Consider the following 89,146-nt stretch of genomic DNA (forward strand, 5'->3'; position numbering starts at 1 on the left):
TAGGATTGGTATCCGGCGCCTGCTTGGCCGAAGTGGGTAACGATGTGCTGTGCCTGGATGTCAATCAGGCGAAGATCAAAGTTTTGGAAGACGGTGGCATTCCTATTTTTGAACCTGGTTTGCAAGAGATGGTGCGCCGCAATGTGTTGGCTGGCCGGTTGCACTTCAGCACGGATCTGGAAAGGGCGGCGCATTTCGGCACCATCCAGTTCATTGCGGTGGGTACACCCCCTGGTGAGGATGGCTCAGCCGACATGCAATATGTAACGGCTGCCGCGCGCAATATCGGTAGGCACATGACCGACTACAAGGTCATTGTTGACAAGAGCACTGTACCGGTGGGCACGGCCGATGCAGTAAAGGCAGCTGTAGCCGACGAACTGGCCTTGCGCGGTGTAAACACACCTTACAGCGTTGTGTCAAACCCCGAGTTTCTCAAAGAAGGTGCGGCTATTGAAGACTTCATGAAGCCCGACCGCATTATCGTGGGTTGCGATGACGAGCAAGCGGCGCTGAACATGCGGGCTCTGTATGCGCCGTTCCAGCGCAACCACGACCGACTTATTTTGATGGATGTGCGCAGCGCAGAACTCACCAAATATGCCGCCAATGCCATGCTGGCAACCCGCATCAGCTTTATGAATGAATTGGCCAACTTAGCAGAAAAACTGGGTGCCGATATCGAACAGGTGCGTAAAGGTATTGGCAGCGATCCCCGTATTGGCTATGACTTTTTGTACGCGGGTGCGGGCTATGGTGGCTCTTGCTTTCCTAAGGATGTGAAAGCGCTGATCAAGACAGCAGCTACCGATGCAGGTATCGACATGAGGGTTTTGAACGCTGTAGAGCGGGCCAATGATGCGCAAAAGCATGTTTTAGGCAATAAGGTCAAGCTGCGGTTTGGGGCCGACCTTACAGGCAAACATTTTGCACTTTGGGGCTTGGCATTTAAAGCCAATACGGACGATATGCGCGAGGCCACCAGCCGCGAGGTGATCCAAGATTTGCTGGCAGCCGGTGCCTCCATCACCGCCTATGACCCGGTAGCCATGGCCGAAGCCCAGGATTGTTTTCCAAATGAGCCGCTCCTGCGCTTTGCGGATAGCCAGACGGCCGCACTGGAAGATGCAGACGCGCTGTTGATCGTGACCGAATGGAAAGAATTTCGCAGCCCTGACTTCGGCACCATCAAGTCCAAGCTCAAGCACCCCTTGATTTTTGACGGCCGCAACATGTACGACCCCAAGCTGGTGCGCGCCATGGGGTTTGAATACCAGGCAATTGGACGCTAGTACAACAATTAGTTACTCAATATGGGGGAAAACCGCCTTGCATTTCTCTATGTTGCGGTAACTTCGACAGCAGCCTTGGGGCATGATGTTCAAGCTTTGTTCACTTATATTAAATAACTCGCAAGGAATAGCAATGGCAAAGGGAATGATTCTGGCAGCAGGCCAAGGGACGCGGGTACGCCCCTTGACCAAGAACATGCCAAAACCAATGGTGCCTATTTTGGGCAAGCCGGTGATGGAGTATTTGATCGAGCACTTGGCCAACTATGGCATCAAGGAGATCATGGTCAATGTGGCGTTTAACCACTACAAAATTGAGCAGTATTTCGGCGACGGCCACCGCTGGGGCGTGCAAATTGGCTACGCCTACGAAGGCGTGCGTGAACACGGAGACGTGATTCCCAAGCCGTTTGGCTCCGCTGGGGGTATGCGGCGCATCCAGGATTTCAGCGGCTTTTTTGACGAACCTACTTTAGTGCTGTGCGGCGACGCATTGATTGACCTGGACATTGGCGCTGCGCTGCACGAGCACAAGTCCAAGGGTGCAATTGCCAGCGTGGTCACATTGGATGTACCCCGTTCCGAAGTCTCCAACTACGGCATTGTGGTGGCCAATGCCGAAGGTCAAATCCAGTCCTTCCAGGAAAAACCCAATCCCGAAGAGGCCCAATCCACACTGGCCAGTACCGGCATTTACATTTTTAACCCAGAGGTGATTGACATGATCCCCGCTGGCAAGGTGTATGACATTGGCTCGGAACTGTTTCCGCAACTGGTGGCAGAAAAACTGCCGTTTTATGCGCAAAAACGCTTCTTTAACTGGATCGACATTGGCCGGGTGAGCGACTACTGGGCGGTATTGCAGCGTGTCCTGCGCGGTGAGGTTGCACAGATGAATATTCCGGGCCGTGAGGTGAAGCCCGGCATCTGGGTGGGGCTCAATACTTCTATTGCTTGGGACCAGTGCAATATCCAAGGGCCGGTGTACATCGGCTCCAGCGTCAGAATTGAGCCCGGGTCCACCATCATCGGGCCGTGCTGGATTGGCCATGGCAGCCACATACGTTCAGGTGCCAAAGTCACCCGTAGTATTCTGTTTGAATACACCCGCATCGCGGCCGACATGCATTTCAACGAAATGATTGTGTCGCCCAACTACTGCGTAGACCGCGCAGGCGAAACCTTATACCGAGGCGATGAAACGGCCCAGCTGCGCTGGGGCGATGCCAGGGCATAGGTTTTAGGTACAACCCCCAGGCTTGCCCACTTTGTGTGGCAGCGCCAACCCCCTTGCAGGGGTCGATACCAGTGGCCTGGCGGAGCCAGATCCACGGTATCTTTGGTCGCAATGTCGTTGTTCGGGGTTCATGCTTTTTAGGCTGTAAGTGCATATGAGACCTACGCAAGCAGCTACTTAATTTGTAGCATGTGTGTGCAACGGCCAGACGTAAAAAAGCCACCTCGCGGTGGCTTTTTTGTGGGTGCTGGAACGATTAGTTCAGCGCGGTCTTCTTGCCGTCTTTGTAAACGGACAGGGTGATCGATGGGTTCTTCAGTTCGCCATTAGGTTCGAAGCTGATGGTGGTGGTCACGCCCTTGTAATTGGTCTTGATAATTTCAGGGGTGTAGACCTTGGGGTCGGTGGAGTTGGCGCGCTTCATAGCGTCCACCAGAACCATCGTCGCATCGTAGGTGTAGGGGCTGTAAATCTGGAACTGTCCAGGGAACTTGGCATCGTACTTCTTCTTCCATTCCACGCCGCCTGGCATCTTGACCAGGGAAGCGCCGCCTTCAGCACACACCACATTTTCCAGCGTTTTGGCGCCAGCAGCCAGCTTGGCCACTTCGTTGGTGCACAGGCCGTCACCACCAAAGTACTTGACGTTGGTCATGCCCAGTTGTTCCATCTGGCGCAGCATCGGGCCCGCTTGGGGGTCCATACCGCCGAAGAAGATGGCATCAGGTGCCTTGGACTTGATGGAAGTCAAGATGGCCATGAAGTCGGTGGCTTTGTCGGTGGTGAACTGCTCGTCCACAACCGTCATGCCCTTGGCCATGGCAGTCTTCTTGAACACTTCAGCAACACCTTGGCCGTAGGCGGTACGGTCGTCAATGATGGCGACCTTTTTGAGCTTCATGGCATCGGTTGCGTAGAAGGCCAGCCCTGCGCCCAGCGAGTTGTCGTTAGCGATGATGCGGTAGGTGGTTTTGTAGCCAGGCTTGGTCAGGTTGGGGTTGGTAGCCGCACCGGTGATGTGGGGGATACCGCAGTCGTTGTAAACCTTGGATGCAGGGATGGTGGTGCCCGAATTCAAGTGGCCGACCACGCCATTGACCTTGGCATCGCACAGCTTTTGTGCAACTGCCGCGCCTTGCTTTGGATCGCCAGCGTCGTCTTCGGCTACCAGCTCAAACTTGATCTTCTTGCCACCAATCACCACGTTTTGGGTGTTCAAATCTTCAACGGCCATGCGGGCACCGTTTTCGTTGTCTTTACCGTAATGGGCCTGTGCACCAGACATAGGGGCTACGTGGCCGATTTTTACGACCTGCACGTCTTGGGCAGAAGCCATGCCTGCCACAGCAGTGATGGCAGCAGCTACAGTCAATTTCAACTTCATTTGCATAAAAACTCCAATGTACAAAATAGCTTGATAGCGATAACGCTGTGAATGGAAAAATCCACCGCCGAACCATACCGCAATTTTTGGGCCTGAAACATAGGGAACACGCGGACAACGCTTTTTGTACCCATTTAGGGCATACAAAATTGGTTTTTTAGCGCTAAAAAACACTACCCGGCGCTGCGTGTCGCCAGTTCGTCGGCCACCGCATCGGACACCGATTGGCGCACTACAAACTCAATTTCCTCACGCAAGCGTGGAACCAAAGACTGGGTTTGCTGCAGCACCATAGCCGCTACCGCCTCCCGCAAACGCCGCTCCAGCGACAGGTCGATGCGCTGCATCACACGGTGGATGATCTGGTCTTCCAGAGCCTCGGTCGCGATGAAACCGGCGGGTGTCGCGGGAGCGACAGGCACCGAATTGGGCTGCACCACTTCGGTGAGTGTGGGCACAAAACGCGGGGGTTGGCGGGGGGGATCAAATGTCATGCGGGCTCTTTCAGCTCTAAATCCTTGCGTTGGACCGCATAGCCGCGGCCCGCGTAATGCTTCCAGCGCTGGCGTGCCAGGACGCGGTCATCTTCCTGCAAGGTGACCACCTCAATCAGCCGCTCGAAGCGCTCGAACCCGGCTGGCACCGCATCGCCCAATTGCAGCAACACCTGCTGGTGCGGGGCCTCCAACGCCGACTCCAGCAGCAGCACGGGCGACGCCGCCAGCACGTTGGCATCGGAGGTGGTCAGAGTGTGGGCCACAAAGTCGGTGGCGCTGAAGCTCCACAGGGCTGCGTCCAGGGCCTGCAACAGCTCGGAACTTGCGACCACCACCACCCGCCCGCCCTGGCGGCTGGCCTTGCGCAGCAAACGGCAGGCGTAGGCGATTTTGTCGGGCGCGTTGAAGTGGAACTCTACGTGGGTCATGTGCAGGCAGCTCGGCTTATTTGGCTGCTGTCTTGCGAGGCGTTTTAGGGCGCAATGCGGGCAGCGTTTTGGCCGTGGCAGCCACTTTGCGCGCGGCAACCGCAGGAACCGCTGTTTTGCGTTTTGCTACTGATTTAGTAGCTACTGGTGCAGACGGAACATGCGCTGGAGGCTTATTTAACACGTAATCTAGCAGCAGACCCACAGGCCGCCCGGTAGCGCCCTTGGCCGCCCCACTCTTCCAGGCGGTACCGGCAATGTCCAGATGCGCCCAGGGCATTTTGGCGGTGAACTTCTGCAGAAACTTGGCGGCGGTAATGGCCCCGCCCGCGCGCCCGGCCACGTTGGCCATGTCGGCAAAGTTGGACTTCAGACCTTCGCCGTACTCGTCGTCCAGCGGCAGGCGCCAGCACGGGTCCAGCGACGATTCGCCCGCGGCTTGCAGAGCGGCAGCCAGGCTGTCGTCGGCAGAAAACATGCCGCTGCGCACGCCGCCCAGGGCCACCACGCAGGCACCGGTGAGGGTGGCGATGTCGATCACGGCACGGGGCTTGAAGCGGGCGGCGTAGGTCAGCGCGTCGCACAGCACCAGGCGGCCTTCGGCATCGGTGTTGAGGTTTTCGATGGTCTGGCCGCTCATGCTGGTAACCACGTCGCCGGGCTTGACCGCGCCGCCGTCAGGCATGTTTTCGCAGGCCGGGATCAGGCCAACCACATTGACGGCGGGCTTCAGGTCGGCCAGCGCGCGGAACACGCCCAGCACGCTGGCGGCTCCGCACATGTCGAACTTCATCTCGTCCATTTCGGCCGCAGGCTTGATGGAGATGCCGCCGGTGTCAAAGGTGATGCCCTTGCCGACCAGCACCGTGGGGGCGTTGGCCTTGGCCGCGCCGTTGTAGTGCAGCACGATGAAACGCAGCGGCTCTTTGGAGCCCTGCGCCACCGACATGAACGAACCCATGCCGAGTGCGGCAACTTCTTTGGGGCCCAGCACTTCGCACTGGATTTTGGGGAAGCGCGCCAGCGCCTTGGCGGCGGTGCCCAGCAGGGTGGGCGTAGCGTGGTTGCCGGGGCGGTTGGCCCATTCTTTGGCCAGCTCGACACCGGCTACCGTGGCCGTGCCCAAGGCCAGCTCGGCTTGGGCCGCAGCGGCATCGGGGGCGCACAGCCAGACGTTGGCCAGCACGCGGCCTTCGGGCTTTGATTTGGTGGTGGTGTAGACGTAGGTGGCCTCGGCAACGCACTGCACCACCGCACGGACGCACTTTTGGGCAGCGGCACCGGCAAAACTGATGAGTATTTTGTGCACAGCCGTACCTTTGGCAGCGGCTACAGCCGTACCGACCGCCTGGCGCACGTGGCGCACAGAACCGTCGCCCACACCCACCAGCAGCACCCGCTTGGCGGTGGCCGCGGCCGGGCGGTACATTTGCAGCAACTTACCCGGTTTGGTGTCCAAATCCCCGGCACTGCGGGCCTGAGCGATCAACTGAGACAATGCGTCCTTGCCCGGTGCAAAGGCTTCGGACACCAGCACAATCAGGGCATCGCATTTCTCGGCGGCGCAAGCGGCCAAGTCCAGGGATTTCAGTTCAAAGTTCATAATTTAGTCGTGTTGTCGTGTCGGTTGGGCCAGGTGTGGCCAGTCACTCGGTAGCTTGCAATCCGTCAACGATGTTATTCCATTCTTCTATTCGCAAAGAGCTGGCGCGCGGTTTCGGCGCTACGCTGGTCGCCCTGATCACCATCGTGATGACCATGATGCTGATCCGCACCCTGGGCCAGGCCGCCAAGGGCGCAGTCAACCCGTCCGAGGTGATGATGGTGCTGGGCTATACGGTGCTGGGGTACTTGCCCACCATCCTGACGCTGAGCCTTTTTGTGGCCATCGTCAGTACCCTCTCACGCATGTACAGCGACAGCGAAATGGTGATCTGGTTCGCCAGCGGCCAGGGTTTGGTGGGGCTGCTGCGACCGCTGTTTCGCTTCGCCTGGCCGATCTTGCTGGCGGTGGCAGCCTTTGCATTGGTGGTATGGCCCTGGTCCAACCAGCAAATCCAGGACATGAAAGACCGTTATGAACAGCGTGGCGACCTGGAGCGCATCGCGCCGGGGCAGTTCCAGGAGTCGGCCAACGGCAACCGGGTGTTTTTTATCGACAAAGACTCACCCGACAAACGCAGCGGCAACAACATCTTTATCTCGTCCATCGAGCATGGCAAGGAAACCGTGACCTCGGCACGCAGCGCCTCGATCGACCTGGTCAACGAACAGTCGTTTCTGATCCTGCGCAACGGCCAGCGGCTGGAGTCCAACCTCGGCGAGCCCGACCTCAAGGTCAGTGAGTTCAAGGAGTACGGAACCCGCATCGGTGGCAATGCCATGGGCGCGCTGGATGCCCCGCCCTCCCGCGTGCGCTCCAGCTTGGAGCTGGTGCGCGAACCCACTGCCCTCAATCTGGGCGAGTTGGCCTGGCGGCTCAGCCTGGCGCTGGCGGCACTGAACTTTGTGGTGATTGCGCTGGCCTTGTCGGGCGGCAACCCGCGCTCTGGCCGGGGCGGCAACGTGCTATTTGCGCTGTTTGCCTTTGTGGCTTACTACAACCTGCTGAACCTGGGCCAAAACTGGATTGCCAACGGTGCAGTGCCTTTTGCCAGCTTCATGCTGGGCCTGCATGGTGGCGTGTTTGTGCTGGCCCTGGCGTGGCTGCTGGCGCGGCACCACCATCTGTCCTGGCGCAACCTGTTACCGCGCCGCCGCACCGGAGCCGCAGCATGAGGACCATCCGCCAGCTTTTGTACAAAGAAATCCTGGTCGCCGTGGGTTTTGTGACCCTGGGTTTTCTGGCGCTGTTTTTCTTTTTTGACTTTGTGGACGAGCTGCGCTGGGTGGGCAGAGGCGGTAGTAACGGCGTTGGCGGCTACCAGGTGACCCATGCACTGCTGGTGGTGGCGCTGATGGTGCCCAGCCATTTGTACGAGCTGCTGCCCATTACCGTACTGATCGGCACCATCTTTGTGATGGCCCGGCTGGCGCAAAGCTCCGAATACACCATTCTGCGCACCAGCGGCCTAGGCCCCTGGCGGGCCTTGCACACCCTGCTGCTGCTGGGCCTGGCGTTTGTGGTGCTGACCTTTGCCATTGGCGACTACCTGGCCCCGGTGTCGGACCGTGCCGCGCAACTCATCAAAGCCCGCTACCAAGGCGGTATCACCGTCGGCCAGACCGGTGCTTGGCTCAAGGAAAAGCAAAATGACCATTCATTTGCGGCCAATGTCAGCACTCTGGGTGCCAAGGGCCGGATGCAGGGCGTGCGGATTTTCGAATTTGACCGCAGCGGCCTGCTGGTGTCGCTGATGCACGCAGAATCTGCCGAATTTGCCAGCGGCGGTGCCTGGACGCTAACCAACGTGGAGCGCAGCAGCTTCCACACCCAGGACACGCAGGCCACCGACACCGCCAGCGTCGAGCGTACCAGCCTCCCCACCTACCGCTGGCCCACCGAGATCAGCACCGAGATGGTGTCCACCGCACTGCTCAAGCCCGACCGCATGGCCACGCTGGACCTGTTCCAGTACATCCGGCATTTGAATGACAACGGCCAGTCGGCCCAGCGCTACGAGATCGAGTTCTGGCGCAAGGTGTTCTACCCCCTGAGTTGCCTGGTGATGGTGGTGCTGGCGCTGCCGTTTGCCTACCTGCACTTCCGCGCCGGGGGCATCACCACGTATGTGTTTGGCGGCGTGATGGCAGGCATCAGCTTTTTCTTGCTGAATAACGTATTTGGCTACATCGGCAACCTGCAAAACTGGCAGCCCTGGCTGACCGCTGCTGCACCGGGTTTGATTTATTCCATCCTCTCGCTAGCCGCATTTGGCTGGCTTGTTTTAAGGCGCTGAAATGCAACGTGCAGTGATTTTGTTTGCCCACGGCTCCCGTGACCCCCTCTGGCACCTGCCCATGCAGGCAGTAGCCGCCCAGGTAGCCGCCGACGACCCGCAGGTGCAGGTGGCGTGTGCCTTTTTGGAGTTGACCACGCCTGACTTGCCGACCGTAGCCGCGCAGCTAGTCGCCCAGGGTGCGCAGCAATTGACTGTGGTGCCCATGTTTCTGGGCGTAGGCCGGCACGTGCGTGAAGACCTGCCGGTACTGATGGACGGCTTGCGCCAGCAGCATCCGGGCGTCAACATCGTTTTGCAAGCGGCGGTAGGGGAAAATCCGCAACTGGTTGCGCTGCTGGCCAAGATCGCTTTAGAGCCCCCTGTATAGATGATTGAGGCATAATGAATTTCAAAGCTAGCTGAAATTCGATATGAACCTACACCAATTCCGCTTCGTCCAGGAAGCCGCCCGGCGCGGCCTGAACCTGACCGAGGCCGCTAAAGCCCTGCACACCTCCCAACCCGGTGTCTCCAAAGCCATCATTGAGCTGGAAGAAGAGCTGGGCGTGGAGATTTTTGCCCGCCACGGCAAGCGCCTTAAACGCATTACCGAACCGGGCCAGCACGTGCTCAGCAGCATCGAAGTCATCATGCGCGAGGTGGGTAACCTGAAGCGTATCGGCGAACAGTTCAGCGCGCAAGACAGCGGCACCCTGTCGATTGCCACCACCCACACCCAGGCGCGCTACGTGCTGCCGGTGCCGGTGGCCAAGCTGCGCGAGGCCTACCCCAAGGTCAACGTGAGCCTGCACCAGGGCGCGCCCGACCAGGTGGCCCGCATGCTGATCGACGAAGTGGCCGAAATCGGCATCGCCACTGAATCGCTGGCCAACTACACCGAACTGGTCACCCTGCCCTGCTACGAATGGCAGCATGTGATCGTCTTCCCGGCGAATCATCCCTTAGCCAAAAAAGAGCGCCTCACGCTGGAGGATATTGCGCAGGAGCCCATCATTACCTACCACCCTTCGTTCACCGGCCGGACCAAGATCGACCAGGCCTTTGCCGCCCGCAAGCTAGTGCCCCGCATCGCCCTGGAAGCCATCGACTCGGACGTGATCAAGACCTATGTGCGACTCGGCCTGGGCATCGGCATCGTGGCCGAAATGGCGGTGCGAGACGACGTGAATTCCGACCTGATCTCCCGCCCCGCCGGGATCTTGTTCGGCATCAACATCGCCCGCGTGGCCTTCAAGCGCAGCGCCTATTTGCGCAACTTTGTCTTCAAGTTTGCCGAGTTGCTGAGCGACCGGCTGGACCGGAATTTGGTAGCGCAGGCGATGTCTGGACACGTTAACGATTACGAATTGTGAAACTTTGCGGGACAGATCGCATGCTGCGCAGCAGACCAGCTCTGTCCTCAACGGATTAAATATGCGTACACCCCACATAGAAACCAAACTCCCCGCGGTCGGCACCACCATCTTCACCGTGATGTCGGCGCTGGCCGCCGAGCACAACGCGGTGAACCTGGGCCAAGGCTTTCCCGATTTCAACTGCGACCCGGCGCTGGTCCAGGCAGTCACCGAGGCCATGCAGCAGGGCCTGAACCAGTACCCGCCCATGCCCGGAATCCTGGCGCTGCGCGAGGCAGTTGCTGCAAAAATAGAAGCACTCCACGCCCGCAAATACAGCGCAGCCACCGAAATCACTATCACGGCCGGAGCCACCCAGGGCATCATCACCGCCATCCTGGCCGTGGTGCGCCCGAGTGACGAAGTCATCGTGTTGGAGCCTTGCTACGACAGCTACGTGCCCAACATCGAACTGGCCGGTGGCACGGCGGTGCGGGTGCCGCTGACACCCCACACGTTCCGTCCCGACTTCGACAAAATCGCCGCGGCCATCACGCCCCGCACCCGCGCCATCCTTATCAACTCGCCGCACAACCCCAGCGCCACCATCTGGTCGCAGGCGGACATGCTGGCACTGCAAGACCTGCTGGAACCCACCGAAGTACTGCTGATCAGCGACGAGGTGTACGAGCACATGGTGTTCGATGGCCGCCAGCACGAGAGCGCTGCCCGCTACCCCGGCTTGGCCGCGCGCGCTTTTATCGTCAGCAGCTTTGGCAAAACCTTCCACGTGACCGGCTGGAAGGTCGGCACCGTGGTGGCCCCCGCGCCGCTGATGGCCGAGTTCCGCAAGGTGCACCAGTTCAACGTGTTTACAGTCAACACGCCCGTGCAGCACGGGCTGGCGAAGTACCTGGCCAACCCCACGCCCTACCTGGAGCTGCCCGCGTTCTATCAGCGCAAACGCGACCTGTTCCGCGCCGGTCTGGAGCACACCAAGTTCAAGCTGCTGCCCAGCGAAGGCAGCTACTTCCAGTGCGTGGATATATCCGAGGTGACCGACCTGGGCGAGGCCGACTTCTGCCAGTGGCTGACAAAGGAAATCGGCGTGGCCGCCATTCCTCTGTCGGCCTTTTACGGCGATGGCTTCGACCAGCGTGTGGTGCGGTTTTGCTTTGCCAAGAAGGATGAGACCCTGCAGGCGGCGCTGGCGCGGCTGGCGCGGCTGTAAAAGAAAATGCTCCTGTTTTTGACATCAAAAACAGGAGCATACAGCGCAGGTTAGATATGCGCTAGAGCCCGATTAGAGCCCAAAAAAATGGCTCCAAAATCCCCAAATCAAGCCAAATAGTCGTGTACGACTTCGCCCATGCCGAGCGTCAGGTCGGCCACGTAGTGGATGGCCGAGATCACTTCCAGCACCGGTAGCCGGGCCACGTCCACCGTCACGTGCTGGAACAGCTCCAGCGCGGCGGGGCCGGTCCAGGCGCCTTTGACCTGGATGTCTTCCAGGTAGTAGCGCACCAGCTCCAGAATACGCGGGCCGCCGTCGACGTGCGGAATGATCTTCAGCATGTAGTTGGGGGCCAGCATGGCCTTGAGCACGGCATCTTTGTCGGCCTCTTTGTGCTTGTAGCCCATGGTGCCCACGGCGCAGCGCAGGCCGCGGCAGTCCAGCGTGCCCACCAGCACCTCACCCTCGTGGCTGATCTTGGGGCTAGCCAGCTTTTTGGGGAAACCCCAGAGCTCGCGGCCCCCGGCGATGGGCGCGTCGTCGTCCAGGTACATGGAATGCACGTAGCCGCCGTGGTCGCCATTCAGGCTGACCGGAATCACCTGGCCCGACTCGGTGTAGTCGCCAAAGCCGGTGGAGTCCGGCATACGGATGAACTCGTACTTGACGATGTTGTCGGTGACCACCAGCGGCTCGGGCACCACCGCCGCCAGCGCAGCCGGGTCGGTACGGTAGGTGATGACGATGTATTCGCGGTTGTAAAACCGGTACGGAGGCCGTGGAAAAGAAGGATTCGTCAACGGCATGGCGAATGCCTTGGCGCGCACATCTTCGATTTTCATGCTGCTGGCTCCTGCTTATTGGGCCGTCCAGCCACCGTCGTTAGCCCAGGCCACGCCGCGCACGTTGTCGGCTGCGGGCGAGCAGAAGAACACGGCCAGGCCGCCCAATTGCTCGGGGGTGGTGAACTGCAGCGAGGGTTCTTTTTCTTGCAGCAGCTCTTTGGTGGCCTGGGCCACGGGGATGCCTTCCTTGGCCGAGCGGTCATCAATCTGCTTTTGCACCAGCGGTGTCAGCACCCAACCGGGGCAGATGGCATTGACGGTGATGCCGGTGGTAGCGGTTTCCAGGGCCACCACCTTGGTCATACCCACAATGCCGTGCTTGGCGGCCACGTAAGCCACTTTTTGGGCCGAGCCGACCAGACCGTGGGCGGACGCAATGCTGATCACGCGGCCCCAGTTTTTGGCGCGCATACCCGGAATCACCAGGCGCGTGGCGTGGAAGGCCGCGCTCAGGTTGATGGCGATGATGGAATCCCACTTTTCGATGGGAAACTCTTCGATGGGGGCCACGTACTGGATACCGGCGTTGTTGACCAGAATGTCCACGCCGCCAAATTCGGCGTTGGCGTAGTCGATCATGGTGGCGATCTCGGCGGGCTTACTCATGTCCGCGCCGCTGTAGCCCACTTTGACACCCAGCGCCTCGACCTCGGCCTTGGGGCCGGCATGGTCGCCAAAGCCGTTCAGGATGATGTTGGCACCCTGTTTGGCCAGTTCCAGCGCAATGCCCAGACCGATACCGCTGGTGGAGCCGGTGACGAGTGCAGTTTTTCCGTTCAGCATGAGAGTAATCCTATGGTTGAGAAAGTTGAAACTGGGGAAACTATAGCGCTATGCGCCATGCCAGGCTGCATACAAAGGACTCTTTGCATTACTTCGCGTACGCCACAAATCACAGCGCGCGGATCGGCTTTTTGCGCCACACCCACCGGTAGTACGCAGTTTGCATCGCCAGCATGGCCAGAAACGCCACCGGGTAGGCCGCCCAAATGCCGTTCAGGCCGTAGATGCCGCTCAGCACCCAGGCCACCGGAATCTCCACCCCGGCAATCGCCAGCATGGTCAGCAGCGTGGGCACCAGCACCGTGCCGCTGGCGCGCATCAGGCCCGACAGCACCATCGACATGCCCATCACCACACTGCTCCACAGCATGATGTGCAGCAGGGTCTGCGCCATGTCCACCACCTGCGCATCGGTAATGAACAGCCCCAGAATGCTGCGCGAAAACACATAGCCCAGCAGCACCAGCGCGCCAGTCAGCAGCAGGTTCAGCCAGATGCCGGTGCGGGCAATCTGCCCCAGCGTGTGGCCGCGCCCCGCGCCAATCGCCTGGGCCCCCAGAATGGACGCAGTGATGGCGATCGAGATGGCGGGGAACTGCACGTACGAGACGATCTGGTTCACCGCGCCATAGGCCGCCGTGGCCTGCGAACCAAAGCGGTTCACCAGAAACAGCACCGCGATTTCGGCGATCGAGATGGTAATCATCGACAACCCAGTGGGCAGGCCAATGCGCAGCACCTTGGCCAGAATGGCCCGGTCGATGCGCAGATGCGGCCAGAAGCTGGCGTTGGGTGCCAGCACATGCTGCGTGCGGCGCAGCGACCAGGCCGTCCAGGCCATGGCCACCACAAAGCCGATGCCCGCGGCATAGGCACCGCTGGCCACGCCCATCTGCGGCAGGCCGCCCCAGCCGCGGATCAGCGCGGGCGTGACCAGCAGGCCAATGGCGGTTGAGATCAGCAGCGTCTTCAAAGGCGTGGTGGTGTCGCCCACGCCACGCAACATGGAGGTGACCAACAGGAAGGTAAACACGGCAGGAGCCGCCACCAGCATCACCCGCGCATAAGCCACCGCCCCGGGCAAGATGTCGGCCGGGGTGCCCAGTGCGCGCAGCAGGCCGGGGGTGAAGCCGCCGCCAAACACCGCCACCACCAGCCCGGCGCAGAGGCCCACCATCAGCGTGGTACCCGCCACCGCCTTGACGCGCTCCAGGTCCTTGGCCCCCCAGGACTGGCCGATCAGCACCGCCGCCCCGGCCCCCAGGCCGATCATGAAAGCAATCAGGAAAAACAGCACCGGAAAGAAGGCCGACACCGAGGCCATGGCCCCCACACCCAGCATCTGGCCCAGGTAGATGTTGTTGACCGTGCCCGACAGCGCCTGCAGGAAATTGCTGGCAATCATCGGCACCAGAAATGCCAGGTACACCTTCCACAGCGGCTTGGGCGCGGAGGTGGCGGCGGCAGAAAGCACGCGGCTCATGCCTGCCACGCCTCGGCCAGGATGTTGTGCAGATGGGCTTGCACGTCCACCGGCCAGTCGGCGATCCGTACAATGAACCCGGCCAGGTCATGGGCAAACAGTGCCCGGCTTGCCTCTTCAAAGCCATGCAGGTGGCCCGCCATGGTGGACATGAATTTGTACGCCACCTCGGTAGTGCGCCGCAACTGGTCCTTGGCCTGCAACTGGCGCTGCGCCAGCTCCACCAGTTTGCGCAATGCCACCGATGCGCCACCCGGCTGCGTGGCCAGCCATTCCCAGTGGCGTGGCAGCAAAGTGACCTCGCGGGCCACCACGCCCAGCTTGGGGCGGCCGGGACCGCGGGGTGCCTCCGTCTCGGGTGCAGGTACGTCCACGGCATCGGGCGGGGCCAGGGCATCCAGCGCCTGCGCCTGCCGGTCCAGCCGGGCCGTAAACACCTCCAGCGGGCCGCGCCAGTCCAGCTCGATGGTCTCGCTGCTGGCATCCGCGAAGAGCAGCAGAGGCTGCGGTGCCGGGCTGTCTGCGGCCAAGTCGGCCGCCACTTTGGCACGCGGTGCCACGTCGCGCAGCGTGCCTGTGGCAATGCAGCGATCGCCTTCAAAGGCGGTACAGGGAGTGTCCAACCAAGCCATAATTTTATCCGGGTTAAAAATAATAGGCGAATTTTACCCGGATATAAAATAACGTAGTTTAAATCCGGGTAAAAATAAAATACCCGGCAAAATCCCTTGGAGAAATTTATAAAAAATAAGCCGCTTGCGCATATTTCCTCTACGCCAGTAGCTATCAAAATAGAAGCGCCCTAGCCCAGCTGCGCCCAGGCTTTGTCCAGCCGTTTCACGCTGATGGGCTGCGGGGTTTTCAGCTCTTGGGCGAAAAAGCTCACGCGCAGCTCTTCCAGCAGCCAGCGGAATTCCTGCATGCGCGCATCGGCCACGCCCTTGCGCTCGGCCACCAGCCGCCAGTAGCGTTGCTCTTGCGGGCGCAGCTCCAGCATGCGGGCGGCATCGCGGGCCGGGTCGGCGCGGTACTTGTCCAGCCGGGCGGTGATGGCCTTGAGGTAGCGGGCGGTGTGCTGCAGCGCGGGCCAGGGGGTTGCGGCCAGAAAGCGCCTCGGCGTCAGGCGGGCGAGCTGCTGAGCGGCATCGGCCGTGGCCTCGGGGGCGTTCTTGGTGTCCTTGATCTTGCGGGCAGCGGTGCCGTACTCGGTGAGCACCGTCAGCGCCAGGCGGGCCACTTCGTTGGCGATCAGGGTCAGGCGGCCCCGGCCTTCGTCGATGCGGCGCTTGAAGGCGAACTCATCGGTGGGCAGGGGGTCGAGCAGAAAGGCCCGGTCCAGCGCCACGTCGATGATTTGCGCGCGCAGCTCCTCGATGGTGCCGCCGCCCGAGCCGTCGGCGTTCTTGCCCACCTGCATGTAAACCACAGCCATTTTTTGCAAGTCGGGGATGTTTTTTTCCAGGTACTTCAGCGCGTCCTTGATTTGCAGCGAAAACAGGCGGCGCAGGCCTGCGCGGTGCTTGGCGGCTGCCACTTCGGGCTCGTCAAAGACTTCGATGGTGACGGCATCCCCCGCGTCGATCAGGCCGGGGTAGCCGATCAGCGTCTGGCCACCTTTCTGGATTTCCAGCAGCTCAGGCAGCTCGCCAAACGTCCAGGCGGTGTAGCGCTGGTGGGCGGGTGTGGCGGGTTTTGCTTCTTTTTTAATAGCTGTTTGCGCAGGTACCGCATGGGCTAGAGGCTGATTTTCTTTCAAAACGGGCGCAGCTGCATTTTGGGCCATCTTCAACCCCGCCAGCGCCTGGAAGGCCCCACGCGCCTGCGCGCCCAGCTCGGCCTTCAGCGCGCCCAGGTTGCGGCCGGTGCCGAGCTGGCGTCCATGCTCGTCCACCACGCGAAAGTGCATGAACATGTGCGGGCTCAGCATGTCGGCCTTGATGTCGGCGCGGGCGATGTCCAGCGAGGTGGCGGCGCGCACCAGCTTCAGCACCGCATCCACCAGCGGGCCGTGGCCGAATATCTCGGGCGTGTTCAACGTCTCGGCCATGGTGCGGGCGGTTTCGGGCAGCGGCACCAGGCGCGAGCGCGGGCGCTGGTGCAGGGTTTTGATGAGGGCCTGCACCTTGTCTTTGAGCATGCCGGGCACCAGCCACTCGCAGCGCTCGTCATTCACCTGGTTCAGCACAAACAGCGGCACGGTGACGGTCAGGCCGTCTTTGGCATCGCCCGGCTCGTGCAGATAGGTGGCCGCGCAGTCCACACCGCCCAGGCGGATGGTCTTGGGGAACGATTGCGTGGTGATGCCTGCGGCCTCGTGGCGCATCAGCTCCTCGCGGGTCAGCAGCAGGAGTTTGGGGTTGTGCTGCAGCGCCTCCTTGTACCAGCGCTCGAAACTGGCACCCCCGTACACATCGGCGGGCAACTGCTGGTCGTAGAAGGCGTAGATCAGCTCATCGTCTACCAGCACGTCCTGGCGGCGGGCCTTGTGCTCCAGGTCTTCCACCTGCTTGATGAGCTTGAGGTTGGCCTCCAGGAACGAAAACTTGCAGTCCCACTGGCCCTGCACCAGGGCCTCGCGGATGAAGATCTCGCGTGCGCCCACCGGGTCCACCCGGCCAAAGTTGGCGCGGCGGCCGCTGTAGATGACGATGCCATACAGCGTGGCCCGCTCCAGCGCGGTGACCTCGCTAGCCTTCTTTTCCCAGTGCGGGTCGAGCAACTGCTTTTTGAGCAAATGGCCCGCCACCTGCTCCACCCACTGCGGCTCGATGCCTGCAATGCCGCGGCCAAACAGGCGCGTGGTTTCCACCAGCTCGGCCACCACGATCCAGCGGCCCGGCTTTTTGCGCAGGTGCGCGCCGGGGTGGCGGTGGAACTTGATGCCGCGCGCGCCCAGGTACTCGGTCTGCGCGACCTCGTCGCCCTCGGTCTTCCAACCGATGTTGCCCAGCAGACCGGACAACATGGACAAGTGGATTTGCTCGTAGCTGGCCGGGGCGGCGTTCAAGCGCCACTTGTGCTCGGCCACCACGGTGTGCAGTTGGCTGTAGATGTCGCGCCACTCGCGCACGCGGCGGATGTTGACGAAGTTCTGCCGCAGCAGTTGCTCGTACTGGCGGTTGCTGAGCTTGTGTGAAGGGGGATTAATAGGGGTCAGAACCCCATTATTTAATGGGGTTCTGACCCCTATTCTTTCACCCCGCGCATCGTTGATCCACTTCCACAGGTTCAGGTAGCCGCTGAACTCGCTGCGGTCGTCGTCGAACTTGGCGTGCGCCTGGTCGGCCTGGGCCTGCATGTCCATGGGGCGGTCACGCACGTCCTGCACACTCAGGGCGCTGGCAATCACCAACACCTCGTCCAGCGCCTGCCGGTCGCGGGCTTCCAGAATCATGCGGCCCACGCGGGGGTCCAGCGGCAGCTTGGCCAGCTCTTTGCCCATGCCGGTGAGCTCATTCACATCGTCCACCGCGCCCAGCTCGTTGAGCAGCTGGTAGCCGTCGGCAATGGCTCGGCTGGAGGGGCGCTCCAGAAACGGAAAGTCGTCCACCACGCCCAGGTGCAACGACTTCATGCGCAGAATCACACCCGCCAGCGAGCTGCGCAAAATTTCGGGGTCGGTAAAGCGCGGGCGACCGTTGAAGTCCACCTCGTCATACAGCCGGATGCAGATGCCGTTGGCCACCCGCCCGCAGCGCCCGGCGCGCTGGTTGGCAGAGCTTTGGCTGACAGGCTCCACCAGCAGTTGCTCCACCTTGCTTCTAAAACTGTAGCGCTTGATGCGCGCTGTACCTGCGTCGATCACGTACCGGGTGCCGGGCACGGTGAGCGAGGTCTCGGCCACGTTGGTGGCCAGCACGATGCGGCGGTCCCCGTGGTTGTCAAAAATGCGGTCCTGCTCGGCCGGGCTCAGGCGGGCAAACAGCGGCAGCACCTCGGCGCTGCGGTACAGCGGCTGGTGGCTTACGTGCTTGCGCAAGTGGTCGGCGGCCTCGCGGATTTCACGCTCGCCGGGCAAAAAGATCAGGATGTCGCCCGCGTTATGCGGGTCACGCCAGAGCTCGTCAACGCCATCAGCAATCGCGTCGTTCAGCCCGTATTCACGGCTTTCCTCGAAGGGCCGGTACCGCTGTTCCACCGGGAACATCCGCCCCGACACCATGATGACCGGCGCGGGGCCCTGGCGCGATTCGAAGTGCTTGGAGAAGCGGTCTGCATCGATGGTGGCGGAGGTGACGATCACCTTCAAATCCGGCCTGCGCGGCAAAATCTGCCGCAGGTAGCCCAGCAAAAAGTCGATGTTCAGGCTGCGTTCGTGCGCCTCGTCGATGATCAGTGTGTCGTAGGCCTGCAGCAAAGGGTCGGTCTGCGTCTCGGCCAGCAAAATGCCGTCGGTCATCAGCTTCACCGAGGCATCGCGCCCCAGCCGGTCCTGGAAGCGCACCTTGAAACCCACCACATCGCCCAGCGGGGTTTTAAGCTCTTCCGCAATCCGCTTGGCCACCGAACTGGCGGCAATCCGCCGCGGCTGGGTGTGGCCGATGAGATGGCCGCGCGCGCCGGGATGGTTCAGCTTGCCACGTCCCATGGCCAAGGCAATTTTGGGTAACTGGGTGGTTTTGCCGGAGCCGGTTTCGCCACACACAATGACAACCTGGTGCTGGGCAATGGCCTCCGTGATCTCGTCGCGCTTGGCGGATACGGGCAGGGATTCGGGGAACTCGATTTTCAACATAGGGGGGGATTATCCGGGTGCGCTGGTGTCGCCAGGGTTGCGGTGCACATCACCAGCGCCGCACTGAATATGACACCGTCACAAAAATGACATGTTTGCCCTCTAGCATGCTGCACTCGCACCTTATATGTATACAAAATATAACGAGGTGATTTAAAAAACACCGAAAGCCTGCTGCATGCGTATCGAAACGCGACTCACCCTCTCCCTGGCGTTTTGCCTCTGCCTTGGCTTGGCGATATCGGCCTATATTTCTTTCCAGCTGGAGTCACGCCAAGCCAAAGAAGAGGTTCAGCAAAAAGCAGACATGTTGCTCGAAACCGGCCTGGCCGTGCGGGCCTATACCTCGGACGAGATCGCCCCTGTCTTGCAACTGCTACAAGGCAGCGCGGGCTTCAACGTCCAGCAGGTGCCCTCGTTTTCTGCACAGAACGCGATTGGCAGGCTGGGCAAAAAATACCCCGACTACCAATACCGCGAGCCTTCGCTCAACCCCACCAACGTCAAAGACCGCGCCAATGACTGGGAAGTAGGTCTGGTGCGGCAATTCCAGTCCAAAGACACGCTGAAAGAGCTGAGTGGAGAAATCGGCGAAGGCCCGGACAAACGCTTTTACGTGGCGCGCCCCATCCGCTTGAACAACCCCGCCTGCCTGCAATGCCACAGCACGCCAGCGGCAGCCCCCGCAGCCATGGTGGCCAAGTACGGCAGTGTCAATGGCTTCGGCTGGAAACTGGGCGATGTGGTGGCGCTACAGGTGGTGGAGGTGCCCAGCCAACCGGCAGAAAAGAAGGCCTTCCGAAGCGTGTTGACCACCGTGGGCTCTTTGGCCTGCGTGTTTGTGCTGTCTGCCGCCGTCTTCCTGCTGCTGCTACGCCGCCATGTCACCCACCCGCTGGAACGCTTGACGCAGACGGCCAACGCCATCAGCGTCAGTGGGCAGGCCCAGGAAGCCTTGGCACCGGCCGAGGCAGGACAGTTCTCTGAGCTCCACGAAGCCATTGTTCGACTCAAAACCAGCATTGACTCGGCCCTGAAACGCATCGCGGCCTTTAGCAAGCCAGACGACACTGCGGGCAAATAAGCCATGTGGACATTGATCGTGATGGCGCTGGCATCCATCTTGTGGCTGGTGGTGTTTACCGCAGCCCCGGGCGTCGACGCCATGCCGGATGCATTCAGCATCCACACCCTGCACCTGGTGGCCATGGGATTGACCGCGCTGGGCTGTGCACAGCTGCTGCAACGCCTTTTGAGCTACGCATTCTTCACCACGCCATCCGGGCGCGGGTTGGCCAGCTCGGACCTGATTCGCTCGGTAATGAACGCGACGCTCTACCTCGTCACCGGCATGCTGTTCCTGCGCTTCGGGCTGGGCCTGGACGTCACCAACGTGCTGGCCACCTCCGCACTGCTGACCGTCATCATGGGCTTGGCGTTGCAGCCCACCCTGGGGCACCTCTTCTCAGGCCTATCGATTGAGCTGGAACGGCCTTTGCGCGTGGGCGACTACGTGCGCCGGGACGAGCTGGAAGGGCGCGTCGTGTCCCTCAGTTGGCGCTCTGTTTCGTTAGAGACAGACCGGGGCACCCTGCTGATCATGCCCAACGCGGAATTCACCAGCCGCTCGGTAGAAATCATCCGCGCCAGCCAGGCTGCACGCCACCAGATCGTCTTCCACATGGTCAGCGGCTGCTCGCCCAGCCTGGTGCACAAGCTGGCCATGGAGGTGCTGCGCAGCGATATCGTCGGCATCGAACCAACGCCCGCCCCCAGCGTCATCATCCTGGGCACCGATCCCGCCACGGGCACCCTGCGCTTTGCAGCACGGTTTTTTACCCGCAACTTCTTTGACCGCGCCCGCATTGGCTCGCTGTTCATAGAGCGATTGTGGTTTGCGCTGTCCCGCGAGGGGCTCACCTACCCGCAAAGGCCGGTGCTGGACTGGACCAGCGAAGACCCCTCGAACTACCTGAGCCTGAAAAACGGCGACCGCGAAGCCACCGCGCCGACCGAATACAGCCCGCCCGGCGATGCCCGTCCCTCCCCAGGGACCTACCGCCCCTCCAGCGGTGCGGCGGTGCAGACGCTGGTGCGGCAACATATGGCAGAACTACCCGCCCCGCTTCAGGAAGCCCTGCTGGCGGCCGGCCGTATGCAACGCTATGGCCCCGCAGAGCTGTGCAAAAGCGGCCTCGCGGGCCTCCTGATTCAAGGAACGCTCTTCGACGACCGCCTACCCGACGCTAACCAGCGCCAGCGCGACCTGGCAGCCTTGCGCTCGCAAGTAGCGACAGACCCCACGCCGGCCAACGCATCGGTGCGCATGCCAGCCGAGAACTTCAACCTCTTTGTGCACCGAGGCGCACTCGCCATAGGCCCTCTTGCCCACAGCCTCTGCCTGCGCATTTCCGCCTACACCGACGACCTGAGCCTGGCGCATGAAGCTTTTGCCGACGCCATCCACAACGGCGAACGCAAAAAGGCATTCATGGAACAAATGCCCCCGCAAAGCAAGATTCGCCTGGAAGCAGGCGCCTGGTTCGGCTGGTCCCGCATGCTCGGGCTGGAAGACCTGGCGCACCGCTGCAGCGCAGCGGAAGAATGCGCCGTGTTCGTCTGGACCCAAGCCGACTTACGGCCCCTGCTGGCGCAAGCCACGGCCCAAGAGCTACAGGCATTCAGCCAGTTTTTGCAAAAACGCAGCCCGGCCTGCGAAGTGCTGACCAGCACGCATCTACAGGCCTGGGCCGCCAACACCTGAAGCTGGGTAGCAGCGGCACCAAAACATTGGGTCGTCGCGCCAGGCAGCAGTGGAGGCGGAGGCGATACTGCGATAAACAGCGCATCGCCCTATGTCCCTGATCAATCAACTCCTGCCAAGCTACCAGTTCAGTGAAAAACACCAGCTGCTGACCCGCGCCGCGCCTGCCGCTTTGCTGGATGCAGCGCTGCAGCCCGGCGTGACCGACGACCCGTGGATGCGCCGATTCATCCAGCTGCGCGAGCTGCCTGACCGTGTGTGGGGCGCCCTGGGTGGGAGCAGCGGACTGCAGCAAAAGCCTGCATTTGGCATGCACAACTTCACGCCGCTAGGCCGCAACGGGGACCTGGAGGTTGCCGTAGGCCTGGTAGGCAAGTTCTGGCAAGCCGACTACGGCCAGGCCCGGATCGCCGACGCCGACGCATTCACCCAATTTGCCGAGCCCGGCGTGGCCAAGCTGGTACTGAACTTCAGTACCGAGGCGGCAGAAGATGGATGCACCTGGCTACGCACCGAAACTCGGGTGTTCTGCAACGACGGGGCCTCTTTGCGGCGGTTTACGCCGTATTGGTGGTTGATTCGGCCGGTGAGTGGGTTGATACGGATGCGGCTGTTGAGGCGGATTCGGGATGTGGCTGAAAGTAGATAAAAGTTTCCTTTAACTAATAATTCACGCATCTACCGCTGATATAAATTTGACAGTCAAACGCGCGCAATTGAACAAATTTTTTATAAATGAATCTGCTGCTCAATACCGCCTTGACTTGCAATGTAGATTGCATTTTTGGTATATCCAGCCTTCTAGATGCTGTACGACATGAACAATATCTGCCGCAATTGCCATTTCCTTTCTAAAGAGCATCGTAGTTCTGATGGGAACATCATGACTTTTGCTCTCTCGAATGATGATCGAAAAAGAATCGAAGCCAACTCAGATGAAGCCATCCCAAATCACTACGCCTTAAATTGCCACATGGGCATTTGGGATGAAGGTGTTTCTGGCTCAAAACCGGAGAGATCAATTGTCATTAACCAAACACCAAGAAAAAACAGCTGCTTTTTCTTTCCATACCACCCTGCAATGCTTTACAGCGCCGCAAAGGAACTACAAAAACGGCAGTCTGATAATGAGCAACTCAAAAGATCCAACTTATATACGCGAATAGGACTTTGGGTCGCAGCTGGCGCGCTAGCAACAAACGCGGTAGTCGAGCTAGTCAAATCCCCAGTACTTTCAATCACTGCAAAGGTCGTGGCAAAGCTGTTCAAATAAATCACGTTAACTGCGGCGCAACAGCCCAGCACGTGTATGCAGAACTAAACCGTTAGAGCGCCACGCAGCCGTTCCCCCATCCCCTCCGGCTGCGTCCACCCCACCCGCACCTCCGGTGTCCCATGCCAATCCGCGCAGCGCTGGATCGCCTCGGCCACCGCCCGCACTGCCGCGTCGCTGAGCTTGCCCCCCTCTTCAAGAAACAGCGCCTTCACCTCAAACACCCCCTGCGCCCGGTGCGCCTTGGCGTCCAGCCGCCCGATCAGCGCGCCGCGGTGCAGGATGGGCAGCACGAAGTAGCCGTAAGTGCGTTTTTCTTCGGGCGTGTAGCACTCGATGCGGTAGTCAAAGCCCCACAGAGCGGAAGCGCGTTCGCGGTCCCACACCACCGGGTCGAAGGGCGACAGCAGGGTGGTGTGGGTGGCGCGAAGCTGGCCTGCGGCGGCTTTCTCTAAAAGCTCGGCGTGCTGTTGGTGCACGTAGCCGGGGGCCGTCCAGCCCTGCACTTGCACTCGCTGCACCAAGCCTTGCGCCACCAGAAACTCCAGGTCGGCATCCTTGAGGCGCGGCTTTTGGCGGAAGTAGTCGTGCACCCAGCGGGCCTGGGTGATGCCCAGGGCAAGGATGGCTTTCTCGATAAAGCCGGTATGTACCTCGGCGGCTGCGGGCAGCACGGCATCGCTGAGATGGGGATGCACGCGGTGCGCCAGGTCGTAGACGCGCTGGAAGCTGTCGCGCCGGGCCACCATCAGCTCGCCACTGGCAAACAGGGCCTCGAGCCAGCGTTTCTCGTCCTTGCGGTCCCACCAGCCGCCGCTGGTTTTGCCGTCGGTGCGGGCGAACGCGGAGGACTTGACCGGGCCATTGGTGACTATATGGGCCAGCAGCGCATCGAGATCGGTGCGCTGGCGGGCCTGGACGGCCTGTCCGTTCACCAAGCCCCAGTGGCGGCGGGTACCCTGGTTGTAGCTGCGGTGCAGCAGCAGGTCTTCCACCGGCGCAAAGCAGGCCTCGTGCGCCCAGGTTTCGAATAACTGGCCGTTGGACAGGGCCGCGTCCAGCCAGGCCTGTGGATACGTCCCCAACCGCGAAAACAGCACCAGGTAGGGGCTGCGCGCCACCACGCTGATGGTGTCGATCTGCAGCAGTTGCATGCGCTGGATGCACTGGCGCAGGTCCCATGGCGTGGCTTTGCGGCGCGGCGTGGTGAGCAGGCCCTGGGCGGCCAGGTGCAGGTTGCGGGCTTGGGTGAGGGTCAGCATGGTGAGCAGTCTAGTCTGCTACATATTTAATAGCTAATTGCGCAAGTAGCGTATGCGCTAGAGCCATAAAATTCTTAAAAACCTGAGACTTGAAACACCTGCTTACCGCTTCCATTGCTGCACCGCAACAAGCCCTTTTATACTGCGGAAAACCCTGCTCTATGACCTTACGCGCCTCCTTTCGCCAACTGCTGCTGTTCGCCTTCGTGCTGATCGCGCTGCTGCTGGGCGCGGTATCGCTAAGCGGTTTGCAGGCGCTGCAAGGCGTGCTGGCGCAAAGCCGCGAGGCCGGGCAGCAAAGCATCCAACTCAACCTGTCCACCCGCGGCCTGGCCGAGCGCAGTACTGACATGGAACGGGCCGCCCGCCAGTACCTGGTGCTGGGCGACGACGCTGTGCGCCAGCGCTTTGACGATGCCGCCAACCAGGCCCAGGCGCTGCTCTTGCCGCTGGGCCAGTACCCGCCCACGGCCACTTTGGCCCAGCAGTGGCTGGCCTCGGTGGTGCGGGTGCGCAGCCAGTTGGCCGACGGGCGGCTGGCCCTGGCGGCACGGGGCGACGCGGTGGCAACCGAATTCCGCACGCTGGAGGGCATCTCTCGCGGGCTGACGCTGCAGGTGCAGCAAAGCATTGCCGAGCACAACCAGGAAGTGCAAGACGCGCTGGAAGACCAACGTAGCCGCCAGGTGCAGCAGGTGCTGGTGGCCATCGTGGCGGCGGCGGCGGCGGCGCTGGCTTTTGGGCTGTGGCTGACCCAGCCGCTGCGCCACCTGGGCCGGGCCATTGTGGCGCTGGGCGAGGGGCGGCTGGACGCGCCGGTAGTCATCCGCGGCCCGTCCGACCTGGCCAGCCTGGGCCGCCAGCTGGACTGGCTGCGCCTGCGCCTGACCGAGCTAGACGAAGACAAGGCCCGCTTTTTGCGCCACACCTCACACGAGCTCAAAACCCCGCTGGCCGCCCTGCGCGAAGGCGTGGCCCTGCTGCACGAGGGCGTGGGTGGCACGCTGGGTGCAGAGCAGGCCGAAATCGTCGCCATCCTGCAGCACAACACCGGCGTGCTGCAGCAGCAGATTGAAGACCTGCTGCGCTACAACGCCGCCGCCTTCGATGCCCGGCAGTTGCAGCGCCGCCCCACGCTGCTGTACGGCCTGGTGGAAGGCGTGGTGCAGGCCCAGCGCCTGAGCTGGCAGGCCCGCGGCCTGGCCGTGGTGGTGGAAGGCGATGCTACGCTGAGCCACCCGGTAGACCCCGAGCGGCTGGGGATGGCGCTGGGCAATCTGCTGTCGAATGCCATCCGGTTCAGCCCGGCGGGCGGGCGCATCCGCTGGTGGGTGGGCCTGCTGGGCAGTGCCGAAGAGCGGTACATCGCCCTGCAAATCAACGACGACGGCCCGGGCATCGCCGCCGCCGACCGCGAACACATCTTCGACCCGTTTTACCGAGGCAGCACCCAGCCGCCCCCTGACAGCACCGGCAACGGTACCCCCCCACCGCGCGGCAGCGGCATCGGCCTGGCCATCGTGCGCGAGCAGGTCGCCGCCCACGGCGGGCGGGTGCTGCTGCTGGCCGATGCAGGCGGTGCCTCATTCCGCATACTTTTACCCCTGGATGCCTCCCATGCCTAAATGTTTACCCGGTGTTTGCGCCACCAGCCTGCGGGTCAGCCTGTTGGCTAGCCTCTTGGTACTGGCCGCCTGCGCCAGCCCGCCGCCCCCGGCGGTGCCGGATGCCCCGCGCCCGGCACCGCCGGCCCATGCCCCGCCTGCACCCCCGCCGCCGGTCGTGCTGCCACCGCCGGTGCCTCCCACGCCCGACCCGGTGGACCAGGCTGGGCGCGAGCTGCTGCGCTGGCAGGACCAGTTGCGGCAAACGGCCCCAGACGTGCTGCCCGCGGTAGCCGCCCGCGTTGCCTCCGAACCCGCCACCCCGGCCAGCGCGGTGCACCTGGCCCTGGTCTGGCTGCAGACCCGTGTTCCCGGCGATGCCGCCCGGGCGCTGGCCCAGTTGGAAGCCGTGCAAACCTCTGCCGACCCCGCCGCCCAGCCCTGGGCCGACTGGGTGCGGCTGCTTACCGCCCGCGCCACCGAGCAAAAGCGCCAGGACGAGCAGCTCAACCGCCAGGCCCAACAGCTACGCGACAGCCAGCGCCGCATCGACCAGCTCACCGAGCAGCTTGAAGCCCTGAAGGCCATCGAGCGCTCGCTGGCGCCCCGCAACGGCGCAGGCAAAACGCCATGAGCCCGGCCCGGTTACCAAGTGTCCAGAGTGCACAGAGTGCCCAGATTCTGGTGGTCGATGACGATGCAGACATGCTGCGCCTGCTGTCGCTGCGCCTGGGCGCGGCCGGCCACCAGGTCACGGCTGTGGCCAGCGCCGAAGCCGCCCTGGCCCGGCTAGAAATGCTGCGGCCCCAGCTGGTGCTGAGCGATGTGCGCCTGCCCGGCATGGACGGCCTGGCCCTGTTCGACGCGGTGCAGGCCCGGCTACCCGGCCTGCCGGTGATTCTGCTCACGGCCCACGGCAGCATCCCCGACGCGGTGGATGCCACGCTGCGCGGGGTGTTCAGCTACCTGACCAAGCCGTTTGATGGGCAGGAGCTACTGGCTGCGGTAAGCCGGGCGCTGGCGGTATCGGCCACGGCGCGGCCTCTGCCGGGCTCGGCGGGCGAGGCCTGGCGCGAAGACATCGTCAGCCGGTCTGCGGTGATGGACGAGGTGCTGGCCGAGGCCCGGCTGGTCGCGCCCAGCGATGCATCGGTGCTGATCCGCGGCGAAAGCGGCAGCGGCAAGGAGCTGCTGGCTCGCGCCATCCACCGCGCCAGCCCGCGCGCCCACGGCCCGTTTGTGGCGGTGAACTGCAGCGCCATCCCCGAGGCGCTGCTGGAGTCCGAGCTGTTTGGCCACGTCAAGGGCGCGTTCACCGGCGCGGTGGCGCACCACCGCGGCCTGTTCCAGAGCGCCCACGGCGGCAGCCTGTTTCTGGACGAGATTGGCGACATGCCGCCTGCCCTGCAGGTCAAGCTGCTGCGCGTGCTGCAAGAGCGCCAGGTGCGGCCCGTGGGGGCGCAGCAGTCCATCGACGTGGACGTGCGCATCGTCTCGGCCACCCACCGCGACCTGGAGGCCGCGCTGGCCAGCGGCGACTTCCGCGAAGACCTGTACTACCGCCTCAACGTGGTCACCCTCACCCTGCCGCCGTTGGCCGAGCGGCGCGAAGACATTGCCCTGCTGGCCCAGCACTTTTTGCAGCGCCTGGCCAGCAAGTACCACAAGCCGCTCAAAGGCTTTGCGCCCGATGCCCTGGGCCAGCTGTCCACCGCCGCCTGGCCGGGCAATGTGCGGCAATTGCACAACGTGGTGGAGCAGGTCTGCGCACTGTGCAGCACGCCGCTGGTGCCGCTGGCCCTGGTGCAGCGCGCGCTGCGTGTGCCCACCGTGGAGGTGCTGGGTTTTACCGAAGCCCGCAACCGCTTCGAGCGCGACTACCTGGTGGGCCTGCTCAAGCTCACCGACGGCCAGGTGGCCGATGCCGCCCGGCTGGCTGAGCGCAACCGCACCGAGTTCTACCGGCTGCTGCAAAAGCATGGGCTGACACCGGGGCTGTTCCGTGGCGATGCGGGCCCCGAGTCGCAAAACGGCGACCTCCCGGAGCCGCCTGTCGCCCGCTAGCGACAACGGGTTTTCCCTTGGCCATCAAGCACTTACGACCTGCGGACGGGGCTGGTTGCCGGAGCCTGTCGCCATTCAGCGACGCATCACAGGCCTCTACATCTTGCTACACATGCAAAAAATAGGCTAAGTGCTTGATCTGCATAGTTTTTTCGTGATGGCCTAGGGTTTGCACTAGGTTTGGACATGCAATGTCTGAACCGCTCCCTGGCCGCGATAGTGCTGGCCATTCCGTTGGTCGCACTTTCGTCCACGCCACCCACTGACTTCGACTCTGTGGGCGAACGCGCCCGCACCCTGGCCGCCCAGCCCTACAGCCCCGTGCCCAGCCGCACGCCGGATGTGCTGCGCAAGCTCACCTACGACCAGATGCGCGACATCCGCTTCAAGCCCGAGCAAGCGGCTTGGCGCGCCGAGCAACTGCCGTTCGAGCTGATGTTCTTCCACCTGGGCAAGTACCAGATAGAGCCGGTGCGCCTGCACGAGATCACCCCGGACGGTGAGCGCCCCTACACCTTCAACCCCAAAGACTTCAGCTACGGTGCCAACACCCTGCAGCCCGCCACCTGGGGCGATATCGGCCACGCGGGTTTCCGCGTGCACTACCCGCTGAACAACCCGGCCTACAAAGACGAGCTGGTGGTGTTCCAAGGGGCCAGCTACTTCCGTGCGCTGAGTGCCGGACTGCACTACGGGCTGTCTGCCCGTGGTCTGGCGGTGGATACAGCGGGCGGCGGGCCGGAAGAATTCCCCCGCTTCACCGACTTCTGGATCGAGCGCCCCAAAATCGGTGCCACCTCCATGACCGTGCTGGCCCTGCTGGACTCGCCCCGCGTCTCCGGTGTCTACCGCTTCGAGATCGAGCCGGGCACCACGACGCGCATGACCGTCAAGGCCCGGCTGTACCTGCGCGACACGCCCAAAAACCCCATCCGCACCCTCGGCATCGCCCCGCTGACCAGCATGTTCAGCTTTGGCGAAAACCAGCCCAGCCGCACCGACTTCCGCCCTGAGGTGCACGACTCCGACGGCCTGATGCTGGCCAGCGGCGAAGGCGAATGGCTGTGGAGGCCCCTGCAAAACCCGCGCAGCCCGCTGGTCACGTCTTTCACCACCCGCGCACCCAAAGGCTTTGGCCTGATGCAGCGCGACCGCAGCTTCGCCAGCTATGAAGACACCGAGGCAAGCTACGAGCGCCGCCCCTCGGCCTGGGTCACGCCGCTGGGCGACTGGGGCGCAGGCCGGGTCGAGCTGGTGCAACTGCCCACACCCGATGAAACCCACGACAACATCGTCGCCTACTGGGTACCCGCCACCCTGCCCGCTCCCGGCCAGCCGCTGGACATCGCCTGGCGCGTGGACTGGCAGGGCGATGCCCAGCAACGCCCACCCCAAGCCTGGGTAGCGCAAACCCGCGTCGGCCACAGCTTTGCCCCACTGGCCAAGAACGAGCAGCAGTACATCGTGGACTTCACCGGCCCGGCCCTGCCCAGCACCGGTGAACTCAAGGCCGTAGCTAGCGCCAACAGCAATGGCCGCATCACCGAATCCAACGTGTACCGCGTCGAAGCTACCGGCGCCTGGCGCATGGCCCTGCGCGTACAAACGCTGAACCCTGCGCAACCGGTGGAGTTGCGCGCCTTTCTTACAGCCCCTTCCAGCACTGGCCCCCAAACGGTCAGTGAGACATGGACCTACATCCAGGTTGCCCCATGAACCACACCTCCTACTCCGCCACCCCCTCCGGTATGCCCCCCATCCAGCGCGGCTCCATGCGGGCGCAAGCCTGGCTAGGCCTGGCCGGTCGCCTGCGCGGCCAGCAAGCCCCTGCCGATGCGCCCTGGCGCGCCAGTGCCGCCCGGCACCAGGGCCAAGCCCCCGCCTGGGAAGCCGCAGCCCAGCAGCGCCGCCATTGGCTGCTGTTCTGGATCGCCAGCGCCACCGTGTTTGCCACCGCCCTGCTGTGGCGCGCCCAGCCGGGGGCGGGCAGCGATGTGTTGCTGGCCACGCAACTGGGTTTGTTTGCACTGCTGTTTGCCTGGGTGTCTGCGGGAACGGTGACGGCCGTGATGGGCTTTTGGGTCACCCTGCGCGGCGACCCGCATGCGCTGTCGGCACGCAGCGCGGCCCACACCGTGCTGCCACCGGATGCACGCACCGCCGTCATCATGCCGATCTGCAACGAAGATGTGGCCACCGTGTTTGCCGGGCTGCGCGCCACTTGCGAGTCGCTCAGCACCTCCGGTGCCGAGCGCTTGTTTGATGTGTTTGTGCTGTCCGACAGCAACGACCCCGCCCTGCGCGCTGCCGAGCTCACCGCCTGGCAGGCCCTGCGCGAGCAGCTCGCCAGTGCGGGTAGCCCACTGCGCGTGCACTACCGCTGGCGCCAGCACCGCACCCGCCGCAAGGCCGGTAACGTGGCCGACTTCTGCCGCCGCTGGGGCCGCAGCTACCGCTACATGGTGGTGATGGATGCCGACAGCGTGATGAGCGGCGACACCCTGGTCACCCTGGCCCGGTTGATGGAAGCCCATCCCCGCGCCGGTATTTTGCAAACTGCCCCCCGCGCTTGCGGCCATGCCACCTTGCATGCCCGCGGCCAGCAGTTTGGCAGCCGCGTCACCGGGCGCCTGTTCACCGCCGGTATGCAGTTCTGGCAGCTGGGCGAGGCCCACTACTGGGGCCACAATGCCATCATCCGCGTGGCTCCGTTCATGCAGCACTGCGCGCTGGCCACCTTGCCCGGCAAGGGCGCGCTGGCAGGCGAAATCCTGTCGCACGACTTTGTAGAGGCCGCGCTGATGCGCCGCGCAGGCTATGAAGTCTGGCTGGTCAACGACCTGGAAGGCAGCTACGAGCAACAACCGCCCCACCTGCTGGCCGAGCTGCAACGCGACCGCCGCTGGTGCCAGGGCAATCTGCAAAACGCCCGCCTGCTGACCGAACCCGGCCTGCGCCCGGTGCACCGCGCCATGCTGGCCACGGGGGCCATGTCTTATGTGTCGGCCCCGCTATGGCTGCTGTACGTGGTGATGGGTGCCGCACTGTGGCTGCACGACAGCGAGATTCCGCTCTGGTCCAGCCGCAGCGTGGCCACCCTGTGGGCATCGACCGCGCTGATGCTGGCCCTGCCCCGCGTGCTGGGTCTGGCGGCCGTGCTGCTGCGCGGTGAGCAAGCGGCCTTTGGCGGCAGCCTGAAGCTGATCGGCAGCACCCTGCTGGAAGCGGTGATGTCCATGCTGCAAGCCCCGCTGCGCATGGCCGCGCACAGCCTGTTCGTGCTGGGTGGCCTGACCGGCTGGAAGCTGGAATGGACCTCGCCCCCGCGCGAAGCCAGCGACCTGCCCTGGGCCGATGCTGCCCACCGGTTTGGACCGCTGGGCGTCGCCGTGGCCTGCCTGCTGGGCGCGGTAGCCTGGTTTTCTCCCGATTCGCTGCTTTGGCTGCTGCCCATGGGCCTGCCGCTGCTGCTGGCCGTGCCCTTTACCGTGCTGAGTAGCCGCGTGGGTCTGGGCCAGCGCCTGCAAGATGCCGGTTGGCTGCTGGTGCCCGAAGAAAGCCGTTCGCCCACCGTACTGAAGCAAGCCTGGCGCTATGCGCACGCTCCCCGTGCCGCGGCAACGCCTTGGTTGACGGACCTGCCCCGCCTGGCCGCCCTGGCCCTGCAAGCCCTGGGCCCGCGACACACCGGCCAAGGCCTGCGCGGCGAACACCGCCGCCAACGCGTGCTGCAACTCAGCCGCACCGGCGGCGCGGCACCCAGCGCCGCAGAGCACATGCGCTTCCTGAGCGAACCCCACAGCCTGCGCCTGCTGCACGCGGCATTGGCGGGGGAACGGGCACGGTAAAAATATGCCTCTAGCGCATTCAGAATATACGCTTATAGCTATTTAAATAATAGCAATTACCACACGTGGCCCAGCACCACGTTGGCCGCCTGCAGATCCTGCTGGAATGCGTCGCTGCCCAGGTAGGCCCGTTCCCGCACCCGCGCCGGGGCAATCGGGTCGGCCACGGTGGGCACATCTTCCCGGTGGCCGGGGTGGCAAAACAGCAAGCTGCCTGCGGCAGGCAGGGCCGCCAGCCAGCCGCGCACCAGGCCGCCGTAGTCAGGGTCCATGAAATCGTAAGCCCCGGTCAAACCGGGGTTGTGGCGGATGCCGCGCTGCACCAGTGCCCGCTGCAGGGCCCATCCGCCGGTGCCCTCGATCAACCTGCGTTTCACGCCAAAGCCAGGTCCGGTGAGGTGGCCGGTGTTGCGCACGGCGGGCACACTGGGCAAGCCTGCAATCGCCTCCAACACCACGCCGCGCACGCCGGGCAGGTGGTGCACATGCTGGTGGCCATCCACAAACTGCGGCGAGGCCCCGCTGGCATCGGCAAACGCCTGCCACTGGGCAGCCCATTCGGCGGCCAGGGCGGCCAAAGGCAGTTGCCGCAGGTGCGCAGCCAATATCAGGCGCGGCAAGGGCAAAAACTGCGGCCAGGCCCGGCGCAGCTCGGCGCTTAGCGGTGCGCCTTCGGTCAAATTGAAATGCAGACCGCGCTGCACCGCAGCAGGCAGGTCGGCCAGCAGGGGCAGCGAGGCGCGCCAGGCAGGGGCCTGGGGCATGCACGAAACGGCGGTGATGCGCCCGGCGTGGGCCAGTTCCGCAATCGCCTGCGAGATGTCCAGCGTCAGGCCGAAGTCATCAGTGCAGACGGCCAAGGTCCTAGGCACTACGCCTCCGGGTCCGCAAAGTGGCTGCGCCCCAGCTCCGAGGCCACGATGTAGATGGGCCGCTGTTTGACCTCGTCAAAAATCCGCCCCACGTACTCGCCCAGAATGCCGATGGACAACAGTTGCACGCCGCTGAAGAACATCATGCTGGTGGCCAAGGTAGCCCAGCCGGGCACGGCATCGGCCTCGAAAAAATGCTCAAAAATAATCCACAGACCAAACAGCAGCGCGCACAGGGCAATCACCCCGCCCAGTGCGCTCCACAGCCGCAGCGGAAAGTTTGTGAACGAGGTCACGCCGGTAAACGCCAGCCGCGCCAGCCCGCGGATCGAAAAACTGCTTTTGCCCGAGGCCCGTTCATGCGGCGTGTAGGGCAAGATTTCGGTGCGAAAGCCGACCCAGGCAAACAGGCCCTTCATGAAACGGTTGCGCTCGGGCAGGGATTTAAGCGCCTCCACTACGCGGCGGTCCATCAGCCGGAAGTCGCCCGCGTCCACCGGTATGTGCACCATGCGGTTGGTGTTGACCAGCCGGTAAAACAGCCAGGTGCCCACGCGTTTAGCCAGGCTCTCATCGGCCCGGGTGGCGCGCGTGGCGCAAACCATGTCCACCCCGTCGCGCCAACGTGCCAGCATCGAGGCGATCATCTCTACCGGGTGCTGCAGATCGGCATCCATACACACCACCACTTCGCCCTGAGCGTGTTCGATACCGGCGGTAAGTGCGCATTCCTTGCCAAAGTTGCGGCTCAGGCGCACATAGCGCACGCCCGGCTCCACCAGCCAGGACAGCATGGCCACGGGGGTGGCATCGCGGCTGCCGTCATCCACCACCAGCACTTCCCACTGGTCGGTCAATTCACGCAACGTGGTAGTGAGCACGGCCAGCAATGCAGGCAGGTTGGAAGCTTCGTTGAATGCAGGCACCACCACGCTGATGCGGGGGCGCGGGCCGCGCAGCGGTACAGGGGCGGGGGCCAGAATGGAAGGGTTACTCATACGCACTATTATCCAAAATGTCTGATCGGCGGTCTAAGTGTAGAGGCAGCCGAAGGCTAGGGCATCGGCCATTTTTATATAAATAAAGTGCCTCCGGCGCATATGCTACTTACACCAGCAGCTATTAAATAAGTAGTAACCCTTTGAACACCGCCACACCCACCTCTGCCGTCCTTTTTGACACCCTGCCCACCCAAAGCGGCCCGCACTGGGGCGTGGCCACCTTGAACGCTCCGGCGGCATTGAATGCCTTGTCGCCGCCTATGGTGAAAGCACTGGCCGCGCAACTGGCGCACTGGGCCGACGACCCGCAGGTAGCCGGGGTGCTGCTGCAAGCCAGCGGCGACAAGGCCTTTTGCGCGGGCGGCGATCTGCGCCACATGTACCAGGCGCTGGTGGGCGGCAGCGGCGAGTCGGTGGCTGTAGTGCAGGGTTTTTTCAGCACCCAGTACGCGCTGGACCACGCCATCCACACTTACCCCAAGCCGGTTGTGTGCTGGGGCCACGGCATCGTGATGGGCGGCGGTCTGGGCCTGATGGCGGGCGCGTCGCACCGGGTGGTCACGCCCGCCAGCCGCCTGGCCATGCCCGAGGTCAGTATCGGCCTGTACCCCGACGTGGGCGGCAGCTGGTTTCTGCGCCGCATGCCGGGGCGGGTGGGCCTGTTTCTGGCGTTGACGGGTGCGCCGCTCAACGCCGCCGACGCGCTGTTTTGCGGGCTGGCCGACCACGCCCTGCCGCACGCCGACAAAGCGGCTGTGTTCGATGCCATCGCCCAAGCACCGTGGACGCAGAATGCGCAGCACAACCGCGCCAGCCTGTCCCGGCTGCTGGTGCAACAGGCTGCAGCCGCCTTGCCCCTCTCGCCTTCCTCGCTGGTGCGCACGCATTTCGACCAGATCCAGCAACTGATGGCGGGCGAGGATCTGGCAGATATTGACACCCGGCTGCGCAACTTGCAGACCGACGCCCCCTGGCTGGCCAGCGCAGCCGCCGCCTATGCCCAGGGCTGCCCGACCAGCGCGGCGCTGGCCTTTGCGCTGTGGCAACGCTGCCTGCACTTGTCGTTGGCGGACGTGTTCCGGCTGGAATACCAGGTGTCGCTGGGCTGCTGCGCCCACCCCAATTTTGCAGAGGGCGTACGTGCCCTGCTGGTGGACAAAGACCGCAACCCGCGCTGGACGCCGGCCCGGCTGGCGGACATCACACCCTCCTGGGTGGAGGCCCATTTTCGGCCCCGCTACCAGGGTGCACACCCGCTTGCCAGCTTGGTGTAAGCCTCGGGCCGCAACCTATTCAGGGTTACCGGGTTGGCGCACGGCCCACAAAGCGCTTGTTTCCGTGCAATTTCATCCCCATAACGGGATTTTGTGCGCTCCATATTGGTGTTACTACTCCAATTAATGGAACCATCCGCTGCTATATTGCACTGCAACAATTAATCTTCTGTTCATCCCACGTTTTAGGTCGCCATGCTCTACCAAATCTACGAAACCCAACGCTCTTTGATGGAGCCGTTTGCTGATTTTGCGCAAGCCGCCGCCAAGCTCTACAGCAACCCGCTCTCGCCGCTGGGCAAAAACGCTATGTCGCAGCGCGTGTCCGCCGGTTACGACCTGCTGTACCGCCTGGGCAAAGACTACGAAAAGCCCACCTTTGGCCTGCAAACCATCGAGGTGGACGGCACCCAGGTTGCCATCCATGAGCGGGTCGAAATCGACAAGCCGTTTTGCGAACTGCGCCGCTTCAAGCGCTTCACCGACGACATCGACACGCTGACCCAACTCAAAGGCCAGCCCGCCGTATTGATCGTGGCCCCGCTGTCTGGCCACTACGCCACGCTGCTGCGCGACACCGTCAAAACCATGCTCAAAGACCACAAGGTCTACATCACCGACTGGAAAAATGCCCGCCTGGTGCCCCTGAGTGAAGGTGAATTCCATCTGGACGACTACGTCAACTACGTGCAGGAGTTCATCCGCCACCTGCAAGGCATTTACGGCAACTGCCACGTGATGAGTGTCTGCCAGCCCACCGTGCCGGTGCTGGCCGCTGTGTCGCTGATGGCCTCGCGCGGCGACCTGACCCCGCTGACCATGACCATGATGGGCGGCCCCATTGACGCGCGCAAATCACCTACCGCCGTCAACAACCTGGCCATGAACAAGGGCTACGAGTGGTTTGAAAACAATGTGATCTACAAGGTACCGGCCAGCTTCCCCGGCGCGGGCCGCAAGGTCTATCCCGGCTTTTTGCAGCACACCGGCTTCGTGGCCATGAACCCCAACCACCACGCCAAGAGCCACTACGACTACTTCAAAGACTTGATCAAGGGCGACGATGTCAGCGCCGAAGTGCACCGCAAGTTCTACGACGAATACAACGCCGTGCTCGACATGGATGCGCACTACTACCTGGAAACCATTTCCACCGTGTTCCAGGATTTCAAGCTGGTCAACGGCACCTGGAACGTACGCGGCCTGGACGGCAAGGTCGAACTGGTCAAACCGCAAGACATCACCACCACCGCGCTGCTGACGGTCGAGGGTGAGCTGGACGACATCTCCGGCTCCGGCCAGACCAAGGCCGCGCACGACCTGTGTAGCAGCATCCCCGCCAACCAGCAGCACCACATGGAAGCCCAGGGCGCAGGCCACTACGGCATCTTCAGCGGCCGCCGCTGGCGCGATGTGGTCTACCCCGAGGTCAAGGCCTTCATCAAGGCGCACAACACCGGCACCGTGACGGTGGCGGCTACCGCGCCTGCGACACACCACGCCACACCCGTGCCTGCCGTGGCCATGGCCGAAGCGGTGGCATCCACTCCGCACGCCTCAGCCAAGCTGCCGGTTAAAAAATCGACCAAAGCAAGCCGAGGCAAGGCCTGATCCTGCTGCAGACATCCACCGCGTCCGGGCTGGCGGCACAGATCAACGCCGCCCTGCCGCAAACCCAGTGCACGCGCTGCGGCTACCCGGATTGTGCGGCCTACGCCCAGGCGATTGCCGAGGGCGCGGCACCCATCAACCAGTGCCCGCCCGGTGGGGCCGAGGGTATTGCCCGGCTGGCAGCTATCACAGGCCAGCCCGCCCAGCCGCTGAACCCTGACTTCGGCGTTGAGGCTGTGCGCACCGTGGCTGTGATCGACGAGGCGTGGTGCATAGGCTGCACCCTGTGCATCGCCGCCTGCCCGACCGACGCGATTTTTGGCAGCAACAAGCGCATGCACAGCGTGATTCCCGCGCACTGCACCGGCTGCGAACTCTGCCTACCGGCCTGCCCAGTGGACTGCATCCAGATGCCCAATGCCAGCGGCAGCCGCACCGGCTGGGACGCGTGGTCTGCCGCCGAGGCCGACCACGCCCGCCTACGCTATGCAAACCATAGCTACAGACGCATGCAGGATCTAGGCAAGAGCCCTGAAAACCTTGAAAAAGAAATGGCGACGCAAGCCCTGCCCCCCGCGCAAGCCGCTGCCCCCATCGACCCGAAAAAAGCCGCCATCGCCGCTGCTTTGGCCCGCGCCCGCGCCCAACGCGCCACCCCATCCGGGTAGCCGGGCACCCTGTTGCAGGCATTGGAATAGACAAGTTTGCGACATTGGCGCGGCATCACTTGCTATAGTTGCCGGTAACAAAATGCAAGACAACACACCATGAGCAATCCATTGGACCCGGGCGAAAAACGCACCGTGCTGGTGGTAGACGACACACCAGATAACCTGTCGCTGATGAGCAGCCTGCTACGCACCGAATACCGCGTCAAGCTGGCCCCCAGTGGCGACCGGGCCTTGAAGATCGCCCGCGCCGACGGTAAGCCTGACCTGATCCTGCTCGACATCATGATGCCCGACATGGACGGCTACGAAGTATTGCGCCACCTGCGCGCCGATCCCCATACCGCCAGCATCCCGGTGATATTTCTGACCGCCATGAACGCATCTGAGGACGAAAAAATCGGCTTCGACCTGGGTGCGGTGGACTACATCACCAAGCCCATCAGCCCGGCCACGGTGATGGCCCGGGTGCGCAACCATATTGAACTGAAACTGGCCCGCGACTTTCTGCAGAACCAGAGCCGCTACCTGGAACAAGAGGTGCAAAAACGCACCCGCGAGATCGTCGCCATCCAGGACATCACCGTGCGCGCCATGGCCTTGCTGGCCGAAACCCGCGACAACGAAACCGGCAACCACCTGCGCCGCACACAAAAGTACGTCAAGGCGCTGGCCATCCATCTGCAATTCCATCCGCGCTTTGCGGCCGAGCTGAGCAATGAGGCGATTGAATCGCTGTACAAATCGGCTCCGCTGCACGACATCGGCAAGGTGGGTATCCCCGACCACATCCTGCTCAAGCCCGGCAAGCTGGACGATCACGAATTTGAAACCATCAAAACCCACACCACGCTAGGCTATGCCGCGCTGGTGCATGCCGAGGAAGAGGAAGGCCAGGAAACACCTTTCTTGCGCTACGCCAAGGAAATCACCCTGAGCCACCAGGAGAAGTGGGACGGCTCGGGTTACCCCCAGGGCTTAGCGGGCGATGCGATACCGATTTCTGCACGGCTTATGGCCCTGGCCGACGTGTACGACGCACTGATCAGCAAGCGTGTTTACAAGCGCGCATTCACGCACGAGGAAGCTCGCGATGCCATCCTCAAGGGGCGCAATGCGCATTTCGACCCCGATATCGTGGACGCATTTACCGCCATCGAGATGCAGTTCCAAACTATCGCTATCGACTTTGCCGATGACGATGGTGAGGTTGCTGCCGAGATGGTGCATACCGTGACCGATTTGACGAACACCCATCCCATAGGTAAGGTTTAGGCACACCCCCAGGCTACAGCGCAAGCGCTTTTGGAGCCAGTTCTGCGGTGTTTCTGGAAGGCTCTTTTATTTCTCTGGGTTGAAGACTTTTAGGCTGCAACCCCTTATAGAACATGCGGTACAAGCTATCAACTTGATAGCAATTTAAAAATCAACCCGCCAGTCGGGTAAACGCCGCCACCACCTCGGGGGGGGCCTGCACCAGCTCCACCAGCACGCCCTCCCCGGCAATCGGGAATTCTGCGCTGGCTTTGGGGTGCAGGAAGCAGATGTCGAACCCTGCAGCGCCTTGGCGGATGCCGCCGGGGGCGAAGCGCACGCCATGCGCGGTGAGCCACTCTACCGCCTCGGGCAGCTTGTCGATCCACAGGCCGACATGGTTCAGCGGCGTGGTGTGGACAGCAGGCTTTTTGTCCGGGTCCAGCGGCTGCATCAGATCGACCTCGACCTTGAACGGGCCGCTGCCGATGGCACAGATGTCTTCATCCACGTTCTCACGTTCGCTGACAAAGTTGCCGGTGACTTCCAGGCCTAGCATGTCCACCCACAGCGTGCGCAGGCGCTGCTTGTCGGTGCCGCCGATGGCGATTTGCTGGATGCCCAGCACCTTGAACGGGCGGGTCACGCGTCAGCCAACATGCCCGAGGTGGGCAGGCCCAGCTTGGCCAGCAAACTGCGGTCGGCTTCCACGTCGGGGTTGCCGGTAACCAGCAGCTTGTCGCCGTAAAAGATTGAGTTGGCACCGGCCAGGAAGCACATGGCCTGCACGGCTTCGCCCATTTGCTGGCGACCAGCGGACAGGCGCACACGGGTGGTGGGCATGGTGATGCGGGCCACGGCAATCACGCGCACAAATTCGAGCGGGTCCAGCGGCGGCGTATCGGCCAGCGGCGTACCCTCCACGCGCACCAGGTTGTTGACGGGCACCGATTCGGGGTAACTGGGCTGCAAGTTAGCCAGTTGGGCGATAAGCCCGGCGCGCTGCTCCCGGGTTTCGCCCAGGCCGACGATGCCACCGCTGCAGACCTTCACGCCCGCGCCGCGCACGCGGTCCAGCGTGTCCAGACGGTCCTGATAGACGCGGGTGTCGATGATGTCGCCGTAGAAGTCGGGCGCAGTGTCGAGGTTGTGGTTGTAGTAGTCCAAGCCCGCATCTTTGAGCTGGGCGGCGTGGCCGTCTTCCAGCATGCCCAGGGTGGCGCAGGTTTCCATACCCAGAGCCTTGACGGCCTTGACCAGTTCGGCCACGTTGTCCACGTCTCGGTCTTTGGGGCTGCGCCAGGCAGCGCCCATGCAGAAACGCGTGGCACCTGCCTCTTTGGCGGCTTTGGCGGCTGCAACCACCACGTCCACACCCAGCATCTTGGTGGCCTTGACGCCCGTGTCGTAGTGCACCGACTGTGGGCAGTAGCCGCAGTCTTCCGGGCAGCCGCCGGTCTTGATGGACAGCAGGGTGGACAGTTGCACGTCGCCCGCTGGGAAGTTTTCGCGGTGCACGGTTTGCGCGCGGTGCATCAAATCGAGAAACGGCAGGTCAAACAGCGCCTCAACATCGGCCAGCGGCCAGCGCTCGTCGGTGGCAGCCACGGGTTTGGGCGCGGGCCGGTGCAGGGTGACGGGCTTTTCAAGGGTCAGGGTATTCATACGGTCTTCTTATATAAATCGAATAATAGGCTGGTCTACGGAGAGCGATTCTCCCTTGGTGGCCAACACCGCATCTACAACGCCATCGTTGATGGCGAACAACACATTTTCCATCTTCATGGCCTCGATCACCGCGACGCGCTCCCCGGCCTGCACTTTTTGCCCCGCCACCACCGCCACATCGACCAGCAAACCGGGCATGGGCGACAGCACAAAGCGGCTCATGTCGGGGGCCGCCTTGAACGGCATCAGGGTGTACAGCTCGGCGGCGCGGGGGGTTAGCACCAGGGCATCGAGCTGGCGGCCGTTGTGGTTGACCCGCAGCGCCAGCGGGTTCTTGTGGGCCCCGCCCGCACCACCTCGTTCCACCTGGGCGGTGAACGGCGTGCCGTTGCAGGTACCGTGGATGCGGACCGTGCCCAAGCGCGCATTGCTGCAAAATTGATAGCTTCTTGTGCTTGTAGATACTGCGCTGGAGCCTGTTTTTTCTTGAAAATCGACCACGGTTACTGGGGTTTGCACGGTTTTGCCGCCCGCGCCCAGAGACACCACGGTGAACGCCTCGCCCACTTCAAACTCGTGCCCTGCCACTTGGCCACTGATGCCGCTGGCCCGCTGCAGGTAGCGGCGGTGCACAAAGGCTGCCAGCGCCACCAGAAAGTCGGGGTCGTCGTGCGGCACGTCTTCGGCGTGGAAGCCTGCCGCATAGTTTTCGGCGATGAAGCCGGTGTTGAAGTCGCCCGCCACAAACTTCGGGTGCGCCAGCAGCGCCGACTGGAACGGGATGTTGCTGCTCACGCCGCGGATCACAAAACCGTTCAACGCTTCGCGCATCTTGGCAATCGCGTCCAGCCGGTCCGTGCCGTGCACGATCAGCTTGGCGATCATCGAGTCGTAGAACATGGGAATCTCGCCACCGTCCTGCACGCCAGTGTCCACGCGCACACCTTGCCAGTGGTCGGTGTCAGAAGCAAACATGGTTTCTTTCGGCGGCTGAAAGCGCACCAGGCGGCCGGTAGAGGGCAGGAAGTTGCGGAACGGGTCTTCGGCGTTGATGCGGCACTCGATGGCCCAGCCTTCGCGCTTGACCTCGGCCTGCGTCAGGGGCAGCGCCTCGCCCGCGGCCACGCGGATCATCAGCTCCACCAGGTCCAGCCCGGTGATGCATTCGGTGACCGGGTGCTCCACCTGCAGGCGGGTGTTCATTTCCAGGAAGTAAAAGCTCTGGTCCTTGCCGACCACAAACTCCACCGTGCCCGCGCTTTGGTACTGGACAGCCTTGGCCAGTTGCACCGCCTGCTCGCCCATGGCTTTGCGGGTGGCATCGGTGATGAAGGGCGACGGCGCTTCTTCAATCACTTTTTGGTGGCGGCGCTGGATGGAGCATTCGCGCTCGTTAAGGTAGATCACGTTGCCATGGCTGTCGCCCAGCAGCTGGATTTCGATGTGGCGCGGCTCTTCGACAAACTTCTCGATGAACACCCGGTCGTCGCCAAAGCTGTTGCGCGCTTCATTTCGGCAACTGGTGAAGCCTTCAAAGGCCTCTTTGTCGTTGAACGCCACCCGCAGCCCCTTGCCGCCGCCGCCCGCGCTGGCCTTGATCATCACCGGGTAGCCGATGCCCTGGGCGATTTCGACCGCGCGCTCGGCAGTTTCAATCGCGTCGTTAACACCCGGGATGCAGTTCACGCCTGCGGCACCGGCCAGTTTTTTGGATTCGATCTTGTCGCCCATGGCGGCGATGGAATAGTGCTTGGGGCCAATGAAGACGATTCCCTCTTCTTCCACCCGTTTGGCAAACCCGGCGTTTTCGCTTAGAAAGCCGTAACCCGGGTGTACCGCCTGCGCGCCGGTGGCCTTGCAGGCGGCAATGATCTTGTCGGCCTGCAGGTAACTGTCGCGGCTGGGCGCCGGGCCGATGTGCACCGCCTCGTCGGCCAGCGCCACGTGGCGGGCTTCCTTGTCGGCATCCGAGTACACGGCCACGGTTTTAATACCCATTTTGCGGGCCGTGAGGATGACGCGGCAGGCGATTTCACCGCGATTGGCGATGAGGATTTTGGTAAACATGGGGTTGTCCTATTTTTTGGTATTCAGTAAAGCTTTGCGCTGAACGGTAAAGTCCCACCAGTACGCACGCAAGGGTCGTGGCGCGGCCCATAGCGAGCGCAGCATCGCCCATCGTGAACAGCGCGGAACTGGCTACGCCAGGCCGCTGCTGTTGCCCCCTGCAAGGGGGTTGGCGGAAAGTGCATAGCACTGGAGCCTGGGGGTGATCCATTTCTACAGCGGAATATTCCCGTGCTTGCGCCAAGGGTTCTCAACTTTTTTACTCGCCAGCATCACCAAGCTCCGGCAAATCCGCTTGCGCGTCTCATGCGGCAAGATCACGTCGTCAATAAACCCTCGCGCCCCGGCCACAAACGGGTTGGCAAAGCGGGCTTTGTATTCCGCCTCTTTGGCGGCCAGCTTGGCCGGGTCGCCCTTGTCTTCGCGGAAGATGATTTCCACCGCGCCCTTGGCCCCCATCACCGCGATTTCGGCGTTCGGCCAGGCAAAATTGACATCACCGCGCAGGTGCTTGGAGGCCATCACGTCGTACGCACCGCCGTAGGCCTTGCGGGTGATGACGGTGACTTTGGGCACCGTGCACTCGGCGTAGGCATATAGCAGCTTGGCACCGTGCTTGATGATGCCGCCGTATTCTTGGGCTGTGCCGGGCATGAAGCCGGGCACATCGACAAAGGTGATGACGGGGATGTTGAAGGCATCGCAGAAGCGGATGAAGCGGGCCGCCTTGATGGAACTCTTGATGTCCAGGCAGCCGGCCAACACCAGCGGCTGGTTGGCCACGATGCCCACGGTCTGGCCTTCCATACGGGCGAAGCCGATGAGGATATTCTTGGCGTACTCGGGCTGGATTTCGAAGAAGTCGCCGTCGTCTACGGTCTTGGCGATCAGCTCCTGCATGTCGTAGGGCTTGTTGGGGTTCTCGGGCACCAGGGTGTCCAGGCTGAAATCCATGCGGTCGGCGCGGTCGCCGCTCTTTCGCACCGGGGCTTTTTCGCGGTTGTTCAACGGCAGGTAGTTGAAGAAGCGCCGCAGCATCAGCAGCGCTTGCACATCGTTGTCGAACGCCCGGTCGGCCACGCCGCTCTGGGTGGTGTGGGTGATGGCCCCGCCCAGTTGCTCGGCAGTCACTTCCTCGTGGGTCACGGTTTTGACCACCTCGGGGCCGGTGACGAACATGTAGCTGCTGTCTTTGACCATAAAGATAAAGTCGGTCATGGCCGGGCTGTACACCGCGCCCCCCGCGCACGGGCCCATCACCATACTGATCTGCGGAATCACGCCGCTGGCCATTACATTTTTTTGAAACACATCGGCATAGCCGCCCAGGCTGGCCACGCCCTCCTGGATGCGCGCGCCGCCGGAGTCGTTCAGGCCGATGACCGGTGCGCCGACCTTCATCGCCTGGTCCATGATCTTGCAGATTTTTTCGGCGTGGGCTTCACTGAGCGCGCCGCCAAACACCGTGAAATCCTGGCTGAAAACAAACACCAGGCGGCCGTTGACCATGCCGTAGCCCGTGACCACACCGTCGCCGGGAATCTTGTTGTCGGCCATGCCGAAGTCGGTACAGCGGTGCTCGACAAACATGTCCCACTCTTCGAACGTGCCCTCGTCCAGCAGCAGCTCGATACGCTCGCGGGCAGTAAGCTTGCCCTTGCCGTGCTGCGCGTCAATGCGCTTTTGGCCACCGCCCATGCGGGCTTGCTGGCGTTTGGCTTCTAGCTGTTCGAGAATGTCTTGCATGAGGTAATTACTCCGTTATTGATAGCTACTTATGCAGATGGATACTGCGCTAGAAGAAGATTTCGTGCTGCAGTAGATGCAGCGAGTCGGCCCGCCACCACTTCTTGCAGCATCTGCGGCAACAAGGCCTGCACCTGCGGGTGCTGGCGAAAGGCGAACTTCAGGCCCGCATCTACGCGCTCCCACATCCACGCCAGAGACTGCTGCTGGCGGCGGGTGCTCCACAGGCCGTTGCTGGTCTGCAGATGTTTGAATTGCAGGGCTGCGGCCCAAAAGCTATCAATGCCTTTACCGGCCAACGCACTGAGCTGCAGCGCCTGGGGCCGCCAGTGCGCATCGTCATGGGCGGTAAACAGACCCAGCAACTGCATCGCGGCGGTGATTTGCAACTGGGCGCGCTGGGCGGCCAGGGGGTCGATGTCGGCCTTGTTGATGACCACCAGGTCGGCTAGCTCCATCACGCCTTTTTTGATGGCCTGCAGGTCATCGCCCGCGTTGGGCAATTGCATCAGCACAAACATGTCCGTCATGCCCGCCACTGCGGTTTCAGACTGGCCGACGCCCACGGTTTCCACGATCACCATGTCATAGCCCGCCGCCTCGCAGACCAGCATGGCCTCGCGGGTTTTCTCGGCCACGCCACCCAGTGTGCCGCTGCTGGGGCTGGGCCGGATGTAGGCCTGGGGGTGCACCGACAGCATTTCCATGCGCGTCTTGTCGCCCAGGATGGAGCCGCCCGACACCGTGCTGGACGGGTCGATGGTCAGCACCGCCACCCGGTGGCCCAGGCCGATCAGGTACAGGCCCAGCACCTCGATAAACGTGGATTTTCCCACCCCCGGCACACCGCTGATACCGAGGCGGAACGATTGGCCTGTGTGCGGCAATAGCGCCGTCAGCAGTTCATCCGCCTGCGCCCGGTGGTCGGCGCGGGTGGACTCGAGCAGGGTGATGGACTTGGCGATGGCGCGGCGCTGTACGGCGGGCGAGCCAGAGAGAATGTGCGCAAGGCTCACACCCAGTTCTCCAGCTTTAGGCCTTCGATACGCTCGAATTCACGGGTGTTGTTGGTGACAAAAACGGCATCCAGGGCCAAGGCTTGGCAGCCCAGCAACAAATCAACTTCGCCGATTTTTCGGCCTGTCGATTTCAAGAGATGGCAATGCTGACCGTAGTGCCACATGGCCATTGCATCCCAGGACAGGATGTTAAAGCTGGCCTGGAACCGCTTCAAGGCAGCAGTGTTCTCGGCAACACGCTGGCTTTTCGCCACACCGTAGGCCATTTCTGCCATCACCAAAGAGGATATGGCCAAGGCATCCTTCCCATGCGCTTTGAATTTTTGAAGCACGCTGGTTTGCCCGTTCATCGCGTAGATGCAGATGTTGGTGTCCAACAAATACAGCGGAGATAGTTTGTCCGCCATGCCTATTTCAATTCCGCAATGTCATTGGGCAATCCATCGTGGTCGCGCTCCATGGGTTCCATTCCTTCAAAGCTTGCCAAAATCTGCTCCATCTCGTCCCACCACGCATCCTTGCTGAGTTTGGGCCGCATGATCACCGCGTCACCCACCCGTTCAATGGTGACCTCGCTGGTCGTAAAACGAAATTCTTTGGGCAGGCGCACAGCCTGGCTGCGCCCGGTGGTGAAGACTTTGGCGGTACTGAGAATTAAAGCGGTCATACTCGGCTCCTTGTGCATTGATACATATCAATAATATATACCAATGACTTTCAGGATGCCAATGCCTTCTTGATCTGCTCGAGCACATCTTTCGCGCTCGCCGGAATCGGCGTGCCCGGGCCATAAATACCCTTCACGCCCGCCTCGTACAACATCTCGTAATCCTGCCGAGGGATCACGCCGCCCACAAACACGATGATGTCGTCTGCGCCCTGTTTCTTGAGCTCGGCAATGATGGCGGGCACCAGGGTTTTGTGGCCTGCGGCCAGGGTGCTGACACCCACGGCGTGCACATCGTTTTCAATCGCCTGGCGGGCGCATTCCTCGGGGGTCTGGAACAGCGGGCCCACGTCCACGTCGAAGCCCAGGTCGGCGTAGGCGGTCGCGATCACCTTGGCACCGCGGTCGTGGCCGTCCTGGCCGAGTTTGCTGACCATCACGCGGGGGCGGCGGCCTTGCTGTTCGGCAAAGGCTGCTATCTCGCCCTTCAGGGCTTCCCAGCCTTCGGCGCTGTCGTAGGCAGCGGCGTAGACACCGGTGACCATTTGGGTGTCGGCACGGTGGCGGCCATAGACTTTTTCCAGCGCATCGCTGACCTCGCCCACGGTGGCGCGGGCGCGGATGGCGGTGATGCTCAGGGCCAGCAGGTTGCCGATATTCGATTCTGCTGCAGAAGTGATAGCTGACAGCGCAGACGCTACCTGCGCTGGGTCGCGTTTTTGCTTGATATTTTGCAGCCGGGCGATTTGGCCGTCACGCACCGCCACGTTGTCGATGTCGCGGGTTTCGATGGCGTCCTCGGTCTTGAGCTTGTACTTGTTGACACCCACGATCACGTCCTTGCCACTGTCGATGCGCGCCTGCTTGTCGGCGGCGGCGGCTTCGATTTTCAGCTTGGCCCAGCCGCTGTCCACCGCCTTGACCATGCCGCCCATGGCATCGACTTCTTCGATGATCTTCCAGGCGGCATCGGCCATGTCTTGGGTGAGCTTTTCCATCATGTAGCTGCCGGCCCAGGGGTCGATCACGCTGGTGATATGGGTTTCTTCCTGGATGATGAGCTGGGTGTTGCGGGCGATGCGGGCGCTGAACTCGGTGGGCAGGGCAATGGCTTCGTCGAAGCTGTTGGTGTGCAGGCTTTGCGTGCCGCCAAACACCGCCGCCATGGCCTCGATGGTGGTGCGCACCACATTGTTGTACGGGTCTTGCTCGGTCAGGCTCCAGCCGCTGGTCTGGCAGTGGGTGCGCAGCATCAGGCTCTTGGGGCTTTTGGCGTCAAAGCCTTTCATGATGCGGCACCACAGCAGGCGGGCGGCACGCATCTTGGCCACTTCGAGGTAGAAGTTCATGCCCACGGCCCAGAAGAAGCTCAGGCGGCCGGCAAACGCGTCCACGTCCAAGCCCTTGCCCAGCGCGGTTTTGACATATTCCTTGCCGTCGGCCAGGGTGAAGGCCAGCTCCAGCGCCTGGTTGGCACCGGCTTCTTGCATGTGGTAGCCCGAAATCGAAATCGAGTTGAACTTGGGCATGTGCTGCGCCGTGTACTCGATGATGTCGCCAATGATGCGCATGCTGGGCGCGGGCGGGTAGATGTAGGTGTTGCGCACCATGAACTCTTTGAGCACATCGTTCTGGATGGTGCCGCTGAGCTGGTCTTGCGTCACGCCCTGTTCTTCAGCAGCCACCACATAGCCCGCCAGCACCGGCAGCACCGCGCCGTTCATGGTCATGGACACGCTGACCTTGTCCAGCGGAATCTGGTCGAACAGGATCTTCATGTCCTCCACGCTGTCGATGGCCACGCCCGCCTTGCCCACGTCGCCGGTGACGCGCGGGTGGTCGCTGTCGTAGCCACGGTGGGTGGCCAGGTCAAACGCCACGCTCACACCCTGCCCGCCTGCGGCCAGGGCCTTGCGGTAAAAGGCGTTGGATTCTTCGGCGGTGGAGAAGCCCGCGTACTGGCGGATGGTCCAGGGACGCACCGCATACATGGTGGCCTGCGGGCCGCGGATGTAAGGCTCAAAACCCGGCAAAGTGTGGGTGTGCGGCAGGCCTGCGGTGTCTTCGGCGGTGTATAGCGGCTTGACCGTGATGCCGTCGGGTGTGTGCCAGTCCAGAGCCGATATGTCGCCGCCCGGGGCCGATTTGGCAGCGGCTTTAGCCCATTGCGCCAGGCTGGCGGGGCTGAATTCAGGTTCTGTGTGGCTCATATCGGGTGCTTTGATCGGGTGCTTTGGGGTGCTTTGGAACAGGCTTTGCTGCGTTGCAACAGAGTTTAGTCCATTCATAATTATAAATTCAGAATTATTTATGTCGCGTAGAATTTAGAATATGGCCGTGACTACCCTAACCCCCCGCGCTCTGTACGAAGAAGTTGCCGAGTTGCTACGCCAGCGCATTTTTGACCGCACGCTAGCGCCCGGCAGCTGGATCGACGAGCTGAAATTAGCCGAGGAATACGGCATCAGCCGCACACCCCTGCGCGAAGCCCTGAAGGTGCTGTCTACCGAAGGCCTGGTCACCATGAAGGTACGGCGCGGTGCCTACGTGACCGAAGTGTCCGAGACCGACCTGGCAGATGTTTACCACCTGCTGGGCCTGCTGGAATCCGATGCCGCCGGGGTCGTGGCCGGGCGTGCCACGCCTGAGCAACTGGCCGATTTGCAGGCCATCCACTCCGAACTGGAAGCCGCCGTGGACGACCGCGAGCTGTTTTTTGCCATCAACGAACGCTTCCACATGCGGCTGCTGGCGATTGCCAACAACCGCTGGCGCGACCAGATGGTGGCCGACCTGCGCAAGGTGATGAAGCTGAACCGCCACAACTCGCTGCTGAAGTCGGGCCGTATCCAGGAGTCGTTGCGCGAGCACCGCGCGCTGATGCAGGCGCTGGTGGCCCAGGACGCGCCGGTGGCCACCCAGCGCATGTTGGAACACTTCCAGAATGGGCTGGCGGCCGCCGCCTAGTTCTTTCAGTTCTTTAAGTTTTTTAGTGCCTGAGCAGGCTGGGCACTGCAGGCAGTACCGTCGGCATCAATGCAGGATGTTCAGACACCGCAAACTCCCGCCCCGGCTGCGACAGGTAGCGCAGACAGCACACCCGCAGGAACGAGGTGAAGTTGCCGTTGTCTTCGCGCAGGGCGGTCAGCTCCTCGTGCAGGGTGGTGATCATCTGGTTGGTGGTTTTGCCCTCGCGCCCGGCCAGCTCGGCCAGCACATCCCAAAACAGGTTTTCCAGCCGAATGGTAGTCAGCACATTGTGGATGCGCAGCGAGCGGGTGCGGGCCTCGTACTGGATCGGGTCGGCACTGACGTAAACAGAACACATACTTGTCTCCTTTTATTTTTAGCGGGGTCGGCATTTCAACCAACCCCGCAGCATGGCACTAAATCGCTTTCTGCGTCATTTGCTGGGTGATGTACCCCGCCTGCCGGATGGCCAGCGACACGATGGTCAGCGTGGGGTTCTCGGCCCCGCCGCTGGTGAACTGGCTACCGTCCGATATGAACAGGTTGGGGATGTCGTGCGTCTGGCCCCATTTGTTGCATACGCCGTCGCGGGCGTTGGCGCTCATGCGGCAGGTGCCCAGGTTGTGGGTAGACGGGTAAGGCGGCGTGCGGAAGGTGCGAATGGCCCCAGCCGCCTGGTACACCCGCTCCCCCTGGGTGAAGGCGTGGTTGCGCATGGCGATGTCGTTGGGGTGGTCGTCAAAGTGCACATTGGGCACGGGATTGCCCCACTGGTCTTTGACATCCATGTTCAGCGTCACGCGGTTGGTTTCACGCGGCATGTCTTCGCCCACGATCCACATGCCGGCCAGGTGGGTGTAACGGTCCATCCACCAGCTGAAGTCGGCACCCCAGCCGCCGGGGTTCAAGAACGCCGCCATGAAGGGCACACCCAGCGACAGGGTTTCCAGCTCGTAGCCGCCCACAAAGCCGCGCTTGGTGTCGTGCACCGCTTCGTCGCGCACGATACCCGCCATGGTGGTGCCGCGGTACATGTGCACCGGGTTCTTGAAGGCCCCGTAGACCGTGCCGGTCAGGTGGCGCATGTAGTTGCGGCCCACCTGGCCGGAGGAATTGGCCAGCCCGTTGGGAAACAGGGTGGAGGCCGACAGCAGCAGCAAACGCGGTGTCTCGATCGAATTGCCCGCCACGCAAACAATGCGGGCCTTTTGCCGCTGTTCCTTGCCGTCTTTGTCGAAATAGACGACCCCGCTGGCCTTGCCTTCGGCGTTGTGCTCAATGCGCGAGACATGCGACTGGGGCCGCAGATCCAGGTTGCCGGTGGCTTCGGCCTTGGGAATTTCCACGTACAGGGTAGACCACTTGGCGCCCGACTTGCAGCCCTGGAAGCAAAAGCCCAGCTGCATGCAGCGCCCCCGGCCGTCGCGCGGCTGGCTGTTGATGGCCATCCTGCCGGTATGCACCTCTTTGTAGCCCAGCTTGGTGGCCCCGGCGTGGAGCACCTTGAAGTTGTTGTTGCCCGGTAGGCCGGGAATGCCGTTGGTGCGGGTCACGCCCATTTTGAACTCGGCCTTGGCGTAGAAGGGCTCTAGCTCCTGCAGGGTGATGGGCCAGTCGAGCAGATTCGCGCCCACCAGCTCGCCGTAGTGGGTTTTGGTGCGGAACTCGTGGTCTTGCAGGCGCAGCGAGGCACCGGCCCAATGGGTGGTGGTGCCGCCCACGGTTTTACAAATCCAGGTGGGCAGGCCCGAGAAGTCTTTGGCGATGCGCCAATTGCCCGAGGTGGTGCGCTTGTCCAGCCAAGCGAGCTGGCTGAACGATTTCCACTCGTCGTTGATGTAGGTGGCCTGCGACTGCATCGCACCCGCCTCCAGCACCACCACTTTCACGCCCTGGATGCACAATTCATGGGCCAGCGTGCCGCCGCCCGCGCCCGATCCGATGATGACGACGACGCTGTCGTCATTGAAGTCTATTTTTGCCATTTTGTTTTCCTGAAAGTTCTGAATAAGACTTGTGCAGCGCCCCTGGGTCGCCCTCTGGGCACCCAGAAGGACGTGCCTAAGCCGTGTGGGAGATGAACGCGGTGGGAATCAACCAAACCACGGTGGCGGGCTGTCTTCCAGGCTAGGCGCTGGCAACCACTTCAAATCCTGGAACCCGCGGGTGATGTAGCCGCCCTTTTCCCACGACGAGCCGGGGTAGCCCAGCACGGCAAAAGCCATGTCGTTGTCGTACAGCGAGGTCACGCACTGGCCACGCACGGTGGCAAAAAACGGCGTGCCCTCCAGCCCTTTCACGATCTCCAACTGCTTGGCGGCGCTGGCCTTGGCAAAGTGGCCGCCCGCGGCCGTGTCCAGGCTGGCAATACCGGTGCGCAACAGTTCCAGTTTGGCCGGGTCTTTGGCGGCACCGGCATCCAGGTCTTTGGACAGCAGCGCGTACACCGCGTCGGGCAGCTTGGCATGCGGGTACAGCACGCGGCCCATCTTCATCAGGGTGGCACCTTCGGCGCTGGTCAGGGTGGTCAGCTCCACCGCCCAGGCGTGGGACGGCGCCAGCAGCGACAGCGTGCTGCCCGCCACCAGCGTGCCCAGCAGCAGGCCGCTGCCGCGCAACAGGCTGCGCCGGGTCAGGGGGATGTTTTGGCGCGGCACTTCACCGCTGTCTTCGCCGCAGTTCTCTGCCACGGGCGCAATATGGATAACTTTCATCGTTGTCTCCTTGTGGGGTGTTTTTTTGGCTAACTCACTCATTCACTAACGCACTCATTCACTAACTCTCTGTGGGGAAATCGGTTGCGCACTACTGGTAATGGCCGTGGCGTTCGAGCACCTCCACTTTGTAACCATCCGGGTCCAGGATGAAGAAATAACGGGCGATCAGGGTGCCGTCGTCGGCCTTGAACTCCTTGATGTCCAGCGGGCTGTAGCCCAGCGCCAGCAGCCGCGCCCGATCGACCACCGCATCGGCCACGCACACGCCCACATGGCCGTAGCCGTCGCCATGGGTGTAGGGCTCGGTGCGGTCGCGGTTCCAGGTCAGTTCGATCTCGGCATCGTTCTCGGAGTTGCGCAGATACACCAGGGAAAAACTGGGAAAGTCCAGCCGGTGTGCGGGCTCCAGGCCGAAGCAGTCGGCATAGAACTTCAGGGATGCGTCCAGGTGCAGTACGCGCACCATGCTGTGGATGATTTTTGCCATGCGGGCCTTGTGGGTGAAACAGGCTTTGACTCTAGGCCTATGGTTCCCCAGTCAGGTAATAAACGGCTAAATCTGCAGCTTTCTATGCACAGAAAATGCCCCTCGGAAACCCTAATGTGGTGTTGCACGCTGGGCCAGATCCGCCACCACCCTTGCACATAATTGCTATTATTTATATAGCTAATAGCGCATATTTAATATGCACTACAGGCCTATTTGACATACACATTTACCCTCGTATCCACAGGCACTGGTAGCTATAAAATAAATAGCCTAGTACCCTTGGTTATTTCTACCCTTCACTCACTCGGCCCTCTCCATGCGCACCTGGTTGAACCGCTGGCAGTTGTGGCAAAAATTTGCCCTGCTAGGCCTGCTGGGTGTGTTGCTGCTGGCCCCGCCGCTGCTGCTGTTTGTGCGCGAATCCAACACCAGCATCCACGCCTTGCAGCGCGCACGCGAAGGCCTGGCCCCGGTACGCACGGTGTTGACCGCCGTGACCTTGCTGCAAAGACACCGTACGCTGGCTGCACGCCTGCAAACTGGCGATGCCGAAATCCCGGTCTCGATGCTGCTGACCCGCTCGCAAATCGACGCGGCCCTGGTACAGGTCCAGGAAGTGCTGCCCAGCATCGAAACCCGCGCCATCGACCGGCTGTGGGACCGCTGCCAGGCCCAATGGGCCCAGTTGCAGCAAACCATGCAGGCACCACAGCCCGAGCCCACAGAGATCTTTGCAGAGCACACCGCCGCCGTGGGGCTGCTGCTGGGCATCAACAAGCAGTTGGTGGACGACTTTGGCTTCAGCCTCAACCCCCAGGCCAGCACCTCCTTGCTGGGGCGGGCCGCGCTGGTCGAATCGCTGGACCTATTGGAATCGCTGTCGCAGGTGCGCGACAAGGTACTGCTGCTACAAGCCCAAAAGCAGGTCACGCCCGAAGAAAACACCGTGCTGGCCGCCCTGCTCAGCGGCATCGGCGAAGACTTTGACCGCCTGCAAAACACCCTGGACAAGGCCACCCACGACGACACCGCACTGCGCGCCGCACTCAACCAGCCACAGTTCAACCGCATCCGCTGGCAGCAGATCCACGCCCGCTTGCGCCCGGCCATGGGCCGTGCTGCCCCTGCGGAACGGGTCAGCGCCGCCGACCTGGCCGTGCTGGACGGCATCCTGGCCTCGCAATCCGCCTTCAGCGATGCCGCCTTGCGCGCACTGCAAGACACGCTGGATGCCCAACTGGACCGGCACATCCAGACCCAGCGGACCCTGGCCGCCGGAATGCTGGCACTGGCGCTGTTTCTGGTCGGGCTGGCGTACCGGGTAGCACGCTCCATCACCCGGCCTTTGCTGCAAGCCGTGGACATTGCCCGCCAGGTGGCCGACGGCACGCTGGCCGCCAGCATGGCCAGGCCCACGGACAACCTCGGCCATCCGGGCAACGAAACCGGCCGCCTGCTGCAGTCCTTGCACGCCATGCACCACAGCCTGGAGCAAACCCGGGCCGAGCAACTGCGGGCCCAGCAGCAGGTGGCGCTGGCGCTGCGCGAGCAAGAAGTGATTTTTGAATCCGTCAGCCTAGGCATCATCTTTGCCGTGGCCCACACCATCCAGCGCTGCAACCCGGCCATGGAGCGCATGTTTGGCTACGCCCCGGGCGAGCTGGTCGGGCGCGGCACCAAGGAGCTGTTTTTGTCCGCCAACGACCTGGCCACCATTGGCCGCCGGGTCAACCCGGCGATGCAGCAAAGCGGTTTTTTCTCCAGCGACGTGGAGCTCAAACACAAAGATGGCAGCGCCCTGTGGGTGCACACCTATGGCCGCGCCATCGACGCGCACAACCTGCACCTGGGCGTGGTGTGGGTGTATGAAGACATCTCCGACCAGCGCGCCGCCGCCGAAGAACTGCGCCAGGCCAAAGAGGCCGCCGAGCAAGCCAGCCAGGCCAAGAGCAACTTTTTGGCCAATATGAGCCACGAAATCCGCACCCCGATGAACGCCATCATCGGCATGTCGCACCTGGCGCTGAAAACCGAGCTGGACCCGCGCCAGCGCGACTACGTGGGCAAAATCCGCCAGTCAGGCCAGCACTTACTAGGTATCCTGAACGACATCCTGGACGTCTCCAAGGTGGAAGCGGGCAAGCTGGAAATCGAGCACACCGCCTTCGACCTAGAACAGGTTCTGGCCAACGTGGTGAATGTGGTTGCCGACAAAACCCAGGCCAAAAACCTGGAGCTGGTGTGCGACCTGCCCGCGCAAATCCCTGTGCAACTAGTGGGCGACCCGCTGCGGCTGGGCCAGATTCTGATCAATTACGTTACCAACGCCATCAAGTTCACCGCGCAGGGCGAAATCCACATTACCGTGCGCCTGCAAGCGCAAACCGATGGCGGCGTGGTGCTGCGCTTTGCGGTGCGCGACACCGGCATTGGCCTGACGCAAGAGCAGATAGGCCGCCTGTTCCAAAGCTTCAGCCAGGCCGACAGCTCCACCACCCGCCAGTACGGCGGCACCGGCCTGGGCCTGGCCATTTGCAAAAACCTGGCGGCGCTGATGGGCGGTGCGGTGGGCGTAGACAGCACGCCCGGCGTAGGCTCGACCTTCTGGTTTACCGCCCAACTGGGCCTGGGCGAGCGCCGCGCCCGCCCGCAGCTGCCCGGTAGCACCACCCTGCGCGGCCGCCGCGTGCTGGTGGTGGACGACAACGACTCGGCCGCCACGGTGCTGGTGGACATGCTGCAGCACATGGGGTTTGCGGTAGATGCCGTGTCCAGCGGGGCTGCAGCCCTGGCCGCCGTGCAGACCCAGGCCGCCACCGCCAGCCCGTACGAGGTAGTGATGATGGACTGGCAAATGCCCGGCATGGACGGGCTGGAGGCCATCCAGCGTCTGCGCGCTCTGCCGCTGCAACCGCCGCCGCACGCCGTACTGGTCACCGCCTATGGCCGCGAAGAAGTCATCCAGAACGCCCACGCCGCCCAGGTGCCTGATATCCTGCTCAAACCCGTGGGCGCGTCGCTGCTGTTCAACACCATGGTCAACGCCCTGGGCCACGCCCGCAGCCACGACCGGCGCGACCGCAACTCCGGTGTCAGCAGCGCCATGGCCGCCCTGGCCGCAGTGCGCGGTGCGCACATCCTGCTGGTGGAAGACAACGACCTGAACCAGCAGGTGGCCTCTGAACTATTGCAAGATGCCGGCTTCACCGTGGACATTGCCGACAACGGTTTGATTGCCGTGGCCATGGTCGGCCAACGCGCCTACGACCTGGTGCTGATGGACATGCAAATGCCGGTGATGGATGGCGTGACAGCCACCCAGGAAATCCGCGCCAAAGGCAACTTCGCCCACCTACCCATCGTCGCCATGACCGCCAACGCCATGCAGGCCGACCGCGAACGTTGCCTGGCTTCAGGTATGAACAGCTTCGTCGCCAAACCTATCGAGCCCGACGACCTGTGGCGCGCGCTGACCCAGTGGATACGCCCGCGGGCCGGCTTGGGTGCCATGCCAGCCATACTTGCCGTCGCCACCGCCGCCGATCAGACCGCCCTCCCCCAAGGCATTCCCGGGCTAGACACCGCGCTGGGCCTGCGGCGGGTGATGGGCAAGCAATCGCTCTACCTGGGCATGCTGCGCAAATTTGCCAGCGGCCAGGCGCACGCCACGACCCGCATCGCCGAGGCCCTGCAGGCCAAAGACCATGCCACCGCCGAGCGCCTGGCCCACACCCTGAAGGGCGTGGCGGGCAACATCGGGGCCAGCCCGTTGCAACACGCTGCCGGGCTGCTGGAAGCCGCGCTCCACGCCCAACAGCCCTGCGATACCCTGCTGGAGTCCGTGCACAACCCACTGGCCGCGCTGGTGGCCGCATTGCACGCCGCCCTGCCCGCCCCCGCCGCCTTGCCCGCAGCCGACCAGGCCGCGTTGGCCCCGGTGCTGGAGCCGGTACTGGACAAATTGCGCCATCTGCTGGCCGAAGACGACTCCGATGCCTCCGAACTCTTTCAGCAGCACAGCGACTTACTGCAAGCTGCGCTGGGCCCGGTCCACGCAAGCATCGCCAGCGCCATGGCCGAGTACGACTTTGAAGCCGCACTCCAGGCGCTGAACGCGGCACGGCCAAACACGGCGTAAATTTATAAAAAAAGAGGCTCTAGCGCATATATAACATACGCCTCTAGCTATTTATACGATAGCAAACTTCGGCTAAACCACGCTGTGCGTTCAGGGACTGTTTGCCAACCGGCTTCAGGCGCTCTTCGCCTCGTCATACCCATAGCGTGTGTGCGCCAAGGCCATTACTTCACGCGGCGGCGTGGCCTTGAGGCGGTGGTCGCTCCACACCTGGCGCCAGCGCCTCGCACCGGGCAGGCCGTGGCGCAAACCCAGCATATGGCGGGCAATGCTGTACCAGCCCGTGCCCTGCTCGGCGGCCATGCGCTCCATGTAGGCCACCATTTGCTCCTCGGTGCTTTCGCGCGTGGCTTCGCTGGGCGCAGCGCCGAAAAAAGCCGCATCCCAACCGGCCAGAAACCAGGGGTTGTGGTAAGCCTCGCGCCCGACCATCACACCATCGAGCTGGGTGAGCTGCTCGGCGATTTGCTCTTGGGTGGTGAAGCCGCCGTTGATGGAGAAAGTAAGCGCCGGGAAGTCTTTTTTGAGGCGGTGCACCAGCTCGTAGCGCAGCGGCGGGATTTCGCGGTTCTCTTTGGGTGACAGGCCTTTAAGCCAGGCATTGCGGGCGTGCACGATGAACGTGGTGCAGCCGCCTTCGGCCACCGTGCCCACAAAGTCGCGTACAAAGTCATAGCTTTCGGTCTTGTCCACGCCGATGCGGTGTTTCACCGTGACCGGGATGTCCACCGCGTCGCGCATAGCCCTCACGCAGTCGGCCACCAGTTGCGGCTCGGCCATCAGGCAGGCCCCGAACGCACCGCGCTGCACCCGCTCGCTGGGGCAGCCGCAGTTGATATTGATCTCGTCATAACCCCACTCTTCGCCCAGCTTCGCGCAGTGGGCCAGGTCGGCCGGTTCGCTACCACCGAGTTGCAGGGCGACCGGGTGCTCTTCGGCATTGAAACGCAAATGCCGCGGCACATCGCCATGCAGCAGTGCGCCTGTGGTAACCATCTCGGTGTAGAGCAAGGTGTGGCGAGACAGCAGGCGGTGCAGGTAGCGGCAATGGGCGTCGGTCCAGTCCATCATCGGAGCGACGGAGACGCGGTGGGCGGGGAAGGTCATGGCTTGAAATGTCCGTTGAGCTGGTAGCGCGCGCCGGGGTGAACCTGGCGCGCCAGGGTGATGGGCACGTCGGCATTGGCGGTTTTGCGCAGCACCACCAGGCAGGGGGCGCTGGGCGCAATGCATAAAAGCTCGGCCTCTTGCGCGGTGGGCAGGCAGGCCTCTACCGCGTACTGCGCCTCCCACAGCGGGGCCACGGTGCGCAGGTAGTAGGTGGGCGAGAGCTGGGTGAAATCGTTCTGCAGGTAGTCAGGTGCGCAGGCGGGGTTCACGTAACGGTCTTCGCACTGCATGGGTACGCCGTCTTCAAAGTGCACCAGCAGCGTGTGAAAGACCGGCGTGCCGGGAGACAGGCGGAACTGTTGGGCGATGGTTTCGGGGCAGGCTTCTTCTTGCGCCAGATGCACCACGGCGTGGTGGCGGTGGCCGCGCGCGGCAATTTCCTGCTGCAGATCGTGGATGGTCAGGTTCGACGACACCGAGCCCAGGTGCGCGGCAAAGGTGCCCACGCCTTGCAGGCGGGTGACCAGGCCTTCGGACTGCAATTCGCGCAGGGCACGGCTGACGGTCATGCGGCTGACCCGGAACTGTGCCACCAGCTCCGGCTCGGACGGCATCAGGCTGCCGGGCGGCCAGCGGCCCTGCGACAGCTCTTTTTTCAGATGCGCCTTGACCCGCGCGAACGGTGCCTGGTTAGCGGGTTCAAGGGCTGCCAACGGCTGTTGTCGTAAAAAAACCATGTGTAAATTGTAGTTGCACGTGGTTGACTAGTCATGTCTACACAATTACAGTCAGGCACCATTTGACGAAAGCGAGTCCCCCATGTTGATTACTCCCGGCCTGCTCACCCTAGAGCAACTCCAACACATCCATGCCAGCGTCACCCCCCTCGAGCTGGACCCGACATGCCGCGACGGCATCCGCGCCAGCGCCGCCCTGGTGCAGGCCGCCGCCGATGGCGATGCGCCGGTGTACGGGGTCAACACCGGCTTTGGCAAGCTGGCCAACCAGCGCATCAGCAAGGCACAACTGGCCACGCTGCAACTGAATCTGATCCGCTCGCACAGCGTGGGCGTGGGCGAGCCGCTGGCCGCACCCGTGGTACGCCTGATGCTGGCCACCAAGGCCACCAGCCTGGCGCGCGGCCATTCCGGCGTGCGCGAGGTGGTGGTGGACACACTGATTGCCGTGCACAACGCCGGGCTGGTGCCCCACGTGCCGTCGCAGGGTTCGGTGGGCGCATCCGGCGACCTGGCCCCGCTGGCCCACATGACGCTGGCACTGCTGGGCGAAGGTGAAATGTGGGTGGGTGGCCAGCGCATGGCCGCAGCAGACGCATTGGCACAGGCTGGTATCGCGCCGCTGACGCTCGGGCCCAAAGAAGGCCTGGCGCTGATCAACGGCACCCAGACCTCGGCGGCGCTGGCCTTGCACGGCCTGTTCATCTTCGAGCCGGTATTGGAAGCCGCTTTGCTGGTCGGAGCCCTGTCGGTAGAGGCCGCGCGCGGCAGCGACGGCCCGTTCGACCCGCGCATACACGCGCTGCGCGGCCAGCCCGGCCAGATCGACGTGGCCAAGTACTACCGCGCATTGCTGGCGGGCAGCGCCATCCGCCAATCCCATGCCACTGGCGACGACCGGGTGCAAGACCCGTATTCGCTGCGCTGCCAGCCGCAGGTGGTGGGCGCCTGCCTGGACCAGCTGCGCAACGCCAGCCGCATTTTGCTGATCGAAGCCAACGCGGTGACCGACAACCCACTGGTGTTTGCGAAAGACGGCGTGATGGTTTCTGGAGGAAATTTTCACGCCGAACCAGTGGCTCTGGCCGCCGACGGTATGGCCTTGGCGATTGCCGAGGTGGGCGCGATTGCCGAGCGCCGCATCGCTATGCTGATCGACAGCAGCGTCTCGCGCCTGCCGCCCTTCCTCACCGCCGATGCCGGACTGCACAGCGGCTTCATGATCATGCACGTCACTGCTGCGTCGCTGGCTTCTGAGAACAAATCCCTGGCACACCCCGCCAGCGTGGATAGCCTGCCCACCAGCGCCAACCAGGAAGACCATGTGTCCATGGCCACCTTCGCCGCGCGCCGCCTGCAGGCTATGGTGAGCAACACAGCGCACATTCTGGCGATTGAATGGCTGGCCGCGGCCCAGGGCATCGACTTTTTACGCCCCTTGACCAGCTCGGCCCCGCTGGAGCTGCTGCACGCCGCGCTGCGTGCCGACATCCCGCGCATGGACCAAGACCGCTACTTCGCCCCCGACATCGCCCACGCCACCGAGATGGTGCGCAGCGGGGCCATCAGCAGCATCTTCCGCACCCTGCCCGGCCTGCCCGCGTTGTGGACAGCAATTTGAGCAACTGACCGCAGGAGCGCAGGTAACATGCCAGGATACAAAAATGGAGGAGCATCCGACCATGGTTCCCAGCAACAGCCTACGGCCCCTATACCGCCTCCCAGCAACCGTAAAACTATTCCGCCATGCCGCCAGTGCGGCCGCGGTCGTGGCGCTGGCAGCTTGCAGCTCGACACCTCTGCCGCCGTGGCAGCCCGCCGCTGGGGTGCCACCCCGGCACGCAGTGGCGGCCAAGCCCGCAGCGCCTCCAGCCAAAGCGCTGGCCGACACTCCTGCGGTCACGCCTGCTGTCACACAACCGGTTGCCCGCGCCAACATCACCGAAACCGATGCACCGGATGCGGCCACCCCGGGCAGCGCACCCTACAGCGCCGCGGTGGCCGCGCGCTTTCCCGACCCGGCCATCGCTTACAGCACACCGGGCCTGCAGCCGGGGCGCACCAGCTTTAGCAGTAACCCGGAAATAGCCGCCTGGCTGGCCAACCTGGCGAACAAACCCAGCCGCGGGGTCTTGGCCAGTGTGCTGCGCATCGGCCTGTCGCAGCAGGGCGTACCCCTGGAAGCCCTGCTGCTCACCCGGGCCAGCAGTCCGGATGCGCCCACCATCATCGCCACCGGGCGGCCCACGGTGCTGATCGTGGCGCAGCAGCATGGCAACGAACCCGCTGGCGGCGAAGCCGCGCTGGTGGTGGCGCGCGAGCTGGCGCAGGGCCTGCTGGAGCCGCTGCTGGACAAGATCAACGTGCTGGTCGTGCCGCGCGCCAACCCCGACGGGGCTGCCGCTAACCAGCGATCCACCGCCAACGGCATCGACATGAACCGCGACCACCTGCTGCTCAACAGCCCCGAGGCCCGCGCCCTGGCCCAGTTAGGCCGCGACTACCAGCCCATGGTGGTGCTGGATGCACACGAGTACACGGTGGTCGGCCGCTACCTGGAGAAGTTTGGAGCCATCCAGAAATACGATGCCTTGTTGCAGTACGCCATGACCGCCAACATGCCCGGGTTTTTGACCCGCGCTTCTGAGGAGTGGTACCGCCGCCCGGTGGTCGCCGCACTTAAGTCGCAGGGCCTGAGCAGCGAGTGGTACTACACCACGTCTACCGATACCGACGACCACATGGTGTCCATGGGCGGCACCCAGCCCGATACCGGGCGCAACGTCAACGGCCTGAAAAACACCGTCAGCATGCTGATCGAAACCCGCGGGGTCGGCATCGGCCGCCTGCACCTCCAGCGCCGTGTGCACACCCAGGTCACTGCCATGGTCAGCATGTTGCAAAGCACTGCCACCCGCGCCGAACAACTGGGCCAGCTGCGGTCCTACATTGACCGCGAAGTCAGCAGCCAGGCCTGCCGTAGCAAAGCCATCGTGGCCGCAGGCCCCACCAGCGCCCAGTACGAGCTGACCATGCTCAACCCCAGCACCGGAGCCGACAAAAAGGTCTCGGTGGACTGGAATTCGGCGCTGGAGCTGCAAACCCTCAAATCCCGCACCCGGCCCTGCGGCTACTGGCTGTCGGCTGCGTCCACGGCGGCGGTGGACCGGCTGCAGCTATTGGGGGTGCAGGTGATGCGGGTGGTGGAAGCAGGTACCGTGCTGGGTGACCTGTACCGCGCCACCAGCCAGAGTACGGGTGTGCGGCAAGACGTGCGCGGCGACATTGCCGATGCCCAGCCCCTGAGGCAGACCGAGGTAGAGCTGCTGCGTGGCCTGGTCGATACGCCGCAAGGCAGCTTTTATGTGCCGCTGGGCCAACCGTTGGCTAACCTGGTGCTGGCCGCGCTGGAGCCCGACACGCAAAACAGCTACTTCGCCAACCACATCCTGCCCAACCTGGGCGACACCGCCCGCATCATGGCCGAACCCACCGGAGCACTGGAGAAGTTGCCGTAGGCTTTTTAAGTTTTAGGGGCTATTTTCACACATCAAATAACCCGAAAGCGCAGACAATACCTGCGCTGAATGCTCCTATTTTTAAACATAAAAATAGGAGCATCAGTGTTTATGGTGCGGGCTCTGGCAGAGGTGCGGATTTGGCCTTGGTTTTGGCTTTGGCGGTGTTGCGCTCGGCGGTTTCAGCCTTGTGGTCGGCGGCTTCCTGCAGCTTTTTGGCGTAACGGGCGGGTTCGTTGGCGGCTGCCGCGTCGGCGGCACGGCGGCTCCGAGTGGCCTGGTCAGCCTGGGCGTTGCGGGCCTTGTTGTCGGCCGTGGCCTTGCGCGCGGCCTGGGCCTTGGCAGCGTCCGTCGGGTCGTAGGGTTTGCGCGGCTCGGTGGGCGCATGGGTGCGCGCCGGGGTGGACGCGGTACCACGCGGACTGGCGGTACCCACGGCCACCGGTGGCTCGTCTTTGGCGGCGGCACTTTGCTCCATGCGCTGCATTTGCTCTGCACCCTTGCGCTTGCGCTCTGCGTCGTTCAGCGTAATTTCCTGGCGGCGCAGGTCGGCCATCTCAACCCGGCGGCGGGCGCGGCTGGCATCGCGGCAATCGTTGACCGCAAACTTCTGGAAGCACACCGCCTCCTCGTCGGCAAAGCGCTTTTCGACCTGCTGGCGCTCGGCCTGGATGCGGGCGTGCTCGGCGGCAACTTCCAGGCCGCCGTCGGCAATTTGCGCTAGCACCGTGGTGCTGCAAAGCACACACAACAGACTTATCCAATATTTGTTCATGTCAAATGGGTATCCACAATGCGCCGTTCCTGCGCTAAAAATTCTGCCGACTGCATCTCGTGCAGGCGCGACACGGTGCGCGGAAACTCGTGCGCCATCGGGCCTTCGGTATACAGCTCTTCAGGCGGTACGGCGGCTGACATGATCAGTTTGACCCGGCGGTCGTACAGCACGTCCACCAGCCAGGTGAAGCGCCGCGCAGGAGACGCCATGTTGACCCCCATCGCGGGCACATTGCTCAGCAGCACGGTATGGAACTGGCTGGCCATTTCCAGGTAATCGTTTTGCGAGCGCGGCCCACCGCACAGGGTTTTGAAGTCGAACCAGACCACGCCACCGGCCTTGCGCCGGGCCTGGATCTCGCGGGCTTCGATGTGTAGCACCGGGTCTTCGTCCTGGGTTTCGGCCAGGTGGGTGAAGGCCTCGGCCATCTCCAGATCGGCCTGCGGGCCCAGCGGCGTGTGGTAGATCTTGACCTGCTCCAGCGTGCGTTGCCGGTAGTCGGTGCCGTTGTCCACGCTCAGCACCTCCAGCTTTTGGTTCAGCAAGGCAATTGCGGGCAGGATGCGGTCGCGGTGCAGCCCGTTGGGGTACAGGTCGTCGGGCTTGAAGTTAGAGGTGGTGACGAAGCCCACGCCGTTGGCAAACAGCGCGTCCAGCAGGCGGTGCAGGATCATCGCGTCGGTGATGTCGGCTACGTGGAACTCGTCAAAGCAGACCAGCCGGTAACGCTTGGCCATGCGCTTGCCCAGCTCGTCCAGCGGGTTTACCGTGCCCTGCAGGTCGGCCAGTTCGCGGTGCACTTCGCGCATGAATTCATGGAAGTGCAGCCGGGTTTTGCGCTTTAGCGGCACGGCGTTGAAAAAGCAGTCCATCAAAAAGCTCTTACCACGCCCTACCCCGCCGTACATGTATACGCCACGCGGGATCTCAGGCCGGAAGATCAGCTTCTTGAAGCTATTGGAGCGCTTTTCTTTGTACGCAGCCCACTCGGTGGCGCAACGCTCCAAGGCATCGACAGCGCGTAACTGCGCTGGGTCGGCGGTGTAACCGCGCTGGGCCAGTTCGGCCTCGTAGGCTTGTTTAACGCTCAAAGCAAAAAACTCCAAATGCTATAAATAAAATAGCTACTAGCGCATGTAGCATATGCGCTAGTAGCTATTTTCGCTTAAGTTTACTTTAGAAGTTCAGCGTACGCTTGTCCACCGCCAAAGCGGCTTCTTTGGTTGATTCGCTCAACGAAGGATGCGCGTGGCAGATGCGGGCAATGTCTTCGGCGCTGGCGCGGAATTCCATCGCCATCACGCATTCGGCAATCAGCTCGCTGGCCTGCGGGCCGACGATGTGCACACCCAGGATTTCGTCCGTCACCGCATCGGCCAGCATCTTCACCATACCGGTGGTGTCGCCCAGCGCACGGGCCCGGCCATTGGCCAGGAACGGGAATGTGCCCGCCTTGTAAGCCTTGCCCGCGGCCTTGAGCTGCTGCTCGGTCTGGCCGACCCAGGCGATTTCGGGGTTGGTGTAGATCACCCAGGGCACGGTGTTGAAGTTGACATGTCCGTGCTGGCCGGCAATGCGCTCGGCCACCGCCACGCCTTCTTCCTCGGCCTTGTGCGCCAGCATGGGGCCGCGTACCACGTCGCCAATGGCCCAGATATTGGCCAGATTGGTTTTGCAGTCACCGTCCACAATGATGGCACCGCGGTCATCCAACAACAAACCGATGGTGTCCACACCCAAACCGATGGTGTTGGGCACGCGACCGATGGAAACGATGAGCTTGTCTACTTCCAGCTCTTTGGCTTCGCCCTTAGCATCGGTATAGGCAATACTCACTGTGCTGTTCACGCCCTTCTTGGACTTCTTGATCTCGCCCACCTTCACGCCCAGGTTGATCTTCAGGCCTTGTTTGTCGAAAGCCTTTTTGGCTTCCTTGGCGATCTGTTCGTCCACCGCGCCCAGGAAAGTCGGCAGACCTTCCAGGATGGTGACCTCAGAGCCCAGACGGCGCCAGACAGAACCCATTTCCAGGCCGATCACGCCGGAGCCGATCAGGCCCAGCTTCTTTGGCACCGCACCCATGCGCAGCGCGCCGTCGTTCGACAGGATGGTTTCCTCGTCAAACGGGGTGCCGGGCAGTGGGCGGGCGTTGGAGCCGGTGGCGATCACGACATGCTTGCTAACCAGTGCCTCTTCGCCGACCTTGATGGCATAGCCACCGTCTACCGCTGCCACGAATGAGCCGCGACCGTGGAAGAAGGTGACCTTGTTTTTCTTGAACAGGTACTGGATGCCGTCGTTGTTCTGCTTGACCACAGTGTCCTTGCGGGCGACCATTTTGGCCAGGTCCAGGCCCAGGCCTTTGACCTCAATACCGTGGTCGGCAAAGTGGTGCCCGGCCTGGTCAAAGTGCTCGCTGGACTGCAGCAGCGCCTTGGAGGGGATGCAACCGACATTGGTGCAGGTGCCGCCCAGTGCCGGGCCGCCCTTGGCGTTCTTCCACTCGTCGACACAAGCCACGTTGAAGCCCAGCTGGGCTGCGCGGATGGCGGCAATATAGCCACCGGGGCCGCCGCCGATGACGATCACGTCAAAGTTTTTAGACATTTTTCAAATCCTCAATGAGTTTCAGCCATGCCGCACAGTGACGACTAGCCTTCCAGAACAGCGCGGAACCGGCTCTGCCGGGCCGCTGCTGTTGCCCCCTGCAAGGGGGTTGGCGCAAGACGCGCAGCGCTGCAGCCTGGGGGTGAGCCTTAAATATCAAACAACAGGCGTGCAGGATCTTCCAACGCTTCTTTCATCGCCACCAGGCCCAGCACGGCTTCGCGGCCGTCGATGATGCGGTGGTCATAACTCATGGCGAAGTAGTTCATTGGGCGCACCACGACCTGGCCGTTTTCGACCACAGCGCGGTCCTTTGTGGCGTGGATGCCCAAAATTGCCGATTGTGGTGGGTTGATGATGGGCGTGGACAGCATGGAGCCGAAGGTGCCACCGTTGGAGATGGAGAAGGTGCCGCCGGTCATGTCGTCCATGCCCAACTTGCCTTCGGATGCCTTCTTGCCGAATTCGGCAATCTTCTTCTCGATGTCGGCAAAGCTCATCTGGTCGGCGTTGCGCAGAATCGGCACCACCAGGCCACGGGGGCTGCCCACGGCGATACCGATGTCGAAGTAGCCGTGGTAGACGATGTCGTTGCCGTCCACACTGGCGTTCAGCACCGGGAACTTCTTCAGTGCGTGCACGGCGGCCTTGACGAAGAAGCTCATGAAGCCCAGCTTGCAGCCGTGTTCTTTCTCGAACTTTTCCTGGAAACGCTTGCGCATGTCCATCACCGGGGCCATGTTGATCTCGTTGAACGTGGTCAGGATGGCGTTGGTGGATTGCGATTGCAGCAGACGCTCGGCCACGCGGGCACGCAGGCGGCTCATAGGTACACGCTGCTCGGGGCGGTCGCCCAGGTCCGGGGCGACGGTGGCCACCTGGGCCAACGACTTGGTCGGCACGCCGGTGGGGATCACCGAAGCGGTCACTTTGGGGGCAGCCACAGCGGCCAGCACATCACCCTTGGTGACGCGGCCATCTTTGCCGGAACCCACCACCGAACCGGCAGGTAGTGCGTTGTCGGCCATCAGCTTGGCGGCCGCGGGCATGGGCACACCGGCCATCGAGGTGCTGGCCGCCGCAGGGGCGGGGGCCGGTGCCGTCGCCGCAGCCACGGTGGCCGCAGCCACGGTGGCCGCAGCAGCCGCTACCGAGCCGGGCACGGATGCCGCAGCACCGGCTTTGGCTTCCGTGTCGATGCGGGCAATCAGTTGCTCGGCCATCACGGTGCTGCCGTCACCCATCAGCAGCTCGGTGATGACACCGGCAGCGGGTGCGGGCACTTCCAGCACAACTTTGTCGGTCTCGACTTCAATCAAGATTTCGTCGATGGCCACGGCGTCGCCCACTTTTTTCTTCCACTGCAGCAGGGTGGCTTCGGCCACGGACTCGGACAGTTGCGGAACCTTCACTTCTACGATAGCCATTTAATATTCTCCAAATCTTCCAACGGGGGGCGCGGCCGCTGCAGCACAGTGCAGTGGCGGATGCAGCCTATTTATTTTTTAGGTTACTTTGTTAAGACAAAGCCTTTGAGCTTGCCGAAGGCGCCGTCTACCAGCGACTTCTGCTGCTCCTGGTGCAGGTGCGAATAACCGGCTGCAGGCGATGCCGAGGCCGCGCGGCCCGAGTAACCCAGCTTCTGGCCTTCGACCATGTTTTCATGCAGGTAATGCTGCACAAAGAACCAGGCACCCTGGTTCTGCGGCTCGTCCTGGCACCAAACCATTTCCGTCACGTTGGGGTACTTTTTGACTTCGGCGGCAAAGGCCTTGTGCGGGAACGGGTAGAGCTGCTCCACGCGCAAAATCACCACGTCGTCCGCACCCTTTTCTTCGCGCTTCTTGGCCAGGTCGTAGTAGACCTTGCCCGAGCAGGCGACGATGCGCTTGACCTTGTCGGCCCTTTTGTTGATCTCATCCTTGTTCTCGGGAATGACGGTCTGGAAAACTCCCTTGGTGAACTCGCTCAAGGGAGATGCCGCATCCTTGGCGCGCAGCAGCGACTTGGGCGTCATGATGACCAGCGGCTTGCGCAGGTTGCGCACCATCTGGCGGCGCAACAGGTGGAAGATCTGGCTGGCGGTGGTGGGCTGCACCACTTGCATATTGGTGTCGGCGCTCAGTTGCATGAAGCGCTCCAGGCGGGCCGAGCTGTGCTCGGGGCCCTGGCCTTCGTAGCCATGCGGCAGCATCAGGGTGATGCCGTTGACGCGGCCCCACTTGACCTCGCCGGAAGCTATGAACTGGTCGATCACGACCTGGGCACCGTTGGCAAAATCGCCAAACTGGGCTTCCCAGATCACAAACGTGTTCGGGTCGTTAGATGCGTAGCCGTACTCAAACGCCAGCACTGCCTCTTCGGACAGGATGGAGTCGATCACGGTGAACGGTGCCTGGCCGTCGGCCACGTTTTGCAACGGGGTGTAGGTGCCTTCATCGAACTTTTCACGGTCCTGGTCGTGGATGACAGCGTGGCGGTGGGTAAAGGTGCCACGGCCGCAGTCTTCACCGCTCAAACGCACCGGGTAGCCGCTGGCCACCAGGGACGCAAAAGCCATGTGCTCGCCCATGCCCCAGTCCACCGGAATGTCGCCCCGGCCCATCGCGGCGCGGTCGTCGTAGACCTTTTTCACCAGCGGGTGCGGGGTGATGTTGGCGGGAATGGCGGTCATCTTCTCGGCCAGGCGCTTCCACTCGGCCAGTGGGATAGCGGTGTCGCCCGCGTCGGTCCACTTGCGGTTCAGGTACGGCGACCAATCGACCGCGTACTTGCTTTTGAAGTTGGTGATGACCGGGTTGAAGGTGTTGATACCGGCATCGAGTGCGGCGCGCATGGCCTTGACCATGTCGTCGCCCAGTGTCTCGCCCAGTCCCTGGGCGGTTAGCTTGTCGGCGTACAGCTTGCGGGTGCCGGGGTGCTTGGCAATCTTGCGGTACATCAGCGGCTGGGTCATGGCCGGCGTGTCTTGCTCGTTGTGGCCGAGTTTGCGGAAGCAGATGATATCCACCACCACGTCGCGTTGGAACTCCATGCGATAGTCCAGCGCGATTTGCGTGGCCAAAACCACGGCTTCTGGGTCGTCACCGTTGACGTGCAGCACCGGCGCTTCGATCATCTTGACTACGTCGGAGCAGTACAGCGTGGAGCGGCTGTCGCGCGGGTCGCTGGTGGTGAAGCCGATCTGGTTGTTGATGACGATGTGCACCGTACCGCCCGTGAAGTAGCCACGGGTTTCGGCCAACGCCAGGGTTTCCATCACCACGCCTTGGCCGGCAAAGGCCGCGTCGCCGTGCACCAGCACGGGCAGCACTTGCTTGCCCAGCGGGTCGGCGCGACGGTCCATGCGCGAACGCACCGAGCCTTCGACCACGGGGTTGACGATTTCCAGGTGCGAGGGGTTGAAGGCCAGCGTCAAATGCACCGGGCCGCCAGGGGTGGACACGTCCGAGCTGAAGCCCTGGTGGTATTTCACGTCGCCAGAAGGCAGGTCTTCGGGAGCGGTGTGGTCGAATTCGGCGAACAGGTCGGCAGGCACTTTGCCCAGCGAGTTGACCAGCACGTTCAGGCGGCCCCGGTGGGCCATGCCGATGACGATTTCTTGCAGGCCCTTGGTGCCGCCGGTCTGGATCAGTTCGTCCATCGAGGCGATAAAGCTTTCGCCGCCTTCGAGCGAGAAGCGCTTTTGGCCGACAAATTTGGTATGCAGGAAGCGCTCCAGGCCTTCGGCGGCTGTGATGCGGTCCAGGATGTGGAGCTTTTTCTCTTTGGAGAAATTGGGTTTGCTGCGAATGCTTTCCAGCTTTTGTTGCCACCAGCGCTTCTTGCCCTGGTCGCTGGTGTACATGTACTCGGCGCCAATGGTGCCGCAGTAGGTTTCACGCAAAGCGTTCATCAGGTCACGCAGCGACATGGTTTCTTTGCCGAAGAACGTGTTGCTGGTGTTGAACACGGTTTCCTGGTCGGCATCGGTGAAGCCGTAGAACGCGGGGTCCAGCTCAGGGATGTTTTCGCGCTCGGTACGTTTGAGCGGGTCCAGATCGGCCCAGCGCACACCGACGTTGCGGTAGGCGGCAATCAGCTGCTGCACGGCGGTACGCTTGCGGCCCATTTCAGAGTCGGCGCTGGCGACCACCACCTTGGTCTGGCCTTGCTTGGCGCGTTCGGCAAAAGCATTGACCACCGGCAGGTGGGCTACGTCCTTGGCATTGCTGCCGTCGACGGCGGGCACGTTCTGGAGTGCGTCAAAGTAGTCGCGCCAGTTGTCGGGCACGCTGCCGGGATTTTCAAGATAGTTTTCGTAAAGCTCTTCGACATAGGGCGCATTGCCGCCGAAGAGATAGGTGTTGCCCTGGTAGGCGCTGTACACCGAAGACACTGGATCACTCATATTCCGCTGACCTCCGTTTCCCTGCAGGAAACATAAGCTGGTTAAAGCTGGGTTTAATTAACCTTCCGCGACACGGCTGGACCGGTTGGCGGATGCGACTGTGGCAGGAAGGGCCTAGTTCGGTGCGGATTATCACCCCATTGCGCGTGGGAGCCGCCGAGTTACAGGCAAAGAACAGGTAAACGTTATCGTTTTGATAGCAACCAGCGCAGGTGGAATATGCGCTGGAGCCTGTTTTTATTTAAATCTGCGTGTGGTGCCGCTGAAACAACGCTTGAACTTACTTCACCAAAGCCTGGATGGCCTTGAAATCAGCATGTTCGGCGGTGCGCAGCCACTCGAACAGCACCATCTCGGTGGTCACCAGCTCGGCACCCGCCCCGGCCAGGCGGTCAAACGCCGCGTCGCGGTTGCGCTCGGTGCGCGAGCTGCAGGCATCGGTGACCACCCAGACCTCGAACTCGTCTTCCAGCAAATCGAGTGCGGTCTGCAGCAGGCAGATGTGGGCCTCCAGGCCCGCAATAACGATGGTGTTGCGCTCTTCCCCGGCGCTGGACTTTTGCAGATGCTTGGGCAGGCTGCGGGCATTGCCCTGCACCGGTTTGGCGGGCGGGCGCAGCCATTCGCCCAGGCCCTCTTCCACGCCGCTGAACTGCATCTTGCTCAGTGTGTTGCGGCACAGGGCGCGCAGCTCGGGCGGGTTCTCACCCAGCTTGGACGGGTTTTGCTCGGTGCCCCAGGCCGGCACGTCCAGCAAATCGGCGGCTTGAACCAAGCGCAGCGCATTGGCAACAACAGCGGCGCTGTCAAAGATGGCGGGCAGCAGGCGGGTTTGGTAATCGACCAGCACCAGCTGGGATTCGGAGGCGTCGAGCAACATGGGATTCCTAAGGACATAGCAGCCCCCAATTAAACCGCAGTTGCCAACGCCTCCTTGGGCTGCAGGGCCTGCCCCGTCAATGAAGTTAGCAAAGCCAGCCCCAGCGGCCAGTCGCCATGGCCCGACGCAATATTGATGTGCCCGGCGTCCAGCATGCGCACCAGCTCGCTACCCCAGGCGCGCGCGTAGGCTCCGGCCAGCCGCACCGGGCAATACGGGTCGTTGCTACTGGCCACCAGCACGCTGCGGTACGGCAACCGGGCGTAGGGCACGGGCGCGAAGTCGCTCAGCACCGCCCGGCGCTCCGGGTCGGCCGGGGCCACCAGCAAAGCCCCCTGGATGCGCTCCACCGCCTCGGGCGGCAAATGCGTGGTGGCTATGCAGCCCAGGCTGTGCGCCACCACCACCACCGGTCCGGGGCGGGCCAGGATGGCCTGGGTGATGGAGCGGGTCCAGGCGGCGCGGGAAGGGGTGATCCAGTCGTCTTGGTCCACCCGCTCCACCCCGTCAAACTGTTCGGCCCACAGGCTTTGCCAATGGCCAGGACCCGAATTGCGCCAGCCGGGGATGATGAGAATGCGGGGCGTTGTCATGGCCCGGATTGTGGGCAAGATGCCTGCAGATTCAAACGACGGAATCGTGGTTTGTTTATGCGCATGAGCTAACAGCTAAAAAGTCTATGCCAGCCATGCGAAAATTTATAAAAAAAGAGCTGCTAGCGCAGATAACACCTACGCTAGCAGCTCTTAATTTGATAGTACCAGCCCTTACTTCAGTTCCGCCGTGCAGATGCCAATCGCTTCACCACCGCCACCATCAGGTCGATCTCGGCAAAGGTGTTGTAGAACGCCAGCGAGGGGCGCACGGTGGTTTCCACGCCCATGCGGCGCAGGATGGGTTGGGCGCAGTGGTGGCCGGTGCGCACCGCAATGCCTTCTTCGTTCAGCGCCTTGCCGACTTCTTCGGTGCTGTAGCCGGCCAGCACAAAAGACATCACGCTAGCCTTGTCCTTGGCGGTGCCAATCAGACGTACACCCGGAATCGCACCCAGTGCCTTCATGCCGTAAACCACCAGCTCGTGCTCGTAACGGGCGATGTTCTCGATGCCCACCTTGTTCACGTAGTCTATGGCCGCGCCCAGGCCTACCGCGTCGGCGATGTTGCCGGTGCCCGCCTCGAACTTGTTCGGGATGGGCTGGAACACGGTTTTCTCGAAGGTCACGTCGGCAATCATGTTGCCGCCGCCCTGCCACGGGGGCATGTCTTCCAGCACCTCGCGCTTGCCCCAAACCACGCCGATACCGGTGGGGCCAAAGACCTTGTGGCCCGAGAAGACGAAGAAGTCGGCCCCGATGTCTTGCACATCCACCCGCATGTGCGAGATGGACTGCGCGCCATCGACCAGGGCCTTGGCACCGGCACGGTGGGCCAGCTCCACGATCTCTTTCACTGGCACCACGGTGCCCAGGGCATTGGAGACCTGCGTCACGGCCACGATCTTGGTGCGGTCGTTGAGCAGCTTGCGGTATTCGTCGAGCAGCACCTGGCCGCTGTCGTCCACTGGGATCACGCGCAGCTTGGCACCTTTGGCGGCGGCGAGCTGCTGCCAGGGCACGATGTTGGCGTGGTGCTCCAGGTGGCTGACGATGATCTCGTCGCCCTCGCCCACGTGCTGGCCGCCCCAGCTTTTGGCCACCAGATTGATGGCCTCGGTGGTGCCGCGCACAAAGATCACCTCGTTCACATCCGGCGCATTGATGAACTTTTTCACCCGCTCCCGCGCACCTTCGTAGGCATCGGTGGCGCGGGCGGCCAGGTCATGGGCTGCGCGGTGGATGTTGGAGTTCTCGTGCGCGTAGAAGTAAGCGATGCGGTCGATCACCGATTGCGGCTTGTGCGTGGTGGCGGCATTGTCGAACCACACCAGCTGCTTGCCCTTTACCCGCTCCTGCAAGATGGGGAAGTCGCGGCGCACGGCGTGCACGTCGAACGCGGGATGGGCTCCGCCTTGGTAGGCGGGTACCGCATCAGCAGACGGGCGTGCGCCGGGCGTAGCGGGTGTCACATAGCCATTCGGCAGCGTGACCGCATCCACAAAGTAGAACGCGGGCGTGCTTTGCGGTGTGGGCGGGGCCTTGGGGACACTGGCCACGGGCACAGCCGGTGGCTGGAACGGCTGGCTGCTCAGGGCATCTAGGCTGGAAGGTGCGCCCTGCGGTGGCCCCAGCTTTTCCGCCACAAAGTAGAACGGCGAGCCCGCGCTGGCGGCTTCCGGCACGCCTTGCAGCACACCGCCCACGCGTGGGTCGTAACCCGGCACGGCACTAAGCGCCTTGTCGGGCACACCGTTACCGGCCTGGGCCTCGGGCAGCAGCGACGGAGCACGGTTGCCCAGGTTCAGCACCTGGCTGGGCGACGACGGCAGCAGATTCGTGCCCGGAATCTGACCCTGCGGAATCGGCGTACCAGGTACGCTGGGGCCAAAGCCCGCGGGGCTGGACAGCGGCGAACCCGGCGGCGCGATGTTGGCCGGGAACTGGGCCCCCGGCGCTGCCGAACCAGGCAGGGCCTGGAACAGCGCGCTAGCCATGGCCGCCAACGCCGCCGGGTCGGGCAAGCCCGCTGGCAAGTTGGGTTGTGGGATGTTGGGCATGGCTTACTTGTAGGTGTCGGCGTAGTCGTGGTATTTGCCGATTTCCACGTCGTCCAGCACGGCCAGCGCGTCGGTGGTCAGCACCGCCAGCGAGCAGTACAGCGAAATCAGGTAGGAGGCAATCGCCTGGTCGTTGATAGCCATGAAGCGCACCGACAGGCCGGGCGCTTGCTCACCGGGCAGGCCGGGCTGGAACAGGCCGACCACGCCCTGGCGCTTGTCGCCCACGCGCAGCAGCAAGATCTTGCTCTTGCCGTCGGCCACCGGCACTTTGTCCGAGGGGATCAACGGCACACCGCGCCAGGTGATGAACTGCGAACCAAACAGGCTCACGGTGGGCGGTGGCGTACCACGGCGGGTGGCTTCGCGGCCAAAGGCGGCAATGGCCAGCGGGTGCGCCAGGAAGAAAGCGGGCTCTTTCCAGACCTTGGTCAGCAGCTCGTCCAGGTCGTCGGGCGTGGGTGCGCCGGTCAGCGGGAAGATGCGTTGTGCGTCGGTGACTTGCGACAGCAGACCGTAGTCGGGGTTGTTGATCAGCTCGCTTTCCTGGTTTTCCTTGATGGTCTCGATAGTCAGGCGCAGTTGCTCCTTGATCTGGTCGTGCGGGCTGCTGTACAGATCGGAGATGCGGGTGTGCACGTCGAGGATGGTGCTGACGGCATTCAAGAAGAACTCGCGTGGCTGCTCTTCATAGTCCACAAAGGTCCGGGGCAGCTGGTTCTCGGTCTGGCGGGCGGTGCAGGTGACCTTGATAGACTCGGGGTTCTTCACCTTATTCAGGCGGTAGATGCCCGCTTCTACCGGCACCCACTGCAGCAAATGCGTGAGCCAGCGGGGCGAAATGGTTTCCAGCTGGGGCGCGGTCTTGGTCGCGTTGGCTAACTGGCGTGCGGCGCTGTCGCCGAGGGTTGTGATTTGGCTGCTCATGGAAAACTTCCTGGGATTAAAAAAGAAAAGAAAAAGGATGGGGGCGGCGCGCAACCGATGGAACTTGGCGCGCCGCGTTCAAGATGTCAGAACGGCCTGCAGTGTCTGGTGGCTGGAGGCATCTTTCAACATGCTATAGCCGCCAAATGGATGCGTTGGGCCGTGCGCCGCTGGGCGATCTGGTCGCAATGCGCCAGCAACGCCGACAGCGAAACCCCCAGCGCGCGGGCCAGCTTGTCGGCGGTGACGATGGACGCAATGGCCCGCCCGCGCTCGATTTCGCCAACATAAGAACGGTTCAAGTCGGAGTGCTCGGCCAGTTGCTCCTGCGACCAGCCCTGGGCTTCGCGCAACTGGCGTACCACCACGCCCAGGCTCTCCACAATCGCACTCATGCAGAGACCGGTTCCGACGGTATGGATGCGGCAGGCCGAGGCTCCTGGCGTGACGTGGCCTGGGTCACATGGGCCCCCGGTGCCACATCGTGGGTCAGCCACACATTGCCGCCGATGCTGGCGCCCTGCCCCAGCGTCACCCGGCCCAGCACAGTGGCCCCGGCGTAGATGACCACGTCGTCTTCCACGATCGGGTGGCGTGGCTGGCCTTTTTCCAGATGGCCCTGGGCATCGGTGCTGAAGCGCTTGGCCCCCAGCGTGACGTTTTGGTAGATGCGCACCCGCTGGCCGATGCGCGCGGTTTCGCCGATCACTACGCCTGTGCCGTGGTCGATGAAAAAGCCCGGGCCGATGCTGGCACCGGGGTGGATGTCGATACCGGTGGCGCTGTGCGCCAGCTCGGCCACGATGCGCGCCAGCAGCGGCAGGCCCTGGCGGTACAGCTGGTGGGCCAGCCGGTGGTGCAGCATGGCCAAAATGCCGGGGTAGCACAGCAGCACCTCGTCCACGCTGCGGGCCGCTGGGTCGCCGTGAAAGGCGGCCAGCACATCACTGTCGAGCAGGCGGCGGATGCCAGGCAAGGCCTGGGCAAACTGCTGCACCACCTGGGTCGGCTGGGTGCCGACTGGCACGTCCTCCACCAGGCGCAGCTCCAGCCGCACCTGGGCCAGCAGTCCGTGCAGGGCCGCGTCCAGCGTGTAGCCCACATAAAAATCTTCGCTTTCCTGGCGCAGGTCCACCGGACCCAGGCGCATGGGAAACAGCACGCCTTTGAGCGATTCGACAATGCCCGCCAGCGCGTTGCGCGACGGAAATTCACGGCCACCGGGCTCGGTGGAACGCCCTTGCGCCGCGCGCCACTCGGCTCGCACGCCGTGCAGGGCCTGCACGATGTGCGCTACGTCAAAAACCGGCGCAGCCATCAGTCTTGCACCCATGGCAGGCTGTGGAAGCGCCAGCCATCCGCGCCGCCGCGGTGCTGCTGGCCGTCGATCTCGCCTTCAAAGCCTTCGAGCACGTTGAAAACGCGCGTCAAGCCGGCTTTGGCCGCCGCTTCGGCCGCCAGCGCCGAGCGCTTGCCGCTGCGGCACAACAACAAGACCACCGCTTCTTTGCCGCCAACCTTGGCTTCCAGCTCGCGGGCGAAGCGGGGGTTGCGCGTCATGCTGGTGCCGGTGGCCCAGGCTACGTGGGCGCTGCCGGGCACGTGGCCGACAAACTTGCGCTCTTCCGCAGTGCGCACGTCGACCAATTGCGCCGCACCGGATTCAGACAAACGCCAGGCAACTACCGGCGTGACACCGCCCGCATAGGGCAAATTGGTAGACAGAGCGACCGCACGGGCGGATTCCAGTTCGGGGGGCAGGCTGGTCAGTTCAGCGGTGGCGGATGGCATGGAAACTCCTGTGGTGGGGTGTACCAGGCCCCTGCGCACAAGCGTGCAGGAGTCGGTGTGTGGCCACTTTAGGACGGTAGACACGCATCACAAACTACTTAAAAATCAGTTCTAAACAACAAAATCATCTATCAAGTGCCGATTTTCTTTATTTCAGCGCAGAAATCTCCCGGCTTTTGATCAAACGGGCGCGCAGGATGTTGCGGCTAATGCCCAGCAGCTTGGCGGCCTGGACCTGGTTGCGGTGGCAAAAGTCAAAGGCCGCCCGCACCACGGTGTCTTCGATGCTGTCAAAAAGGCTGTCGTGCGACCCATTGAACAGGCCGTGCAAGGCTGCTTCCAGCGCCTGCTGGGGTGTGCTCTGCGCCGCTTCGGCATCGGTCGGGCGGCGCTGGATTTGCATGGCAGACAAGTGCAGATCGCCAGCACCCAGCACATCGTGCCGGCAAATCAGCAGCGCGTGGTGGATCACGTTCTCCAGCTCACGGATATTGCCCGGCCAGCTGTGTTCGCGCAGCTTGCGTTCGGCCTCCCCGTCCAGCCGCACCGGGCCATAGCCCAGGCGCCCTCGGTATTCCTCGATGAAATGGCGGGCCAGCGGCAGGATGTCGCCCGGTCGGTCGCGCAGCGTGGGCAGCGCCAGATGCACCACGTGCAGGCGGTAAAACAAATCTTCGCGGAAGTGCCCGGCGGCGACTGCATCCTGCAGCCGCACATTGGTGGCGGCCACCACCCGCACATCAATCGGCACGCTCTTGCGCGAGCCCAGGCGCACCACCTCACGCTCCTGCAGCACGCGCAACAGCTTGACCTGGATGGACAACGGCAGGTCACCAATCTCGTCCAGAAACAAGGTGCCGCCATTGGCCGCCTCAAACCAGCCGGTCTTGGCGGTAAAGGCCCCGGTGAACGCGCCCTTCTCGTGGCCGAACAACTCGCTCTCTACCAGGGTCTCTGAAAATGCTCCGCAGTTCACGGCCACAAACGGGCGGCCACGCCGGTGGCTGAGGTCGTGCACATGGCGCGCAATCAGTTCCTTGCCGGTGCCGGTTTCACCCATGATGAGCACGCTGGCATCGCTGGGGGCCACCATGCGGATGCGCTCCAGCAGGGCCACCGAGCGCGGGTCTTCAAACACCTGGGCGGTAGCGCGGATGGAGGTGGTGAGCTTGCGCGGATCGGGCAAGGTCAGCAGGTGTGGCGGCTCCCAAAGCCGGTCTGCGGGTTCAAAAACGTCCGGTGTGTGCAGGTAGCTTGACTGGGTATTCATGAGTAAAAGCTCGGTACGGGGTATTGCTGTTTCAGAGCCCATTCGCCGATCTCGCGCAGCTTGTAGGCCACCGGGTCGTGCAGGGTGTGGGTGCGCAGGTTGCGCCAATGGCGGTCCAGCCGCAGGCCGCCGTGGGTGGCGCGGGCACCGGCCACATCGAACATGCGGGTACAGATATCCAGCCCGGTATGGATAGCGGCTACCTTGGCTGTGGCCACCGCCAACGCCGTCTCGCCGCGTTCTTTTTCGGTCAACGCGGCACCCCGCAGCCAGGCGACATCCAGGCGGTCGGCGGCGCGGTCGGCCAGCACGCGCACGCCCTCCAGCCCCACCCAGAAGTCGCCGTAGTGGCCCAGCACATAAGGGTCGTCTGTCATCTGCGCGACCTTGGCAGCGTGCCAGGGCCGGGCTTCATGCAGGGTGTAGTAGCGGGCATCGTTGAAGGCCGCTTCGGCAATGCCCAGGTAGACATTGGCCAGCACCAGCTGGGACACCAAGGGCCGCAGACAGGCAAACGGCGTGGACAAGGGGCCGGGGTCGGCCAAAATTTCGTGCTGTTCGACACGCACCTTTTCAAAAGTAACGCTGCCACTGTCGGTCTGGCGCTGGCCGATGTTGTTCCAGTCGGGCGACACCGCAATGCCAGAGCGCCCAGTGGGCACAGCGGCTACCAGCAAAGCGCCGCTGCTCACCTCGCGTGCAGAGGCAATCAGCATCTCAGAATCCAGCGCGCCAGAGCAAAAACTCTTCTGGCCGGTAAATTCACGCCACGGGCCGTGTGCGCTGCACAGGGTGCGGTCGTCCAGCGGATTCAGCGCATTGCCCCAGAACCAGCGGCGGCGGGCAGTCTGCTCAAACCAGGGTTGCCATTGCTGCGGTTGGGCAAACAGGCGCACCGTTGCCAGCATCAGGTGGTGGAAACCAAACACGTGGGCCAGCGAACTATCGGCCTGCGCCAGCAGCCGCACGATGTCCAAGGTTTCGCGCCAGGTGGCCCCCAAGCCTCCAAATTCTGTGGGGATGCTCAAGGCCAGCAGGCCGCTGGCGCGCAAGGCATCGCGCTCAGCCTTGGGCGTGCCGCCGCGCTCGTCGCGCTCGACCGCCGTGGCCGCAAAGTTGGCGGCCAGGTCCTGCGCCAATTGGCGAGGGGATGTCGGCTTTTTCTGGCCTGCCTCCTCTGCGATGGCAGGCGTATGGGCTTCTATCAAAACGGTACTCACGGGCGGGCCTTGGGTTGCTGCGTATCCAGCAGATTCTGGTGGTTTTAGGCCCAGGACGAAGCACGCAATTCAGATATGGATAGGCGGATTGCGTCTGTAGCAGCAGCCCGGCACTGGGGCTGTGTCAACGCCAGCAACACTGGTGGTGCACTGCTGCTGTGGCAGCAGAAAACGGCACCGGTAGCCCGGCTGCCAGGGTAAGCCGCACTGGCATGCTTACTGCTGATCCGTGGCATTCACTTCCCCGCAAGCGACATCTCACCAAAGGCCCGCCATGCAGATTTTCTGGTTTCTCCCCACCCATGGCGACAGCCGCTACCTGGGCACAGCGCACGGTGCGCGCACCGTCAGCCACCACTATCTGCGACAGGTGGCGCAGGCGGCCGACGAGCTGGGCTACGAGGGGGTTTTGATTCCCACCGGCCGATCTTGTGAAGACTCCTGGGTGGTGGCATCGTCGCTGGCCAGCTGGACCGAACGGCTCAAGTTTCTGGTGGCGATTCGCCCCGGCATCATCTCGCCCACCGTGTCGGCGCGCCAGGCTGCCACGCTGGACCGCTTCTCCAATGGCCGCCTGCTGATCAACGTGGTGACCGGTGGCGACCCGGACGAACAGCATGGCGATGGCAGCTTTCTGACCCATGCCGAGCGCTACGAAGTGACCGATGAATTCCTGCGCATCTGGCGCGGTGTGGCCGCCGGTGAAACCGTCAACTTCAGCGGCAAGCACCTGCGCGTGGAGAACGCCAAAACCCTGTATCCCCCGGTGCAGAAACCGTACCCGCCGCTATGGTTTGGCGGCTCCTCCGATGCAGCGATTGCACTGGCGGGCGAACAGGTCGACGTGTACCTCACCTGGGGCGAACCTCCGGCCGATGTGGCCGACAAGATCGCCAAGGCGCGCGCTGCCGCCGCTGTGCACGGGCGCACGCTGCGCTTTGGCATCCGCCTGCATGTGATCGTGCGCGAAACCAGCGAGGCCGCCTGGCGCGCCGCCGACGAACTCATCTCGTTCGTCACCGACGAGACCATTGCCGCCGCGCAAAAAGCCTTTTCGCGCTTTGACTCGGTGGGCCAACAGCGCATGGCCGCCTTGCACGGCGGCCGCCGCGACAAGCTGGAGGTGTCGCCCAACCTCTGGGCCGGTGTCGGCCTGGTGCGCGGTGGCGCGGGGACCGCATTGGTAGGCAGCGCCGAAGAGGTGGCGGCGCGCATCCAGGAGTACGCAGCCTTGGGCATCGACACTTTTATCTTCTCGGGCTACCCGCACCTGGAGGAGTCCTACCGCGTGGCCGAACTGCTGTTTCCGCTGCTGCCGCTGGACCATGTCCGCTCCGCCGGTGTGGCCAACCTGACCGGGCCCTTTGGTGAAATGGTGGCCAACGACATCTTGCCGCAAAATGCCGCCACCACCCCACGCAAGGCCGCACACGTATGAAGCACTTCCCATCGGAAATCGGAGACTGGCACAGCGCGGTCGCCAGCGTTCAGCGCAGCCTGGCCGCCACCGCGGTAGAGCGTGACCAGCGTGGTGGCACCGCCAAGCTGGAGCGCGATGTGATACGCGCCAGCGGCCTGCTCGGCTTAAGCATTCCAGCAGCACTGGGCGGGTTGGGCGCCAACTGGCAACAGACCCTGGAGGTGGTGCGCCAGTTCGCACGTGTGGACAGCGCGGTTGCCCATCTGTTCGCCTTCCACCATCTGCTGCTGGCCACCACCCAGCTGTTTGGCCAGCCCGCGCAGTGGCAGCCCTGGGTTGAGCAGACCCTGGCGCAGCGCTGGTTCTGGGGCAATGCCCTGAACCCGCTGGACAAATCCACCCATGCGTTGCCCCAGGCCGATGGCGGCTATATCTTCAGCGGCCGCAAAAGTTTTTGCTCGGGTGCCAGCGACTCCGACATGCTGCTGGCCTCGGCTATTGACCCCGCCGGCAAGCTACTGATCAGCGTGGTGCCCACCGCCCGCCCGGGCATCACGGTGCTAAACGACTGGGACAACATGGGCCAACGCCAGACCGACAGCGGCAGCGTGGTGTTTGACCAGGTGCAGGTGGGCGCAGACGAACTGCTGGCCGACCCCGGCCCACTGTCCTCCCCGTTTGCCTGCCTGCGTCCGCTGCTGGCGCAGCTGATTCTGGCCCACATCTACCAAGGCCTGGGCGAAGGCGCGCTGGCCGAGGCCCGCCAGTTCACCCTGCAGCAAGGCCGCCCCTGGACTGCATCCACCGCCGCCACCGCCCAGCAGGACCCGTACGTTCTTGCGCACTACGGCGACTTCTGGCTGGCGCTGGAGGGCGCACGCCTGCTGCTGGCCCACGCCGCCAGCGCCTTCGACCAGGCCTGGGCGCGCGGCATGGCACTGACCGAAGCCGAGCGCGGCACGGTCGCCATCGCCGTGGCGGCCGCCAAGGTAGCCACCACCCGCGCCAGCCTGGATGTCGTGCACCGGATGTTCGAAGTGACCGGCGCGCGCGCCACCACCGCCGCACTGCGGCTAGACCGCTACTGGCGCAACCTGCGGGTGCACACCCTGCACGACCCGGTGGACTACAAGGTGCGCGAGCTGGGGGAATGGGCGTTGAACGATGCTACTCCCAAGCCCAGCTTCTATTCCTGACTCTCCGCACCCTGTCCAACCCAGCGGGCCCACAGCGAAAGCTGTGGGCCCGCTGTGTCTTTAACGCGCTGCTTGTTTGGCAGCAATCTGTCCGCAGCATGCTGCAGGCACAGCAACCCAAAACCCCCAAAAAACACGTAAGTCTTTGATTCACAAAGAAAAGCTGTCTGGCATGCCATTCGCATATATGCAATGCGCCGCAAATTTACCGATGCTTCTGTGCAGATGGCATATAGACACCACCACTACGAGACCACCATGCTTCCATTTGACTCTTCCCGCTTCAACCGCCGCCACTTTCTGGGCACGGCTTCCGCCCTGGGCGCTGCCAGCATGCTCGCCGCCTGCGGCAAAGAACCCGCGCGAACACCGGCCGTGTCCGCACCGGTCCCCGCGGCCACTCCCAGCGGCAAAAAATATGCAGGCCAGTCGCTGAACCTGCTGTTCAACCAACCCCACGCCGTGGCGGGCAAGCTGCTGGCCGAAGACTTCGAGGCGCTGACGGGTGCCAAGGTCACCATCACCCCCGTGCCTTACGACCAGTTGCACGCCCAGGCCACGCTGGACGTGCAGTCCGGCGCCCACCAGTTCGACGTGATCGATTATTTTTACCATACGCTGGGTGCGCTGGTATCCGACAAAGTAGTGGTGGACGTGACCGAATGGATTGAGCGCGACAAGGCGCAGATCGAGCCCGCCGACTTCTTGCCCTCGCTGTACGACACCTACACCCTGCGCAACGGCCGCCGCTGGGGCCTGCCTTACGACGGCGATACCCATGTACTGTTTTACAACACAGAAATCTTTGCCCGGCACCAGCTGAGCGCACCCAAAACCTGGGAGGACTATTACCAAGCCGCCAAACTCATCACCCAAAAGGAATCCGCCAACGGCATCTTTGGCGCCGCAGTGCAGGGCTTCAAGATCCCGGTAATCGTGGGCTCGTCATTTGCCAACCGCCTGGCTGGCTTTGGCGGTAACTTCTTCACCCCCGACGGCAAGCCCGCGCTGACGTCGCCCGAGGCGATTGGTGCGGCCGAAGAGCTGCTGCGCATCGTGCCCTACGCCCTGCCCACCCCGGCTGAGACCGCGTTCGAACACGCGCTGCCCGCCTTTCTGTCGGGCAAGGCCGCCATGCTCGACTTCTGGACCGACCTGGGTGTCACCGCGCAAGACCCGCAGTCGTCCAAGATCGTCGACAAATGGGCGCTGGTGGCCATGCCTGTGGGCGGCAAAAACACTACGCCACGGGCCGCCCTGAATGCAGGCTTCGGCCTGGGCATCACCACCGGCACCCAAAAAACCGAGCTGGCCTGGGAGTTCATCAAATGGGCCACCAGCAAGGACGTGTCGCTCAAGCAAGACGTGCTGCCCGGCAGCGGCATCGACCCAAACCGCACATCGGTGCTCAACAGCCCGGTGTATGGCAAGGCCGCACCCGCGCTGCAGGCCGAAATCCAGGCCACCATCGGCAACGCCCTGGCCTGGCCGCTGCAAGCCCAAAGCCCCCAGCTGATGGATGCGCTGACCGAGCAACTGGCCTTGATCGTGTCCGGCAAAAAGAAGCCGCGTGACGCACTGGCTGCTGCCCAGGCCCGCTGGGAACAACTGCTGAAGGCATAAACCCATGGCCGCACTGCGCTTGCACCACATCCACTCCCGCCTGGCGCGCACCGCGCCGCTGTGGATGCTGACCCCCGGCAGCTTCGGGCTGCTGGTGGTGTCCGTCGTGCCCGCGCTGTACACCCTGGCGCTGGCCTTCACCCGCTCCACGCTGGGCCAGCCGCTGGCTGCCTGGAGCGGCACGGCCAACTTTGAGGCGCTATGGCGCGACGGCACGTTTGCCTCCACCCTGCTGCGCACCGTGCTCTACGCACTGCCCGCCAGCTTTATCCAGCTCAGCCTGGGCCTGCTGATCGCCTTGCTGCTGCAAGCGCTGCGCCAGGGCCAGTTTGTGCGCAGCCTGGTGCTGCTGCCGCTGATGACCCCACCGGTGCTGGTGGGCGTGGCCTGGAAGCTGCTGCTGGCCCCGGCAGGCGGCCTGCTAAACGGCACGCTGCTGCGCCTGGGGGTGCTGAGCGAGCCGGTGTCGCTACTGGGCTCCAACTTCTGGGCCCTGCCTGCGGTGATGCTGGCCGATACCTGGCAATGGCTGCCGTTTGTGGTGATTCTGTGCTTTGCCGCGCTGCAAACCCTGCCTGCAGACGTATTCGAAGCCGCCGCGCTGGACGGTGCCAGCCCGCGCGGCACCTTTTTGAAGATCACCCTGCCGCTGCTGGCACCGGCCCTGCTGGGCATCTTTTTGCTGCGGGTGGTGATGTCGCTCAAGACCTTCGACCTGGTCTACATCCTCACCGCCGGTGGCCCCGGTAGCGCCACCACGCTGGCCAGCTACGAAGTATGGAAGACCGGCCTGCAGAACTTCGACATCGGCGCGGCGGCGGCGCAGACCCTGGTGTTCTCGCTGGCGGTAGCCGCCGTCACCTGGCCGATCCTGAAAACCCTGCAATGGGTAGAACGCCGCACTGGCTGAAGCCTGTTCAAGACACCTCTTATTGGAGCCCCATGTTCTATCTGCCCAATGCACCCACCTCCCCGTTGCCGCTATGGTATTGGCCAGTGCGCCTGCACCAGCTGCGCATTCCCTTGCCGCCACGGCGCGCTAGGCTGTGGGCGGCAATGGCTGCAGTGCTGGTGTTCTTCATGCTGCCCATTGCCTTTCTGGCCGCCACATCGTTCAAAACCCGAGACGAGGTGCTGTCCGGCCAGTTCCTGCCGCTGCACCCCACCCTGGCCAACTGGACCAAGGTGTTCGAGATCGCCCCGCTGCACCTGCACCTGCTGAATTCGCTGGAGGTGGCCGTGCTCAGCGTGGCCATCACCCTGGCCATTGCCGTGCCTGCGGTGTACGCCGTGGTCAAGCTGCAGCGCGGGCGCTGGTTGGCCGGGGCGCTGCTGTCCAGCTACGTGGCGCCGCCGGTGGTGGCCCTGCTGCCGCTGTTCTTTCTGCTGCGCTGGCTGGGACTGAACAACAGCCTGGTCGGCCTGGGCTTGGTGCACGGGCTGATGAACGTCCCGGTGGCCTTCTGGCTGCTGCGCAGCTTCTTCAAGCAGATACCGCTGGCGCTGGACGAGGCCGCCTGGCTGGACGGCGTGGGCTACTGGAAGACCCTGTGGCGCATCAACCTGCCCCTGCTGTGGCCGGGCCTGATGTCTACCGCGCTGGTCTGCCTGATCCTGTCGTACAACGAATTCTTGCTGGCCTCGGTGCTGAACAGCCGACCCGACCTGCGCAGCATCACCGTCGCCATCTCGCTGTTCCAGGGCGAGCGCGTGGTCCATTTTGGCCAGATGGCGGCGGCATCGCTGGTCGGCATTGCGCCGGTCTACCTGCTGGCCCTGGCTTTTCAAAAACACTTGGTCGGCGGCCTCAGCGCCGGTGCCGGTCGCTAAACACCCTATGGCAAACATCCACATCACCGGCCTGCACAAGGCCTATGGCGACACCGCCGTGCTGCACGGCATCGACCTGCACATTCCCGAGGGCGAATTTGTGGTGCTGGTCGGCCCTTCCGGCTGCGGCAAGTCCACCCTGCTGCGCGCCCTGGCCGGGCTGGAGCGCATCGACGGCGGCAGCATTGCCTTTGACGGCCAGCCGGTAGACCACCTGCCGCCCCAGCAGCGCAAGCTGGCCATGGTGTTCCAAAGCTATGCCCTGTACCCGCACATGACGGTGCGCAACAACATGGCCTTCGGCCTGCGCGAACAACGCGCGCCCGAAGCGCAAATCCAGGAGCGCATCGCCAAGGCCGCCGCCGTGCTGCACCTGGACGACTACCTGGAACGCTACCCGCGCCAGCTCTCCGGCGGCCAGCGCCAGCGCGTGGCCATGGGCCGGGCCATGGTGCGCGAGCCGGTAGCATTTTTGTTCGACGAACCGCTGTCCAATCTGGACGCCCAGTTGCGCGTGCAGATGCGCGCCGAGATCCGCACCCTGCAGCGCCAGCTGGGCACCACCACCGTCTACGTGACCCACGACCAGGAAGAAGCCATGACCATGGCCGACCGCATCGTGGTGCTGCGGGCGGGCCGTATCGAACAGGTGGGCAACCCGCTGGCGCTGTACGACCACCCCGCCAACGCCTTCGTCGCCCGCTTCATCGGCTCACCGCCGATGAATATGTTAGACGCCCGCTGGTCCCGCCACAGCCTGGCCCTGGGCCGTGGCCTGCTGCTGCCCGCGCCGCCCGGCCACACCGGCCTGGAAGGCGCCGCCGTACGCCTGGGCGTGCGGCCCGAACACCTGCTGCTGTGGACCGGCGACACCCCCCTGCCGGTGGACGTGCCCCGGCTGCGCCTGCGCGTGCACAGCCTGGACCACCTGGGCGCTGCCACCGAGCTGTATGGCCACGTGGTCGGGGCGGACGACCCAACGCCCTGGCTGGCCCGCCTGGCCGGCCGCTACTTCGCCCAAACGGGCGACGAAGTCACCCTGACCTGGGACGTGGAACGCACCCGCCTGTTCGACCCGCGCAGCGGCCTGCGCTGGCCCGCGCTGGGCAACCCCAGCCCTTATCAAGATACGGCGTCACTGCAATACGGCATCACTGAAAATATCTGCATGAAAATGGATACTAGCGCAAGTATTACCTAGGCTTTCAGCTATAAAAAGCATAGTAAATTTCACAGTACACGGTAGTTCACCGCGGAAGCCGGTTCAGAGCCTAACCAACTGCGGTAGGCCAGACGGTTGAGCCCCTGACCCAGGTGAAACTGCATGCTGTAATCGCGATGCCAAACCGATGTTAAGAAATGCTTCAGCGCCGCCAGGAAGTGCCATACTACGCCCCGACCATGGATGCCCCATAAGCGGGCGAGAGGAGATTTCATGAAGCTAAGCAACCTGCGTGTTGGAACTCGACTTGGAGCCAGTTTTGTAGTGATGTTGCTGTTACTGGCGCTCATGCTTCTGGTCAGCATTTGGCGGCTAGACAGTACCTCGGACTCCGTCAAAGAAATGATGGCTGTCCCCTTGGCCAAAGAGCGTCTGCTGGAAGAACAATTGCGTAACGTGGCCGCCGGGGTGACCCGCAGCAAGGCCATCGCGAAAAGCGAGGGGCCCGGATTGGAAGCCCTGTTTAGCGACGAGGTGAAAGCCTCCACCGCGCGCGGCAATGAAATCGTCAAGGCTCTCGCGGAACTCCCGAAGACCGCGGGCGAGCAGCAACTGCTAGACCAATTTAACACCGCGCGGGCTGCCTACTTGGGAGCGCGCGATCCCATGATGGCAGCTAAGCGGGCCGGCAACGCCGATGAGGCAAATCGCATTTATGACACGCAATTTGCGATCGCAGCTCCGGCCTATGCCAACGCATTGCGGAATATGCTGGATTACCAGCGTAAAGGCATTGACGGCATGAACGCAGCGATTGCCGAGCATTCTTCCTCGGGCAAGGTATACCTCACGCTGCTGGGTGCGCTAGCCATTGCGCTAGGCATCTTGTTGGCGGTGCTACTCACCCGGTCGATTACCCGCCCACTAGGTTTTGCGGTCTTGGCAGCCGATGGGTTCACCCAGGGCGATTTAAGATTTTCCATCACGGTGGAGGGCAAGGACGAAACCGCCCAATTGCTGCATGCGATGGAACGCATGCGCATCAATCTGGCCCAGGTTGTCGCCCATGTTCGCCAGGGCTCCGAAGGTGTTGCCACCGCCAGCGCCGAAATTGCAGAAGCCAACCACGATCTATCCGAACGTACCGAGCAGCAGGCCAGTACGCTGCAAGAAACCTCTGGCAGCATGGAGCAACTGGGGTCAACCGTCAAACAAAACGCCGATAGCGCCCGCCAGGCCAACCAGCTCGCGATGAATGCGTCCACCGTTGCGATCAGGGGTGGGCAAGTCGTTGGCCAGGTAGTCGAGACCATGAAGGGCATCAACGAATCCAGTCGCAAGATATCCGACATCATCAGTGTCATTGATGGCATCGCCTTCCAGACTAATATCCTGGCATTGAATGCGGCTGTCGAAGCTGCGCGGGCCGGAGAACAGGGCCGCGGCTTTGCTGTGGTCGCCTCCGAGGTGCGTTCACTCGCTGGGCGCAGCGCAGAAGCCGCCAAGGAAATCAAAAACCTGATATCGGCCAGCGTGGAGCGGGTAGAGCAAGGCACGGCTTTGGTTGACCAAGCTGGCAGCACCATGACCGAAGTGGTCGACTCCATTCGACGGGTGACCGACATCATGGGGGAAATATCGACCGCCAGCAGTGAGCAAAGCGAGGGTGTCTCGCAGGTGGGCGAGGCCGTCGCGCATATGGACCAGGCCACGCAGCAGAACGCGGCACTGGTAGAGCAGATGGCCGCTGCCGCCTCCAGCTTGCGGTCCCAGTCGCAAGAGCTGGTGCAAGTGGTAGCCGTTTTCAAACTGGCGGCGGATGGGCATCTGCCCATCGCCGCTGTGCGGTCCCACACGCTTGCATCCGCTGGCAAAGTCGTACCGGTTGCCCACGCACTTAAGCTGCCCCTGCGGGCTAAGGTGTGAACCGCTTCCATCAAGCGCGCAACACCACAGTAGCTTCCTTCGCAGCTTGATAGAGCAGCGGTGTTCGCTGCGGGTGAGAAGGATTCTGGCCACGAATGACGCCCTGGGCAGCAGGGGACAATTGGCGTGGACTCTGGAGCGCGGCTAAGCAATGTGCCCATCCTTCGTGGGTTGACCGACAATGGGCACCCGCCCACAGTCGTGCCCCCTGGCCCCATGAAAACCCTAGAAAAACAAGCTCCCCGCCGTGTCGACATAGTCGTTTACACCGGCTTCAAAGCGATCGAGGCGATAGGCGCAATGAGCGTGTTCGAGTACGCCAATCTGCACCTGGTACAGGAAGGGCGGTCGGTGGGCTACCAGCTGAACATCGTGTCCGTGGTGGCAGGCCCCGTGGCGTCGGATACGCACATGCTGCTGCAGGCGGCCCGCGGAGTGGATGCGAACGACTTGCCGCATACGGCCATCATCGTGGGGGCCCGACAGATCGAGCAGGCGCTGGCGGCGCACCGGCCTATCGTGGACTGGGCGGCGGCCGTGGCACCCCGGATTGAACGGTTGGTGGCCCTGTGCTCGGGCAGCTTTTTTCTGGCGGCAGCGGGCGTGCTGGACGGCCTGCCCGCCACCACCCACTGGAGCGTGGCCGCCCTGCTGCGCGAGAAGTTTCCGGCGGTGCAGGTGCAGGCCGACGCGATCTATTTGCGTTCGGGCCGCCTGTGGACATCGGCCGGGGTCACCGCCGGTATCGACCTGGCACTGGCCTTGGTGGAAGAAGATTTTGGCCGCGGCCTGGCGCTGCAGGTGGCGCGCGACCTGGTGGTGTACCTGAAGCGCCCCGGCGGGCAGTCGCAGTTCAGTGTGCACCTGACCAGCCAGAATACCAGCCACCCCAGCATCCGCGCCATCCAGGACTGGGTGCTGTCCCACCTGTCACTGCCGCTGGACGTGGCCCTGCTGGCCGGCCGCGCAGCCATGAGCGAGCGCAACTTTCGCCGCGTGTTTGCCAAAGAAGTAGGCAGCAGCCCGCTGCAGTTTATTGAATCAGCCCGCCTGGAAGCCGGCCGCCGCCTGCTGGAAGAAGGCGACCTGCCGCTGAAGTCGATCGCCGGGCGGGTGGGTTTTGCGTCCGAGCAATCGCTGCGCAAACTGTTCCAGAAGCGCCTGGGCGTGGGGCCGCAGGCGTACCGGGAGCGCTTTGGCGGGTCGCGGCCTTAAAGCTTTTAAGCCGCTTTACGTGGCTTTGCGCAGCTTGACGACTTGCGTGGCCAGCGCATCCATCAAGGTAGGCGACAGGCAGTCGTAAGTTTCCAGCCCCACGCCGTGCAGCTCTTTGCGGATGTCCGCCATCTGCTCCGGCGGGGTGCCGGTTTCGATGATGGACGACACAAAGGCGGCAAACTCCGGACCGGTCCATCCTTCATCTTGGGACAACTCGGTGTGGATAAAATCCAGCCCGTAGAAGGCGTGGTCCTTGTTTTCAATGCGGCCAAACAGGTGCACGCCGCAAGCCTTACAGGCATGGCGCTGGATGGCGGCGCTGGCATCCACGATGTGCAGCTTTTCCGGACGCGATGTGACGTGCACTTTGTCGCGCGATACCACACCGACGATGGAAAACAGCGCATTCGCCGGTTTCCAGCATTTGCTGCAGCCACACGCGTGGTTGTGCGCCACCTGGGCATCCACCTTCACCACCACCGGGTCGTGGCTGCAGTGGCAGGTCAGCGTGCCGCCAGTAAAACCCGGGGCGCCGGGCTTTTTGCTCTGGCCGATGGCCGGGTGCAATGCTAAGAGGGTCATTTTGTGTCTCCTGAAAGTTCGCACGGAACGGCCGCGCACCGCTGACTTCTGACGGGGGTTAGAACAGCACCACGCCGCGGATAGATTCACCACGCTTCATCAACTCAAACCCCTTGTTGATATCTTCCAGCGGCATGGTGTGGGTGATCAGCGGGTCGATGCTGATCTTGCCCTCCA

Annotated in this window: 73 protein-coding genes and 1 pseudogene (1 of these 74 cut by a window edge); 32 read left to right on the forward strand and 42 right to left on the reverse strand. The window is 63.0% G+C overall.

The window, feature by feature from the left end; genetic code table 11:
- Together AC097L_RS18215 and AC097L_RS18220 are read left to right on the forward strand one after the other, a co-directional pair.
- On the forward strand, positions 1 to 1,292 hold the 3' portion of the coding sequence (locus AC097L_RS18215; RefSeq protein ID WP_479587995.1) for a UDP-glucose dehydrogenase family protein. Its footprint begins 31 nt before the window's first position; the window shows 1,292 of its 1,323 coding nt (coding positions 32–1,323); its start codon lies off the left edge, out of view; the stop codon is at positions 1,290 to 1,292.
- Positions 1,293 to 1,437: 145 nt separating this feature from the next.
- A complete protein-coding gene (locus AC097L_RS18220; protein ID WP_479588175.1) occupies positions 1,438 to 2,529 on the forward strand; it encodes a nucleotidyltransferase family protein in 1,092 nt (363 codons plus the stop codon).
- A gap of 256 nt (positions 2,530 to 2,785) precedes the next feature.
- On the opposite strand, the gene AC097L_RS18225 is transcribed toward AC097L_RS18220, so the two are convergent.
- From AC097L_RS18225 to AC097L_RS18240, 4 genes are all read right to left on the reverse strand, one after another.
- Complete coding sequence (locus AC097L_RS18225; RefSeq protein WP_479587997.1) at positions 2,786 to 3,919, reverse strand: branched-chain amino acid ABC transporter substrate-binding protein; 1,134 nt, start codon at positions 3,917 to 3,919, stop codon at positions 2,786 to 2,788.
- Positions 3,920 to 4,086: 167 nt separating this feature from the next.
- Positions 4,087 to 4,407 carry a hypothetical protein gene (locus AC097L_RS18230; protein WP_479588000.1) on the reverse strand — a complete coding sequence of 107 codons (321 nt, stop codon included), beginning with the start codon at positions 4,405 to 4,407 and terminating at the stop codon, positions 4,087 to 4,089.
- Positions 4,404 to 4,838, reverse strand: a complete 435-nt coding sequence (locus AC097L_RS18235) for a DNA polymerase III subunit chi (protein ID WP_479588002.1) — start codon at positions 4,836 to 4,838, stop codon at positions 4,404 to 4,406. Before AC097L_RS18235 ends, AC097L_RS18230 begins: the two co-directional genes overlap by 4 nt.
- A gap of 16 nt (positions 4,839 to 4,854) precedes the next feature.
- Positions 4,855 to 6,441 (reverse strand): leucyl aminopeptidase, encoded by a 1,587-nt coding sequence (locus AC097L_RS18240; RefSeq protein WP_479588006.1) that lies wholly within the window; start codon positions 6,439 to 6,441, stop codon positions 4,855 to 4,857.
- A 71-nt stretch (positions 6,442 to 6,512) separates the two neighbouring features.
- Between AC097L_RS18240 and lptF the strand changes: the two genes are divergently transcribed.
- From lptF to AC097L_RS18265, 5 genes are all read left to right on the forward strand, one after another.
- A complete protein-coding gene (gene lptF / locus AC097L_RS18245) occupies positions 6,513 to 7,616 on the forward strand; it encodes an LPS export ABC transporter permease LptF (protein WP_479588008.1) in 1,104 nt (367 codons plus the stop codon).
- Positions 7,613 to 8,737 carry an LPS export ABC transporter permease LptG gene (lptG, locus tag AC097L_RS18250; protein WP_479588011.1) on the forward strand — a complete coding sequence of 375 codons (1,125 nt, stop codon included), beginning with the start codon at positions 7,613 to 7,615 and terminating at the stop codon, positions 8,735 to 8,737. Before lptF ends, lptG begins: the two co-directional genes overlap by 4 nt.
- 1 nt (position 8,738) lies before the next feature.
- Positions 8,739 to 9,107, forward strand: a complete 369-nt coding sequence (locus tag AC097L_RS18255) for a sirohydrochlorin chelatase (RefSeq protein WP_479588013.1) — start codon at positions 8,739 to 8,741, stop codon at positions 9,105 to 9,107.
- Between the two features lie 43 nt (positions 9,108 to 9,150).
- Entirely contained in the window at positions 9,151 to 10,092 is a 942-nt protein-coding gene (locus AC097L_RS18260; RefSeq protein ID WP_479588014.1) for a CysB family HTH-type transcriptional regulator, read from the forward strand.
- Positions 10,093 to 10,153: 61 nt separating this feature from the next.
- Positions 10,154 to 11,305: a pyridoxal phosphate-dependent aminotransferase gene (locus AC097L_RS18265; RefSeq protein WP_479588016.1), complete on the forward strand. Its 1,152-nt coding sequence runs from the start codon at positions 10,154 to 10,156 to the stop codon at positions 11,303 to 11,305.
- Positions 11,306 to 11,412: 107 nt separating this feature from the next.
- On the opposite strand, the gene AC097L_RS18270 is transcribed toward AC097L_RS18265, so the two are convergent.
- The 5 genes from AC097L_RS18270 to hrpA all read right to left on the reverse strand — a co-directional run bounded on the left by AC097L_RS18270 (position 11,413) and on the right by hrpA (position 19,154).
- Positions 11,413 to 12,150, reverse strand: a complete 738-nt coding sequence (locus tag AC097L_RS18270; protein ID WP_479588018.1) for an acetoacetate decarboxylase — start codon at positions 12,148 to 12,150, stop codon at positions 11,413 to 11,415.
- A gap of 15 nt (positions 12,151 to 12,165) precedes the next feature.
- Positions 12,166 to 12,936 (reverse strand): 3-hydroxybutyrate dehydrogenase, encoded by a 771-nt coding sequence (locus AC097L_RS18275; protein ID WP_092760906.1) that lies wholly within the window; start codon positions 12,934 to 12,936, stop codon positions 12,166 to 12,168.
- A gap of 109 nt (positions 12,937 to 13,045) precedes the next feature.
- Positions 13,046 to 14,419 (reverse strand): MATE family efflux transporter, encoded by a 1,374-nt coding sequence (locus AC097L_RS18280; RefSeq protein ID WP_479588022.1) that lies wholly within the window; start codon positions 14,417 to 14,419, stop codon positions 13,046 to 13,048.
- Positions 14,416 to 15,051: a DUF2239 family protein gene (locus AC097L_RS18285; protein WP_479588024.1), complete on the reverse strand. Its 636-nt coding sequence runs from the start codon at positions 15,049 to 15,051 to the stop codon at positions 14,416 to 14,418. The genes AC097L_RS18280 and AC097L_RS18285 overlap by 4 nt, the downstream gene beginning before the upstream one ends.
- 170 nt (positions 15,052 to 15,221) lie before the next feature.
- Positions 15,222 to 19,154 carry an ATP-dependent RNA helicase HrpA gene (gene hrpA, locus AC097L_RS18290; RefSeq protein WP_479588026.1) on the reverse strand — a complete coding sequence of 1,311 codons (3,933 nt, stop codon included), beginning with the start codon at positions 19,152 to 19,154 and terminating at the stop codon, positions 15,222 to 15,224.
- A gap of 178 nt (positions 19,155 to 19,332) precedes the next feature.
- Here hrpA and AC097L_RS18295 point away from each other — a divergent pair, with 178 nt between their 5' ends.
- From AC097L_RS18295 to AC097L_RS18310, 4 genes are all read left to right on the forward strand, one after another.
- Positions 19,333 to 20,238 (forward strand): Tll0287-like domain-containing protein, encoded by a 906-nt coding sequence (locus AC097L_RS18295; RefSeq protein WP_479588028.1) that lies wholly within the window; start codon positions 19,333 to 19,335, stop codon positions 20,236 to 20,238.
- 3 nt (positions 20,239 to 20,241) lie between these two features.
- Positions 20,242 to 21,918, forward strand: coding sequence for a mechanosensitive ion channel family protein (locus AC097L_RS18300; RefSeq protein ID WP_479588030.1), 1,677 nt, complete (start codon positions 20,242 to 20,244; stop codon positions 21,916 to 21,918).
- A gap of 91 nt (positions 21,919 to 22,009) precedes the next feature.
- The gene (locus tag AC097L_RS18305) at positions 22,010 to 22,567 is read left to right on the forward strand and encodes a hypothetical protein (protein WP_479588032.1); all 558 of its coding nucleotides are present in this window, start codon (positions 22,010 to 22,012) and stop codon (positions 22,565 to 22,567) included.
- Between the two features lie 234 nt (positions 22,568 to 22,801).
- Complete coding sequence (locus tag AC097L_RS18310) at positions 22,802 to 23,191, forward strand: hypothetical protein (protein WP_479588035.1); 390 nt, start codon at positions 22,802 to 22,804, stop codon at positions 23,189 to 23,191.
- Positions 23,192 to 23,235: 44 nt separating this feature from the next.
- Here AC097L_RS18310 and AC097L_RS18315 read toward each other — a convergent pair whose 3' ends face one another.
- On the reverse strand, positions 23,236 to 24,453 hold the full coding sequence (locus tag AC097L_RS18315; RefSeq protein WP_479588037.1) for a winged helix-turn-helix domain-containing protein: 1,218 nt from the start codon (positions 24,451 to 24,453) through the stop codon (positions 23,236 to 23,238).
- Between the two features lie 161 nt (positions 24,454 to 24,614).
- Between AC097L_RS18315 and AC097L_RS18320 the strand changes: the two genes are divergently transcribed.
- The 5 genes from AC097L_RS18320 (at position 24,615) to mdoH (ending at position 31,969) form a co-directional block, all read left to right on the forward strand.
- Positions 24,615 to 26,078 (forward strand): HAMP domain-containing sensor histidine kinase, encoded by a 1,464-nt coding sequence (locus AC097L_RS18320; protein ID WP_479588038.1) that lies wholly within the window; start codon positions 24,615 to 24,617, stop codon positions 26,076 to 26,078.
- Positions 26,071 to 26,691 (forward strand): hypothetical protein, encoded by a 621-nt coding sequence (locus tag AC097L_RS18325; protein ID WP_479588040.1) that lies wholly within the window; start codon positions 26,071 to 26,073, stop codon positions 26,689 to 26,691. The genes AC097L_RS18320 and AC097L_RS18325 overlap by 8 nt, the downstream gene beginning before the upstream one ends.
- Positions 26,688 to 28,121: a sigma 54-interacting transcriptional regulator gene (locus AC097L_RS18330; protein WP_479588042.1), complete on the forward strand. Its 1,434-nt coding sequence runs from the start codon at positions 26,688 to 26,690 to the stop codon at positions 28,119 to 28,121. The genes AC097L_RS18325 and AC097L_RS18330 overlap by 4 nt, the downstream gene beginning before the upstream one ends.
- 186 nt (positions 28,122 to 28,307) lie before the next feature.
- A complete protein-coding gene (locus AC097L_RS18335; RefSeq protein WP_479588044.1) occupies positions 28,308 to 29,837 on the forward strand; it encodes a glucan biosynthesis protein G in 1,530 nt (509 codons plus the stop codon).
- Positions 29,834 to 31,969 carry a glucans biosynthesis glucosyltransferase MdoH gene (gene mdoH / locus AC097L_RS18340; protein ID WP_479588045.1) on the forward strand — a complete coding sequence of 712 codons (2,136 nt, stop codon included), beginning with the start codon at positions 29,834 to 29,836 and terminating at the stop codon, positions 31,967 to 31,969. The genes AC097L_RS18335 and mdoH overlap by 4 nt, the downstream gene beginning before the upstream one ends.
- A gap of 56 nt (positions 31,970 to 32,025) precedes the next feature.
- Here the strand turns inward: mdoH and AC097L_RS18345 are convergent, their stop codons facing one another.
- Positions 32,026 to 32,841, reverse strand: a complete 816-nt coding sequence (locus tag AC097L_RS18345; protein WP_479588047.1) for a ChbG/HpnK family deacetylase — start codon at positions 32,839 to 32,841, stop codon at positions 32,026 to 32,028.
- Complete coding sequence (locus AC097L_RS18350; RefSeq protein ID WP_479588049.1) at positions 32,841 to 33,839, reverse strand: glycosyltransferase family 2 protein; 999 nt, start codon at positions 33,837 to 33,839, stop codon at positions 32,841 to 32,843. The genes AC097L_RS18345 and AC097L_RS18350 overlap by 1 nt, the downstream gene beginning before the upstream one ends.
- Before the next feature lie 143 nt (positions 33,840 to 33,982).
- Here AC097L_RS18350 and AC097L_RS18355 point away from each other — a divergent pair, with 143 nt between their 5' ends.
- The 4 genes from AC097L_RS18355 to AC097L_RS18370 all read left to right on the forward strand — a co-directional run bounded on the left by AC097L_RS18355 (position 33,983) and on the right by AC097L_RS18370 (position 38,670).
- Positions 33,983 to 35,116 (forward strand): enoyl-CoA hydratase/isomerase family protein, encoded by a 1,134-nt coding sequence (locus AC097L_RS18355; protein ID WP_479588052.1) that lies wholly within the window; start codon positions 33,983 to 33,985, stop codon positions 35,114 to 35,116.
- A gap of 195 nt (positions 35,117 to 35,311) precedes the next feature.
- Positions 35,312 to 36,727 carry a polyhydroxyalkanoate depolymerase gene (locus AC097L_RS18360; protein WP_479588054.1) on the forward strand — a complete coding sequence of 472 codons (1,416 nt, stop codon included), beginning with the start codon at positions 35,312 to 35,314 and terminating at the stop codon, positions 36,725 to 36,727.
- A 5-nt stretch (positions 36,728 to 36,732) separates the two neighbouring features.
- Positions 36,733 to 37,395, forward strand: a complete 663-nt coding sequence (locus AC097L_RS18365; RefSeq protein WP_479588178.1) for an RnfABCDGE type electron transport complex subunit B — start codon at positions 36,733 to 36,735, stop codon at positions 37,393 to 37,395.
- A gap of 99 nt (positions 37,396 to 37,494) precedes the next feature.
- A complete protein-coding gene (locus AC097L_RS18370; protein ID WP_479588055.1) occupies positions 37,495 to 38,670 on the forward strand; it encodes a response regulator in 1,176 nt (391 codons plus the stop codon).
- 151 nt (positions 38,671 to 38,821) lie between these two features.
- Here AC097L_RS18370 and AC097L_RS18375 read toward each other — a convergent pair whose 3' ends face one another.
- The 8 genes from AC097L_RS18375 to scpA form a co-directional block, all read right to left on the reverse strand.
- The gene (locus AC097L_RS18375) at positions 38,822 to 39,295 is read right to left on the reverse strand and encodes a VOC family protein (protein ID WP_479588058.1); all 474 of its coding nucleotides are present in this window, start codon (positions 39,293 to 39,295) and stop codon (positions 38,822 to 38,824) included.
- The gene (gene bioB, locus AC097L_RS18380; RefSeq protein ID WP_479588059.1) at positions 39,292 to 40,314 is read right to left on the reverse strand and encodes a biotin synthase BioB; all 1,023 of its coding nucleotides are present in this window, start codon (positions 40,312 to 40,314) and stop codon (positions 39,292 to 39,294) included. Before bioB ends, AC097L_RS18375 begins: the two co-directional genes overlap by 4 nt.
- A gap of 9 nt (positions 40,315 to 40,323) precedes the next feature.
- The gene (locus AC097L_RS18385) at positions 40,324 to 42,384 is read right to left on the reverse strand and encodes an acetyl-CoA carboxylase biotin carboxylase subunit (protein ID WP_479588061.1); all 2,061 of its coding nucleotides are present in this window, start codon (positions 42,382 to 42,384) and stop codon (positions 40,324 to 40,326) included.
- A 213-nt stretch (positions 42,385 to 42,597) separates the two neighbouring features.
- Positions 42,598 to 44,130 (reverse strand): acyl-CoA carboxylase subunit beta, encoded by a 1,533-nt coding sequence (locus AC097L_RS18390; protein ID WP_479588062.1) that lies wholly within the window; start codon positions 44,128 to 44,130, stop codon positions 42,598 to 42,600.
- Positions 44,131 to 44,159: 29 nt separating this feature from the next.
- A complete protein-coding gene (gene meaB, locus AC097L_RS18395; RefSeq protein WP_479588064.1) occupies positions 44,160 to 45,146 on the reverse strand; it encodes a methylmalonyl Co-A mutase-associated GTPase MeaB in 987 nt (328 codons plus the stop codon).
- Positions 45,143 to 45,556: a type II toxin-antitoxin system tRNA(fMet)-specific endonuclease VapC gene (vapC, locus tag AC097L_RS18400; RefSeq protein WP_479588066.1), complete on the reverse strand. Its 414-nt coding sequence runs from the start codon at positions 45,554 to 45,556 to the stop codon at positions 45,143 to 45,145. The genes meaB and vapC overlap by 4 nt, the downstream gene beginning before the upstream one ends.
- 2 nt (positions 45,557 to 45,558) lie before the next feature.
- Positions 45,559 to 45,816, reverse strand: coding sequence for an antitoxin (locus tag AC097L_RS18405; RefSeq protein ID WP_479588068.1), 258 nt, complete (start codon positions 45,814 to 45,816; stop codon positions 45,559 to 45,561).
- Between the two features lie 50 nt (positions 45,817 to 45,866).
- On the reverse strand, positions 45,867 to 48,026 hold the full coding sequence (scpA, locus tag AC097L_RS18410; RefSeq protein ID WP_479588071.1) for a methylmalonyl-CoA mutase: 2,160 nt from the start codon (positions 48,024 to 48,026) through the stop codon (positions 45,867 to 45,869).
- A 121-nt stretch (positions 48,027 to 48,147) separates the two neighbouring features.
- Here scpA and AC097L_RS18415 point away from each other — a divergent pair, with 121 nt between their 5' ends.
- Positions 48,148 to 48,783: a GntR family transcriptional regulator gene (locus AC097L_RS18415; RefSeq protein WP_479588073.1), complete on the forward strand. Its 636-nt coding sequence runs from the start codon at positions 48,148 to 48,150 to the stop codon at positions 48,781 to 48,783.
- 22 nt (positions 48,784 to 48,805) lie between these two features.
- Here the strand turns inward: AC097L_RS18415 and AC097L_RS18420 are convergent, their stop codons facing one another.
- The 4 genes from AC097L_RS18420 to AC097L_RS18435 all read right to left on the reverse strand — a co-directional run bounded on the left by AC097L_RS18420 (position 48,806) and on the right by AC097L_RS18435 (position 51,990).
- Positions 48,806 to 49,144, reverse strand: a complete 339-nt coding sequence (locus AC097L_RS18420; RefSeq protein ID WP_479588076.1) for a ribbon-helix-helix domain-containing protein — start codon at positions 49,142 to 49,144, stop codon at positions 48,806 to 48,808.
- 58 nt (positions 49,145 to 49,202) lie between these two features.
- Positions 49,203 to 50,771: a GMC family oxidoreductase gene (locus AC097L_RS18425; protein WP_479588078.1), complete on the reverse strand. Its 1,569-nt coding sequence runs from the start codon at positions 50,769 to 50,771 to the stop codon at positions 49,203 to 49,205.
- Positions 50,772 to 50,879: 108 nt separating this feature from the next.
- On the reverse strand, positions 50,880 to 51,500 hold the full coding sequence (locus tag AC097L_RS18430) for a tat (twin-arginine translocation) pathway signal sequence (protein ID WP_479588080.1): 621 nt from the start codon (positions 51,498 to 51,500) through the stop codon (positions 50,880 to 50,882).
- Positions 51,501 to 51,591: 91 nt separating this feature from the next.
- Positions 51,592 to 51,990, reverse strand: coding sequence for a VOC family protein (locus AC097L_RS18435; RefSeq protein ID WP_479588083.1), 399 nt, complete (start codon positions 51,988 to 51,990; stop codon positions 51,592 to 51,594).
- 319 nt (positions 51,991 to 52,309) lie between these two features.
- Here AC097L_RS18435 and AC097L_RS18440 point away from each other — a divergent pair, with 319 nt between their 5' ends.
- Complete coding sequence (locus AC097L_RS18440) at positions 52,310 to 56,131, forward strand: hybrid sensor histidine kinase/response regulator (protein ID WP_479588084.1); 3,822 nt, start codon at positions 52,310 to 52,312, stop codon at positions 56,129 to 56,131.
- Between the two features lie 114 nt (positions 56,132 to 56,245).
- Here AC097L_RS18440 and dusA read toward each other — a convergent pair whose 3' ends face one another.
- Both dusA and hutC read right to left on the reverse strand, forming a co-directional pair.
- The gene (gene dusA, locus AC097L_RS18445) at positions 56,246 to 57,238 is read right to left on the reverse strand and encodes a tRNA dihydrouridine(20/20a) synthase DusA (RefSeq protein ID WP_479588087.1); all 993 of its coding nucleotides are present in this window, start codon (positions 57,236 to 57,238) and stop codon (positions 56,246 to 56,248) included.
- Positions 57,235 to 57,978: a histidine utilization repressor gene (gene hutC / locus AC097L_RS18450; protein WP_479588090.1), complete on the reverse strand. Its 744-nt coding sequence runs from the start codon at positions 57,976 to 57,978 to the stop codon at positions 57,235 to 57,237. The genes dusA and hutC overlap by 4 nt, the downstream gene beginning before the upstream one ends.
- 82 nt (positions 57,979 to 58,060) lie before the next feature.
- On the opposite strand from hutC, the gene hutH reads away from it, so the two are divergent.
- Together hutH and AC097L_RS18460 are read left to right on the forward strand one after the other, a co-directional pair.
- Complete coding sequence (gene hutH, locus AC097L_RS18455) at positions 58,061 to 59,599, forward strand: histidine ammonia-lyase (RefSeq protein WP_479588093.1); 1,539 nt, start codon at positions 58,061 to 58,063, stop codon at positions 59,597 to 59,599.
- Positions 59,600 to 59,660: 61 nt separating this feature from the next.
- Positions 59,661 to 61,496: a M14 family metallopeptidase gene (locus AC097L_RS18460; RefSeq protein ID WP_479588095.1), complete on the forward strand. Its 1,836-nt coding sequence runs from the start codon at positions 59,661 to 59,663 to the stop codon at positions 61,494 to 61,496.
- A 109-nt stretch (positions 61,497 to 61,605) separates the two neighbouring features.
- On the opposite strand, the gene AC097L_RS18465 is transcribed toward AC097L_RS18460, so the two are convergent.
- The 14 genes from AC097L_RS18465 to AC097L_RS18530 all read right to left on the reverse strand — a co-directional run bounded on the left by AC097L_RS18465 (position 61,606) and on the right by AC097L_RS18530 (position 77,976).
- On the reverse strand, positions 61,606 to 62,271 hold the full coding sequence (locus tag AC097L_RS18465; RefSeq protein WP_479588098.1) for a hypothetical protein: 666 nt from the start codon (positions 62,269 to 62,271) through the stop codon (positions 61,606 to 61,608).
- Positions 62,268 to 63,365 carry a cell division protein ZapE gene (gene zapE / locus AC097L_RS18470; RefSeq protein ID WP_479588102.1) on the reverse strand — a complete coding sequence of 366 codons (1,098 nt, stop codon included), beginning with the start codon at positions 63,363 to 63,365 and terminating at the stop codon, positions 62,268 to 62,270. The genes AC097L_RS18465 and zapE overlap by 4 nt, the downstream gene beginning before the upstream one ends.
- 85 nt (positions 63,366 to 63,450) lie before the next feature.
- Positions 63,451 to 64,881 carry a dihydrolipoyl dehydrogenase gene (gene lpdA, locus AC097L_RS18475; protein WP_479588105.1) on the reverse strand — a complete coding sequence of 477 codons (1,431 nt, stop codon included), beginning with the start codon at positions 64,879 to 64,881 and terminating at the stop codon, positions 63,451 to 63,453.
- A 149-nt stretch (positions 64,882 to 65,030) separates the two neighbouring features.
- A complete protein-coding gene (gene odhB / locus AC097L_RS18480; RefSeq protein ID WP_479588109.1) occupies positions 65,031 to 66,308 on the reverse strand; it encodes a 2-oxoglutarate dehydrogenase complex dihydrolipoyllysine-residue succinyltransferase in 1,278 nt (425 codons plus the stop codon).
- A gap of 83 nt (positions 66,309 to 66,391) precedes the next feature.
- A complete protein-coding gene (locus AC097L_RS18485) occupies positions 66,392 to 69,271 on the reverse strand; it encodes a 2-oxoglutarate dehydrogenase E1 component (protein ID WP_479588112.1) in 2,880 nt (959 codons plus the stop codon).
- A 280-nt stretch (positions 69,272 to 69,551) separates the two neighbouring features.
- Positions 69,552 to 70,151: an isochorismatase family protein gene (locus tag AC097L_RS18490; RefSeq protein WP_479588114.1), complete on the reverse strand. Its 600-nt coding sequence runs from the start codon at positions 70,149 to 70,151 to the stop codon at positions 69,552 to 69,554.
- 29 nt (positions 70,152 to 70,180) lie between these two features.
- Positions 70,181 to 70,744 carry an RBBP9/YdeN family alpha/beta hydrolase gene (locus AC097L_RS18495; protein WP_479588117.1) on the reverse strand — a complete coding sequence of 188 codons (564 nt, stop codon included), beginning with the start codon at positions 70,742 to 70,744 and terminating at the stop codon, positions 70,181 to 70,183.
- Positions 70,745 to 70,923: 179 nt separating this feature from the next.
- Positions 70,924 to 72,804 carry a family 2A encapsulin nanocompartment cargo protein cysteine desulfurase gene (locus tag AC097L_RS18500; protein ID WP_479588120.1) on the reverse strand — a complete coding sequence of 627 codons (1,881 nt, stop codon included), beginning with the start codon at positions 72,802 to 72,804 and terminating at the stop codon, positions 70,924 to 70,926.
- 3 nt (positions 72,805 to 72,807) lie between these two features.
- Positions 72,808 to 73,731: a family 2A encapsulin nanocompartment shell protein gene (locus tag AC097L_RS18505; protein ID WP_479588123.1), complete on the reverse strand. Its 924-nt coding sequence runs from the start codon at positions 73,729 to 73,731 to the stop codon at positions 72,808 to 72,810.
- A 125-nt stretch (positions 73,732 to 73,856) separates the two neighbouring features.
- Entirely contained in the window at positions 73,857 to 74,126 is a 270-nt protein-coding gene (locus tag AC097L_RS18510; RefSeq protein ID WP_479588125.1) for a helix-turn-helix domain-containing protein, read from the reverse strand.
- Entirely contained in the window at positions 74,123 to 75,049 is a 927-nt protein-coding gene (gene epsC, locus AC097L_RS18515; protein WP_479588129.1) for a serine O-acetyltransferase EpsC, read from the reverse strand. Before epsC ends, AC097L_RS18510 begins: the two co-directional genes overlap by 4 nt.
- On the reverse strand, positions 75,049 to 75,522 hold the full coding sequence (locus AC097L_RS18520; protein WP_479588133.1) for a rhodanese-like domain-containing protein: 474 nt from the start codon (positions 75,520 to 75,522) through the stop codon (positions 75,049 to 75,051). Before AC097L_RS18520 ends, epsC begins: the two co-directional genes overlap by 1 nt.
- 148 nt (positions 75,523 to 75,670) lie before the next feature.
- Positions 75,671 to 76,792 carry a sigma-54 interaction domain-containing protein gene (locus AC097L_RS18525; protein ID WP_479588137.1) on the reverse strand — a complete coding sequence of 374 codons (1,122 nt, stop codon included), beginning with the start codon at positions 76,790 to 76,792 and terminating at the stop codon, positions 75,671 to 75,673.
- A complete protein-coding gene (locus tag AC097L_RS18530) occupies positions 76,789 to 77,976 on the reverse strand; it encodes an acyl-CoA dehydrogenase family protein (RefSeq protein WP_479588181.1) in 1,188 nt (395 codons plus the stop codon). Before AC097L_RS18530 ends, AC097L_RS18525 begins: the two co-directional genes overlap by 4 nt.
- Positions 77,977 to 78,286: 310 nt before the next feature.
- Between AC097L_RS18530 and ssuD the strand changes: the two genes are divergently transcribed.
- From ssuD to AC097L_RS18570, 8 genes are all read left to right on the forward strand, one after another.
- Positions 78,287 to 79,450 (forward strand): FMNH2-dependent alkanesulfonate monooxygenase, encoded by a 1,164-nt coding sequence (ssuD, locus tag AC097L_RS18535; protein ID WP_479588140.1) that lies wholly within the window; start codon positions 78,287 to 78,289, stop codon positions 79,448 to 79,450.
- Positions 79,447 to 80,628, forward strand: coding sequence for an acyl-CoA dehydrogenase family protein (locus tag AC097L_RS18540; protein ID WP_479588143.1), 1,182 nt, complete (start codon positions 79,447 to 79,449; stop codon positions 80,626 to 80,628). Before ssuD ends, AC097L_RS18540 begins: the two co-directional genes overlap by 4 nt.
- Before the next feature lie 258 nt (positions 80,629 to 80,886).
- Positions 80,887 to 82,251, forward strand: a complete 1,365-nt coding sequence (locus AC097L_RS18545; protein WP_479588145.1) for an ABC transporter substrate-binding protein — start codon at positions 80,887 to 80,889, stop codon at positions 82,249 to 82,251.
- A 4-nt stretch (positions 82,252 to 82,255) separates the two neighbouring features.
- The gene (locus tag AC097L_RS18550; RefSeq protein WP_479588149.1) at positions 82,256 to 83,161 is read left to right on the forward strand and encodes a carbohydrate ABC transporter permease; all 906 of its coding nucleotides are present in this window, start codon (positions 82,256 to 82,258) and stop codon (positions 83,159 to 83,161) included.
- Between the two features lie 32 nt (positions 83,162 to 83,193).
- Positions 83,194 to 84,081: a carbohydrate ABC transporter permease gene (locus AC097L_RS18555; RefSeq protein ID WP_479588151.1), complete on the forward strand. Its 888-nt coding sequence runs from the start codon at positions 83,194 to 83,196 to the stop codon at positions 84,079 to 84,081.
- A 7-nt stretch (positions 84,082 to 84,088) separates the two neighbouring features.
- Positions 84,089 to 85,282, forward strand: a complete 1,194-nt coding sequence (locus AC097L_RS18560) for an ABC transporter ATP-binding protein (RefSeq protein ID WP_479588154.1) — start codon at positions 84,089 to 84,091, stop codon at positions 85,280 to 85,282.
- A gap of 234 nt (positions 85,283 to 85,516) precedes the next feature.
- Positions 85,517 to 87,169 (forward strand): methyl-accepting chemotaxis protein, encoded by a 1,653-nt coding sequence (locus tag AC097L_RS18565; RefSeq protein ID WP_479588157.1) that lies wholly within the window; start codon positions 85,517 to 85,519, stop codon positions 87,167 to 87,169.
- Positions 87,170 to 87,385: 216 nt separating this feature from the next.
- The gene (locus AC097L_RS18570; protein WP_479588160.1) at positions 87,386 to 88,384 is read left to right on the forward strand and encodes a GlxA family transcriptional regulator; all 999 of its coding nucleotides are present in this window, start codon (positions 87,386 to 87,388) and stop codon (positions 88,382 to 88,384) included.
- Positions 88,385 to 88,399: 15 nt separating this feature from the next.
- On the opposite strand, the gene gfa is transcribed toward AC097L_RS18570, so the two are convergent.
- Together gfa and AC097L_RS18580 are read right to left on the reverse strand one after the other, a co-directional pair.
- The gene (gfa, locus tag AC097L_RS18575; protein ID WP_479588162.1) at positions 88,400 to 88,969 is read right to left on the reverse strand and encodes an S-(hydroxymethyl)glutathione synthase; all 570 of its coding nucleotides are present in this window, start codon (positions 88,967 to 88,969) and stop codon (positions 88,400 to 88,402) included.
- A 58-nt stretch (positions 88,970 to 89,027) separates the two neighbouring features.
- Positions 89,028 to 89,146, reverse strand: a pseudogene (locus tag AC097L_RS18580) (S-(hydroxymethyl)glutathione dehydrogenase); the annotation flags it as partial.

Source organism: Rhodoferax sp. RT5P35, assembly GCF_056521385.1.

Bases quoted from the DNA above. Each gene is read 5' to 3' on its own strand.
- AC097L_RS18330 (WP_479588042.1), top strand. From the start codon at position 26,688: ATGAGCCCGGCCCGGTTACCAAGTGTCCAGAGTGCACAGAGTGCCCAG.
- ssuD (WP_479588140.1), top strand. From the start codon at position 78,287: ATGCAGATTTTCTGGTTTCTCCCCACCCATGGCGACAGCCGCTACCTG.
- AC097L_RS18565 (WP_479588157.1), top strand. From the start codon at position 85,517: ATGAAGCTAAGCAACCTGCGTGTTGGAACTCGACTTGGAGCCAGTTTT.
- AC097L_RS18485 (WP_479588112.1), bottom strand. From the start codon at position 69,271: ATGAGTGATCCAGTGTCTTCGGTGTACAGCGCCTACCAGGGCAACACC.
- AC097L_RS18325 (WP_479588040.1), top strand. From the start codon at position 26,071: ATGCCTAAATGTTTACCCGGTGTTTGCGCCACCAGCCTGCGGGTCAGC.
- AC097L_RS18235 (WP_479588002.1), bottom strand. From the start codon at position 4,838: ATGACCCACGTAGAGTTCCACTTCAACGCGCCCGACAAAATCGCCTAC.
- AC097L_RS18295 (WP_479588028.1), top strand. From the start codon at position 19,333: ATGCGTATCGAAACGCGACTCACCCTCTCCCTGGCGTTTTGCCTCTGC.
- AC097L_RS18270 (WP_479588018.1), bottom strand. From the start codon at position 12,150: ATGAAAATCGAAGATGTGCGCGCCAAGGCATTCGCCATGCCGTTGACG.
- AC097L_RS18360 (WP_479588054.1), top strand. From the start codon at position 35,312: ATGCTCTACCAAATCTACGAAACCCAACGCTCTTTGATGGAGCCGTTT.
- AC097L_RS18370 (WP_479588055.1), top strand. From the start codon at position 37,495: ATGAGCAATCCATTGGACCCGGGCGAAAAACGCACCGTGCTGGTGGTA.
- AC097L_RS18280 (WP_479588022.1), bottom strand. From the start codon at position 14,419: ATGAGCCGCGTGCTTTCTGCCGCCGCCACCTCCGCGCCCAAGCCGCTG.
- AC097L_RS18520 (WP_479588133.1), bottom strand. From the start codon at position 75,522: ATGCCATCCGCCACCGCTGAACTGACCAGCCTGCCCCCCGAACTGGAA.
- AC097L_RS18570 (WP_479588160.1), top strand. From the start codon at position 87,386: ATGAAAACCCTAGAAAAACAAGCTCCCCGCCGTGTCGACATAGTCGTT.
- AC097L_RS18500 (WP_479588120.1), bottom strand. From the start codon at position 72,804: ATGCCCAACATCCCACAACCCAACTTGCCAGCGGGCTTGCCCGACCCG.
- AC097L_RS18315 (WP_479588037.1), bottom strand. From the start codon at position 24,453: ATGCTGACCCTCACCCAAGCCCGCAACCTGCACCTGGCCGCCCAGGGC.
- AC097L_RS18285 (WP_479588024.1), bottom strand. From the start codon at position 15,051: ATGGCTTGGTTGGACACTCCCTGTACCGCCTTTGAAGGCGATCGCTGC.
- AC097L_RS18430 (WP_479588080.1), bottom strand. From the start codon at position 51,500: ATGAAAGTTATCCATATTGCGCCCGTGGCAGAGAACTGCGGCGAAGAC.
- AC097L_RS18405 (WP_479588068.1), bottom strand. From the start codon at position 45,816: ATGACCGCTTTAATTCTCAGTACCGCCAAAGTCTTCACCACCGGGCGC.
- mdoH (WP_479588045.1), top strand. From the start codon at position 29,834: ATGAACCACACCTCCTACTCCGCCACCCCCTCCGGTATGCCCCCCATC.
- AC097L_RS18240 (WP_479588006.1), bottom strand. From the start codon at position 6,441: ATGAACTTTGAACTGAAATCCCTGGACTTGGCCGCTTGCGCCGCCGAG.
- AC097L_RS18335 (WP_479588044.1), top strand. From the start codon at position 28,308: ATGCAATGTCTGAACCGCTCCCTGGCCGCGATAGTGCTGGCCATTCCG.
- AC097L_RS18460 (WP_479588095.1), top strand. From the start codon at position 59,661: ATGGTTCCCAGCAACAGCCTACGGCCCCTATACCGCCTCCCAGCAACC.
- AC097L_RS18510 (WP_479588125.1), bottom strand. From the start codon at position 74,126: ATGAGTGCGATTGTGGAGAGCCTGGGCGTGGTGGTACGCCAGTTGCGC.
- epsC (WP_479588129.1), bottom strand. From the start codon at position 75,049: ATGGCTGCGCCGGTTTTTGACGTAGCGCACATCGTGCAGGCCCTGCAC.
- dusA (WP_479588087.1), bottom strand. From the start codon at position 57,238: ATGACCTTCCCCGCCCACCGCGTCTCCGTCGCTCCGATGATGGACTGG.
- AC097L_RS18350 (WP_479588049.1), bottom strand. From the start codon at position 33,839: ATGAGTAACCCTTCCATTCTGGCCCCCGCCCCTGTACCGCTGCGCGGC.
- gfa (WP_479588162.1), bottom strand. From the start codon at position 88,969: ATGACCCTCTTAGCATTGCACCCGGCCATCGGCCAGAGCAAAAAGCCC.
- scpA (WP_479588071.1), bottom strand. From the start codon at position 48,026: ATGAGCCACACAGAACCTGAATTCAGCCCCGCCAGCCTGGCGCAATGG.
- hutC (WP_479588090.1), bottom strand. From the start codon at position 57,978: ATGGTTTTTTTACGACAACAGCCGTTGGCAGCCCTTGAACCCGCTAAC.
- AC097L_RS18255 (WP_479588013.1), top strand. From the start codon at position 8,739: ATGCAACGTGCAGTGATTTTGTTTGCCCACGGCTCCCGTGACCCCCTC.
- lptG (WP_479588011.1), top strand. From the start codon at position 7,613: ATGAGGACCATCCGCCAGCTTTTGTACAAAGAAATCCTGGTCGCCGTG.
- vapC (WP_479588066.1), bottom strand. From the start codon at position 45,556: ATGGCGGACAAACTATCTCCGCTGTATTTGTTGGACACCAACATCTGC.
- AC097L_RS18415 (WP_479588073.1), top strand. From the start codon at position 48,148: ATGGCCGTGACTACCCTAACCCCCCGCGCTCTGTACGAAGAAGTTGCC.
- AC097L_RS18300 (WP_479588030.1), top strand. From the start codon at position 20,242: ATGTGGACATTGATCGTGATGGCGCTGGCATCCATCTTGTGGCTGGTG.
- AC097L_RS18265 (WP_479588016.1), top strand. From the start codon at position 10,154: ATGCGTACACCCCACATAGAAACCAAACTCCCCGCGGTCGGCACCACC.
- AC097L_RS18225 (WP_479587997.1), bottom strand. From the start codon at position 3,919: ATGCAAATGAAGTTGAAATTGACTGTAGCTGCTGCCATCACTGCTGTG.
- lpdA (WP_479588105.1), bottom strand. From the start codon at position 64,881: ATGTCTAAAAACTTTGACGTGATCGTCATCGGCGGCGGCCCCGGTGGC.
- AC097L_RS18495 (WP_479588117.1), bottom strand. From the start codon at position 70,744: ATGACAACGCCCCGCATTCTCATCATCCCCGGCTGGCGCAATTCGGGT.
- AC097L_RS18545 (WP_479588145.1), top strand. From the start codon at position 80,887: ATGCTTCCATTTGACTCTTCCCGCTTCAACCGCCGCCACTTTCTGGGC.
- AC097L_RS18305 (WP_479588032.1), top strand. From the start codon at position 22,010: ATGTCCCTGATCAATCAACTCCTGCCAAGCTACCAGTTCAGTGAAAAA.
- AC097L_RS18310 (WP_479588035.1), top strand. From the start codon at position 22,802: ATGACTTTTGCTCTCTCGAATGATGATCGAAAAAGAATCGAAGCCAAC.
- AC097L_RS18385 (WP_479588061.1), bottom strand. From the start codon at position 42,384: ATGTTTACCAAAATCCTCATCGCCAATCGCGGTGAAATCGCCTGCCGC.
- AC097L_RS18320 (WP_479588038.1), top strand. From the start codon at position 24,615: ATGACCTTACGCGCCTCCTTTCGCCAACTGCTGCTGTTCGCCTTCGTG.
- bioB (WP_479588059.1), bottom strand. From the start codon at position 40,314: ATGAATACCCTGACCCTTGAAAAGCCCGTCACCCTGCACCGGCCCGCG.
- AC097L_RS18505 (WP_479588123.1), bottom strand. From the start codon at position 73,731: ATGAGCAGCCAAATCACAACCCTCGGCGACAGCGCCGCACGCCAGTTA.
- AC097L_RS18420 (WP_479588076.1), bottom strand. From the start codon at position 49,144: ATGTGTTCTGTTTACGTCAGTGCCGACCCGATCCAGTACGAGGCCCGC.
- hrpA (WP_479588026.1), bottom strand. From the start codon at position 19,154: ATGTTGAAAATCGAGTTCCCCGAATCCCTGCCCGTATCCGCCAAGCGC.
- AC097L_RS18440 (WP_479588084.1), top strand. From the start codon at position 52,310: ATGCGCACCTGGTTGAACCGCTGGCAGTTGTGGCAAAAATTTGCCCTG.
- AC097L_RS18525 (WP_479588137.1), bottom strand. From the start codon at position 76,792: ATGAATACCCAGTCAAGCTACCTGCACACACCGGACGTTTTTGAACCC.
- AC097L_RS18425 (WP_479588078.1), bottom strand. From the start codon at position 50,771: ATGGCAAAAATAGACTTCAATGACGACAGCGTCGTCGTCATCATCGGA.
- AC097L_RS18555 (WP_479588151.1), top strand. From the start codon at position 83,194: ATGTTCTATCTGCCCAATGCACCCACCTCCCCGTTGCCGCTATGGTAT.
- AC097L_RS18435 (WP_479588083.1), bottom strand. From the start codon at position 51,990: ATGGCAAAAATCATCCACAGCATGGTGCGCGTACTGCACCTGGACGCA.
- odhB (WP_479588109.1), bottom strand. From the start codon at position 66,308: ATGGCTATCGTAGAAGTGAAGGTTCCGCAACTGTCCGAGTCCGTGGCC.
- AC097L_RS18540 (WP_479588143.1), top strand. From the start codon at position 79,447: ATGAAGCACTTCCCATCGGAAATCGGAGACTGGCACAGCGCGGTCGCC.
- AC097L_RS18275 (WP_092760906.1), bottom strand. From the start codon at position 12,936: ATGCTGAACGGAAAAACTGCACTCGTCACCGGCTCCACCAGCGGTATC.
- AC097L_RS18260 (WP_479588014.1), top strand. From the start codon at position 9,151: ATGAACCTACACCAATTCCGCTTCGTCCAGGAAGCCGCCCGGCGCGGC.
- AC097L_RS18560 (WP_479588154.1), top strand. From the start codon at position 84,089: ATGGCAAACATCCACATCACCGGCCTGCACAAGGCCTATGGCGACACC.
- AC097L_RS18550 (WP_479588149.1), top strand. From the start codon at position 82,256: ATGGCCGCACTGCGCTTGCACCACATCCACTCCCGCCTGGCGCGCACC.
- AC097L_RS18230 (WP_479588000.1), bottom strand. From the start codon at position 4,407: ATGACATTTGATCCCCCCCGCCAACCCCCGCGTTTTGTGCCCACACTC.
- AC097L_RS18390 (WP_479588062.1), bottom strand. From the start codon at position 44,130: ATGCAAGACATTCTCGAACAGCTAGAAGCCAAACGCCAGCAAGCCCGC.
- lptF (WP_479588008.1), top strand. From the start codon at position 6,513: ATGTTATTCCATTCTTCTATTCGCAAAGAGCTGGCGCGCGGTTTCGGC.
- hutH (WP_479588093.1), top strand. From the start codon at position 58,061: ATGTTGATTACTCCCGGCCTGCTCACCCTAGAGCAACTCCAACACATC.
- AC097L_RS18220 (WP_479588175.1), top strand. From the start codon at position 1,438: ATGATTCTGGCAGCAGGCCAAGGGACGCGGGTACGCCCCTTGACCAAG.
- AC097L_RS18490 (WP_479588114.1), bottom strand. From the start codon at position 70,151: ATGTTGCTCGACGCCTCCGAATCCCAGCTGGTGCTGGTCGATTACCAA.
- AC097L_RS18465 (WP_479588098.1), bottom strand. From the start codon at position 62,271: ATGAACAAATATTGGATAAGTCTGTTGTGTGTGCTTTGCAGCACCACG.